96 protein-coding genes and 3 pseudogenes (2 of these 99 only partly in view) are annotated in these 114226 nt (G+C 62.8%); 44 read left to right on the forward strand and 55 right to left on the reverse strand.

Annotation, left to right across the window (positions count from 1 at the left end):
• The 3 genes from BW992_RS07635 to phoB all read right to left on the reverse strand — a co-directional run.
• On the reverse strand, positions 1 to 92 hold the beginning of the coding sequence (locus tag BW992_RS07635) for a hemolysin family protein (protein ID WP_072397234.1). It extends 1249 nt beyond the left edge of the window; the window shows 92 of its 1341 coding nt (coding positions 1-92); it begins with the start codon at positions 90 to 92; its stop codon lies beyond the left edge, outside the window.
• A gap of 124 nt (positions 93 to 216) precedes the next feature.
• On the reverse strand, positions 217 to 1503 hold the full coding sequence (phoR, locus tag BW992_RS07640) for a phosphate regulon sensor histidine kinase PhoR (RefSeq protein ID WP_231991122.1): 1287 nt from the start codon (positions 1501 to 1503) through the stop codon (positions 217 to 219).
• Positions 1504 to 1584: 81 nt separating this feature from the next.
• Positions 1585 to 2274, reverse strand: coding sequence for a phosphate regulon transcriptional regulator PhoB (phoB, locus tag BW992_RS07645; RefSeq protein WP_053148877.1), 690 nt, complete (start codon positions 2272 to 2274; stop codon positions 1585 to 1587).
• Between the two features lie 153 nt (positions 2275 to 2427).
• Between phoB and BW992_RS07650 the strand changes: the two genes are divergently transcribed.
• Entirely contained in the window at positions 2428 to 2811 is a 384-nt protein-coding gene (locus BW992_RS07650) for a COG4315 family predicted lipoprotein (RefSeq protein ID WP_076405923.1), read from the forward strand.
• Positions 2812 to 2894: 83 nt separating this feature from the next.
• Here the strand turns inward: BW992_RS07650 and ubiA are convergent, their stop codons facing one another.
• Together ubiA and BW992_RS07660 are read right to left on the reverse strand one after the other, a co-directional pair.
• Positions 2895 to 3785 carry a 4-hydroxybenzoate octaprenyltransferase gene (gene ubiA, locus BW992_RS07655; RefSeq protein WP_072397228.1) on the reverse strand — a complete coding sequence of 297 codons (891 nt, stop codon included), beginning with the start codon at positions 3783 to 3785 and terminating at the stop codon, positions 2895 to 2897.
• Positions 3785 to 4348 carry a chorismate--pyruvate lyase family protein gene (locus BW992_RS07660; protein WP_072397580.1) on the reverse strand — a complete coding sequence of 188 codons (564 nt, stop codon included), beginning with the start codon at positions 4346 to 4348 and terminating at the stop codon, positions 3785 to 3787. Before BW992_RS07660 ends, ubiA begins: the two co-directional genes overlap by 1 nt.
• A 195-nt stretch (positions 4349 to 4543) precedes the next feature.
• On the opposite strand from BW992_RS07660, the gene BW992_RS07665 reads away from it, so the two are divergent.
• The 4 genes from BW992_RS07665 to BW992_RS07685 all read left to right on the forward strand — a co-directional run bounded on the left by BW992_RS07665 (position 4544) and on the right by BW992_RS07685 (position 8220).
• Positions 4544 to 4711, forward strand: a complete 168-nt coding sequence (locus BW992_RS07665; protein WP_072397226.1) for a rubredoxin — start codon at positions 4544 to 4546, stop codon at positions 4709 to 4711.
• 36 nt (positions 4712 to 4747) lie between these two features.
• Positions 4748 to 5896 carry an NAD(P)/FAD-dependent oxidoreductase gene (locus BW992_RS07670; RefSeq protein WP_076405925.1) on the forward strand — a complete coding sequence of 383 codons (1149 nt, stop codon included), beginning with the start codon at positions 4748 to 4750 and terminating at the stop codon, positions 5894 to 5896.
• 190 nt (positions 5897 to 6086) lie between these two features.
• Positions 6087 to 6362: an HU family DNA-binding protein gene (locus BW992_RS07675; protein ID WP_072397222.1), complete on the forward strand. Its 276-nt coding sequence runs from the start codon at positions 6087 to 6089 to the stop codon at positions 6360 to 6362.
• A gap of 343 nt (positions 6363 to 6705) precedes the next feature.
• A complete protein-coding gene (locus BW992_RS07685; protein ID WP_076405927.1) occupies positions 6706 to 8220 on the forward strand; it encodes a hypothetical protein in 1515 nt (504 codons plus the stop codon).
• 128 nt (positions 8221 to 8348) lie between these two features.
• On the opposite strand, the gene comJ is transcribed toward BW992_RS07685, so the two are convergent.
• The 16 genes from comJ to tssA all read right to left on the reverse strand — a co-directional run bounded on the left by comJ (position 8349) and on the right by tssA (position 31381).
• A complete protein-coding gene (gene comJ, locus BW992_RS07690) occupies positions 8349 to 8828 on the reverse strand; it encodes a competence protein ComJ (RefSeq protein WP_076405930.1) in 480 nt (159 codons plus the stop codon).
• Entirely contained in the window at positions 8828 to 13192 is a 4365-nt protein-coding gene (locus tag BW992_RS07700) for an RHS repeat-associated core domain-containing protein (RefSeq protein ID WP_231991111.1), read from the reverse strand. Before BW992_RS07700 ends, comJ begins: the two co-directional genes overlap by 1 nt.
• Before the next feature lie 85 nt (positions 13193 to 13277).
• Positions 13278 to 13556 carry a hypothetical protein gene (locus BW992_RS07705; RefSeq protein ID WP_072399298.1) on the reverse strand — a complete coding sequence of 93 codons (279 nt, stop codon included), beginning with the start codon at positions 13554 to 13556 and terminating at the stop codon, positions 13278 to 13280.
• A 2-nt stretch (positions 13557 to 13558) separates the two neighbouring features.
• A complete protein-coding gene (locus tag BW992_RS07710; protein WP_076405932.1) occupies positions 13559 to 18001 on the reverse strand; it encodes an RHS repeat-associated core domain-containing protein in 4443 nt (1480 codons plus the stop codon).
• A gap of 12 nt (positions 18002 to 18013) precedes the next feature.
• Positions 18014 to 18448 carry a DcrB-related protein gene (locus BW992_RS07715; protein ID WP_072430979.1) on the reverse strand — a complete coding sequence of 145 codons (435 nt, stop codon included), beginning with the start codon at positions 18446 to 18448 and terminating at the stop codon, positions 18014 to 18016.
• An 18-nt stretch (positions 18449 to 18466) separates the two neighbouring features.
• On the reverse strand, positions 18467 to 20398 hold the full coding sequence (locus BW992_RS07720; protein WP_072390850.1) for a type VI secretion system Vgr family protein: 1932 nt from the start codon (positions 20396 to 20398) through the stop codon (positions 18467 to 18469).
• Between the two features lie 186 nt (positions 20399 to 20584).
• Entirely contained in the window at positions 20585 to 23263 is a 2679-nt protein-coding gene (tssH, locus tag BW992_RS07725; protein ID WP_072390847.1) for a type VI secretion system ATPase TssH, read from the reverse strand.
• Positions 23256 to 24308, reverse strand: coding sequence for a type VI secretion system baseplate subunit TssG (gene tssG, locus BW992_RS07730; protein ID WP_076405934.1), 1053 nt, complete (start codon positions 24306 to 24308; stop codon positions 23256 to 23258). The genes tssH and tssG overlap by 8 nt, the downstream gene beginning before the upstream one ends.
• Entirely contained in the window at positions 24272 to 26131 is a 1860-nt protein-coding gene (gene tssF, locus BW992_RS07735; RefSeq protein WP_072430977.1) for a type VI secretion system baseplate subunit TssF, read from the reverse strand. Before tssF ends, tssG begins: the two co-directional genes overlap by 37 nt.
• On the reverse strand, positions 26128 to 26640 hold the full coding sequence (gene tssE / locus BW992_RS07740) for a type VI secretion system baseplate subunit TssE (protein ID WP_072390839.1): 513 nt from the start codon (positions 26638 to 26640) through the stop codon (positions 26128 to 26130). The genes tssF and tssE overlap by 4 nt, the downstream gene beginning before the upstream one ends.
• A complete protein-coding gene (locus tag BW992_RS07745) occupies positions 26634 to 27071 on the reverse strand; it encodes a hypothetical protein (protein ID WP_072390836.1) in 438 nt (145 codons plus the stop codon). The genes tssE and BW992_RS07745 overlap by 7 nt, the downstream gene beginning before the upstream one ends.
• Entirely contained in the window at positions 27071 to 27520 is a 450-nt protein-coding gene (locus BW992_RS07750) for a type VI secretion system amidase effector protein Tae4 (RefSeq protein ID WP_072390833.1), read from the reverse strand. The genes BW992_RS07745 and BW992_RS07750 overlap by 1 nt, the downstream gene beginning before the upstream one ends.
• 81 nt (positions 27521 to 27601) lie before the next feature.
• Complete coding sequence (locus tag BW992_RS07755) at positions 27602 to 28090, reverse strand: Hcp family type VI secretion system effector (protein ID WP_072390829.1); 489 nt, start codon at positions 28088 to 28090, stop codon at positions 27602 to 27604.
• Positions 28091 to 28256: 166 nt separating this feature from the next.
• Positions 28257 to 29753, reverse strand: a complete 1497-nt coding sequence (tssC, locus tag BW992_RS07760) for a type VI secretion system contractile sheath large subunit (protein ID WP_072390825.1) — start codon at positions 29751 to 29753, stop codon at positions 28257 to 28259.
• Positions 29754 to 29755: 2 nt separating this feature from the next.
• The gene (tssB, locus tag BW992_RS07765; protein ID WP_003177230.1) at positions 29756 to 30262 is read right to left on the reverse strand and encodes a type VI secretion system contractile sheath small subunit; all 507 of its coding nucleotides are present in this window, start codon (positions 30260 to 30262) and stop codon (positions 29756 to 29758) included.
• 81 nt (positions 30263 to 30343) lie between these two features.
• Positions 30344 to 31381, reverse strand: a complete 1038-nt coding sequence (tssA, locus tag BW992_RS07770) for a type VI secretion system protein TssA (RefSeq protein WP_072390822.1) — start codon at positions 31379 to 31381, stop codon at positions 30344 to 30346.
• A 431-nt stretch (positions 31382 to 31812) separates the two neighbouring features.
• On the opposite strand from tssA, the gene tagH reads away from it, so the two are divergent.
• The 12 genes from tagH (at position 31813) to tagQ (ending at position 49151) form a co-directional block, all read left to right on the forward strand.
• On the forward strand, positions 31813 to 33276 hold the full coding sequence (gene tagH / locus BW992_RS07775) for a type VI secretion system-associated FHA domain protein TagH (RefSeq protein ID WP_076405936.1): 1464 nt from the start codon (positions 31813 to 31815) through the stop codon (positions 33274 to 33276).
• Between the two features lie 66 nt (positions 33277 to 33342).
• Positions 33343 to 33849 (forward strand): type VI secretion system lipoprotein TssJ, encoded by a 507-nt coding sequence (tssJ, locus tag BW992_RS07780; protein ID WP_076405938.1) that lies wholly within the window; start codon positions 33343 to 33345, stop codon positions 33847 to 33849.
• 15 nt (positions 33850 to 33864) lie between these two features.
• The gene (gene tssK, locus BW992_RS07785; RefSeq protein WP_072430974.1) at positions 33865 to 35199 is read left to right on the forward strand and encodes a type VI secretion system baseplate subunit TssK; all 1335 of its coding nucleotides are present in this window, start codon (positions 33865 to 33867) and stop codon (positions 35197 to 35199) included.
• 6 nt (positions 35200 to 35205) lie between these two features.
• Complete coding sequence (locus BW992_RS07790) at positions 35206 to 36516, forward strand: DotU family type VI secretion system protein (RefSeq protein ID WP_072390810.1); 1311 nt, start codon at positions 35206 to 35208, stop codon at positions 36514 to 36516.
• The gene (gene tssM, locus BW992_RS07795) at positions 36513 to 40013 is read left to right on the forward strand and encodes a type VI secretion system membrane subunit TssM (RefSeq protein ID WP_072390807.1); all 3501 of its coding nucleotides are present in this window, start codon (positions 36513 to 36515) and stop codon (positions 40011 to 40013) included. The genes BW992_RS07790 and tssM overlap by 4 nt, the downstream gene beginning before the upstream one ends.
• Positions 40010 to 40663 carry a type VI secretion system-associated protein TagF gene (gene tagF / locus BW992_RS07800; RefSeq protein ID WP_072390804.1) on the forward strand — a complete coding sequence of 218 codons (654 nt, stop codon included), beginning with the start codon at positions 40010 to 40012 and terminating at the stop codon, positions 40661 to 40663. The genes tssM and tagF overlap by 4 nt, the downstream gene beginning before the upstream one ends.
• Entirely contained in the window at positions 40664 to 41395 is a 732-nt protein-coding gene (locus tag BW992_RS07805) for a PP2C family protein-serine/threonine phosphatase (RefSeq protein WP_072390801.1), read from the forward strand. It begins immediately after the preceding gene.
• On the forward strand, positions 41392 to 44496 hold the full coding sequence (locus BW992_RS07810) for a serine/threonine-protein kinase (protein WP_076405941.1): 3105 nt from the start codon (positions 41392 to 41394) through the stop codon (positions 44494 to 44496). Before BW992_RS07805 ends, BW992_RS07810 begins: the two co-directional genes overlap by 4 nt.
• Positions 44496 to 45212: an ABC transporter ATP-binding protein gene (locus BW992_RS07815; RefSeq protein WP_072390795.1), complete on the forward strand. Its 717-nt coding sequence runs from the start codon at positions 44496 to 44498 to the stop codon at positions 45210 to 45212. The genes BW992_RS07810 and BW992_RS07815 overlap by 1 nt, the downstream gene beginning before the upstream one ends.
• Positions 45212 to 46408: an ABC transporter permease gene (locus tag BW992_RS07820; protein WP_072430971.1), complete on the forward strand. Its 1197-nt coding sequence runs from the start codon at positions 45212 to 45214 to the stop codon at positions 46406 to 46408. Before BW992_RS07815 ends, BW992_RS07820 begins: the two co-directional genes overlap by 1 nt.
• A complete protein-coding gene (locus tag BW992_RS07825; RefSeq protein WP_076405943.1) occupies positions 46401 to 48128 on the forward strand; it encodes a formylglycine-generating enzyme family protein in 1728 nt (575 codons plus the stop codon). Before BW992_RS07820 ends, BW992_RS07825 begins: the two co-directional genes overlap by 8 nt.
• Positions 48129 to 48212: 84 nt before the next feature.
• Positions 48213 to 49151, forward strand: coding sequence for a type VI secretion system-associated lipoprotein TagQ (tagQ, locus tag BW992_RS07830; RefSeq protein ID WP_072390786.1), 939 nt, complete (start codon positions 48213 to 48215; stop codon positions 49149 to 49151).
• Between the two features lie 709 nt (positions 49152 to 49860).
• Here tagQ and BW992_RS07835 read toward each other — a convergent pair.
• Positions 49861 to 50228 (reverse strand): annotated as a pseudogene (locus BW992_RS07835) (DUF6124 family protein).
• A gap of 462 nt (positions 50229 to 50690) precedes the next feature.
• On the opposite strand from BW992_RS07835, the gene BW992_RS07840 reads away from it, so the two are divergent.
• Positions 50691 to 51074, forward strand: coding sequence for a helicase (locus BW992_RS07840; protein ID WP_072430967.1), 384 nt, complete (start codon positions 50691 to 50693; stop codon positions 51072 to 51074).
• 145 nt (positions 51075 to 51219) lie between these two features.
• Positions 51220 to 52590, forward strand: coding sequence for a delta-60 repeat domain-containing protein (locus BW992_RS07845; RefSeq protein ID WP_076405945.1), 1371 nt, complete (start codon positions 51220 to 51222; stop codon positions 52588 to 52590).
• Positions 52591 to 52632: 42 nt separating this feature from the next.
• On the opposite strand, the gene BW992_RS07850 is transcribed toward BW992_RS07845, so the two are convergent.
• The 6 genes from BW992_RS07850 to exbB form a co-directional block, all read right to left on the reverse strand.
• Positions 52633 to 54030, reverse strand: a complete 1398-nt coding sequence (locus BW992_RS07850) for an aminoacyl-tRNA deacylase and HDOD domain-containing protein (RefSeq protein ID WP_072390770.1) — start codon at positions 54028 to 54030, stop codon at positions 52633 to 52635.
• Positions 54031 to 54108: 78 nt separating this feature from the next.
• Positions 54109 to 56184: an ATP-dependent DNA helicase RecG gene (gene recG / locus BW992_RS07855; RefSeq protein WP_076405947.1), complete on the reverse strand. Its 2076-nt coding sequence runs from the start codon at positions 56182 to 56184 to the stop codon at positions 54109 to 54111.
• Positions 56185 to 56193: 9 nt separating this feature from the next.
• Positions 56194 to 57114 (reverse strand): hydrogen peroxide-inducible genes activator, encoded by a 921-nt coding sequence (locus BW992_RS07860; RefSeq protein WP_072390764.1) that lies wholly within the window; start codon positions 57112 to 57114, stop codon positions 56194 to 56196.
• 183 nt (positions 57115 to 57297) lie between these two features.
• Positions 57298 to 58053: an energy transducer TonB family protein gene (locus tag BW992_RS07865; RefSeq protein ID WP_072390761.1), complete on the reverse strand. Its 756-nt coding sequence runs from the start codon at positions 58051 to 58053 to the stop codon at positions 57298 to 57300.
• A complete protein-coding gene (gene exbD, locus BW992_RS07870; protein WP_072390758.1) occupies positions 58050 to 58478 on the reverse strand; it encodes a TonB system transport protein ExbD in 429 nt (142 codons plus the stop codon). The genes BW992_RS07865 and exbD overlap by 4 nt, the downstream gene beginning before the upstream one ends.
• A gap of 6 nt (positions 58479 to 58484) precedes the next feature.
• On the reverse strand, positions 58485 to 59465 hold the full coding sequence (gene exbB, locus BW992_RS07875) for a tonB-system energizer ExbB (RefSeq protein ID WP_072430965.1): 981 nt from the start codon (positions 59463 to 59465) through the stop codon (positions 58485 to 58487).
• Positions 59466 to 59653: 188 nt separating this feature from the next.
• On the opposite strand from exbB, the gene BW992_RS07880 reads away from it, so the two are divergent.
• On the forward strand, positions 59654 to 60511 hold the full coding sequence (locus BW992_RS07880) for an SDR family oxidoreductase (protein ID WP_076405949.1): 858 nt from the start codon (positions 59654 to 59656) through the stop codon (positions 60509 to 60511).
• Between the two features lie 30 nt (positions 60512 to 60541).
• On the opposite strand, the gene BW992_RS07885 is transcribed toward BW992_RS07880, so the two are convergent.
• From BW992_RS07885 to BW992_RS07900, 4 genes are all read right to left on the reverse strand, one after another.
• A complete protein-coding gene (locus BW992_RS07885; protein ID WP_076405951.1) occupies positions 60542 to 62290 on the reverse strand; it encodes a diguanylate cyclase in 1749 nt (582 codons plus the stop codon).
• 306 nt (positions 62291 to 62596) lie between these two features.
• Positions 62597 to 63352: a hypothetical protein gene (locus BW992_RS26870; RefSeq protein ID WP_305955622.1), complete on the reverse strand. Its 756-nt coding sequence runs from the start codon at positions 63350 to 63352 to the stop codon at positions 62597 to 62599.
• Entirely contained in the window at positions 63324 to 64454 is a 1131-nt protein-coding gene (locus BW992_RS07895; protein ID WP_072458524.1) for a hypothetical protein, read from the reverse strand. Before BW992_RS07895 ends, BW992_RS26870 begins: the two co-directional genes overlap by 29 nt.
• 101 nt (positions 64455 to 64555) lie before the next feature.
• Positions 64556 to 64921: a hypothetical protein gene (locus tag BW992_RS07900; RefSeq protein WP_072390746.1), complete on the reverse strand. Its 366-nt coding sequence runs from the start codon at positions 64919 to 64921 to the stop codon at positions 64556 to 64558.
• Between the two features lie 189 nt (positions 64922 to 65110).
• Between BW992_RS07900 and BW992_RS27465 the strand changes: the two are divergent.
• Positions 65111 to 65251 (forward strand): annotated as a pseudogene (locus BW992_RS27465) (DUF6124 family protein); the annotation flags it as partial.
• A gap of 320 nt (positions 65252 to 65571) precedes the next feature.
• On the opposite strand, the gene BW992_RS07910 reads toward BW992_RS27465, so the two are convergent.
• The 7 genes from BW992_RS07910 to BW992_RS07940 all read right to left on the reverse strand — a co-directional run bounded on the left by BW992_RS07910 (position 65572) and on the right by BW992_RS07940 (position 72076).
• On the reverse strand, positions 65572 to 66315 hold the full coding sequence (locus BW992_RS07910; RefSeq protein ID WP_076405954.1) for an SDR family NAD(P)-dependent oxidoreductase: 744 nt from the start codon (positions 66313 to 66315) through the stop codon (positions 65572 to 65574).
• Between the two features lie 470 nt (positions 66316 to 66785).
• A complete protein-coding gene (locus BW992_RS07915; protein ID WP_072390736.1) occupies positions 66786 to 67526 on the reverse strand; it encodes a hypothetical protein in 741 nt (246 codons plus the stop codon).
• Positions 67527 to 67581: 55 nt separating this feature from the next.
• The gene (locus BW992_RS07920) at positions 67582 to 67962 is read right to left on the reverse strand and encodes a RidA family protein (RefSeq protein WP_024780260.1); all 381 of its coding nucleotides are present in this window, start codon (positions 67960 to 67962) and stop codon (positions 67582 to 67584) included.
• A 23-nt stretch (positions 67963 to 67985) separates the two neighbouring features.
• The gene (gene spoT, locus BW992_RS07925) at positions 67986 to 70091 is read right to left on the reverse strand and encodes a bifunctional GTP diphosphokinase/guanosine-3',5'-bis pyrophosphate 3'-pyrophosphohydrolase (protein ID WP_072390731.1); all 2106 of its coding nucleotides are present in this window, start codon (positions 70089 to 70091) and stop codon (positions 67986 to 67988) included.
• 57 nt (positions 70092 to 70148) lie between these two features.
• On the reverse strand, positions 70149 to 70412 hold the full coding sequence (gene rpoZ / locus BW992_RS07930) for a DNA-directed RNA polymerase subunit omega (protein WP_003177259.1): 264 nt from the start codon (positions 70410 to 70412) through the stop codon (positions 70149 to 70151).
• A gap of 167 nt (positions 70413 to 70579) precedes the next feature.
• Entirely contained in the window at positions 70580 to 71200 is a 621-nt protein-coding gene (gene gmk, locus BW992_RS07935) for a guanylate kinase (RefSeq protein ID WP_072390727.1), read from the reverse strand.
• Positions 71201 to 71212: 12 nt separating this feature from the next.
• Complete coding sequence (locus tag BW992_RS07940) at positions 71213 to 72076, reverse strand: YicC/YloC family endoribonuclease (RefSeq protein WP_072430961.1); 864 nt, start codon at positions 72074 to 72076, stop codon at positions 71213 to 71215.
• Between the two features lie 262 nt (positions 72077 to 72338).
• On the opposite strand from BW992_RS07940, the gene rph reads away from it, so the two are divergent.
• Both rph and BW992_RS07950 read left to right on the forward strand, forming a co-directional pair.
• The gene (gene rph, locus BW992_RS07945; RefSeq protein ID WP_003229494.1) at positions 72339 to 73061 is read left to right on the forward strand and encodes a ribonuclease PH; all 723 of its coding nucleotides are present in this window, start codon (positions 72339 to 72341) and stop codon (positions 73059 to 73061) included.
• 30 nt (positions 73062 to 73091) lie between these two features.
• On the forward strand, positions 73092 to 73460 hold the full coding sequence (locus BW992_RS07950; protein WP_072390721.1) for a DUF4870 domain-containing protein: 369 nt from the start codon (positions 73092 to 73094) through the stop codon (positions 73458 to 73460).
• Positions 73461 to 73576: 116 nt separating this feature from the next.
• Here the strand turns inward: BW992_RS07950 and BW992_RS07955 are convergent, their stop codons facing one another.
• The gene (locus BW992_RS07955) at positions 73577 to 74356 is read right to left on the reverse strand and encodes an exodeoxyribonuclease III (RefSeq protein ID WP_072390719.1); all 780 of its coding nucleotides are present in this window, start codon (positions 74354 to 74356) and stop codon (positions 73577 to 73579) included.
• Between the two features lie 83 nt (positions 74357 to 74439).
• Between BW992_RS07955 and pyrE the strand changes: the two genes are divergently transcribed.
• Positions 74440 to 75084: an orotate phosphoribosyltransferase gene (gene pyrE, locus BW992_RS07960; protein ID WP_072390716.1), complete on the forward strand. Its 645-nt coding sequence runs from the start codon at positions 74440 to 74442 to the stop codon at positions 75082 to 75084.
• 169 nt (positions 75085 to 75253) lie between these two features.
• Here pyrE and argB read toward each other — a convergent pair whose 3' ends face one another.
• From argB to coaBC, 4 genes and pseudogenes are all read right to left on the reverse strand, one after another.
• Positions 75254 to 76159 (reverse strand): acetylglutamate kinase, encoded by a 906-nt coding sequence (gene argB / locus BW992_RS07965; RefSeq protein ID WP_053192101.1) that lies wholly within the window; start codon positions 76157 to 76159, stop codon positions 75254 to 75256.
• 24 nt (positions 76160 to 76183) lie between these two features.
• Positions 76184 to 77587: pseudogene (locus tag BW992_RS07970) on the reverse strand (phosphomannomutase/phosphoglucomutase); the annotation flags it as partial.
• Between the two features lie 249 nt (positions 77588 to 77836).
• Positions 77837 to 78292 carry a dUTP diphosphatase gene (dut, locus tag BW992_RS07975; protein ID WP_072390710.1) on the reverse strand — a complete coding sequence of 152 codons (456 nt, stop codon included), beginning with the start codon at positions 78290 to 78292 and terminating at the stop codon, positions 77837 to 77839.
• A gap of 6 nt (positions 78293 to 78298) precedes the next feature.
• A complete protein-coding gene (gene coaBC / locus BW992_RS07980; protein WP_076405956.1) occupies positions 78299 to 79507 on the reverse strand; it encodes a bifunctional phosphopantothenoylcysteine decarboxylase/phosphopantothenate--cysteine ligase CoaBC in 1209 nt (402 codons plus the stop codon).
• Between the two features lie 147 nt (positions 79508 to 79654).
• Here coaBC and radC point away from each other — a divergent pair, with 147 nt between their 5' ends.
• On the forward strand, positions 79655 to 80329 hold the full coding sequence (radC, locus tag BW992_RS07985) for a RadC family protein (protein ID WP_072390705.1): 675 nt from the start codon (positions 79655 to 79657) through the stop codon (positions 80327 to 80329).
• A 71-nt stretch (positions 80330 to 80400) separates the two neighbouring features.
• Here radC and BW992_RS07990 read toward each other — a convergent pair whose 3' ends face one another.
• Complete coding sequence (locus BW992_RS07990; protein WP_072390703.1) at positions 80401 to 81990, reverse strand: ABC transporter substrate-binding protein; 1590 nt, start codon at positions 81988 to 81990, stop codon at positions 80401 to 80403.
• A 438-nt stretch (positions 81991 to 82428) separates the two neighbouring features.
• Here BW992_RS07990 and rpmB point away from each other — a divergent pair, with 438 nt between their 5' ends.
• Both rpmB and rpmG read left to right on the forward strand, forming a co-directional pair.
• Positions 82429 to 82662, forward strand: a complete 234-nt coding sequence (gene rpmB / locus BW992_RS07995) for a 50S ribosomal protein L28 (protein ID WP_007921114.1) — start codon at positions 82429 to 82431, stop codon at positions 82660 to 82662.
• Positions 82663 to 82673: 11 nt separating this feature from the next.
• On the forward strand, positions 82674 to 82829 hold the full coding sequence (gene rpmG / locus BW992_RS08000) for a 50S ribosomal protein L33 (protein ID WP_003177274.1): 156 nt from the start codon (positions 82674 to 82676) through the stop codon (positions 82827 to 82829).
• 125 nt (positions 82830 to 82954) lie between these two features.
• On the opposite strand, the gene BW992_RS08005 is transcribed toward rpmG, so the two are convergent.
• Positions 82955 to 83317, reverse strand: a complete 363-nt coding sequence (locus BW992_RS08005; RefSeq protein ID WP_072390701.1) for a cupin domain-containing protein — start codon at positions 83315 to 83317, stop codon at positions 82955 to 82957.
• Between the two features lie 234 nt (positions 83318 to 83551).
• On the opposite strand from BW992_RS08005, the gene BW992_RS08010 reads away from it, so the two are divergent.
• Positions 83552 to 85045, forward strand: coding sequence for an aldehyde dehydrogenase (locus BW992_RS08010; RefSeq protein ID WP_076405959.1), 1494 nt, complete (start codon positions 83552 to 83554; stop codon positions 85043 to 85045).
• Between the two features lie 179 nt (positions 85046 to 85224).
• Positions 85225 to 86367: an MFS transporter gene (locus BW992_RS08015; RefSeq protein ID WP_076405961.1), complete on the forward strand. Its 1143-nt coding sequence runs from the start codon at positions 85225 to 85227 to the stop codon at positions 86365 to 86367.
• Positions 86368 to 86390: 23 nt separating this feature from the next.
• On the opposite strand, the gene BW992_RS08020 is transcribed toward BW992_RS08015, so the two are convergent.
• Entirely contained in the window at positions 86391 to 87959 is a 1569-nt protein-coding gene (locus BW992_RS08020; RefSeq protein WP_072390693.1) for a phospholipase D family protein, read from the reverse strand.
• Between the two features lie 60 nt (positions 87960 to 88019).
• On the reverse strand, positions 88020 to 89453 hold the full coding sequence (locus BW992_RS08025; protein WP_072390690.1) for an aminotransferase-like domain-containing protein: 1434 nt from the start codon (positions 89451 to 89453) through the stop codon (positions 88020 to 88022).
• A gap of 178 nt (positions 89454 to 89631) precedes the next feature.
• Here BW992_RS08025 and BW992_RS08030 point away from each other — a divergent pair, with 178 nt between their 5' ends.
• Complete coding sequence (locus BW992_RS08030; protein ID WP_072390687.1) at positions 89632 to 89877, forward strand: DUF1127 domain-containing protein; 246 nt, start codon at positions 89632 to 89634, stop codon at positions 89875 to 89877.
• A 68-nt stretch (positions 89878 to 89945) separates the two neighbouring features.
• Here the strand turns inward: BW992_RS08030 and BW992_RS08035 are convergent, their stop codons facing one another.
• Positions 89946 to 91259 carry an NAD(P)/FAD-dependent oxidoreductase gene (locus BW992_RS08035; protein ID WP_076405964.1) on the reverse strand — a complete coding sequence of 438 codons (1314 nt, stop codon included), beginning with the start codon at positions 91257 to 91259 and terminating at the stop codon, positions 89946 to 89948.
• Between the two features lie 146 nt (positions 91260 to 91405).
• On the opposite strand from BW992_RS08035, the gene BW992_RS08040 reads away from it, so the two are divergent.
• Positions 91406 to 91759, forward strand: a complete 354-nt coding sequence (locus BW992_RS08040) for a YkgJ family cysteine cluster protein (protein WP_072390681.1) — start codon at positions 91406 to 91408, stop codon at positions 91757 to 91759.
• Positions 91760 to 91776: 17 nt separating this feature from the next.
• Here BW992_RS08040 and BW992_RS08045 read toward each other — a convergent pair whose 3' ends face one another.
• Positions 91777 to 92265 (reverse strand): Lrp/AsnC ligand binding domain-containing protein, encoded by a 489-nt coding sequence (locus tag BW992_RS08045; RefSeq protein ID WP_003206849.1) that lies wholly within the window; start codon positions 92263 to 92265, stop codon positions 91777 to 91779.
• Positions 92266 to 92419: 154 nt separating this feature from the next.
• Between BW992_RS08045 and dadA the strand changes: the two genes are divergently transcribed.
• From dadA to BW992_RS08075, 6 genes are all read left to right on the forward strand, one after another.
• On the forward strand, positions 92420 to 93724 hold the full coding sequence (dadA, locus tag BW992_RS08050; RefSeq protein WP_072458532.1) for a D-amino acid dehydrogenase: 1305 nt from the start codon (positions 92420 to 92422) through the stop codon (positions 93722 to 93724).
• On the forward strand, positions 93696 to 94049 hold the full coding sequence (locus BW992_RS08055; protein ID WP_076405966.1) for a RidA family protein: 354 nt from the start codon (positions 93696 to 93698) through the stop codon (positions 94047 to 94049). The genes dadA and BW992_RS08055 overlap by 29 nt, the downstream gene beginning before the upstream one ends.
• Before the next feature lie 97 nt (positions 94050 to 94146).
• Positions 94147 to 95220, forward strand: a complete 1074-nt coding sequence (gene alr / locus BW992_RS08060; RefSeq protein WP_072430953.1) for an alanine racemase — start codon at positions 94147 to 94149, stop codon at positions 95218 to 95220.
• A 125-nt stretch (positions 95221 to 95345) separates the two neighbouring features.
• Positions 95346 to 95894, forward strand: a complete 549-nt coding sequence (locus BW992_RS08065; RefSeq protein ID WP_072430952.1) for a cupin domain-containing protein — start codon at positions 95346 to 95348, stop codon at positions 95892 to 95894.
• Positions 95895 to 96077: 183 nt separating this feature from the next.
• Positions 96078 to 96491, forward strand: coding sequence for a c-type cytochrome (locus tag BW992_RS08070; protein WP_072390667.1), 414 nt, complete (start codon positions 96078 to 96080; stop codon positions 96489 to 96491).
• A 140-nt stretch (positions 96492 to 96631) separates the two neighbouring features.
• Positions 96632 to 98554, forward strand: coding sequence for an acetyl-CoA hydrolase/transferase C-terminal domain-containing protein (locus BW992_RS08075; protein ID WP_076405968.1), 1923 nt, complete (start codon positions 96632 to 96634; stop codon positions 98552 to 98554).
• 116 nt (positions 98555 to 98670) lie between these two features.
• Here the strand turns inward: BW992_RS08075 and BW992_RS08080 are convergent, their stop codons facing one another.
• On the reverse strand, positions 98671 to 99243 hold the full coding sequence (locus tag BW992_RS08080) for a xanthine phosphoribosyltransferase (protein ID WP_072390660.1): 573 nt from the start codon (positions 99241 to 99243) through the stop codon (positions 98671 to 98673).
• Between the two features lie 54 nt (positions 99244 to 99297).
• Positions 99298 to 101307 carry a DNA helicase Rep gene (gene rep / locus BW992_RS08085; RefSeq protein WP_072390655.1) on the reverse strand — a complete coding sequence of 670 codons (2010 nt, stop codon included), beginning with the start codon at positions 101305 to 101307 and terminating at the stop codon, positions 99298 to 99300.
• Positions 101308 to 101580: 273 nt separating this feature from the next.
• Between rep and BW992_RS08090 the strand changes: the two genes are divergently transcribed.
• A complete protein-coding gene (locus tag BW992_RS08090) occupies positions 101581 to 103254 on the forward strand; it encodes a putative bifunctional diguanylate cyclase/phosphodiesterase (RefSeq protein WP_072430950.1) in 1674 nt (557 codons plus the stop codon).
• Between the two features lie 111 nt (positions 103255 to 103365).
• Here BW992_RS08090 and BW992_RS08095 read toward each other — a convergent pair whose 3' ends face one another.
• Positions 103366 to 104766, reverse strand: a complete 1401-nt coding sequence (locus tag BW992_RS08095) for a NorM family multidrug efflux MATE transporter (RefSeq protein WP_072458535.1) — start codon at positions 104764 to 104766, stop codon at positions 103366 to 103368.
• 151 nt (positions 104767 to 104917) lie between these two features.
• On the opposite strand from BW992_RS08095, the gene BW992_RS08100 reads away from it, so the two are divergent.
• From BW992_RS08100 to BW992_RS08115, 3 genes are all read left to right on the forward strand, one after another.
• Positions 104918 to 105838 carry a LysR substrate-binding domain-containing protein gene (locus BW992_RS08100; protein ID WP_072390645.1) on the forward strand — a complete coding sequence of 307 codons (921 nt, stop codon included), beginning with the start codon at positions 104918 to 104920 and terminating at the stop codon, positions 105836 to 105838.
• A gap of 187 nt (positions 105839 to 106025) precedes the next feature.
• The gene (locus BW992_RS08110) at positions 106026 to 108002 is read left to right on the forward strand and encodes a methyl-accepting chemotaxis protein (protein ID WP_076405973.1); all 1977 of its coding nucleotides are present in this window, start codon (positions 106026 to 106028) and stop codon (positions 108000 to 108002) included.
• 278 nt (positions 108003 to 108280) lie between these two features.
• Positions 108281 to 109495: an aldose 1-epimerase family protein gene (locus tag BW992_RS08115; protein WP_072458537.1), complete on the forward strand. Its 1215-nt coding sequence runs from the start codon at positions 108281 to 108283 to the stop codon at positions 109493 to 109495.
• Positions 109496 to 109500: 5 nt separating this feature from the next.
• On the opposite strand, the gene BW992_RS08120 is transcribed toward BW992_RS08115, so the two are convergent.
• Positions 109501 to 110991, reverse strand: a complete 1491-nt coding sequence (locus tag BW992_RS08120; RefSeq protein ID WP_072390632.1) for a YifB family Mg chelatase-like AAA ATPase — start codon at positions 110989 to 110991, stop codon at positions 109501 to 109503.
• 200 nt (positions 110992 to 111191) lie between these two features.
• On the opposite strand from BW992_RS08120, the gene BW992_RS08125 reads away from it, so the two are divergent.
• Positions 111192 to 112469 carry a sensor histidine kinase gene (locus BW992_RS08125; RefSeq protein WP_072390629.1) on the forward strand — a complete coding sequence of 426 codons (1278 nt, stop codon included), beginning with the start codon at positions 111192 to 111194 and terminating at the stop codon, positions 112467 to 112469.
• A 44-nt stretch (positions 112470 to 112513) separates the two neighbouring features.
• Here BW992_RS08125 and BW992_RS08130 read toward each other — a convergent pair whose 3' ends face one another.
• Positions 112514 to 112774, reverse strand: a complete 261-nt coding sequence (locus tag BW992_RS08130; RefSeq protein WP_072390626.1) for an accessory factor UbiK family protein — start codon at positions 112772 to 112774, stop codon at positions 112514 to 112516.
• 414 nt (positions 112775 to 113188) lie between these two features.
• Here BW992_RS08130 and glnK point away from each other — a divergent pair, with 414 nt between their 5' ends.
• Positions 113189 to 113527, forward strand: a complete 339-nt coding sequence (gene glnK / locus BW992_RS08135; protein WP_002555808.1) for a P-II family nitrogen regulator — start codon at positions 113189 to 113191, stop codon at positions 113525 to 113527.
• Between the two features lie 33 nt (positions 113528 to 113560).
• Positions 113561 to 114226: the 5' end (the start) of an ammonium transporter gene (locus tag BW992_RS08140; RefSeq protein ID WP_072390623.1), read on the forward strand. The gene runs 669 nt beyond the window's last position; only the first 666 of its 1335 coding nucleotides appear in the window; the start codon lies at positions 113561 to 113563; its stop codon lies beyond the right edge, outside the window.

Raw genomic sequence — 114226 nt, forward strand, 5'->3', positions numbered from 1 at the left:
AATCCGTTGAGCAGAACCAGGATCAGAGCAAAGAGAATCATGCCGAATTCGGCGAAAAGTGTGACGAGGGACAAGCCAGGGGATGGGTCCATGATGGGGTTTTGCAGGTTCCGTGAGTGCTTGGAGGGTCAAAAATGCATGCCTGCAAAGGCAGGCGCAAGTCAGCCAATGTAGCGGCTGACTCGGCAATTGCCTAGAGGGAAGCGCCGGCGTGCGTCAATCGGCAGGGGTGGCGTGACGCGCGCGAACCACCTGCGCCGGGGCGAAATGGCAAGTAAAAGTGCTGCCGTGGCCGGGCACGCTGCTGATTTCCATGCGGCCTCGGTGCCGCAACAGGACATGCTTGACGATCGCCAGCCCCAAGCCGGTGCCACCGGTATTGGAGTTGCGGCTGGAGTCGACACGGTAGAAGCGTTCGGTCAGGCGCGGCAGGTGCTTGCTGTCGATGCCGATGCCCGAGTCCTGCACGCTCAGGTGCGCGCCTTGCACGTCGCCCCACCAACGGATATGGATCCGGCCTTGTTCCGGCGTGTACTTGACCGCATTGAACACCAGGTTGGAAAACGCGCTGCGCAGTTCTGCCTCGCTGCCCTTGAGCTGCACCAGCGGGTCGGCTTCCAGGGTGATGGTTTGTTGCTTGGGGCCGGACAGCTCCTGGGCATCTTCGCTGATGATCTGCAGCAGGTCGTCGATGGGGACCGGCTGGTTGTCCGACGGGTAATCGGTGGCCTCCAGCTTCGCCAGCAACAGCAAGTCGTTGAGCAGGGTCTGCATGCGTCCGCTCTGCTGGTGCATCTGCTGCAGGGCCCGGCGCCAGCGCGGGTTCACCTCGTCGACATTATCGAGCAGGGTTTCCAGGTAGCCGCAGATCACTGTCAGGGGCGTGCGCAGTTCGTGGGATACGTTGGCGATGAAGTCCTTGCGCATCTGTTCCAGCTGATGAATGCGTGTCACGTCGCGCACCAGCATCAGGTGTTCGTTGTTGCCATAGCGGGTGATGTACAGCTGGATGCGCAGCCGGTCATTGGTGGGGGACGGGATTTCCAGGGGTTCGGCGTAGTTTTCCTGCTCGAAGTATTCCTTGAATCGCGGGTGGCGTACCAGGTTGGTCACCGGCTGGCCGCTGTCCTGGGGCGTCTTGAGGCCCAGCAGGGTCTCGGCGGCGCGGTTCCACCATTCCAGGTTGCCGTCGCTGTCGAGCATGATCACCGCGTCCTTGAGGGCCGCCGTAGACTCCTGCACCCGGTCGATCACCGCTTGCAGGCGGCCACGCACGCGCTGGTCGCGCCGTTGCAGGTGGTAGATGCTGTCGAACACCTCGCCCCACAGTCCGTAGCCGTCGGGCGGGGCCTCGTCGGGTTTGTGCAGGCGCAGCCATTCGTGCAGGCGCAGCAGTTGCTTGAGGGTCCAGGCCAGGTAGAGGGCCAGGCCCGCCGCCAGGCTCCAGGCGTAATGCCCGCTGATCAGGCCGATCACCAGGCAGCCGGTGACCAGCAACAACATGTGGCGAATCAGGGTGCCATGCCAGTTTTGATTCAATTGAACACGCGTCCTTGTCAGCTTGTCGGGCGGTAAGGGCTCGGATCAGGCCTTCGTCGAAAAACGATAACCGGTGCCACGCACGGTTTGTACCAGATTCTCATAGGCATCGCCGAGGGCCTTGCGCAGGCGACGGATGTGCACATCCACGGTGCGCTCCTCGACATAGACGTTGCCGCCCCAGACCTGGTCCAGCAGCTGGCCGCGGGTGTAGGCGCGTTCCTGGTGGGTCATGAAGAACTGCAGCAGGCGGTATTCGGTCGGCCCCATCTCGGCAGGCTTGCCGTCGATGGTCACCCGGTGGCTGATCGGGTCCAGCAGCAGGCCGCCGACTTCGATCGGCGCCTCGCCATCGGTCGGCCCGGCGCGGCGCAGTACGGCCTTCAGGCGCGCCACCAGTTCCCGTGGGGAGAACGGTTTGGTGATGTAGTCGTCGGCGCCGACTTCCAGGCCCTGGATCTTGTTGTCTTCCTCGCCCTTGGCCGTGAGCATGATGATCGGAATGTCACCGGTCAGCTCGTCGCGCTTGAGGCGCCGCGCCAGCTCGATACCGGAGGTGCCGGGCAGCATCCAGTCCAGCAGGATCAGGTCGGGCTTGCGGTCGATGATGATTGCGTGGGCCTGTTGAGAGTTTTCTGCTTCCATGCAGTCATAGCCGGCCATCTCCAACGCAACGGCAATCATCTCGCGGATGGGCGCCTCGTCGTCGACGATCAGAATGCTCCTGCCAACCATGGGGTAATCCTCTTGTCATTTAACTGTCTTGCGCCGCATTAGATAACGGAATTATTGCAGTCGTGTGACAGTTATTTCGTGCTCCGGCAGCAAAAGGGATCCTGGGCTACGCTTTTCAGTCCGAATCCTGGCTACCACACAAGAAGGTTTTCCATGGCTTATTACACTCGATCCATCAACGCGCTGGGGCTGTTGGTTGCGTTGGCATTACCGGGAATGGCGTTTGCGGCTGGCGAGCCGGCGATGGTCAAGGACGGTGTGCTGGTCGATCACGCGGGCATGACGTTGTATACCTTTGACAAGGATGACGACGGCAAGTCGATGTGCAACGACAAATGCGCCGTGAACTGGCCGCCGCTCAAGGCTGAAAGCACCGCGACGCCCTCGGGCGAATGGACTGTGATCACCCGTGCCGATGGCTCTTCACAATGGGCCTATGACGGCGATCCACTGTATACCTTTGTCGGCGATAAAAAGGCGGGGGACAAGACCGGTGACGGCAAGGGTGGCGTCTGGAAGATCGCCAAGCCCGATTGACTCCCGTCTGTCGAAGATCGCTGTGGCGAGGGGATTTATCCCCTCGCCACAAGGTCCGGTGACTGCTAAGAAATAAGTGTGCCTCAGCGCAACGCGTAATCCAGCACGATCCCCGCGAAAATTGCCAACCCGGCCCAGTGGTTGTGCAGGAATGCCTTGAAGCAGCGCATCCGGTCCCTGCTGCGGGTGTACCAGAACTCCCAGGCAAAACACCCGGCGGCGACCACCAGCCCCAAATGGAACCAGGTGCCCAGCTGGAACTTCACGCCGGCCAGCAGCAGGCAGCCCAGCGCCAGGCCCTGCAGCGTCAGGATGATCACGCGGTCGGCGTCGCCGAAGAGAATCGCCGTGGACTTCACCCCGATCCGCAGGTCGTCGTCCCGGTCGGTCATTGCGTAGTAAGTGTCATAGCCCACCGTCCACAGCAGGTTGGCGATGTATAGCAGCCAGGCGGCCGCCGGCAGGTGGCCGGTCTCGGCGGTGAACGCCATCGGCATTCCCCAGGAGAACGCCGCGCCCAGCACCACTTGCGGGTAATAGGTGTAGCGCTTCATGAAGGGGTAGGTGAAGGCCAGCGCCAGCCCGCCGAGGGACAGCAGGATGGTCGGTGCGTTGGTGCACAGCACCAGCAGGAAACTCACCCCCATCAGCACCGCGAAAAACACCAGCGCTTCCTTCGAACTGACCTTGCCGCTCACCAGCGGGCGCTGCTCGGTGCGTTTCACATGGCCGTCCACCTTGCGGTCGGCCCAGTCGTTGATGACGCAACCGCCAGCGCGGGTCAGTACCACGCCGAGGACGAAAATCACGATGTTGGCCAGGGAAGGGGAACCCTCTCCGGCGATCCACAACGCCCAGAGCGTCGGCCACAGCAACAGGTAGATGCCGATGGGCTTGTCCATGCGGGTCAGTTGCAGGAAATCCCAGGCCCGTGGGTTGAGGCGATTCAAGGATTTGAGCAGTTGCAGGTACATCAGCAAGTCTCCGAATAGGCGCGCGCGACGCTCCACAGGCGCGGCAGGAAGATTTCCGCCACCAGCACGCTCAACGCGCCGCGATCGAAACGCGAACGACGGCCCCACAGTTGTGGCGCGCGCACCTGCGCCGGCAGCCACGGCTCAGGGTAATGGCAAACCTCGATGGCGCGGCGCTGGAACGCCTGGTCGCAGAACAGCAGCTCCCCCAGGGAGCGGCTGCCCAGTGCGTCCATCTGCAACCCGTCCCCTTCCAATGCGCTGCGCGCCGCCACACTGCGGGCGAACACCCAAGGCTCGCCATGCCCCAGCAGGTACACCTCGCGGACCCAGCCTTCGCTGCCCTCGGCCAGGTCCAGGGCGGCGCATTCGTCGGCCCGCAATGGCTGCCAGCCTTCAAGCAGCGGCATCACACTGAAGTGGTCGTCCGACAGGCGCGTCAGGCGCCGGGTCAGGGAACCTTCGTCATACAGCCAGTCGAGCACACAGGCATCGGGGCGGGGCGAAAGCAGGTGCCGAGGCCACCAGTGAAGTGTAGGAAATATCGAATTTGTATGCGGCACAGGGGTCTTGAATGGCAGCAAAGGAGGTCGCGAGCTTACCATGGCGATCGTCGGTTTTGACGGCCCCGGCCTGCCATCGCGTCGATCGTGCTTGCATCTGCGGCGACCGATCAGTACAAAACGCCCTGAGCCGGAAGGGCGACCGCATCGACCCAACCATACCGGCAAACGCCTGATACCCGAGGAAGTACCCGAATGAAGAAGTGGCAATGTATCGTCTGCGGCCTGATCTATAACGAAGCCGACGGTTGGCCGGATGATGGCATCGCCCCCGGCACCCGCTGGGAGGATGTTCCGCAAGACTGGCTGTGCCCGGACTGCGGTGTCGGCAAAATGGACTTCGAAATGATCGAGATCGCCTGATCCGTCGTCCCCATCAAGAACAGCATGGAGAGCAACATGAGCGCACCTGTCGTCATCGTCGGTACCGGACTGGCCGGCTACAACCTGGCCCGGGAGTTTCGCAAGCTCGATAGCGAAACCCCGCTGCTGCTGATTACTGCGGACGACGGACGCTCCTACTCCAAGCCGATGCTCTCCACCGGCTTCGGCAAGAACAAGGACGCCGACGGCCTGAGCATGGCCGAGCCGGGCGCCATGGCCGAGCAACTGAAGGCCGAAGTGCGTACCCATACCCGCATCAGCGGTGTCGATCCGGGCCACAAGCGCCTGTGGATCGGCGAGGAAGCGGTGAGCTATCGCGACCTGGTCCTCGCCTGGGGCGCCGAAACCGTGCGGGTGCCAGTACAGGGTGACGCCGCGGACCTGATCTTTCCCGTCAATGACCTGGAAGACTACGGGCGCTTCCGGGCGGCTGCTGTCGGCAAACGTCGGGTACTGCTGCTCGGCGCCGGCCTGATCGGCTGCGAATTCGCCAACGACCTGATCCTTGGCGGCTACGAAGTGCAACTGGTGGCGCCGTGCGAGCAAGTCATGCCGACGCTGCTGCACCCGGCTGCCGCCGCCGCGGTGCAAGCCGGGCTGGAAAGCCTCGGCGCGCGTTTCCACCTGGGGCCGGTGCTCAATCGCCTGCAGCGGGTGGCCGACGGGCTGGAGGCGCACCTGTCCGACGGCCAGGTGATTGCCTGCGACCTGGTGGTCTCGGCCATTGGCTTGCGCCCGCGCATCGACCTGGCGGCTGCCGCGGGCCTGGTGGTCAATCGCGGCGTGGTGGTCGACCGTCACCTGAAGACTTCCCACGCCAACATCTTCGCCCTGGGCGATTGCGCCGAGGTCGATGGCTTGAACCTGCTCTACGTCATGCCCCTGATGAGCTGCGCCCGGGCCCTGGCCCAGACCCTGGCCGGCAATCCGACCGCCGTGAGCTATGGCCCCATGCCGATCACCGTGAAGACACCGGTATGCCCGCTGGTGGTTTCACCGCCACCGCGAGGCCGCGAAGGCGTCTGGAGCGTCGAAGGGCAGGGCGCCGACATCAAGGCCCTGTGCCGCGATGCCCAGGGCAACCTGCTGGGCTATGCCCTGACAGGTGCGGCAGTGATGGAAAAGCTGGCGCTGAACAAGGAACTTCCGCCCCTGTTGGCGTAAATACTGGGGGTTCTGTCGCAAAAACCCTACTTTTCGTCCCACAAAGCTCATCCGGCCACTGGCGCCGCCTGCTGCCCCGTGCCATTCTCACTTCCGTCTGCCGCAGTGTAGAGCCTGCGGTGCCTTAGGGGCTGTTCCCATGAGACCAGCCCAGACATAACAACAAAAAACCGTCAAAGGGGCTTCATTCATGCGTAAACCAGAACTCGCCGCCGCCATCGCGGAAAAAGCGGACCTCACCAAGGAACAGGCCAACCGCGTCCTCAACGCCGTTCTCGAAGAAATCACCGGCGCCCTGCATCGCAAGGACAGCGTTACCCTGGTAGGTTTCGGCACCTTCCTGCAACGCCACCGCGGCGCCCGCACTGGCAAGAACCCACAGACGGGTGAGCCGGTGAAAATCAAGGCCAGCAACACCGTCGCTTTCAAGCCGGGCAAATCGTTGAAGGACATCGTCAATCCGTAATTGCTGCAACCACCTCGGTTGGGGGGAAGTGGCAACAAAAAGGGCACATCGGTGCGAATCGAGTGCCCTTTTTCATGGTTTTTTGCCTTAGCCTCCCGAGTCGCCGTGGGCGCTGACGTGAACATGGGCAGCGTCGGTGCGGCGCCATGCGGCTCCTGGAACGCCACAAGGCCGAGCGGGTGGCCGATACGCGCTGGGCGGGCGCGGCATGGCACAGCCCGGACGGCCTGTGGACGCCGTTGATGCATTCGCCCTGATGGTGCGGGACAAACGGGGCGGTCCGGATTTCGTGCCGGCCAATATCTGACGGGGCTGGCTCTTACATTCAAGGAGTGCAGGCGTGATGCGATCTCGTTTCGATCCGCTGGTTCATGTCGATTGGAAAATCCCGGGGGGCGAGCTCCTTGCGTTGCTCCAGCATTACTACCCCGATATCGACGTGTTTGTCGGCCGGCCCTTCGAGGCGCTGCTGGATGAGCTCTGCAATGAGATGCCCGAGATCTGCTTCCAGGCGCTGGCCAATGCCTTGGCCGAACGAGGCTACGACCTGTGGAACCTGGATGCCGGCGGCGATGACTACCGACCGGTCATTGTCCCGACCGATCAGCGCCAGGCATTTGCCAGGCACTGGCAGGACCAGGAGGACTTCACGCCGAGCCTGATCGAGCCCCGGCAACCGGTTGTCGCCGAGGGAAAAGCCCCGCGCAAGCCGGCCAGGTCCAAGCGCGGCAAGCTGAACTGGCTGCAGGAAGTGCACGACTATCCCGGCCCCACCTACGTCGATGAATACAACTACCGCAACGGTTGGGCCGCCGTTACCGAGCAGGACGATGAACGGTGGCTGTGCTTCCTGATCGACTATAACCAGTGGCCGCCTGCGGAGCAGGACATGCTCGAGCACCGTACCGATGGGCTCGACGGTGCCGACCTGCAACTCATCGATGCCAATGCCCGGCGCAGCCTGTGGAGACGTCGGGTCAAAAGCGGCGATTACAGTGCGGACGACCGCTACCGATACGAAGTGCGCCAGGGTGACGATATCCAGGATTTCGGCCCTGCCCAGGTGCAATGGCCGGGCTTCGAGCAGCCCTGTGTCGTGGTGGACGGCGAGGTCTTCGAACGCCAGCGTATTTACGAGCCAGTGCCGATGACGCGTATCTGGCGGATCACGGCGCAGGCCAGCGAAGTCATTTTCGAACACCCGGATGAACTGACGATATTGCCTATCGGGGCCCGTCGCCTGCTGTTCATGCAGCACAACGGCCCCCTGTGCTGGACCTGGAGTCAGGACCCACCGCACCAAGCCATCGCCGCCCAGCCGATGCCGGCGGTGGACGGTTACCACCTCCGAAGTTCGACCGCCTACCTGGGGGGTGATGAGATCCTGCTGTTCAGCGAAGACAAGCGAAAGAGCCTCCAAGACCCGCGCTACCACGAGACCGTGCTGCTGGCCTGGCGCTTCAACGTGGTCACGGGGGCCGCAACGAAGGCGCTGCTGGATGGCTTTGGCAGCGAGGTGCGCCAGGACACGCGCCTGCTTGTCACAGAACCCAGGAACGTCATCACGCTGCGCACGTTCCACGGGCGGGTTCATGTCAGCCGGGGGCACGGTGACTGGTGGGTCTGGAACTACGTCACTCAGACGTTCGGTTCCCACACCCTGGCCTGGTTCTGGAATCAGCGCAGCAACCAGGTGCTCAAGCTGTCCAGCCAGGATATCCGGCGTATCAAGCCGCAGGTGCGTTACCTGCCGGCCCAGGATCGCTACCTGGCGTTCGAAGCGGATTTCGTCGCCAGGTTGCCGACGTTCGACGCGATGCTCGAGGCCAAGGGCAGCGAGGTGCTGGGTTTCGACTGACCGTGGCGACAGCCAGGATGTGCGCCTGCGCCCAGCTTCCTGGGCGCTGCGCTCCGGCTGTGCCGGGATGGACGGATTGGCACCTTGTCCTGTTCGCCTTTGTCGACCCGCCCTGGAAACGTAGAGCGCTAGCGAACCCCTTCCACCAGGACCTTGTCTTTCTCACCGCCCCAAGGGTCGTCCAGCAGGTACTTGGCAGGTGCCTTGCTGTCTGAGGGCACCAGCGTGATCTTGTAGAAAATCTCGTCCCCTTCGCACACTTCGAAGTACAACGCGTAGTCGCGTGCGTGCAGGTCAAGCTCGACCTTGAATTTTTCAGCGGCGGAGGCGACTTCCACATGGTTGATGTCGGTGACTTGAAACGGCACGACGATGCAGCGCTGGGCGGTGGGATCAAGGTTGAAGTGATCTTCCAGTTTCAAATGCACATTGGCGCCGAAAGCGTCCTCGGGCAAAGGGTCGAACACCACATAGTCTTTATGGATGATCGCGCCTTGTTCCAGGTTGGTCTTGCCCCACTGGCTCGAGGTCTCGTCGAAGGGCCGTGAACGGAATTGAATCTGGCTGTGGGAGATCAACAGATCCACGGATTGAGCGGTATTTTTCATCAGTAAACCTCGATTTTGACTCTGGTTCCGTCGGGTAGGTCGGACAGGATGTTGCCGATACTCGAGCCGGCCCCCCGGTTGTCGCTGGGATCGATGTACTTGACGCTGGCGCCGGTGCCGCCTTCCTTGAACATTGCCATCGGCCACTCGTCCCGGTCCTTGCCTGCTTTGGTCTTGACGTCCTTCAGGCTGAGTTTGCGATTGAGCTTAGCGGTGTCGCGTTGAATGGTCACAATGTAGGGATGACCTTTTTTGATCGCCCCGTCGATGTGTCCAAATGTCTGGGGATACTCGGAGCGTTTCAATCGCAGCCTGTAATCGTACTGTTTTGACCGTGCCTTGATCAGCGTACAGCCGGCAAGGCCAAGGGGGTCCTGCCAAGTGAATGGATTCAGGACGAACGCGTAAAGATTGAACCCTCCGGCCAACCCGATCGGATCCGGTGTGATGAATCGGCCGGTGTCGGGATCGTAATATCGGTGCAAGTTGTAATGCAGCCCCGTCTCCCGGTCCAGGTACTGTCCCTGGAACCGCAGGTTCTGCTCTTCGATGTAATACGGCTCGCGCAGCTCTTCCAGCGTGTTGCCCCACACCCGATAGGTCGCCCGCCAGATGTTGTGTCCGTCGGCTTCGGTGAGCTGCTCTGGCAGGCCATTGAGGTCGTTGTGGTAATAGCGGATTTTTTGCAGCGGGCCAGTGCCATCGACCCGGGCCAGGGGTTCGTAGCTGTTGTCGTCGTAAAGGTACAGGCTGGTCTGCTGGTGGCGATGCTCTTGCAACAGGCGCAGGCCGTCCCAGGCGAAACGGGTTTCGCCCAGCGGATAGCCATTGGTGTCATGCTCGGTTTTTGCGATGCGTCGGCCCAGCGGGTCGTAGGTCATGCGCACGATGCTGCCGTTCTCGTTGCGCACTTCGACCAGGCGGCTCTCGGCATCATAGGCAAAGCGTTGCAGGCCCCGTTTTGCGCTGCGCTTTTCGATCATCCGGCCAAAGGCATCGTAGCGGTAACGCTTGTCCTCATAAGTCAGCAGCTTGTTGTGCACCACCCGTCCAGCGCCGGCCTGCGGGCCGTCCAGCAGGTTGGCGGCGGCGTCGTAGGCGAACGTCTCGCGTTGGCCGTGGAGGCTGTCCTGGCTGGCGAGGATGCGGCCGGTGGCGTCATAGTGCAGGAGTCGGCGGTGTGGTGCGGCCGGTTGCTGATCGAGCTTGCCGATCAGGTTGTCGGCGGGGTCGTACTCGAAGCGTTTTTGCAGCGTCGCCGGCAGGTTCGACGGTTGGCTGCCGTGGCGGCGTTGGCGCGCACGCAGGCGGCCGCAGCGGTCGTATTCGCTGCGGGTGCTGACCTGTCCTTGGGTACGTAGCACTTCGCGGTGCAGGCGGTCGCGCTCGAAGTCGCTGATGACCTGGCCGTCGAGGTTGATCTGGTGCAGATGCCCGCTGCCGTAGTACAGCCGGTTGAGCCAGCGGCCATCGGGCAGTTGGGTCTGGATCAGGTTGCCGAGTTCGTCGTAGTGGTATCGCAGGCTGCCGGCGGCGCTGTTTTCGGCCACCAACTGGCCGAGGGCGTCGTAGGCGAAGCTCAGGCCTTGGGCGTTGCCCTGATGGTCGGTGAAGGTGACGGCGGTAAGCTGGTCCAGCGGGTCGTAGGCGTATTCGGTGCGGCCATCGTCGGTGACTTTGGCAATCAGCCGGCCCACGGCGTCGCGCTCCAGTCGATGCACGATGGGCGATGGTGGCGTTTCGGGAACGACCGCCAGGCCTGTGCCGTAAGGGGCCGGAACGGCCGTTATCGCTGTGACGTTGTCCAGTCGGTCGTAGGTGTAGCGCTTGGCGCTGCCATCCAGGTCCTGCTGTTCGGCCAACCGGTCTCCCGCATCCCAGGCAAACCGATAGCTCTCGCCGTTCTCGTTGACCAGTGCCTGCAGTCGCCCATAGCTGTCATACGCAAACTGCACCTGCCGGCCCTGGGCGTCGGTGCGCTGGCGGACCTGGCCACGGCGGTTGTGCTGGTAGAGCGTGGTGTGTCCGGCAGGGTCGGTGTAGCCGGTCAACTGGCCGGCGACGTCGCGCTGGTACTGCTCGGTGCGGCCGTCCGGCAATTGGCTGCCGATCAGACGGCCCCGGGCATCGTAGCTAAATTGGGTGCGTTCGCCCAGGGCGTTGGTGATGGTTTGCAGGTGGCCACGCGAGTCGTAGCTCAAGCGTGTCGGATAACCCGAGCAGTCGATGTGCTCCACCAGTTGCCCGAAAGGGTTCCAGCGCAGCTTCTTGCTTTTGCCGGTGGCGTCGATGATCTCGATGGCCTGGCCGTGGGCGTCGTAGCGGTAGCGGGTGACGTGGCCCAGGGGATCGGTTTCGCCGATGCAGTTGCCACGTTGATCGTAGCGGTATTTCCAGCTGTTGCCGGCCGCATCGGTGTACACCAGCGGCAGGGACCAGTGTTCGAGCCAGAGGGTCGATTCGCTGCGACCCAGCGGGTCGGTTTCGCCGATCAGGTTGCCGGCTGCGTCATAGCTGTAGGCGTAGCGCCCGCCCTGCGGGTCGGTGGCGCCGAGCATCTGGCGTTCGTCGTTCCACTCGAACGTCCAGGTCTGACCGAGGTTGTCACTGCATCGGGTGATCTGGTACTGGCTGTTCCAGTGTCGCGTGCTGACGCGCTGCAGGCTGTCGGTGATGCGCGTGGTGCCGGCCGAAAGGTCGTAGTCGAACTGGTAGGCATCGCCCTCGTCGGTCCAGTGACGGACCACGCGCCATTCCTGGCCGTCGATCAAGGCCCAGTCGTAGAAGCAGCGCAGGCCCGTCGGTAACTGGTGTTCCACCATGCGCCGCCCTGCGTCATAGGCGAAGCGTCGTTGCACCAGGCCGGCGGCGTCGCGTACTTCGACCAGGTTGCCCAGCGTATCGTAGCCGTAGCTGACCAGCGCTTCGCGTTGCTGGTCGGGGTACAGGCGCTCGATCTGGATGACACGTTCACGCTCGTAGGCCAGTTCCACCTGTATCAGGTCGAAAGCATCGCGCAGCCGCACCAGGCGCCCGGTTTCGTCGTAGTCGAGGTGAATACGGTTGTCGTTGCGATCGCCCAGCTGGCTCAGGCGCAAGTGCGATGGGTTGGCAGGCGCGGGCTCGAACAAGCGGTACAGGCCGTCGTCGCTTTCGATCAGCAACTGGCCGTTGACGTGGCGACGCACGGCCAGGCCTTCGCCGGCGCTGAACACCGCACCGCCCAGGGGGATCGAGCCCATGTCGATGCGGCGGCCCTGTTCGTCGGTGTAGACCAGGGTTTCGCCGCCCTCCGGATGCGGCCGGATTTCGACGCACACTTCGTAGGGCACGCTCCAGCCGACGCCGAACAAGCCTTCGCCGCGCTCGTCGCGGCTGCAGTAGAAACGTTGCCAATCGATGGGCAGGATCCCCGGCAGCACGAAATCCCGCTCCTCGTCACCACCCAGCACCTTGGCCCCGGTGGCGGCATGCACCGGATTCGACGAGCCCATGGCCGCATTGGCCGCCGCGCCCATGGCGCTGCTGACCGCCATCGACGCCGCCGCGCCAGCCAGCATGCACGGCAGGTTGCTCAGGAACTTGCCCTTGCCACCCTTGAGCATCAGCAACGCAGTCACCGCCAGGCCCACGCCCGGTGTCTTGCCGCTGCGGATCTCGCGCACCACCACCGAACCGCCGCCGATGGTCACATCTGGAGAGATCAGCCCGGACGACACCACCTTGGCATCGCAGGTGCTGCGGTCGCCGCTGCGCACGGCGGGCTGGCCGTTGATGGTGACCTTGTCCGAGCCTTCGGCCAGGAACTGCGGTGGCATCGGCGGGTGCTTGGTGCAGATGACCAGGTCTTCTGGCTTGGGCACGGCACCGGGAGCAGGCGTGGCGACGGTGGGTCGCCACATCTGCGAGAAGAAGCTCTCGGCCATGTCCAGGTAGCTGGGCTCGGCCTCGGGGGCCTCCAGCTCGGTGCCGGCCGGTGCGACATGGGACTCGATCGCTCCGGCGGCGCGGGCCGCGGGAATGTTGTTGGTGAGCGTGTCGGTGGAGCCGGTGAGGATGTTGGCCTGCACCGTGGGGGGAAAGAGGGCGTTGCCGATGCCCTCGCATAAATTGCTCAGGCCCTTGTCGGCTCCGGTCTTGCTCATGGCGATGCCGACGACGGCGCCGACCACGGCGCCCAGCAGGAAACAGCCCAGGCCGCCGGTGGCGACGGTGATCCCGGTGGCCGCCACCACGGCAGCGGTGGCCAGGGCGGTGATCGCGATATTCGCTGCCACCTCCAGCACGCCGCCGAGGATGTCGGCCATCATCGAGGTATGTTCCAGTGCATCGCCCAAGCGGGCCGCCCAGAGTGCGTCAGGCATATTGAATACTCATGGGACTCGGATGTCTGGCGGATGCGTTTGCATGTACTTCGATGCTTTCCATTGCATCCTTTTTCCTATGGGGTCAAGGCATGCTCATCAATGCCATTCTCAGGCGCCTGATCAGCTTCGGGCTCTTGAGGCAATCGGCCGGGCGTTTGTTACCCAAGGCCGGCACGACTTGTTCCATCCACCACAGGCCTTCCTTGAGCCCTCGTTTTCCATAGAGCACCACGGCCATGTCGAGGTTGTCGTCCATGGACTTGGCGAGCGTGCGGGCGTTGTCGTCGAGGTAGTCCTCTTCATACAGACGCACAAAGGTTTGCCAGTCGGCGTCGCCGACGTATTCGTCTTCCAGTCCCATTTCTAAAAGCCCGCGAAGGAAATCAGATTACTGCCGGTCGGGTTGCGCGCCGACGGCGCCAGGATCCCATCATAACCGTTGGCCTTGGCCCAGGCGCCGATCTGGTGGGTCTGGGTGTATTTGTTGCCAGTGATGCTTTTCAGCGACACGCCCAATTGCTTGCGCACATCGGCGCGGGTCAGGTCCAGGACGTTGTTGAGCTGAACTTTTTTGCTCACCAGGACCCGCGTGGACAGGTCCACGCCCCAGTGATTGACCTCGCCCATGGCGGTCTTGCGCGAGTTGGCGCCGTAGACGCCACCCAGGCCGGGGGCGGTATAACGGTGTCGGGCGGCGACGTTCCATTTATGCACCGTCCAGGTCGTGCTGATCCGCCCAGGCTCTTCAAAGCGATAAACCGTCCGGTTGACCTTGCGACCTTTCGGCGGGGTCGTGCACTTCATCAGCCCCAGGGGGTCGATCCAGCTCACCGGGTTTGGCGCGTATTGGTAGAGGTTCAATCCACCTGCCAGGCCGATGGGGTCCGGGGTGGTGAACCGGCCGATGTCCGGATCGTAAAAGCGCAGGGTGTTGTAATGCAGGCCGGTTTCCCGGTCCAGGTACTGGCCCTGGAACCGCAGGTTCTGTTCTTCGATGAAATACGGCTCGCGCAACTCTTCGGCGATGTTGCCCCAGACCTGGTAATGGGCACGCCAAAGCGTGTGGCCGTCGGCTTCGGAAAGTTGTTCGGGCAGGCCGTTGAGATCGTTGTGGTAATAACGGACTTTCTGCTGCTCACCGATGCCATCGACCCTGGCCAGGGGCTCGTGGCTGTCGTCGGCATAAATGTAGAGGCTGGTCTGGCCGTTGCGGTGCTCCTGTAACAGTTGCAGCGCATCCCAGGTAAAGCGGGTCCGGCCGAGCACGTTGGCGTGACGGTCGTATTCGGCCTTTTCGATGCGTCGACCCAACGGGTCGTAGGTCATCTTCACGACCGAGCCGTTGTCGTTGTGGACCTCCAGCAAACGCTGCTCTGCGTCGTACTTGAAGCGCTGTACGCCGCGTCGGCTGCTGCGTTTTTCCACCATGCGGCCGAAACCGTCGTAGCGGTAGCGCTTGTCCTGATAGGTCAACAGGCGGTTATGGGTGACATGCCCGGTGCCCATCAGTCCGTCGAGCAGGTTGGCCGATGGATCGTAGGCGAAGCCTTCGCGCTGGCCCTTGAGGTTGTCCTGGCTGGCAAGGATCCGACCGGTGGCATCGTAATGCAGCAGTTGGCGATGAGGGGCTTCGGGCTGGTTGTCGAAGCGCTCCACCAGTTGATCGCTGCTGTCGTAGGCAAACAGCGACTGCGCTATTGGCGGCAGCAACGTCGACTGGCCCTGCTGCCGTCGCTGGCGAGCCCGCAGACGACCGCTGCGGTCGTATTCGCTGCGGGTGCTGAGGCGTCCCTGGGTGCGCAGTACTTCGCGGTGCAGACGGTCGCGTTCGAAGTCGCTGATGACCTGGCCATCAAGGTTGATCTGGTGCAGATGGCCGCTGCCATAGTGCAGGCGGTTCAGCCAGCGGCCATCGGGAAGCTGCGTCTGGGTGAGGTTGCCCAGTTCGTCATAGCGATGCTCGAGGCGTCCGGCCCAGCTCTGTTCGGCAATCAACTGCCCGAGGGCATCGTAGCTGAAGCCGACGCTCTGCTGGTCACCGGTCAGGCTGGTGAAGGTTACGGCAATGACCTGGTCGAGGGCGTCATAGCGATATTCGGTGCGCCCGTCGGCGGTGACCTTGGCAACCAGCCGTCCTACCGCATCGCGCTCCAGTTCATGGATGATGGGCGCTTGTGGCGAGAGGTCCAGGTTGGTGCTGCCGGGAGCGGCGTGGGCTTGCACGCGAGTGACGTTGTCCAGTGCGTCGTAGGTGTAGTGCTTGAGGCTGCCGTCCAGGCTCTGCTGGGTGCTCAGCCGGTCGCCCGCATCCCAGGCGAACCGATAGCTTTCGCCGTTCTCGTTGGTCAGGGCCAGCAGGCGCCCGTAGTGGTCGTAGCTCAACTCCACCCGCCGGCCATGGGCGTCGGTGCGCAGGTGCAACTGGCCGCTTGGGGTGTGCTGGAAGCACGTGGTGTGCCCGGCGGCGTCGCTGTAGCCGATCAACTGACCGCTGACATCGCGCTGATAGTGCTCGGTTCGCCCGTCGGGCAGTTGCTTGCTCAGCAATCGGCCCAGGTCGTCGTAGCTGAAACGGGTGCGTTCTCCCAGTGCATCGGTGCTGCCGAGCAACAGCCCACGCTCGTCGTAGCTCAGTCGCGTGGTGTAGCCGGAGCAGTCGGTGTGTTCGCTGAGTTGACCCAGCGGCGTCCAGCGCATCGTTTTGCTTTTACCGCTGGCGTCGATGATTTCGACGACCTGACCGTGGTTGTCGTAGCGGTAGCGGGTGACATGGCCCAGTGGGTCGGTTTCACGGATACGGTTGCCACGCGCGTCATAGCGGTACTGCCAGGTGTTGCCCGCGGCATCGGTTTCAGCCAGGGGCAGGGCCCAGTGTTCGAGCCACAGCGTCGACTCGCTGCGCCCGAGCGGGTCGAGGGTCTGGCACAGATTGCCCGCTTCGTCATAGCTGAACCGATGCTGCCCGCCGTTGGGATCGGTGGCCCCCAGCAACTGGCTTTCGTCGTTCCACTGGAAGGTCCAGGTGCGATCCAGTGCATCGGTGGCTTCGGTGATCCGGTAGCGCTCGTCCCAGCGCCGGGTGCTGATGCGGTTCAAGCCGTCGCTGATGCGGGTGATGCCGCCGGCCAGATCATAGGTGAACGTGTAGGTATCGCCAGCGTCGGTCCAATGGCGCACCACGCGCCATTCCCGGTCTTCAAGCAGGGCCCATTCGTAGAAACAGCGCAGGCCGGTGGGCAGTTGGTGCTCCACCATGCGCCGCCCCGAGTCGTAGGCATAACGCCGTTTGACCTGGTTGTTGGAGTGGCGCACATGCGCCAGATCCCCTTGGGCGTCGTAGCCGTAGTGCATCAGCACTTCGCGGCGCTGGTCGGGGTAGAGGCGTTCGATCCGACTGACGCGTTGTGGACGGCGCTGGTCGTAGACCAGTTCGACCTGTACCTGATCGAAGCTGTCGCGCAGCCGCACCAGGCGCCCGGTTTCGTCGTAGTCGAGATGGATGCGGTTGTCGTTACGGTCGCCCAGTTGATCGAGGCGCAGCTGCGCAGCATGGCCCGGTGTCGGTTCGAACAGGCGATACAGCCCATCCGCGCTTTCGATCAGCAGTTTTCCATCGGAGTGCCGCCGGACCGAGAGCCCTTCACCGGGGCTGAACACGGCGCCGCCCAGGGGGATCGAGCCCATGTCGATGCGGCGGCCCTGTTCGTCGGTGTAGACCAGGGTTTCGCCGCCCTCGGGATGGGGCAGGACCTCCACGCGTATTTCGTAGGCGACGCTCCAACCGGCGCCGAACAAACTGTCGCCCCGTTCGTCGCGGCTGTTATAGAAGCGCTGCCAGTCGATGGGCAGGATCCCGGGCAAGACGAAGTCCAGCTCCTCGACATCGCCCAGCACTTTTGCGCCGGTGGCGGCATGCACCGGGTTCGACGAGCCCATGGCCGCATTGGCCGCCGCGCCCATCGCACTACTGACGGCCATCGAGGCCGCGCCGCCTATCAACATGCACGGTAGGTTGCTCAGGAACTTGCCCTTGCCACCCTTGAGCATCAGCAACGCAGTCACCGCCAGGCCCACGCCCGGTGTCTTGCCGCTGCGGATCTCGCGCACCACCACCGAACCGCCGCCGATGGTCACATCCGGAGAGATCAGCCCGGACGACACCACCTTGGCATCGCAGGTGCTGCGGTCGCCGCTGCGCACGGCGGGCTGGCCGTTGATGGTGACCTTGTCCGAGCCTTCGGCCAGGAACTGCGGTGGCATCGGCGGGTGCTTGGTGCAGATGACCAGGTCTTCTGGCTTGGGCACGGCGCCGGGAGCAGGCGTGGCGACGGTGGGTCGCCACATCTGCGAGAAGAAGCTCTCGGCCATGTCCAGGTAGCTGGGCTCGGCCTCGGGGGCCTCCAGCTCGGTGCCGGCCGGCGCGACATGGGACTCGATCGCTCCGGCGGCGCGGGCCGCGGGAATGTTGTTGGTGAGGGTGTCGGTGGAGCCTGTGAGGATGTTGGCTTGCACCGTGGGGGGAAAGAGGGCATTGCCGATGCCCTCGCATAAATTGCTCAGGCCCTTGTCGGCTCCGGTCTTGCTCATGGCGATGCCGACGACGGCGCCGACCAAGGCGCCCAGCAGGAAACAGCCCAGGCCGCCGGTGGCGACGGTGATCCCGGTGGCCGCCACCACGGCAGCGGTGGCCAGGGCGGTGATCGCGATATTCGCTGCCACCTCCAGCACGCCGCCGAGGATGTCGGCCATCATCGAGGTATGTTCCAGTGCATCGCCCAAGCGGGCCGCCCACAGTGCATCAGACATGCAAGCGACTCATCAGGCGGGAACGTCGAACAGCAGGGAGTTCTTGATGGTTGCCCAATGAGCGGCCTCGGCGTCGCCCAGCTTCTGTGCTTTCACATAGCTCAGGGCAAGCATTTTGCGGGTGCCGGGCAGCACCAGCGCCAACTGGTACTGGAAGACCTTTTCGTTGCCCTTGTTGAACTGGCTGCGCAGCTCGATGCCTTCGACTTCCTGATTGGCCCCCAGGCGCACGCTGGCACCTGGTTGGCAGCGCAGGTCCTGCACCTGTTTTTCCAGGCGCTTGAGCTGGTCGTCGAGGTTGCTTTGCAGGGTTTCGCCCTCGGCCAGCAGGCTGCGGCTGACGATCAGGGAAGTGCCCAGCTCGGGAAACTTGAGAATATTGATCGAGGCGTCCAGCAATTCGCTGGGCGGCAACTGGAACTGGAACTCATTGATGCGGTAGCTCATGGCGCGAAAAACTCGAGATTAGCCCTTGGGGAATGCAGCACTGATGTTGGCATCGATGCTCGCCTTGACGCCCTGGCCATCCGGCGTGGCACCAGGGCCGCCGCCGTTGTTCAGGTGCAGCACGCCGCCGGTGTTGAATTCGGCGTCGCCACTGGCATAGAAACTGATCTGCACGCCGGTCAGGTTGATCTGGCCGCTGGCGTTGAGCTCCAGGATGCTTTCACCGCATACCAGGCGCAGGTTCTCGCCCACTTCAATGACGTAGCTCTGGCTGATGCTGTCGGTCTTGCGCAGGCCGACGGACAAGATGTCCTCCTGCTTGACGATGCGCAGCCGGTTGTTGCCGATGGTCACCGTCTCGTCGTGGCCGATGCTCTTGTTGCGGTCGTGGCCCACTGAATGGCTTTCGTCCACCTCGACCACGATGTCCTGGTTGCGCTCGGCATGGATGTACAGCTGCTCGGCGCCCTTCTTGTCCTCCATGCGGATTTCATTGAAGTTCGCTGGCGTGCCGCCCTTGCTCGAACGGCTTTTCATGCCGCTCTGGGTAGCGTTCGCGGGCAGTTCGTAGGGCACGGTCTGTTCGGCGTTGTAGACGCGACCGGTGATGATCGGCCGGTCGGGGTCGCCTTCGAGGAAGCTGACGATCACTTCCTGGCCGATGCGCGGGATCTGCATCGAGCCCCAGTTCTTCCCGGCCCAGGATTGCGAGACGCGAATCCAGCACGAACTGTTTTCGTTGGATTGATCGTGACGGTCCCAGTAGAAGTGCACCTTCACCCGGCCGAACTGATCGGTCCAGATCTCTTCGCCCTTGGGGCCGACCACCAGGGCCGTCTGCGGTCCCTTGACGATGGGCCGGTGGGTAATGGGCAGCGGCCGATAGCTTTGCTGGGCCGCGATACAGGTCAGGCTGCTTTCGAACTGTGCCGAAGGCGCGCCACCACCGGTCTCCCCGCTTTCCTGGGAAATGTAATAGCGGGCGCCGACGATCAGGTATTCGCGGTTCTGGTCCTGGCGGGTAAAGCCGGTGAGGCTGAACAGGTGACCCGAACCCAGGCCACGGGCGTTGCCGGCCAGCTCGACCTGCTCGTGCAGGGTCTGCAAGGCTTCGATGCGGGTACGGGCATAGTGTTCGCCGTCTTCGCTCTGCACGTAGGTGCCGGGGTAATCGTACAGCGGATAGTCACCGGCGGCATGGGGGCGAGGCATGGCCGAGCGCACGTCGATGCGGGCGCTGGGGCGCTGGAAATCGTAGTCGTTGAGCTCCAGGGAGCCGGGCTGGACTTCCTGGGCCAGGTGCCAGTCGTGGATGTGGTCGCGCTCGCGCTGCTGCTCGTTCTTGGGGTAGTAGGGCACCGAGCCGTAGCCGGGTACCGTGGTGTGGGCGCCATAGGCGTCTGCCAGCACCAGCACATGCCGGCCCTGTTCATGGCGGAAGAAGTAATAGATCCCTTCCTGCTCCATCAGGCGGCTGACGAAATCGAAACTGGTCTCGCGATACTGCACGCAGTATTCCCACTCGCGATAAGGCCGGCTCAGGGCGTCCTCGAAGTCCGAGAAACCCAGGTCGCGGAACACCTGCTTGATGATCTGCGGGATGGTCAGGTTCTGGAAGATCCGGCAATCGGAGGTCCGGGTCAGCAACCACAGCCAGGGCCGCAGCGTGGCCTGGTAACTGGCGAACTGGCCCTGGTCGACGTTCTGGCTGAAGCGGGCCACGATGCCGTGGAAATGCCGCTCGCCACCGCCGTCCAGCTGCATGCTCACGCACATGGGCTTGCCGAGCACCTGGTTGAGGTCGATGGCGTTGTCCAGCGAGTGCAACTGCAACTCATAGTTGAACAGCCGCCCCAGTTCTTCACCGCCGCCCATGTCCTTGAGCAGCAGCACCTCCGGCCCGAGGGGACTGGTGATTTTGGCCAGGCGTGAGGCTTGGTTCAATAACATCGGTTATCTCATCGTTGTAATGGCTGCGCCGCCGATTCCCTGAAGGAGCCGGATTCACTGTGGGAGCGAGCCTGATCGCGATGGCGGTGTGTCAGTCAACATCGAGGTCGAATGTTATGCCGCTATCGCGAGCAAGCTCGCTCCCGCAAGGCTCTCTTGCACAGGGCTATCGGTGTACCTGTCAGGTCAGGCCGCGTCGCTGAAATCGTATCGCAGTTCGTTATCCTCGGCGCGGATCCGCACCCCGGCCAAGGCCTTGCCTTCGAGCATGCGGGTCAGGAATTCGCGGCTCATGTCCGGCAGCAGGCTGTTGGTCAGGATGGCGTCGATCATGCGTCCGCCGCTTTCGGTTTCGGTGCAACGGGAGACGATCAGGTCGATCACCGCGTCGTCGTAGTCGAACGCCACCTTATGGGTGTTTTCCACGCGCTTCTTGATGCGGTCCAGTTGCAGGCGGGTAATGGCCTTGAGCATCTCGTCGCTGAGGGGATAGTACGGAATCGTCACCAGGCGCCCCAGCAACGCCGGCGGGAAGATTTCCAGCAGAGGCTGGCGCAGGGCCTTGGCGATTTCCTCAGGCTCCGGCACGTCCTGCGGGTTCTTGCAGACATCCGCGATCAGCTCGGTGCCGGCGTTGGTCGTGAGCAGGATCAGGGTGTTCTTGAAGTCGATCACCCGGCCTTCGCCGTCTTCCATCACACCCTTGTCGAACACCTGGAAGAAAATCTCATGCACGTCCGGGTGAGCCTTTTCCACCTCGTCCAGCAGCACCACGCTGTAGGGCTTGCGCCGCACGGCTTCGGTCAGTACACCGCCTTCACCGTAGCCGACGTAGCCCGGTGGCGCGCCCTTGAGGGTGGACACGGTGTGGGCTTCCTGGAATTCGCTCATGTTGATGGTGATGACGTTCTGCTCGCCACCGTACATGGCCTCGGCCAGGGCCAGGGCGGTCTCGGTCTTGCCCACCCCGGAGGTGCCGGCGAGCATGAATACCCCGATCGGCTTGCTCGGGTTGTCGAGGCCGGCGCGGGAGGTCTGGATGCGCTTGGCGATCATCTGCAGGGCATGGTCCTGGCCGATGATGCGTTTTTTCAGGTGCTGGTCGAGGTTGAGCACGGTTTCCAGTTCGTTGCGGGCCATGCGGCCCACCGGGATACCGGTCCAGTCGGCGACCACCGAGGCCACGGCCTGGTAATCCACGGTCGGCAGGATCAGCGGGGTCTCGCCTTGCAGGGCGGTCAGGCGCTGTTGCAGGTCCACCAGTTTCTCGCGCAAATCGTGGCTGGCTTCGCTGCCGTCCTCGCTGTCCACTACGCCGACGCGCTCGCGAAGGGTGGCGCGGGTGGCGAGCAGTTCGTCCACCAGGGTTTTCTCTTCGGCCCAGCGGCTTTCCAGTTCGGCCAGGCGTTCGCGCTCGGCGCTCAGCAGGCTTTCGGTCTGGGTCTGACGGGTGCCGATGACCACGCCGATGGCATGCTCGCGAGCGATGATCTGCAGCTCGGTTTCCAGCGCTTCGATGCGCCGGCGGCTATCGTCCACTTCCGCCGGCACGGCGTGCAGGCTGATGGCGACGCGGGCGCAGGCGGTGTCCAGCAGGCTCACGGATTTGTCCGGCAACTGGCGCGCGGGAATGTAGCGGTGGGACAGCTTGACCGAGGCTTCCAGGGCTTCGTCGAGGATCTGCACCTGGTGGTGTTTTTCCATGGTCGAGGCCACGCCACGCATCATCAGCAGGGCCTTGTCTTCCGACGGCTCGGCCACTTGCACCACTTGGAAGCGACGGGTCAGGGCCGGGTCTTTTTCGATGTGCTTCTTGTACTCGGCCCAAGTGGTAGCGGCCACGGTGCGCAGGGTGCCACGGGCCAGGGCCGGCTTGAGCAGGTTGGCCGCGTCACCGGTGCCGGCGGCGCCACCGGCCCCCACCAGAGTGTGGGCTTCGTCGATGAACAGGATGATCGGCTTGGGGGACGCCTGGACGTCTTCGATGACCTGGCGCAAGCGCTGTTCGAACTCGCCCTTCATGCTCGCGCCTGCTTGCAGCAGGCCGACGTCGAGGCTGCGCAGCTCCACGTCCTTGAGGGACGGCGGTACGTCACCGGCGACAATGCGCAAGGCGAAGCCTTCCACCACGGCGGTCTTGCCCACGCCGGCTTCACCGGTGAGGATCGGGTTGTTCTGCCGACGTCGCATGAGGATGTCCACCAGCTGGCGGATCTCCTCGTCGCGCCCGACGATAGGGTCGAGCTTGCCGCTGCGGGCCTGTTCGGTGAGGTCGACGGTAAAACGCTTGAGGGCTTCCTGCTTGCCCATGGCGCTGGGGGCCATGGCGCCGCTGGCTTCGCCGGGCACGCTGCCGGCGTTGAAACCGTCGCTGGCGGTCAGGGCGTTTTCCGGTGAGTCGCCGATGTATTCGTCAAAACGCTCGCTCAAGGTTTCGACCTTGACCTTGTCGAATTCCGACGACAGCCCCAGCAGCGCATGGCGCAGGCTCGGGGTCTTGAGGATGCCGATCACCAGGTAGCCGGTGCGCACCTGGCTTTCGCCGAACATCAGGCTGCCGTAGACCCAGCCGCGTTCCACGGCTTCTTCCACATGGGAGGACAGGTCGGTGATGGAGGTCGAGCCTCGGGGCAGCCGGTCGAGGGCGTCGGTCAGGTCGCGGGCCAGGCGCGCCGGTTCGATGTTGAACTGGCGGATGATGCGATGCAGGTCCGAGTCCTGCAGCTGCAGCAACTGATGAAACCAGTGGGCGAGTTCCACGTAGGGGTTACCGCGCAACTTGCAGAACACGGTGGCGGCTTCGATGGCTTTGTAGGCCACGCTGTTGAGTTTGCCGAACAACGCGGCGCGACTGATTTCACCCATGCTCATGGCTCCTTGAGGTCTGTGAGGTGTCGGCCTGTTCGGCGTAATGCCGGGCCAGTATTAGATCGTTGGCATCGGTCTGCGGCCGTCCCAGCCAGGTATTGAAGCCCAGGCGGAAACGGCCGTTGAGTTGAAGCGGCGGGACTTCGGGCTGTTCAAGGACCAGGTTCAAATCCCAGTCCAGCTCATGACCCAGGTATTCGGCGACCCAGGCCACCAATTCGTTGAACGGTTGTCCGCCGGGCAGCATGCCCATGTAGTCGACGAGCTTGAGCGGCCCCAGGCGGATGCGGAATTTGTGCTGGCGATCCCACACATGGCGACCCAGGCAGAAGTCCACGCCCAATTGATGGGCGCTGACGCCCACGCGGCTGCGCTCCGGCAATTCCAGCCATTGGCCGACGTATTCTTCGATCTCCACCGGCAGGCCGAAGTACTCGCCGAGGATGGCCTTCAAACCGTCCGGGTAACGGGTCTGCGCCGCCAGGTGACCGCTGTAGTGCAGCTTCGCCGTATCGGGAATCAGCCCTTGTTCGAGCAGGCTTGGCATGCCCCGGCCGCTGAGGGCGGCCAGGCGCGCCGACCAGTAGTCATCGTCCGGGCGGTCGTGGCTGACGGTCGGCCGCGCCTCGGCCCAGGCCCGGTAGAACAGGCTGAGCAGGCGATGGTGAAACACGTCCAGGAAACGTTTGCTGGTGCTGTCGGCGTTGTTGCGCTGGCGTTCGCGCACGTATTCGGTGATGTGCAGCGGCATCGGGCCGTTGGGGCCACCGAGACCGAAGAAGAACTGCTCCAGGCGCGCCGGTGCCCCGTCGACACCGGGTTGCACCGAGGCCAGGGTCGCGGGCGCGAAGGTGCACTCGGCCTGTTGCCCCAGGCGCAGCGGGTCGTCGGCCAGGCGCAGGGAATGGCCCAGGCGCGGCAGGTCGGGGGATTCGCATTCGATACGCCGCAAGGCCTGGAAGAAGTCGTATTCCCAGGGCTCCTGGTGCATCGCATCCAGGGTACTCACAGGGTCGGACGTCGTCCGGGCTTGGCTTTCCATCGCATGATCTCGCCGCGTTCGGTGGTACGGATCACCGTCTCGGTAAAACTGTTGATCGACACGTAGCGTGCCAGGAAGCGCTCGAACACGGCGCCGAGCAGGAATACCCCGGTGCCGCGAAACGCGTTTTCATCGAATTCCAGCGTGATTTCCAGGCCTCGACCGAAGACGATCGGGCCGGGCATCGGCAGGCGTCGGGTGCAAGCCTTGCTGCTGACTTCCCGCAGGCCTTCGATCTGCAATTGCAACGCCGCATCGTTGCTGTCGCCGTACAGGCGCAGCAGTTCGCGCAGGGCGGCAGCGCCCTGGCCTTGCTCGCTGAGGGACAGGTAGTTCAACGACAACTGGCTGATCAGGCGCCAGGCCTTGGCGTCGTGGGCGTGGCTGGCGCGCGGGCGGCTCGGGCCGGCCACGCTGCGCACCGCGCCTACCGGCGCGCTGTCGGCGAGGGTGAAATCGGTCTTGCCATTGCCTACGCTCATGAACAGCGGCAGGTCGCGGTTGGTGCACAACGCGGTCACGCCCAGTTGGCGCAGGTCGTGGCGATAGGGCGCCTGATGGCTGTCCACCAGGCTGACGAAGGTTTCGCTGCCGACGTAGGTCGAGCGTGGGCCGTTGCGCCGCTGGTCGCTGGACAGCACCCGCGGCTCGCGGCGCACGGTGTAGTAGGCCTGGTCGCGGCCATAGCGGGACGGGTCGCGCACGGCATAGAACGGCAGGAACGGCTGCTCCGGCCCGGTTCCATGGCCGGCGAGGGACGTCAGTGAATGCACTTCGAAATCCATCGGCCGGGTACGGTCGGCGATGACGTGGTGTTCATTGACCCGTTCCGACAGGTGGATGCGATCCAGGCGCTTGGGAAACAGGTTGATCGCCGGGGTGCAGAACGGCAGGAACTGTGCGGCGCCGACGCTGCCTTCCAGGCTCGGGTCGTGACGGTCGAACAGCACGATCAATTCCAGTTCCTGGCCGTCGCAGCGTTTGACCGCCCGGCCCAGCTGGGTGAAGTCGACGAACAGGAACCGCTGGGGCAGGGCGAAGTATTCCTGCAACAGGCGATAGCCCTGGAAGGCACGGGCAACCACCGGCAGCGCGGCATCCCTGTCATCGAAGCCGCGGGACTGCAGGGCGTCCTGGGGCAGGCGCTCGACCCAGTTGCCGCCGGGCTGGCGGGCGAATACCGCGCAGGCATTGCCCAGCAATTGTTCGTAGAGGCGGAACGGTTGCTCATCGGCGCCGCTGAGGTACAGCGGCAGGTTGTCCAGGGCCAGGCTGTTGAACGGCAGTTCGGCGCCGGTGCGCAGGGTCAGGCGCAGGCCGGCCTTGGCCTTCGGCTCGCTGGCGGCCAGGCGCCCGAGCACGGTGGAGGGGTTGCCGAAATAGTCGGCCTGGCTGACCTGCAGCGGCCACAACGTCACCGCGTGTGCGGTGCGGTACTCGCAGCAGGTCTGGGTTTCGCGTCCCAGGGCCGCCCGCAGGACACTGTCCCGGGGCAGCTCGAAGCCGCTGCTCAATGAGCCCTCGTCCGGATCGGCCTGCATCTGCACCACGGTCATCGACGGCGTGGGTGCCAGGTAATGCGGGTAGGCGATTTCCAGCAGGTTATGGGTGAACGTCGGGTATTCGGCATCGAGCTTGAGCTGCACCCGCGCGGTCAGGTAGGCGAAGCCTTCCAGCAATCGCTCGACGTAAGGGTCGGCGCAGTCCATGCCGGACAACGTCAGCCGACTGGCGATCTTCGGGTATTCCTTGGCGAACTCCGCAGCGCTTTCGCGCACGTGGTGCAGTTCCTGGTTGTACAGCTCCAGCAGGCGCGGGTTCATGAGCGTCTCCGCTGGTCGGCGTTGACCACGCGTACGTGGCCGGTCTCAAGGTCTAGGTCGGTCTGCAGCATCAGGCGCAGCGGCACAGGCTGCGCCCACAGGTCACCTTCGATCTCGAAACTCAAGGCGTTGTGGTTCATCTCCGCCGTCGCCCGGGCCCGCACACGCAGGGTGTGGCGCAGGATCCGCGGCTCGAAGGTGGCGATGGCCTGGTGAATCAAGGTTTCCAGGGCCGCGACATCGACATTCGATGCGCTGTTGCCGGCCAGGGCCGGCAGACCGAAATTCACCACCGATGTTCCAGCCGGCGTATGCAGCGTGGCATCGGCGTCGAGCAGGGAGGTGGTGTTGAGCAGCCACGCCAGGTCTCGCAGCACCGAGGCTTTCAGCTGGGTGAGCGACAGCACGCGCTTATCGGCGCTTTCCTTGGGATTGGTCGGGTCGTCGTCGGTCAACCGATCCAGCAGGGACGGTTGCAGGCGATCGCGGGTGGCGATTTCGGTTACCACGTAAAGGGCGCCACGTACATTTTCTGGTCCCAGTGACCCGGCCCGCAGGAGGCGAACTGGCTCACTTGCGAGACTTCCATCGTTCCCTTGATCTGGCGCACCGCCTGGAGTTTGGTCAGACAATCGCGGCTGGGGGCTGGCATATGCTCGCTGCGTTCAACGGAGAAGATCGGAACTTGATTGAACATCTCCACGCGCAACTGCTTATCGGAACCCAGGCTGAACTGGCAAGGCCATTCCATATCGAGTGTCAGGCGGCTCTGGTCAGGTTTGACAAGTGTGCAGCGACCTTGATCATTGACCAGACTTATCGGCTGTCCGACGAAAACCGCCTGGGTCGGCGCAGCAACAGCGGCTGTGTCCTGCCCGGCGCATGCACTCAGGCTGACGAAGCTTGCCGTCAGCGCCGAAAGGAACATTGGGCTGCGCATCAGGTAAGCTCCCAGAACCAGACGGCCTTGGACCTCGAGAACAAGTCTCCACTCTTGGTCAGGCCACGGTTCCACAGGTCAATGTGGTCGCCGGTAGGTCGACCGGCCGTATCGCTGCTTTGCTGGTAGCAATCCTTGAAGAAAATGATGCCGGTCTTGCCCATCAGCGTTGTACGGTCAGCCACGCTATTGGTGTAGATCTTGGGTGGGCCGAGCTGGCTTTTTTTCCATAACCAGTTCGCTAATGACTCCGCGCCACGGGCGTGCCCATGCGCGCATCGAGGGTCGAGGGTATAAGTCGAGGAGTTGACGGGTAACGTCCGTTCGCCACACAAGGCGATACTCATGCGAATGGCGCACTGATTGATCCAAGGGCCGTCGCAGGCCGGCGTCGCCGACGGGTAGGGCGGATAGCTGTTCCACAAATTGATAAACGAAGGCTTGGCCATGACTCAGATACCGCGCTGTAGAGGATTGGATTCGAGCAAGCACCAAACACCCCCGGCGCGTGGCACCGGGGGTGTGTTTGACTACACCTTGACGTTCTGACGGATGTTCCAGCCGAACTTGACCGGACCGCCTTCCTTGGTGCCGTCGGCTTTCTGCGGCTGGTAGTCCACCAGCACCTTGGCGAAGTTCAGGGTAACGTTTTCGGTCAGGCGATCATCGCTGCCCGAGCCGCCGGTACTCAGGGAGGTGATCAGCACTTCTTCCAGGTTGATGATCATGTACTCGACCTGGCTTTCGCCGCCGGCCTTGCGCACGGTCAGCTTGACCTTGTCGATGTGCTTGCCGCTGGCGCAGTGCATCATCAGGTTCGGCGAAGCCTTGTCGACGAACTTGGTCAGCGACAGGTCCTGGACGTTGACCTTGCCCGCGCCGCCGCCGCTGCCCACGTGCATGTTGCCGGACTGGGACATGCCCCAGCTCCAGTTCAGGACGTCGATCTCGTCCTTGTGGGCCTTGTCCATGGACTCGCCCTTGATGTCGCCGATCTTGATGAAAATATCAACAGCCATGTTTTCTCCCTGTGTGGCTTCTAACCACATTGTTTGGTTGACGCTGACCTTGCGAAATTACGGGTGCTGAACGGGGGGAAGACGATCTCCAGCCTGCTGGAGATCCTCTGTGGGAGCGAGCAAGCTCGCTCCCACAGGGTTACCGGCCACCCGTTTCAGTAAATCTTTACGCGCCCTTGGCCGACGGCAGTTTCGATACCAGGCGCAGCGACACGGTCAGCCCTTCGAGCTGGTAGTGCGGGCGCAGGTAGAACTTGGAGTTGTAGTACCCCGGGTTGCCCTCGACTTCTTCGACGATCACTTCGGCCGCCGCCAGTGGGTGCTGGGCCTTGGTGGTCTCGGTGGAGTGCGCCGGATCGCCATCGACGTAATTGAGGATCCAGTCCTGCAGCCAGCGCTGCATTTCGTCCTTCTCTTTGAAGGAGCCGATCTTGTCGCGCACGATGCACTTGAGGTAGTGAGCGAAACGGCAGGTGGCGAACAGGTACGGTAGGCGCGCGGCCAGGTTGGCGTTGGCAGTGGCGTCCGGGTCGTCGTATTCGGCCGGCTTCTGCAGCGACTGGGCGCCGATGAACGCGGCGAAGTCGGTGTTTTTCTTGTGCAGCAGCGGCATGAAACCGTTCTTCGCCAGCTCCGCTTCACGGCGGTCCGAAATGGCGATTTCGGTCGGGCACTTCATGTCCACGCCACCGTCGTCGGTGGGGAAGGTGTGGGCCGGCAGGTTTTCCACTTCACCGCCAGACTCCACGCCACGGATGCGCGAGCACCAGCCGAAGTGCTTGAACGAACGGTTGATGTTCACCGCCATCGCGTAGGCAGCGTTGGCCCAGGTGTACTTGGAGCTGTCGGCACCGTCGGTGTTTTCTTCAAAGGCGAAGGCCTCCACCGGATCGGTCTTGGCGCCGTACGGCAGGCGCGCCAGGAAGCGCGGCATGGTCAGGCCGATGTAGCGCGAGTCTTCCGATTCACGCAGCGAGCGCCAGCCGGCATATTCCGGGGTGGTGAAGATCTTGGTCAGGTCACGCGGGTTCGACAGTTCCTGCCACGAGCCCATGCCCATCACCGTTGGCGATGCGGCGGAAATGAACGGTGCGTGCATGGCCGCGCAGACTTTGGACAGCTCGCCCAGCAACTCGACATCCGGTGGCGACTGGTCGAAGTAGTAGTCGCCCACCAGGCAGCCGTAAGGCTCGCCGCCGAACTGGCCGTATTCTTCTTCGTACATCTTCTTGAAGATCGGGCTCTGGTCCCACGCCGTGCCCTTGAATTTCTTCAGGGTCTTGTGCAGGTCGGTCTTGGAAATGTTGAGCACGCGGATCTTGAGCTGCTCATCGGTCTCGGTGTTGTTGACCAGGTAGTGCAGGCCACGCCAGGCGCTTTCCAGCTGCTGGAAGTCCGGGTGGTGGATGATCTGGTTGACCTGGGCGGTGAGCTTGGCGTCGATGGCGGCGATGATCGATTCGATCGACTTGATGGCGTCGTTGGACACCAGGTCAGTCTGCGCCAGGGCCTGCTCGGCCAGGGTGCGCACGGCGGTCTCGACCGCTTCGCGGGCGCGCTCGGTCTTGGGTTTGAATTCCTGCAGCAGCAGAGACGCGAACTCGCTGGTTTCTTGGGTCGCACCCAGGTTCTGGGCGCCTTCGCGGGCTGTATTGTCGGTCATGATCATTGATCCTGTGCTGGCTTCGGCGCGCTCGCCAGGGCCTGCAACAGCGCTGGGTCCTTGATCGCCTTCATGATGATTTCTTCGGCACCGGTCTTGCCGTCCATGTAGGTCAACAGGTTGGCCAGTTGGGTGCGCGCTTCGAGCAACTTGTTCAGCGAGTCGACCTTGCGGGCCACGGCTGCGGGGCTGAAGTCGTCCATGCTTTCGAACGTCAGGTCCAGGCTCAGGTTGCCTTCGCCGGTCAGTTCGTTGGGCACATGGAACGCCACGCGAGGTTGCATGGCCTTGAGGCGCGAGTCGAAATTGTCGACGTCGATCTCGAGGAACTTGCGATCGGCCACGGGTGCCAGAGGCTCGGCAGGCTTGCCGGCGAGGTCGGCCATAACCCCCATGACGAAGGGCAACTGGACCTTCTTCTCGGCGCCGTAGAGCTCGACGTCGTACTCGATCTGCACTCGAGGCGCGCGGTTGCGCGCGATGAATTTCTGAGAACTTTGCTTCGCCACGTTGCTGCTCCTGGTCGCTTGAGCGACGGTGTTGGCGTCATCCGGTGGGGCCGGTGACGTGACTGCGTGATCCGCTCGCTTTTATTCGCTGTCTGGGCCGCGCAGGTTTTCAAATTGACTCATGCCGTCGGGAATCAGGTTACGCACGATGGTCGCGAAGTCGGCGTTGACCAGAAGCTTGGCCCGGTTCAACAGCACCGGCAGGGGGCTGGAGGGCTCATGACGGGTGTAGTAAGCGAGAATCCGGTCGAGGCTGCGCTGCACATCGTCGCGGTTGTTGATTTCAGCGCTGCCAGCGTTCGTACCGGTGCTGCGCGGCGCGCTCGGCGCATAGGCATGTTCGGTGGATGCATCGCTGTCGTCGCCGCTGGCCTCGGGTTGCTCGCTGTCGCCGTTCTGCGCGGCGGGCTGGCCGAGAATCTGCAGGGCCATCTTCAGAGGTTGCTTGAGTGGACCGAGGTCTACGCCCTGGGCGGAACCGACCTGATCGCTGACCTGCTGCTCGATGGCTTCGGCGGCGCTGCGGGCCTCCAGCAGAGCGGCGCGGATGGTTTCCAGCTGCTCGGGGTCGCTGTCGCGCAAGGCACCGGCAAGTTGCTCGGCGCCGAGGGTTTCGTCGGGAAAGCTTTGCAAGCCGCTGGCGTTGGCGGCAGCGCGCAGGCTGACGGACCCGAAGGTGCGCGAACGGGTCAGGATGCTTTCGCGCAACAGGCGGATAGTGGCATCGGACGTCAGGCCGGCGAGGGCGTTGATGCGCACCGTGGGGTCATTGTCGTCGTCGGCGTCCAGGCGCGGGTGCAGGTCGGCCCAGTATTGCTTGAGCAACTCGCTGATCAGCGTCAGGGCGCGAGCGAGCCCGGGAATGCCTTCGAGGGCCAGGGAGCTCTGCAACAGGTAATGGGTGATGCGCAGGTCTTTGCTGCGTTGCAGCAGGTCCAGGCTCTGCTGCCGGACGCTGCGCCACTCGGGAGGTTCTGCGGGGAGGATCGAATCGCCCATGCTGCGCTCGGGCTGACCGCGGGAGTCACGTTCCAGGCGCAAGAAATCCGGGTCATATTCCAGGTCGTCGCCGCACGGCGAGGTCGCGGAAACGGCGGCGAGCAACAAAGGCACATCCACTTGGATCGATCTCCCTATCACCCGATGAATGAAGTCGGGCAGTGCATACGCAAGTTCCAGACGGAACCTCGCATGAAACTTTGCATATTCCTTGAGGGTAATGGCCGTTTAGATGCTTAATGATCTTAAAGTGCCATCACGCTTAATCAAGAAGTTGTGCATTTTTGGTGTAGTACTTATCGCTTGTCAAGGTAAGCTATTTCCAGTCTGTTACAGTTGTGAGGCGCTTAACAACCCGCGCGACTGGCAGGTCGAGGAGGGTACGCAGACAGGTTTTTTGTCATGCAGGCCGGTTAATATCAGCCATCATGCTGGCAAAAAGCCGTTTCACGGCAGTTTGCAGGGGTTTTTCAAGCGAGTCGCCGAGGTGCGTATGCCTCGATACGCTCGCATGCGAAGACGAGTAAAGAAGTGTTCAGCAAGGAGGCGAGATGCCGCTGTGTTTGACTATCACTAGTTATCACAAGATTACTCCCGGTCAATGTTCTGAAAAGTCCATGGATCAAGGAGTGATGGCAATTGGCCGTAATTCCGATAATGATTGGGTATTACCGGACCCCGAGCGCCTGGTTTCCGGTAAACATTGCGTTATTCAATACAAGGATGGCCGGTATTATCTGACCGATAACAGCACTAACGGTGTGGAATTGGTCAAGGCCGGCGTTCGCCTGCGCAAGGGCAACAGTGAGCCCCTGCAGGACGGCGAAGTGATCCGCATCGGCGACTACGAGATCCAGGCGCGTGTCGATTTCAACCTGCCGGTCACCGACAGCAACCCGTTCGCCGAATCGCCCAGCAGCTTCGAAGCCCTGATGGGGCAGCAGAGCGCCCCCCTGCATACGCCTTCGCCAATTCCCGTGGTGTCGCCTGCGCAGTTCCAGGGCGTGTCCTCCATGGACACGATGCCGGATCTGTTCGACTTCCTGACACCCTCGAGCATCCCGCCGGCCACCCAGCCCGATCACGTACCGGCCCAGCAGCACGATTTCCGTCCGCCCACGCCGATGCCGCGCCCCAGCCCGCCGCCGCTGGTCGAGCCTGTGGCGATGACGGGCGCCCCGGTGATTCCGGAGGACTGGGACCCGTTCAGCGACAAGCCCGAGCCGGTGGCGGTCAACCCCCAGCCTGTTCCGCCGCCTGTGGTGGAGCCGGTATCGATACCGGTGCCTCCGAACCCGATCCCTGCGCCGCAGATCAGCGTGTTCGAAACCCGTGTGCCGGACGAGCCTGTTCCACCTCCGGTCGCCCGTGTCGAGCCGCCGGTTGCACCGCCGGTCGCACCCGAGCAGCCCGTCGAAGGCGCCCGGCCCGATCTGCTGCAGGCCTTTTTGCGCGGAGCCGGGCTGGAGCAGTTGCGCCTGGACAAGGCCCAGGCCGAGGCGCAGATGGAAAGCATCGGTCGCAGCTACCGGCTGATGGTCGAAGGCCTGATCGATGTCTTGCGCGCCCGCAGCAGCCTCAAGGGTGAGTTCCGCATCCAGCAGACGATGATCCAGCCGGTGGAGAACAACCCGCTGAAGTTCGCACCCAACGTCGACGAGGCCATGCTGTTGCTGCTGCGCCATGGCAACCAGGCGTTCATGGCCCCGGACGCGGCGGTGCGTGACAGTTTCGATGACCTGCGCGCCCACCAATTGGCGGTGATGGCCGGTGTGGAAGCGGCCATCAAGCATCTGCTGGGGCGCTTCGAGCCGTCGCAACTGGAAGAACGCATGGCCAAGCCCGGTGGGCTTTCGGGTATTTTCAGCGGCTCGCGGCAGGCCCAGTACTGGCAGCAATTCACCGAGCTCTACAGCAACATTTCCCGGGAAGCCCAGGAGGATTTCCAGGACCTGTTCGGTCGTGAATTCAGCCGTGCCTACGAAGAACACAGCACACGACAGCGACGCCGTTGAGCGTCGACGCCCCCTAACCTTTCATAGTCAAACAACGGATAGCTCAAACGTCATTGAGGACGCAGGATGATTCCCAGGTTTTTACTCGCAGTCGCCGCCGCGCTTCTGCTGACGGCGTGCGCCAAGGATGCGGCCAACAACCAGCCCGAAGAGGCTGAGGCCGATACCGCCGCCATCGAGCTGCACTTCCACGCCATAAACGGTCTCAACCCCGGTGCAACCGGCCAGCCGGCCCCGGTCCGGGTGCGGATTTTCGAACTGAAGAACGCCGCCACCTTCGGTCGCTCCGATTATTTCGCCCTGGCCGAACGGGCCCAGGCGACGCTGGGCGCTGACCTGATCGATCAGGACGAAGTACTGGTCCAGCCCGGCCAGCAGCTGAGCCTGCAACGCGATCTGGACCCATCGACCCGCCATATCGGCATCCTGGTGGGTTATCGCGAGCTGGACCGCTCGTTGTGGCGCACGGTGTTGAATGTCCCGGCGCGCCAATACACCGAATACCAGATCAGCCTCGATGTACGCGCCGTGCGCAGCGACGTCGTCGTTACCCCATCCAGCCCTGCCCAATAAGCAATCGGAGCCCCCATGTCCTGGAACAATCGCGTGGTCTGGTCGGAAGGCATGTTCATTGGAACGCAGCACTTCCAGCAGCATGACCGTTACCTGGAAAACCTTATCGACGCTCGCAGCCGCCCGCTGTCGGCCGGCGCCTGGGGGTTTTCCGAATTGCTGATCGACCAGGGCCTGCTGGCCCAGGGCAAGCTGGCGATCATCCGCGCGCGGGGGCTGTTGCCGGACGGCACACCGTTCAACATCCCCCAGGACGATGTGGCGCCGACGCCCCTGAATGTCGATGACAACCTGCGCGATGGCCTGGTGTACCTGGCCTTGCCGCTCAAGCGTGCCGGTACCCGGGACACCGTCGATGAGGGCGAAGCCCTGGGCGCGGCGCGCTATGTGAGCCAGGTCTGCGAAGTGCGGGACGACAACGCGCCGTTCGAAAACCGCGCACCGGTGGCGGTGGGTTCGCGGGCGTTGCGCCTGTTGACGGAGCAGGACGGCATCGGTGACTACGCTGCCGTCGGCGTGGTGCGAATCAAGGAAAAGCGCGCCGACCGCGCCCTGGTGCTCGACGAGACCTATATCCCGCCGGTGCTCGATGTGCTCGTCTCCAAACCGTTGGCCGCGTTTCGCAGTGAGCTGCTGGGCCTGCTTCACCAGCGTGGCGAAGCCCTGGCCGGGCGCGTGGTGGCGTCCGGCGCCGGTGGTGCCTCGGAGATTGCCGATTTCATGCTGCTGCAACTGGTCAACCGGGCTCAGCCGCTGATCCAGCACCTGAGCCAGTTGAGCCCGCTGCACCCCGAGCGGTTCTACAGCGAGCTGGTGGCCCTGGCCGGTGAGTTCTCCACCTTCACCGCCTCCGGCCGACGACCGCAGGAGTACCCGCAGTACCAGCACGACGACCTGGCACTGAGCTATGCGCCGGTGATGCAGGCCCTGCGCGAAGCCCTGTCCATGTTGATCGACAGCAAGGCGATTCCCATTCCGATCGTGGAAAAGGCCTACGGCATCCACGTGGCGATGCTGGCCGACAAGACCCTGCTCGACAGTGCTAGCTTCATCCTGGTGGTGCGCGCCGACGTTCCCGCCGAGACCCTGCGCAGCCGCTTCGGCCAGCAGAGCAAGATCGGTTCGGTGGAGCACATCCGCGACCTGGTCAACCTGCAACTGCCGGGCATCGGCCTGTTGCCGTTGCCGGTGGCGCCACGCCAGCTGCCGTACCACGCCGGATCCACCTACTACGAGCTCGACCGGGGCAGCGACCATTGGAAGCAGTTGGGCAACTCCGGCGGTTTTGCGTTCCACATCGCCGGCCAGTTCCCGGGGCTGAACCTGGCTTTCTGGGCGATCCGAGGATAATTGGCGATGAGCAACGACGATCGTACCCAGTTCATGCCGACGCCCGGTGGGCGTGGCGCCGATCCCTTCCGTCCGGAGGCGGGCCGCCCCGCACCGGCACCCGCGTCGACACCGCTGTCGGTGCCGGCCGCGCCGGTCCTGACCGGCAAGGCCCAGGGTCTCAATCCGCTGGAAAGCGCCGCCGGCCCCTTGCTGGCGTTGCTGACGCGCCTGCGCAACACCATCGCGCACCCGGCGCCGGCCAGCCTGCGGGCGCAGTTGCTGGCCTACCTGCGGCAGTTCGAGGAACGCGCCGAAGCCGCCGGCGTGGTGCGCAACGATGTGCTCCTGGCCCGCTACGCCTTGTGCACCGCCCTGGACGAAGCCGTGTTGAGTACGCCTTGGGGCGGCACCAGCGATTGGGGCAAGCAAAGCCTGTTGATCACTGTGCATAACGAAGCCTGGGGCGGCGAAAAGGTTTTCCAGTTGCTGGAGCATTGCCTGCAAAGCCCACGGGAGCGCCTGTACCTGCTGGAGCTTCTGTACCTGTGCATGTGCCTGGGGTTCGAGGGACGCTACCGAGTGATGAACGACGGTCGCAGCCAGTTGGAAGCCTTGCGCGAACGCACCAGCGCGGTAATCCGCAGCGCCCGTGGCGACTACGAGCGCGAGCTGTCGCCGCACTGGCGCGGCGTCACCGTGGGCCGGGATCGCCTGGCGCAATTCATGCCGCCATGGATCGCCGTGGCCATCGGCGCGGCCCTTTTGCTGGCGCTGCTGTTCGGCCTGCGCATGAAACTGGCCTCCGATGCCGAGCCGGTGTTCAAGAACATCCATGCCCTGGGGGAGATCCCGGTGCAGGCCATCGACCGACCCGTGGTGCAGCCCAAAGTCATCGAGCGCCCACGCCTGGCCGGTTTCCTGGCCGATGAAATCAGGGCCGGTCGGATCGCCGTGGAAGACGCCGTCGACCGTTCGGTGGTGACCATCCGCGGCGACGAACTGTTTGCCTCCGGCAGCGCCAGCATCAAGGACGATTTCCAGCCGCTGATGCTGCGCATCGCCGACGCGGTGCGCAAGGTCAAGGGCCAGGTGCTGGTCACCGGCCACAGCGACAACCGACCGATCGCCACGTTGAGATTCCCGTCCAACTGGGCGCTGTCCGAAGCACGGGCCCAGTCGGTGCTGCAGATTCTTTCGGCCAAGACCGGTCAACCCGAGCGCTTCAGCGCCGAAGGCCGCAGCGACACCGAGCCGCTGGCGTCCAACGCCACCACCGAGGGGCGTGCACGCAATCGTCGGGTTGAAATCACAGTTTTGGCGGAGGGGGTCGAGTGAAAGCGTTTTTCAGTTTTATGATCCGCTGGGTCATCCCGTTGCTGGGGCTGATCGCCCTGAGCCTGATCATCTGGTTCGTGGGCCCGCTGCTGGACTGGCTGGTGCCCGAAGGCCGGCGTTGGGCATTGATCATCCTGGTGTTCGCGGTGTGGATCGCCTATCGGGTGTTGCGCATCATCCAGGCCCGCCGGCAGGCCGCCGAAGTCATGCGCAGCCTGGCCGCGCAAACGCCGCCCGACCCCACCAGTATCGCCACTGCCGAAGAGCTCGAAACCCTGCGCCAGCGCATGGACGAAGCCTTGGCGCTGCTCAAGAAAGCCAAGCTTGGGGGCGACGAGCGTCGCAACCTCTACGAGCTGCCGTGGTACGTGATCATCGGCCCGCCGGGTTCGGGCAAGACCACCGCCCTGGTCAACTCGGGGCTGCATTTCCCGTTGGCCGCGCAACTGGGCGCCGGTGCGGTGCGCGGTGTCGGTGGCACGCGCAATTGCGACTGGTGGTTCACCGACGAGGCCGTGTTGCTCGACACCGCCGGGCGCTATACCACCCAGGACAGCGATGCCACCGTCGACAAGGCGGCATGGCTGGGCTTTCTGGGCCTGCTGAAAAAGCAGCGCGCCCGTCGCCCGATCGACGGTGCCTTCATCGCCATCAGCCTCTCCGACCTGCTGCTGGGCAGCGACGCCGAGCGCGCCGCCCATGCCGCGGCGATCCGGTTGCGCATCCAGGAGCTGTACACCCAGCTGGGGGTGCGCTTCCCGGTCTACCTCATGTTGACCAAGCTCGACCTGGTGCCGGGGTTCATGGAGTTTTTCGACACCCTGAGCAAGGAAGAACGCGCCCAGGTCTGGGGCATGACCTTTGCCCTGGACGATGGCAAGAGCAACGACAGCCCGCTGGCCCACCTGCAAAGCGAATTCGCCGGCCTGGAGCAGCGCCTCAACGACCGTCTGGTAGAGCGCCTGCAGCAGGAGCGCGATCCGGCGCGACGCGACCTGATCTATGGCTTCCCGCAACAGTTCGGCGCCCTGAAGGATTGCCTGCAAAGCTTCCTCGAAGGGGTGTTCAAGCCCAATGCTTTCGAAGAGCGCGTGTTGCTGCGTGGGGTGTATTTCACCAGCGGTACCCAGGAAGGCAGCCCGATCGATCGACTGATCGGCTCCATGGCCCAGAGCATGAACCTGGACCGCCAGCATCTGGCGCGCCAGACCGGTACCGGGCGCAGTTACTTCATCGAGAAGCTCTTCACCGCCGTGGCCTTCGCCGAGCGTGGGCTGGTGGGCGTCGACCCCAAGGTCGAGCGCCGGCGCAAGTGGATCGCCCGGGGCGTGCTGGCTAGCACCGTGGTGCTGGTGCTGGTGGTCGGCACCTTGTGGTGGGTCAGTTATCGCGCCAACCAGGCCTATATCGCCCAGGTCGACCAGAAGGTCGCGCCGCTGGGCCAGACGGTGCAGAACCTCAGCCCGGCGCAGCGCGATGTGCTGGCGGTGCTGCCATTGCTCAACGCCGTGAAACATCTGGCCGACGACGCCCCGAGCTGGGCCGAAGGCCTGGGCCTGTACCAGGGCGACATGCTCGAAGCCGAGTCCGGCAGTGTCTACCGCAAGCTGCTGATCGCGGTGTTCGCCCCGCGCCTGCTGACGCGCATCGAAGAGCAACTGCACAGCGGCGGCAATTCGGACTTCCTCTATGAGGGCTTGAAGGCCTACCTGATGCTCGCCGACAACGAGCACTACGATGCCGATTTCATCAAGGCCTGGGTCGCCCTGGACTGGGATCGCAGCCTGCCGCGAGACCTGCCGGCCGAGCAGCGCCTGGCCTTGGGCGAGCATCTGCAGGCGTTGTTCGAGCGCCGTCCGCCGACCGCGCGCCTGGACCCGCGGCTGATCGACGACCTGCGTCGGCAATTGCAACAGCTGCCGGTGGCCCAGCGTGTCTACGACCGGATCAAGCGGCAGAAACTGCCCGACGGCGTACCCGACTTCCGCATCAACGAAGCCGCCGGGCGCGACGCCGCGCTGGTGTTCAGTCGCAAGAGCGGCAAGCCGCTGGGCGAGCCGTTGAGCGGGTTCTTCACCGTCAAGGGTTATCGCCAGGGCTTCCTGCTCGCCAGCCTGAGCCAGACCGGCACCCTGGCCGAAGAGCAGTGGGTGCTGGGCTTTGAGCAGGCCGACCAGCAGAACGTCGCCAGCCTGGCCGCCGATGTGCGTCGCCTGTACTTCGAGGACTACCAGCGGCAATGGGACGCGCTGCTGGCCGATATCGACTTCGTGCCCATCACCAGCGTGGCCCAGGCCGCCGACGTGTTGCGGGTGATTTCCGGTCCGACGTCGCCCCTGAAAAAACTGCTGGTGGCCGTGGCGAAGGAAACCGACCTGCAACAGCACGAGCGCCAGCTGGCCGCCCAAGGCGTGCCCACGGAGGGGGGGGTCGACAAACTCAAGGAACGCCTGGGCAGCCTGCTGGGCCAGGAACAGGCGACCCAGAGTGCACCGGCGCAAAGCGACGATCCAGTGACCGCGCACTTCGCCGAGCTCAACAGCATCGTCAGCAAGACGGATGGCGAGCCGGCAGCCATCGATGGCCTGTTGGCCGACATGAACGCCCTGTACGTGCAGGTCAGCGCCATGGTCGGTGCCAGCGGCGACGCGCTGCTCGGTGAAGCCAAGAACCAGGCCGCCGCTGCGGCCACCCGGGTCAGCCTGAACGCCGAGCGCCAGCCGCCGCTGGTGCAGGGGCTGGTCAAGTCGGTGGTCAACTCCACCACCAACAGCATGATGGGCGGGGTACGCAATCAACTGAACGCCGCCTGGACCAGCGAAGTGGTGAACATCTATCGCCAGTCCCTGGCGGGGCGTTACCCCATGTCGCCGGGCAGCGCGCGGGATGCGACCCTGGATGACTTCGGCCAGTTCTTCGGGGTGGGCGGGGTGATGGACAATTACTTCCGCAAATACCTGCAGCCCTACGTCGACACATCGACGCCGACCTGGCGCTGGCAACCGGGCGCCGCCCAGAAGCTCGGCATCGCCCCCGGCGTGCTGCAGACCTTCCAGCGCGCGGCCACCATCCGCGATGCGTTCTTCCGTTCCGGCGGCACGCAACCGATGGTGCGTTTCGAGCTCAAGCCAGTGGCGATGGATTCCACCATCACCCAGTTCCTGCTGGACCTCGACGGTCAACAGCTGAGCTACGACCACGGTCCGAGCCGGCCGACCGCCATGCAATGGCCCAACCCCGGCAGCATCGGCGTGGTACGGATTTCCATCATGCCGCCATCGTCCAGCGGCCGTTCCGGCATCACTCTGGACGGTCCGTGGGCCTGGTTCCGCCTGCTGGAACAATCGGACCTGACGGCTGGCAACTCGCCGGACCGCTTCAACCTGCGGCTGCGGGTCGATGGCGCCAGCGCCTCCTACGAGCTGCGGGCCAACAGTGCCTTCAACCCGTTCAAGAGCCGGGTACTGAGCGGCTTCAGCCTGCCGGAGCGGCTATGAGTACACCGGGCTTCTATGGAAAGTTGGCCAGCCGGGGGGACTTCGTCAGCCGTGGCTTGCCCCAGAGCTTCATCGCCCCGTGGGACTCCTGGCTGGCGGCGGGGCTGCTCGCCAGCCAGACCAGCCTTGGCGAGCGCTGGCTGGACGCCTATCTGGTCAGCCCGCTGTGGCGCTTCATGGTCGCGCCGGGCGTATGCGGGCCGGAGGCGGCCGTGGGCGTGGTGATGCCCAGCATCGACCGGGTCGGCCGCTATTTCCCCTTGACGGTGGCGGTGCTGCTGGAACCCGACGCCGATCCGGCGTCGGTGGTGGGTGGTGCGGACGAGTGGTTCGAGCGGGTGGAAAACCTGCTGTTGAGCACCCTGAACGTGGAGGCCAGTTTCGAGGCTTTCGGCACGGAGCTGGAAAGCCTGGGCAGCCCTGCGTATCGAACGCGCCTGCCGAGCAGCCAGTTCGCCAGCCTGCATCGCTTCGATGCCACCGACCCACAGGCGCGCATGACCGCGCTCGCCGAGTCGGCCTGCGAAGGCACAAGCCTGTGGTGGGGGCAGGGTTCGGAGCGCATCGCGCCCGGTTTGATGCGGTGTCGGGGCCTGCCGGCTGCCGCCGATTTCGCGCAATTTTTGCTCGGCCAAGAAGGTGTTGTGTAGATGCGTCCAAGTGCTGGGAAAGCATTCAAGTCTGCAAGCAAGAGCCATGTCGGCATGGTCCGCCAGGTCAATGAAGACGCCTGCCTGGACCTGCCGGAAAACGGCCTCTGGGTGGTGGCCGATGGCATGGGCGGGCACGCCGCGGGCGATTACGTCAGCAGCCTGATCGTCGACAGTCTGCGATCCATTGCCGTGGGCCGCTCCCTGGATGAATACGTCGCGGCGCTGCAGAGCGATCTGCTGCGGGTCAACGCCGCCGTGCGCGAAGAAACCGCCAACCGCGGCGTCACCATGATGGGCAGCACCGTCGTGGTACTGGCCACCCGAGACCTGCGCGGCATGTGCCTGTGGGCCGGTGACAGCCGCTTGTATCGCCTGCGCGACGGGGTGCTCGAAGGCATCTCCCGGGACCACAGCTACGTCCAGGACCTGCAGGACAGTGGCCTGCTCAGCGAAGCCGAAGCCCGGGTCCATCCCCGGGCCAACGTGGTCACCCGGGCCATCGGGGTCGAGGCGCAGTTGAAGCTGGCGCTGGTCGAACTGCTGCTGGTGCCCGGCGACAGTTACCTGCTGTGCAGCGACGGGCTGACCAAGACCGTCGAGGACGATGAGATCCGCGAAGTGCTGAACCACGACGACCCCGGCGAAATTGCCAGCAGCCTGGTGTCCCTGGGCCTGATGCGCGGTGCGCCGGACAATATCACCGTGGTGGTCGTGAAGGTGCCGTCATGAGTTCCGTGTTGAATATCCAGATCCCCGGCTACGACATCGAAGGGGAGATCGGCGAAGGCGCCATGGCGAGTGTCTACCTGGCGACCCAGCGATCCCTGGAACGCAAGGTGGCATTGAAAGTCATGGCCGCGGCACTGGCCGCCGACCCGACGTTCTGCGAGCGCTTCCTGCGCGAAGGCAAGACCCTGGCCCGCCTGTCGCACCCTCACACGGTCACCATCCATGACATCGGCAACGTCGGTGAGCTGTATTACATGGCGATGGAGTACCTGCCCAACGGCACGCTCAAGGAGCGCATCGCCGCCGGCCTTTCGCCGGAGCAGGGGCTGGCCTATATCCGCCAGATCGCTTCCGCGCTGGGCTATGCCCATGGGCTGGGCCTGGTGCACCGCGACGTCAAGCCGGCCAACATCCTGTTCCGCGCCGACGGCACGGCGGTGCTCTCGGACTTCGGCATCGCCAAGTCACTGGACGACCGCACCCAGTTCACCCAGGCCGGTTTCGCCGTGGGCACACCCAGCTACATGAGCCCGGAACAGGCTCGCGGACAGGACATCGACGGCCGCGCCGACCTGTATGCCCTGGGCGTGGTGCTGTATGAAATCCTCGTCGGCAAACTGCCCTATACCGGCAACGACGCGCTGTCCACGGCACTGGCCCACCTGACCGAACCGCTGCCGGAACTGCCGGTGCATCACGGCCGGTACCAGGACGTGCTGCGCAAGCTGCTGGCGAAGGATCCGGCGGAGCGCTTCCCGGATGCGGCCGCCTTGCTGCGGGCCCTGGACAACCTGCCGCCGGAGTCCGACGCGACCTTGATCCGGCCTTTGCCGCTGCCGGTGTCGACGAAGCCTGTGGGGGATGACCTGGCCGGCCTGACGCCGATGTCCATTGACATCCCGAGCGGCCCGGTGCCGCCCTCGTCCCAGGCTCAACCCCAGGCCAGGCCGGTTCCACCGCCGGTGAGCCCGTCGCGATCGGCGGTTTCGCCGCCGCGCAAGACCCCGGTATTCGCCCTGGCCGCCGTGGCGGTGGCCGTGGCGCTGGCATTGGGCGGCGCGGGTTATTGGTGGCTGTCCGGCGACAGCGGCCAGGCCAGCAAGCCGCCGCTTGCTTCCGGTTCATCGGCCACGAAACCGCCGGCCAAGACCCCCGACGTGCCACCGGCGAAAGCCCCCGATGCCTCACCGGCCCAGCCTCCCGTGACGCCCCCAGTGAATCCGCCCGTGGCGAACCAGGCCGATGGCGGCCAGCGGCCGTTGTTGATGGCTGGCAAGAAAACCCTGTTCCAGCGGGTACTGAGCAAGCCGGGCGCGACCCTGGTCGATGAGCCGGGTGCCGCGCCGGGCAAGGCGCTGCCGGCGTTTTCCGTGTTGTATGTCTACCAGCGCAAGGACGTCGATGGCAGTCCGTGGGTACGGGTGGGCGCCGCCACGGACGGACGCAGCGATGGCTGGCTGCCGGCCGCCCAGGTCAGCGACTGGAAGCAGAGCCTGGTGCTCAAGTTCACCGAGCGTTCGGGCCGCGCGCCGGTCATGTTCCTGCGTCAGCCCGGTGAAGTGGAGAAGCTGCTGGCGAACCCGACGAACGCCAGGAACGTCCTGCTCAAGGCCCAGCAGAACCGCGAGGACAACCAGCAAGTGTTGGCCCTGGAACCGGCCGCCAGTGCGGTGCCGCAGAATCAGTTCTACCTGTTGCCGATCTTCGATTCCCGCGAGAGCTTCGATGAAAACGGCCAGCCGGTGCAGTTGTTGAACGTGGCCTCCATCGACCCGGGCAACACGCCCCGCGCCTCGACCAACACCCCGATCACCACGGCCAACGCCGATGCGTTCCGTACCGCCGTGGTGCTGGTGGTGGACACCACCGTGTCCATGCAGCCCTACATCGACCAGGTTCGCGACGTGGTCCATCAACTGCAGACCCGTATCGCCGAACGGGGCGAGCTGGACAGCGTCAGCTTCGGCATGGTGGGTTTCCGCAGCAGCGTCAAGAAGACCCCGGGCCTGGAATACGTCGCCAAGACCCTCATCACCCTGGAGCAGGGGCGCGACCCGCAACGTTTCATGGATCTGGCGCGGCAGGTCAAGGCTTCCACGGTATCGAGCCATTCGTTCAACGAGGACGCGTTTGCCGGTGTCATGGAAGCGGTGGAAGGCATGGACTGGTCCGGCTACGGCGGGCGCCTGATCCTGTTGGTCACCGACGCCGGTGCCTTGCGCAAGAACGACCCGTTCGCCGCCACCCAGATGAACGAGGCCGAAGTGCGCCAGGCGGCCCTGGGCAAGCAGATCAAGATCTACGCCCTGCACCTGCTCAGCGACGCCGGCAAGAAAACCCACGCCGGCGCCCAGAGCCAGTACCGCATCCTGACGGCCGACGCCAACCCGCAGATCGGCGACCTGTACATCCCCGTGCCTGGAGCCGATGTGCGCAAGTTCGGCGAGCGCGTGGACGAGATCGGTTCGGTGTTCGCCGACCTGGTGCACCAGGTGCGCAGCAACAAGCCGCAAAGCGTACCGATGTTGAGTGCCGCGCCGAGCCTGGCCGACAAGTCGGCAGCGGTGGGCTATGCGATGCACATGGATTTCCTGGGCCGCAAGGCCGCCAGCCAGGCGCCACAGCTGGTCAGCGCCTGGACCGCTGACCGCGACCTGACCAATCCGGCGCTGCCGGCGTTCCAGGTCTGCGTGATGCTGACCAAGCTGCAACTCAACGACCTGCAGCAGTCGCTGAAGCTGATCGTCGACGCGGCTCGCAAGACCCAGCGTTCGCCCAAGGACTTCTTCCAGGAAATCGCCAGCGCCAGTGCCTACATGAGCCGCGACCCGTCGGCCTTGCGCAAGGGTGGCAACCTGGCCGATGGCGGGATTCTCGGCGAGTACCTGGAAGGGCTGCCGTACCGCAGCAAGTCGCTGAACATGACCCAGGATCTGTGGCTGTCGTTGAGCGTGGCCGAGCAGGAAGATTTCATCGATGAGCTGGATTCCAAGATCCGCCTCTACGAGACCTTCCACAACGACCTGGCGAACTGGGTACGGTTCGGCGATGCCGAGCCGGGCGATGCCTTGTACCGTGTTCCGCTGTCGACGCTGCCGTGATGCTGACCCTGAACGCCGTGCACAAGAGCCGGGGCACCGGCAGCCAGCGCTACAGCCTGGTAATTGGGAGGCTGCACCTGCGTGCCGGTGAACAATTGGCGGTGGTCGGTCCCAGTGGCTGCGGCAAAAGCACGTTGCTGGACTTGCTGGCGCTGGTGCTGGCGCCGGACCAGGCCGGGCAGTTCGACTTCGCGCCCGGCAATATGTCGCTGGATATCGGCAAACTGTGGCGTGGGTCGCAACAGGACACCTTGGCTGAGCTGCGCAGTCGTCACCTGGGCTATGTTCTGCAGACCGGTGGCCTGCTGGGCTTCCTGAACGTACGCGGCAACATCGAGTTATCGCGCAAACTGCTGGGCTTGAAGGATGACGGCAGCGTGACGCGCCTGGCCGAAAAACTGGACATAGCCGACCAACTGGACAAGAAGCCGGCGGACCTCTCCGTGGGCCAGCGCCAGCGGGTCAGTTGCGCGCGCGCCCTGGCCCACGGCCCGCGCCTGTTGTTGGCGGACGAACCGACCGCTGCCCTCGACCCCTTGAACGCAGAGCGAGTCATGCAGTTGCTGGTGTCCCAGGCCCGTGACAGCGGCGTGTGCTGTGTCGTCGCCACCCACGACGAAGCCTTGGCCCGGGCCAGCGGTCTGCAGGTACGGCGTATCAGTTGCCGTCGCGACACGGACGGCGGCGTGACCGCCACCCTCGGGGAGGCTTGCTGATGCGCGGCGCGCTGGTGGCTTCCCTGGCCTGGCAGGATTACCGCAACGATGCCTGGCTGTCGGCGTGCTCGGTGCTGGCGCTGGTGGCCGTGGTGGCGCCGTTGCTGGTGCTGTTCGGCCTCAAGTTCGGCCTGGTCACCAGCCTGACCGAACGCCTGCAGAACGATCCGGCCACCCGGGAAATCATCCCTCTGGGCGGTGGCCGGTTCAGCGCCGCTTTCATCGAACAATTGAGCCAGCGCGGTGACGTGGCCTTTGCCTTGCCGCGAACCCGGCAGATCGCCGCCACGGCGGACTTGAGCAGTGCCACGGCGGGCGTCACCGTCGAGATGATACCCACCGCCGCCAACGATCCCTTGCTGGAGCGCCTGCCGCTGCCACAAGGACTGGACCAGGTGGTGCTCAGCCAGACCGCGGCCGAGAAGCTCGGTGCCAGGGCAGGTGATTGGTTGCAGGCCAGTTTCGGCCGGCAGGTGGCCGGTCGCAGCGAGGCGCAGCGCACGCGGGTCCAGGTGCTGCACGTGCTGCCCCTGGAGGCCTTTGCCCGGGATGGCCTGTTTGCGCCACTGGCCTTGCTGGAGGCGGCCGAGGACTACCGCGACGGTCGTGCCGTAGCCGCGTTCGGCTGGCCCGGCGATGCGGTGGGCGTGGCCGAGCAGCGGGTGTACCCGGCATTCCGCCTGTATGCCCGCAGCCTCGGCGACGTGGAGCCGCTGCGTCAGTACTTCGCCGCGCAGAACCTGCTGGTGGCCACCCAGGCCCAGGCCATCGCACAAGTGCAATCGCTGAGTCGCAATCTGTCGATCGTGTTCTGGATCATCGCCGGCTTGGCCCTGGCCGGGGCATTCGCGGCGATCTTCGCCGGAGCGCTGGCGGCGGTCGAGCGCAAGCGTCGGGAGCTGTCGGTGCTGCGCCTGCTGGGAGTCTCCACCGCGGCGCTGTTGTTGTTCGTAGTGCTGCAGGCGCTCTACAGCGCCACGTTTGCGGCCTTGCTCAGCGCCGGCCTGTATGGCCTGGCGCAGTCGGGCCTCAATTATCTGTTTGCGCAGATGCCGGGCGAGTACGCCAGCCATCTGCTGGTGCGTCACTACATCCTGGCCCTGGTGGCCGTGCTCGGCACCAGTGCCTTGGCGGCGGCGTGCGGCGGCTGGCGGGTGGCGCGCATCCAGGCATCTGAAGGAATCCGCGATGTATAAGCTATTGGGCGCCGCCGTGGCGCTGAGCCTGGCCGGCCTTGTGTATGCCGATGAAGGCACCGACAAGCTGGACAACCCCAAGCCGTTGCCCGACGACGTCAGCCTGCCGCTGCCGTGCGAGGGGCAGATGGTGTTCCGCTACGTCTACATCCTCGCCCAGGGCACCCTGGACGACCGCGAGATCAGCCTGGGCTATCCGTTCAGCGAGGGTGAGGCCGGCTACCAGCAGTCGTTCATTTCCGGTTACCGGCGCGACTTCATCAACGGCCAGTTCACCCTCAAGGACCTGCCCAAGGAGTGGAACAAGACCATCACGCCGTTGATGCCCAAGACCGATGCCCAGACCCCGCTCAAGCCGATGCTGTACTTCATCGGCAAGTACGAAGTCACGGCCCGGCAATACGCCCAGGTGATGGCCCAGGCACAGTCCCTGGCCAGCGGCGAACCGGCACCGGCCTGTGAGGCTTTGCTGGCCGAGCTTCCCCAGGGCATGGCCGGGCGCCTGCCCAAGGTGAAATTGTCGAAATTCGAGGCTGAGCGTTTCTCGGCCGTTTACAGCGCCTGGCTGATGAAATACCACAAGGACCTGTTGCCGGTGAGCGGCCGCGGTACGTCCGCCGAAGACGGCGGGTTGGGCTTCGTGCGCCTGCCCACCGAAGTGGAATGGGAATTCGCCGCCCGGGGCGGGCAAGCCGTCAGCCGCCAGGATCTGGAAGGGCGGCTGTTCCCCCGGCGGGTCGAAGGCAGCGAAGGCGATGGCCCATTGGCTGACTGGGCGGTGTTCAACCAGGTGGCCGGCGGCACCGGCCAGGCCGCACGCTTGATGCCCATCGGCACCAAACTGCCGAACCCTGTCGGTCTGTTCGACGTGATCGGCAACGCGGCGGAAATGGTTCAGGAGTCCTTCCAGCTGGTGCATTCCGGACGTCGCCAGGGGGCGTATGGCGGCTTTGTGGTCAAGGGCGGCAATTACCTGGAAGGCGAGGGCACGCTGTTCACCGGCATGCGCCGCGAGTACCCGCTGTTCGCCGCTGACGGTACCGAGCAAAGCAACGAAACCACCGGTTTCCGGGTGGCCGTGGGGGCCTTGTCGGCACCGCGCTCACGCTACAAGGAACTGTTCGCCCAGTGGCAGAAAGAGGGCCGCCTCGCGTCCCTGACCGATGCCATCGACGACGCCCAGGATCCCACCAAGCGCCTGGACAGCATCATCGCCGCCAGCGTCGATCCACGCCTGCAGGCCGAGCTGGGGCTGGTCAATGAAGAGCTCAAGCGCAACGTGTCGCTCATCGCCCAGCAGCGTGAGGAAGCGGCCGGCAATCTGATCCAGTCCGCGGCCCTGGTGGCCGAGACCGTCAACAACTACAACATTCGCCTGACCAATCTGCAGCGCAGTCGCGAGGCGGCCGTGGAGGCCAAGGACGAAGCCAGCGCCCAGCTGTTCGCCACGGCCATCGACAACGGCCGCAGCGCGCTGGACGGCGCGGTGGCGATCTACATCGACAACCTCGCCACGGGCACGCGCTACACCGATGCCGTGATCCAGGCGCAGTTTCAACGCATCAAGGAGGAATTGGAGCGCAAGCCGGTGCTGGGCAAGAGCCTGGTGGCGCGCGCAACGTTGTTCGTTCGCCATGTCGGTGACTATCGTCAGCAAAAACGAGCCGATCCGGCGGCGATATTGAAGGAATTGCTCGCATCGAGCGGTCAACGATCATGACCGCCCGTTGTCAGCGAGCTTGGAAGGGACTCAGGCGGCGTTGGGCCGTGCTGAGCTGGTCAAAACTTAAAAGAGAACACAACTATGCTTTTCTCCCGTAAACCTTTTGCTTCGGTTTCCAAGCGTCATTTGCTGATGGTCGCGGTCGGCTTCAGCACCGTCCTGACCGGCTGCGCGACGTCGCCGACGTCCAAGGTCGCATCGAGCACCAAGGTCGAGTACTACCCCAACTGCTACGAGCCGGTGCAGCACCTGCGGGCCACTGAGGGGAACATGACCAAGTCGGTCATCACCGGTGCCGCTGTCGGTGCCGTCGGTGGTGCGCTGCTGGGCGCCCTGACCGCCGACAAGGAAGACCGTGGCCGCAACGCCGCCATCGGTGCGGCGGGCGGTGCCCTGGCGGGCGGCGCCGCCGGTTACTACACCGAGCGCCAGAAGCAGATCGCTGATGACAACCAGCGCATCGCTTCCTATGCCGCCGACGTCAACAAAAGCGTTACCGACATCGACCGCAGCACCGCGTACGCCAAGGCTTCGCAGCAGTGCTACCAGAGCGCGTTCACCAAACTGGTTGCCGACCGCAAGGCCAAGACCGTCAACGACACCGAAGGTCGCAAGCGCCTGGCAGAAATCGTCGCCGGCCTGAAAGAGTCCAACGACCTGATCGTCGCGGTCAACGGCAAGGCTTCGGAAGACCTGAACAACTACACCCAGGCCTATGAAAAAGACCTGCAGCAAGTGGGCGTGCAGCGCACCGACGTCGTGACCGTGGCGACCGCCGAGACCACCCCGGTCGTGGCGACCACCACCAAGACCAAGAAATCCGTGAAGCCTGCGAAAAAGCCGCCAGTGCTGCCAACCGTGCCGAAAGAGGCGGTGACCACCGAGAAGACCCTGCAGACCGCCAAGGCCAAGCAGGATGAAAGCAAGCAGGTGGCCAGCGCCGGCACCACCCAGGTCAACAGCATGTGCAAGAACCCGGACCTGGGCGACTGGGCACCGGTGCCTTGCCCGAATGTTTGATTGAGTGAGAGCTGCTGATCATTCCCCCGGGAGTGATCGCTGCGTTAAAGCTGTGGGAGCGAGTTTGCTCGCGATAGCGTCCGTTCAGTTGGCATTCATGTTGACTGACCCGCCGCCATCGCGAGCAAGCTCGCTCCCACAGTTGTTTTGTGCTGGTCGCAGTATCCGCGTTATCCCCGATTCCCTTGTGAGAGCGAGCTTGCTCGCGATGGCTGCCTGGCAGTTGGCGGGGATTTTGTTGACCGTGTGCATATCCATTGCTGCGGTAACGGCTGCTTATGGTTCCGCCCTTACGGCGGGTTACTTTTGGCAAACGCTCCAAAAGTAACCAAAAAGGCTTCGCCCCACCACTGGGCACCTCGCCAAGGCGAGGTGTTCCCGAACGAAGGCATTGCTCCGTGGGCCCGCCGCGAAGGGCCATCCATGGCCCAGCGCGGCTATCCCGGCATCCATGCCGGGATGCCCACTCCACAATGCCTGCGTTCGGCCCTTGTGGTTAATGGGGCGCCTAAGATCAAAAGCCAAAGCCAAAGTCAAAGCCAAAGCCAAAGCCAAAGCCAAAGCGAGGTGACATAAAAGCCGATTTGTTTCTTTCAGCCGTGCCTGGATCTACCTGTGGGAGTAAAGCTTGCTCGCGATAGCGCCGGCCCAGCTTGCATTGATGTCGACTGACACCCCGCTATCGCGAGCAGGCTAGCAAGAGTATGGATTAGACCCTGACGCCTTGCCGGGTCTCCAGATCATCCAGCGCCCGTTCGACCAATAACTGAACCCCATCGGCCATGCGGCTGATCGCCAGGGCTATGCTGCGGCGGGAGTCGTCGACGTCGTCGGCCAGGTCGGCGGCGATGGTGCTGATCGATTGCAGGTCTTCGGAGGCGTTGGCCAGCAGGGTTTCGGTGTCGATATGAGGGGCAACGATGAACAGCTGGTTTTTATCGGGTGCGGGAGATGGGGAGGGGGGGGTGAGGTAGTAGTCGAGGGCGCGGGTGGCGGCGTCTTCGAGCTTTTTTTCTTCGAGGGCATCGACGCGGGACATTTGACCGCTGGCGGTGGATTAGGGGTGACCTTGAACATAGTGAATATCCTGAGAGTGATGGAGCCGACACCCTTCGATTGCACTTCGAAAGTGGTGGCAGCTGTGCGCAGGTGTGCAAGACCGGTCTCAGGAACCCGGCAGATCCGAAGATCTCCCACGCGCAGCCGCCATAACAGTCCGCGAGCATAGAAAAATGCTCGACGAATAGCCATAAACGAATGCGACCTGAGACGGACTTGCACGTCCGTGTCACCGTTTTTTGCGATGACGAACAGAGGTTAGCGGCGCTCGGAAGCCCTGCCTAGTTCATGGACAGCCCGGCGTTTTGAAGGAAATCTCCGAGGGAGCTGAAGGGAAACGGTCATGCTGGGAAAACGTGACTTGGCAGTCATCATGCAGGAAATACTGCTCATCTTCCGCTAAAGCGTCACGATGATGGCGTTCCGCCAAAGAATCGCTAAACTGCCCCGGCCATTCATCTTTCTTACGAGGCCGTGCCGATGAAATTTCGTTTCCTGCTGTGGATGCTGGGGTTGTTGATGGGCAAGGCCAGCCGGACCAACCCGGCGTTTCAGCAGCAACTGGGCGACAAGGACCTGGTGTTCCAGCTGCAGACTCTGGATGGCAAGGTCGCCCGGCATTTCACCGTGAAAAACCAGCGCATCACCAGCCAGTCCGGCACCCACCCAACTCCAGCGTTCGCCATTGCCTTCAAGGACGCTGCCTACGGCTTGGCCACGATGCAGGCCAAGAACAAGCAACTGGCGTTCATGAGCGGTATCCAGGACAAGTCCATCCAGATCAAGGGCAACCCGGCGCTGGTGATCTGGTTTCAGGGATTGACCCGGTACTTGAAGCCGAAGAAGGCCAAGTCCAAGGTCTGAGTGGCTTGGTATAAAGCGTCAGCGCCTTATTTCCAAAAGATCACCTCAACTGTCATTGCTGACAGGTGCAAAGCCATGCGTTCAGGCGCTCCATGAAGGTTGTTACCTAACGCGGATTGAGTACAACCTTCACGGAGCAACAGCCATGATTCAGTCAGCAGGGCTTTTAGAGGCAGGTACGCTCGACCCCACCTTCGCCGACGGCGGCGTTCAGAGATTGTGCTTCCCTGAAATCTCCGGTGATGCCGCAACCGCTGTCCTGGCTTTACCCGATAAAAAACTGATGGTTGCCATCCTGTTGTCGGGATTCCACGCCCCTGTCGCCATGACACGGCTGCATGAGGATGGAACGCTCGATACCGAGTTCGGAGGAAAAGGCGCGGGTTACGTTGAGGTGGCTTTGGACGAAGCCTACGTGGATCTCGTTTTTGGCCTCAGCGGACTGAACGACGGGAGATGGATGCTGCTAGGTCAGTATCAAGCAAATGAATCCTCCGATGGAGGGCTATTTCTCGTCCGGCAGCACAGGGATGGTCAACTGGATGAGTCTTTCGGCGAGAGGGGAATACGTTTGATTTCCTACCTCGACATGGGCCGGCATGAGCACGTCGGCGTGCGGGTCGAGGTCGTGGCAAGGGATGACAAGGCTCCCACTACCAAAGCCTCGCGAAGCGCCAGCTACCCTAGGCCGTCGGCCGTCCAGCAACCGGACGGCAAGATTGTCCTGATCGCTCAGGTAAGCCATCTGGGAGACGGTTCCAAGATGAAGGGGATCGTTCTTCGCCTGAATTCGGATGGCTCGACCGACACGACATTCAACGGAACCGGTTTTGCGATCGTCGAGCTCGAAGGCTTGACGTATGACTGGAATAGCGCCCATGGCGTTGCGGTTCAGAGCGATGGCAAGGTGCTGGTTTCCGGGATGTATACCCGGCTGGCCACAAATTTCGCGGGTGGTTATGTAACGCGCTTCGATGCCACAGGACATGTCGACACCCGATTCAATGGCGGAACCGTGACGGTTCGTCAATCGGATTTCGCCGACCTCTCAGCGCTTTGGGTAAGAGAAACGGATGGCCGGATCGTGGCGGTGGGCAGAGCTATTCGCGAGGGCGCTTCCAATGGACTGATCATTGTTTTAACCGTCGACGGTTTTTTCGATTTCAATTTCAATCAGGGGCAGCCGCTGTTTTCCCAACTGGTGCCCCAAGGGATGTTTTGGGAGCACTGTCGGGGACAGGAGGATGGCTCGCTTCTCGTCGCGGGCGCTACCGGACGGGGCTTCGTCACCGAAGAGCTTACCGTGATAACCGCACGATACCGTTCCGACGGATCCCTCGATCCGGCATTCAACGGCAGTGGTTTTACCGTTTTCGACGAGGGCGAGGAGTATGAAGACATACAGGACATGACCGTCATGGTCGATGGCCGGATCGTTATTTGTGGTTTTGCATGGAAAGCGGCTGATCCATTGCCTCACGTCGATGGAGGCTGGTTGATTCGCTATCTGACCTGAGGGCACTGTGGCAAGGGACCATGGTCCCCTTCCACAGAGTCATCAATGATTAAACTGCGATGCCAGTTCCCGCAGCAACACTTCAGCTTCAAGCACTTTGCTGACCACGTCGTTGGCTTTCTCTCGCGCCAGGCCCACGCGTTCGAGCAGGGCGTCGGGGATTTCCTCGTCGGGACCCGAGCCGATGCCCCGGGCGCGCAGCAGACGCACCGCCAGGCAGACCAGGTTCGGGTAGGCGGCGTATTCGCCGTCGTAATGCGGATCGTGCTGGAAGCGCAGGGCGGTGGCCAGTTCGTCGGGCATGTCCCAGTAGCGCATCAGCCATGAACCGATCTGCTCGCGGCTGATGCCCAGCAGGTGCTGCTCGACATAGCTGTGGCACAGGTGCGGGTTGACTTCCAGGTGCCGGCACATCAACGAGAAGTGCGGTGGAAAGACGTGGGCAAGCAGCAGGTAGCCGAAGTTGTGCAGCAGGCCGGAGAGGTACGTCAGGCCGCCTTCCGGGCGCTGGGCGCGAGGCATGGCGCGGGTCAGGCCTTCGATGACGGCGGCGGTGTAGATCGATTGTTGCCAGTACGGCGTGGTGTGTTGCGGATGGTCCTTGGGCAGGCTCAGGGTCTTGCCCAGGGCCAGGCCCAGCGCCAGGTTGATCACCAGGTCGAAGCCCAGCACCCGGACGATGGCGTCTTCCACCGAACGGATCTTGCCCGGCGAGGCGTAGTAGGGTGAGGCGGCCCAGCTCACCACTTGCGCGGCCAGGGCCGGGTCGGTTTCGACGACGCCGGTGATGTCATCGATGGTGGCGTCCGGATCGACCCGCAGCTTGATGATTTTCTGAGCGGTCTCGGCCAGCGGCGGAATCTCGATGGTTTCTTCCAGCCGTTGCTGGATGCGCCGGGCCGTGAAGGCCTGTACCGCCTGGGTGATTTCCGCGCGGTCGTCGTGGGGACGGTCCAGGTTGGGGGTGATATTGCTCAAGGCTTCGCCGAATGTGGCGGCGCTGGCCTTGGTGAGCATGCTCTTGAAGGCCTCGCTGGTCACTTCCAGCAACACCCCCGGCTCGCCCGAGTTGATCAGCAGCATCGGCTCGCGCAGCAGGCTTTCTTCATACAGGCACGGGGAGCTGGTGAGCGCGGGCAGGCCTGGCAACATGTTCAGGCTGTGTTTGCCGAGCATGCGCTCCAGCTTTTCGGTCGGCACCGCCGTGAGCTTGCGGCCGGTGAGCTCGGCCAGGCGATTGAGATCCAGCAACTGGCTTTGGGGAAACAGCACCATGAGTGCGCCGACGGCATCGTGCAGCAGAACGGCCTGCACCTTGCGGGCAGGGTTCAGGCCCGGTCGTTCGAGAACTTCGTCGAAGGCGATGCCTGATTTCTCGAGCAGCAGCCGAATAACAGACGGAGCATGCGGGATTTCTGGGGCGAGAGCAGCGTCAGTCATGGTCTGTATCCGTTTTCCAACAAGTTGAGCAGTATAACCAGCTTGCCCGGCGGACGCGCCCGGAAACTGAGAGACTGCTCACACTTGGCCGTATTGCTGCCCATGACGCAGCCAGCGATCCAGCAACGGGCTGACGTGGTCCGGCCAGCGCTCCAGCAGAGCCTGGGCTGCGTCGCGTACCGCAGGGAGCAGATCGGCGTCACGCATCAGGTCGGCTACCTTGAATTGAAGCAGACCGGTCTGGCGCGTGCCGAGCATTTCACCGGGGCCGCGCAGTTCAAGGTCTTTTTCGGCGATGACGAAACCGTCGTTCGTTTCGCGCATGATACCCAGGCGCTGGCGGCCGATCTGGGACAGCGGCGGGTGATAGAGCAGGACGCAATGGCTGGCGGCGCTGCCTCGGCCGACCCGGCCGCGTAGCTGGTGCAACTGTGCAAGGCCCAGGCGCTCGGGGTTCTCGATGATCATCAGGCTGGCGTTCGGCACGTCCACCCCCACTTCGATGACCGTGGTGGCGACCAGCAACTGCAAGGCTCCGGCCTTGAATTCGGCCATGACGGCGGCCTTCTCGGCGGGCTTCATGCGCCCGTGGATCAACCCGACCTTCAACTCGCCGAGGGCGGCGGTGAGGTCTTCATAGGTGCTCTGCGCCGCCTGGCAGGTCAGCTCTTCGGACTCTTCGATCAACGTGCACACCCAATAGGCCTGACGCCCTTCGGCGCAGGCGCTGCGCACGCGCTCGATCACTTCCACCCGGCGGGTGTCGGTGACCAGCACGGTGTTGACCGGCGTTCGCCCCGGCGGCAGTTCGTCGAGGATCGAGGTGTCGAGATCGGCGTAGGCGCTCATGGCCAGGGTGCGGGGGATCGGTGTGGCGGTCATGATCAACTGATGCGGGCACATGCGTCCGCCCACGCCTTTCTGCCGCAGGGCCAGGCGCTGTTGCACGCCGAAGCGATGCTGTTCGTCGATGATCACCAGAGCCAGGTTCTTGAACTGCACTTCGTCCTGGAACAGCGCATGGGTGCCCACCACCATCGGCGCGCCTTCGGCGATCTGCGCCAGGGCGGCGGTGCGGTTCCTGCCCTTGAGCTTGCCGGCCAGCCAGGCGACTTCGATGCCCAGCGGTTCGAGCCAGCGCTGGAAGGTGATGAAATGCTGTTCGGCGAGGATCTCGGTGGGCGCCATCAGCGCTACCTGATACCCCGCTTCCAGGGCTTGCAGGGCGGCGAGGGCGGCGACCACGGTCTTGCCGGCGCCCACGTCGCCCTGGATCAGCCGCAGCATCGGCTCGGGCTGGCTCAGGTCGTAGGCAATCTCGTTGCCCACCCGTTGCTGGGCGCCCGTGGGGGTGAAGCCGAGGTTGGCGAGGTAGCGTGCCGGCAGATCCCTGGCCTTGGGCATCGCCGGGGCGCGCAACGAGCGCAGGCTTTCCCTCAGGCGCTGCTGGGACAGTTGATGCGTCAGCAACTCTTCGAAAGCCAGGCGGTGCTGGGCCCAGTGATGACCGAGGGCAAGCTCCTCGACATCGGCATCGGCGGGTGGGTGATGCAGATAGCGGATCGCATCGGCCAGCGGCGCCAGTTGGTAGTCCCGGGCCAGCTCCGTGGGCAGCCAGTCCGGCAGGCTGCTGGGGCCGAGCAGGGTCAGGGCCTGCTGGCAGAGCTGACGCAGGCGCTGTTGGGTCAGGCCTTCGGTGAGGGGATAGACCGGAGTCAGGGTCTCATCTACCGGGGGCGGCTCGTCACCGGTGATGGCGCGGTATTCCGGGTGATAGATTTCCAGCCCGGAAGCGCCAGGCCGCGCCTCGCCGTAGCAGCGCACGCGAGTGCCACGCTTGAGGCCTTCCTTCTGGGCATTGCTGAAATGATAGAAGCGCAGGCTGAGCCCGCCGGTGCCGTCCTGCAGGCGCACCACCAGGCTGCGGCGCCGGCCCATGACCACATCGGCGCCGCTGACGGTGCCTTCGATCACCGCGTCCTGCCCCGGCCGCAAGTGGCCGATGGGCACCACGCGGGTACGGTCCTGGTAACGCAACGGCAGGTGGAACAACACGTCCTGAAGGTTTTCCAGCCCGACCCTGGCCAGTTTCTCGGCCATGGCCTCGCCTACACCCTTGAGTGCCGTGACCGGTACTTTGGACAGCTCAGTCATGGCAGCGGCTTACTTGGCGGACGGCGGCTTGGCCACGGAACACAGGCGGATCGAATCAGCGAGGATCTCGATGGCCTTGGGTCGCGGGAAGCTGGCGCGCCAGGCAATGGCGACGGTACGGAACGGCACGGGGGCGGTCATCGGGCGGACTTCGATCACGCCGGGGGCATAGTGATGGCTGTCCACCGCAGACAGCGGCAGGATCGAAATCCCCAGGCCCGAGGCGACCATGTGGCGAATGGTCTCCAGGGAGCTGGATTCCACCGTGGTGTGCTTGGCGCCTTCGCTGCCCTTGGTCAGGGTCGGGCAGGCCTCGAGCACCTGGTCGCGGAAGCAATGGCCTTCGCCCAGCAGCAACAGGCTCTTGTCGTTGAGCAGGGCGGCGTCGATGGTCTTTTTCTGGGTCCAGGGGTGCTGGGCCGGCATCAGGACGTAGAACGGCTCGTCGTAGAGCGGCAGGGTCAGCACGTCGGCTTCGTTGAACGGCAGGGCGATGATGATCGCGTCCAGCTCGCCGTTGCGCAGTTTGTCGCGCAGCACATGGGTGAAGTTTTCTTCGATGTACAGCGGCATCTGAGGGGCGACCCGGTGCAGCTGTGGAATCAGGTGCGGGAACAGGTACGGACCCACCGTGTAGATCGCGCCGACCTTCAGCGGAGCGGTGAGCTGGTTCTTGCCGGCCTGGGCCAGTTCGCGGATGCCCTGGGCCTGCTCAAGGACCTTCTGGGCCTGGGCAACGATGCCTTCGCCTACCGGGGTCAGGCGCACGGCGCTTTTGCTGCGCTCGAAAATCAGCACACCGAGTTCGTCTTCAAGCTTCTTCACGCCCACCGACAAGGTCGGCTGGCTGACGTGGCAACGCTCGGCCGCATGGCCGAAATGCTGCTCTTGGGCGAGGGTCACGATGTAGCGTAATTCTGTGAGGGTCATAGCGAGCATCCATGAAGTTGCGAGCCAAGCATACCGGCTGCAATCGATAGACGCACGTTATCAGACTGAAGGTGCGGTGTGACACCGGGCAATAGGGGGCGGTGGCGAAAGAAACAACCTGTGGCGAGGGGATAAATCCCCCGCCACAAGGTCACAAGCCCCTGTAACAGGGGCTTGCAAATATCAGCGCCTGCGCTTGTCGATGGAATACACGAACGGCGCAACGATTTCGATGGAGCCGTTGGTCAGCATGTCCGCCGGGGGCTTGGGCAGTGGCTGGGCGCGGCGGATCATTTCCAGGGTGGCCCGGTCCAGATCGGCGTTGCCCGACTTGCCTACCAGTTCGAAGGACAACACGTTGCCTTCGGCGTCCACCACGAACCGCAGGCGGTTCAAGCCTTCCTTGCCCCGCGCTTGTGCGCTGGCCGGGTACTTCTTGTACTTGCCCAGGTGGGCCAGCAAGGTACCTTGCCAACTGGCCTTGGCCGCCAACTGTGCGGGCGAAGGGCCAGGGGCCGGCTGCGCGGATTTTTCCGTCGGTGCCTGGGTCGGCTGGGCGTCGCTGGGCTTCTGCTCCGAGGGCTGTTCCTTCGGCGGCTCCGGCTTTTTCTCCACGGGCTTGGGCTTGGGCGGTTGAGGCTTGGGCTTGGGCTTGACCGGCTTGGGCACGGCGATTTCCGCCTTCGGCGCTTCGGCGAGTTTGGGCAACGGCAGCTCTTCGACCGGCTCCGGCGGTTTCGGCGGCGTGACGACTTTAGGCGGCGCCGGCGGTGGCGGGGCGGGAACCGGTGCCAGCTCCACCATCATCGCCTGGGGCGGCAGTTCGATGGGGGGCCGTGTCGTCCAGTTCAGCGCCAGCGCGATGGCGAGCGCATGCACGCCCAGCACCACGGCCAGGCTACCGCTGTAACGCGTCAGCTTTTGGCGCGTCGTGATCATTTCTTGGGCGCCGTCTCTAAGCCGACCAGACCGACCTTCAAGTAGCCGGCGCCGCGCAGGGCATCCATCACGCTCATCAGGTCGCCGTAGTCCACGCCTTTATCGGCTTGGAAGAAGATCGTCGTGTCCTTCTTGCCCTGGGTCTTGGCATCGAGGGCCGCGCCGAGGTTCTCGGCCTTGACCTCCTCTTCGCCCAGGAACAGGCGCTGGTCGGCCTTGACGCTCAGGAACATCGGTTTCTCAGGCCGGGGCGAGGGCTTGGCCGTCGACGCCGGAAGGTCGACCTTGATGTCCACGGTGGCCAGCGGGGCCGCCACCATGAAGATGATCAACAGCACCAGCATCACATCGATGAATGGGGTGACGTTGATTTCGTGGTTCTCGGCCAGATCGTCGTCTGCGCCTTCTTTCAAATGCAGGCCCATGGCCGATTACCCCACTTTCACCATGTGCGGTTGCGAGCTGCGCTCAGGCGGCAGGTGGTCGAGGTCGCGGCTGACCAGCAGCAGCACCTCGGCCGACGCGTCGGACACCTGGGCCTTGTAGCCGGCAATGGAGCGGGCGAAAACGTTATAGATGACCACGGCGGGGATCGCCGCCACCAGGCCCAGCGCAGTCGCCAGCAAGGCTTCGGCGATGCCGGGCGCCACGACGGCGAGGTTGGTGGTCTGGGTCTTGGCGATGCCGATGAAGCTGTTCATGATGCCCCACACGGTACCGAACAGGCCCACGAACGGCGCGGTGGAACCGATGGTGGCGAGTACGCCGGTGCCGCTGCTCATGTTGCGACCGCAGGCGGCCACCAGGCGCTCGAGGCGGAAGCTCACGCGTTCCTTGATGCCTTCCTTCTCGCGGCTGTTGGCCGACAGGCGCATCTCTTCGAGCGCATCGTGCACCAGCAGGTTGGCGAGGGTGCCTTCCTTCGCCGCAGTGGCGCTGGCTTCCTTGAGGGTGGTGGCTTTTTTCAGGGCGGCGATCTCACCGCGCAGGCGACGCTTGGCTCCCAGCAGCTCGAAGCCCTTGGCGATCCAGATGGTCCAGGTGATGATCGAGGCGATGGCCAGGCCGATCATCACGGCCTTCACGATGACGTCGGCGTTCTGGTACATGCCCCATGGGGACAGGTCATGGGCCATGCCCAGGGTGTTGTCGGCTTCAAGCACTTCAGGCGCGTCGGTCGGTGTGGCTTCGACGGCCTGGGCCGGCTCGGTGGCCACCGGCGTTGCAGCCGGAGCGGCCGCATCGGCAGGTGCCTGGGTGGCAGGCGCGGTGGCTGGGGCAGCCGTAGCGGGCGTCTGCGCATCGGCGAACGCGGCGACGGGCGTCAGCAGCAGGCTGAACAACAGCGCAGCCACGGCGCTCCAGGCGCGAGGTCGTTGGGTTGGCGAAGCGAAGGATAGAGAGTGTTTCATGCTGGCCGGACCTGAGAGATAAAGAAGGTTGATGTTCTTCCAGGCCTCGTGGGGCCGAGAACAAAAGTGGCGAGCATTATTGCAAGTAATTCTTGTTAGCAGAAGTAATAGAGTATCTTTTTTTCCGACATCGCTAGCCGCTCGTCCCTTTCGAGGGCTAGTCTGCGGCTTTAAACGAGGAGTTTCTGATGTCCGCGCCTTCTGTTCTGATCGCCGGTTGCGGTGATATCGGCGGCCGTCTGGCCAGCCAGCTACAGGCCCGACACTGGCAGGTGTATGGCTTGCGCCGTACGGTTTCCAACCTCCCGGCGGGTGTGCTCGGGGTGGCGGGTGACCTGTTCAGCCAGCAATGCCCGGCCGATTGGCCTACCGCTCCGCTGGACTACCTGGTGTACAGCGCCGCAGCCACCGAACATGACGAAGCGGGCTATCGCGCCGCCTATGTCGAAGGGTTGAAGCATGTGCTGGGCTGGTTGAGGCAGCACGGGCAGCAACCGAAACGGCTGCTGTTTGTCTCCAGCAGCAGCGTGTACGGGCAACAGGCGGGGGAGTGGGTCGATGAAACCTCGCCCACCGTGGCCGGCGGCTACTCCGGCCGGCTGATGCTCGAGGCTGAGCAAGTGGCGCTCGAAAGCGGCATCCCGGCCAGCCGTGTCCGCCTGACCGGCATCTACGGCCCGGGCCGCGAATGGCTGCTGACCCAGGTGCGCCAGGGCTACAGTGTGGTGGAAGACCCACCCCTGTACGCCAACCGCATCCACGCTGATGACGCCGCAGGCCTGCTGGCCTTCCTGCTGGAAGCCGATCGCCAGGGCAAGACCCTGGACGACTGCTACATCGGCGTCGACGATGCTCCCGCCGCCCTGGCCGACGTGGTGGGCTGGCTGCGGGACTACCTGGGTGTCACCCAATGGGCCGAAAACGCCAGCGTCCGTCGCGCCGGCAGCAAGCGTTGCAGCAACGCCCGGGCCAAGACCCTGGGCTGGTCGCCGCGTTATCCGAGCTTTCGCGAGGGGTATGCGGCGATTCTCGAAGGGCGTTGCTGATCCGTCAGCCTGCGGTGGATGCGGCTGTGCTCAGGGCACCTGCGGGTGCACCGGGCTTGCAGCCGCCTCAGGGCGGCAGGCTTGCAAAACAACCCGGTCGCGCCCCGTCTCCTTGGCCTGGTAAAGCGCCTTGTCCGCCATCCCGACCAGCTCCGCCGCATCGAAATGACCGATGCCCGTCGAGGCCACGCCAAACGAGGCCGTGACCGAGAGGGCCTTGCCGGCCTCGGTGATGATCAACGCACGCACCGAATCGCACAGCTGTTGTGCCTTCTGCACGGCGTGCTCGCTGGTGCAGTTGGGAAGGATGAGCATGAGCTCCTCGCCGCCATACCGACAGGCCACGTCCGAAGTCCGTAGCGACTGTTTCAGCAGATTCGCCACCGAACGCAGCACGGCATCGCCGACAGCGTGGCCATGCATGTCGTTGATCTGCTTGAAGTGATCGAGGTCCAGCATGACCACACTCAACGGCGACTCCATGCGTTGTGCCCGGGCCATCTCCCGGTTGAGGGTTTCCTCCATATAACGGCGGTTGAACAGCCCGGTCAGTGGGTCGCGGATCGACTTGTCATGCAGCGCATTGCGCAGCTTGACGTTGGACAGGGCCAGCGCGACCTGCTCGGAAATCGACTTGGCGATCTCCATTTGCGTCTCGCTGAAAGCTTCCTGGCTACCGGCCTCGGCAAGCTTGCGAATGTAGAACATCCCCATCACTTCGCCGTAGGCGATGAGCGGAAGGCAAAGGTTGGACTGGTTGCGCTCGGAGGCTGGGTCCAGCGGCGAGTAATGCTCGCAGCAAATCAGTGGCTGGCCGAGCACACCATGGTGGGCATTGCCACGCCGCAGGCCCCAGCATTCGTGGGGGATGATGGTCGGGGAGGCGGGTTGTCCATCCCCCCATTCACCGGCCAGCTCGAACAGATCGGCTGCCTGGCTGTACAGATAAACGGAACCTGCGGTTCCCGCCAGCAGATGATTGCAATATTCCGCAGTGACTTTCAGGCCTTCGGCCAGGGTCATTTCGGTCTGCAGCAGTTGGGACATTTCTCCGAGTAGCGAGATTTCCCTGTTGCGTTTTCGCAGCAACACCATGCCCGCCTCGACACGACTCGACTCCTGGGACGCCTCCAAAGCCGAGTTTTCGGTCTGGCGTATGGCTTCACGCATCCTCAGGAAAAGCCAGGTCAGCAGCACCAGCGTGAGCAAAGTGCCCGACAGGGAAAAGGCAACGGCCAACAGGGCTTTTTGCACCAGTTGCTGATCGAGCTGCACGACTTCATCCATTTCGCCTTTGACCTGGGTGGCGATGCTTTCCCTGATGCGGTCCGTCAGCCCCTTGCCGACGCCCTGCATCACCACTTGCATGGCCGCGTCGTAGCCCTTGTCACGGCGCAGCTTGATGGTCTCGGCCAGGTTCGCCATCTTCTCGTCCACCAGGGCCCGTATGCCCTGGACGGCCTGTTGTTCTTGCTCCGGATCGGTGGCGTACAGCGCTTCGAGCGTGCGCAGTCCTTCGGGCAGATTGGTCATGGTGGCGTAGTAGGGCTGCAGAAAACGGTCATCGCCGGTGATGATGTAGCCGCGCTGCCCGGTTTCAGCATCCACCACCAGCTCGAGCAAGCCACGAAGGGAGGTCAGTTGGTCCTCGACCAACTGACGGTCACGTTGGGTCTGCCCCACCCAGGACAGGCACAGCGGCGCAACGGCGGCATTGAAGCTCATGATGATCACCGCCGCGGCGGCTGCGATTTTCAAGCTGGGTTTACGGTATCCCATCAAGGCCCCTGCACATGGAGGTAAACGACCTGCGCTTTGAAGATACGGAACAGGAGGTTTCGTTGGAGTTCATCCCAAGCCTAGTCCGTGTGGGCCAAAGCCCGGGGTGGAAATGCGCTCCACTGCAAGCGTCATCCCCAGAAAGAGCGACCTTGACGCCAGCCTGGGGTTGATGCAACGGGCAGAGGCCTGGCTTTCTAACTCATCGCTCTGCGACGCCATGTGCGTTGGGCATCCAACGCTAGGTGTGTTGCTGGTGAATCAAGCGTGGCAAAAGATTCAAATGTCTTGTAGAACGGCCGACACCTAGCATCGCCGTTTTGCTGGCGAGGTTGGTCGTGGCGTTACCGGATGTGAACATTGCATGTCGGTAACGCAAGACTTGCGGTAATGGATTGGCTCAACGGTAACCTGCGATTGGGCATTGAGCCAGGCTTCGAGGCGTTGCCACTCGACATCATTCCGGTCGGCAACCCGTTCCCCGCGTCGGCCAGCCGTCATGCGCAGCCCAAAGTCCTGCGGCAGAGGTGGACCGAAGGCGCCGAAGCGCCAGGCCTGTTCGAACACAAGGACGTTCCGGCCGCCAGTGTCGTGCTGCAGCGCCTCAGCACCGTGAACACAATTACGCTGCCAGATGAAACCACCGCCATCGGTAGGTTTATAGAAGTTGTCCGGTACCTCGGTGCGGTTAGGCTTCTTTGAGGCAAAGCGCGCGTCGTTCCAGTACTCGGCGATGGTCAGGACTTCGGAGACGACGCCTGCCCAGACGACGCTGTGGCGTGAGGAGGGATTCATTGCCGAACCGGCAAATGCGAGCACGACATCGCCCACTTTCGCCTTCTTGCGGATGCGTGGTTTACAAACCGCCAGCGTTACGGCCGGCGGGTCGTAGTTCGGGGCGGACCCCGCGTCCGTAACGATTACATACGTGTGGACTCGCAAATCCGCGCCTCCTTCATAAAGATTCGAACGAGGAGTTTTACCGAGGATACCGTGCTGCCAGTTCCGTCCTCGGTTCGCTTTCCCGCGAAAGTTACATCTCCCCCCGGCGCAGGTCCTCAATTGCCTTTTGCAAGCCTTTGGGGTCGACCGCCAACTCCTTCCCGAGGGGTTTACCAGGTTCGAGTTTTTTCATTACAGCCATACTGTGATCATCGTATAGGAACAGTTGTGCGCCCGACGGCAAAGTTACAGTACGGGCAACTCGGGAGTTCATTCCGAGCGTAGGCGGAGGCGTATCGACGCGCCCTCCCTCACCGGGTCGAGCTAGTTGGCCTGATTGTTGAGATTGTTGTCCTAAGCTTTTCACGCTATCGCCCAGGTCTCTTGCGAAAACAGCCGAGCACCTGTCTTTCAGTACGGTCGGGACCTTGTCCTCGCCAATACTTTCGTACAGGTCAAGGCACAGATAAAACTGATCATCAACACCGATCACCGAGCCAGCTATCTTCTCCACACTGGCCGCAACCACTTGCATGACGTCCTTACTGATTTCGCTTGTGCTGGCCAATGTGGAGGCGCTTGATCCAGACGCCGTAACCAGCGACTTTCTCGCCTCCTTGAGCGCAGCCTCAATGGAGTCAATCGACGCTTTCAACTGCTTGGCTCCATCAGTCGTCGGATCCATGCCCTTGTACTTTGCATTTGCTGCGTTCAATTGGGTGGTCAGTTCAAGCACGGTACCCGCTCTGTCTGCTGTCGCCGAGCCGCTCAGCGTTACACTTGGACTACGAACCACCCCCGTGAGCTGTTCTATCGCCATTAAAGCGACAGTGTTGCGCTGGTTTCTGGTGAGCATCATCCTGTACGCGCTCGGTGTAATGCCAGAGTTACCGTAGGCTTGGCAAATACTGTAGAGCTGATCCCTCAGCAGCTGAATAGAATGGGTTCGCAGACCAATACTTGCCCCCGATTCCTGAAAGGCTGCCGCCAGCGCAGCCACATCTTCTTTTTCCAAGGATAACGAACCAGCCAACGTCTTGAGGGCATCCGGGCTGGGCTCGGGACACAGCACCTCGGTGTTCTTGCCACTCCTATCCGTGCGAGTGGAGTAGGTCAGTAACCGTTCGTCAGCCTCAAGAACTCGAGACTTCTGATAAGGCGCACATCCCGCGAATAGACAGACACACACAATCAAAACGGATGACCAAGTCACGTCCTTCATGATTTCTTTCCTAAGAATGCGAAGGGGAGGAGGCGGTCCGGCATGCCCAGTCGGAGCGTAGATGGCAAATTGCCGTCTCGCCAATCCCTCGTCATGCATTCTCAGAAAGGCGACGGCGGCAAGAACCGTCCCCACGCTGAAATACGTTCGGCGGTCACGGCGCCCATCATGATCAAGGTGAGAAATCCCAGGCAGAGCACCACGAGGGGAAGTTTGGTAAAGGCGAACCGGATGCCGCCCAAGGGGCCTGGGTATTGCTTGAGGTAGGCCTTGGCGACCCGCCGGTAACCGTCGCCCGACAGATAGCCCCAAAGAAAAAACAGCGCAGTGACGATCATCGCGAAGGGGCGGGGATCGGGGAATTGCAGGCAGGTGAAGCCAGCGCTAATGCCAAACAGGGCGCCAATGTCCTGGGAGGAGCGGAAGTAGCGCTCGGCGATCAGCTCGTCATCGGTTTTGAACAGCATGGTTTCTCTTCCAAGCGAAGTGGTGGATTGCGCCGCTGCCTTGTGGCAGAGCGATTCGACACCATAGATCAAAGCCTGGCGGCCAGGGCAATGAGAGGCTCCCGCCGCGTGCTTCATCTCCTGACTGCCAGGCTTCCACCAGGCCACGCCGCTTTGCGCCTCTGCCTACGACTACGCCAGAATCCGCCGGCTTGTGCGGATGCCATGGTCAGCGACTTGGCTTTCGAACTGGATGGCTCCCGCCGCCATGTTGCCCATGGAATTCAGCAATTGATCGAGCTGGGTACGTTGCTGGCGAATCGGGCGTTGGATAACGTCGAGCCGCGATAACGGCAAGTGGGACCGATGAAAAAACTGATGCGTTGTATCGGGTTTTTCAGGGGGGGCGCCATCTAGAGCAGCTTTTCGCAAGGCTGCCTTTACGGAACATCAGCCGGATCGAACCGGTAATCGTGGATGCGATTCACATCTTCCTGATCTGGCGAGGCGAGAGCCGTGAAGATAATGTCGCGGATTCTGGAGCGTAATGGATACCGGTTGATCAGAAGCACCTGCCTCGCTCTTCGGGCAGATGCTTCGTTCGCAGCCGGTCCATGGGTGCGCAGCCCAGCATCATCACGCGTTGTAAGTCATTCGATATGTCGCTGCATCTAGCGCAGTGTGTAGCCGCCGTCCACCACAATGTCCTGTCCATAGATACCGCGTGAGCGGTTGGACAGCAGCAACAGGATCACATCGGCCACTGCCTCAGGCTGGAGAAACTCGCCTCCGATCAAGCGTTCATTAACCGCTTCCGCTACCGCCGACAATTGAGCATTGTCCAGCCCTAACGTCCTCCAGATCGGCGTCGCGGTTGGCCCCGGCGATACAACGTTGACCCGGATGCCCGCACTGGCCAGTTCCACCGCCAGCGTGCGTGCATGAGCGGTCAATGCCGCTTTTGAAGCGATGTAGCCGGCAAGGCCTGGAAATGCCAGCGCGCTGAGAAAGGTTCCGATGAATACCACCGAAGCGGACGTTGCCAATTGCGAACGTAATACCGATAAGGTGTTTAGTGCTCCTGCTCCGTTCACCTCCCAATTGCGGGCAAAACCAGTGCTGTCCAGACTGTTTTCCAAGATTGCCACTCCCGCATTGGGCACCAGGAAATCCACCGGGCCGAGCTCGCTGCTGTAGCGCGCCAGCCCTTCCAGGTCAGCCATCGAGGTGACATCGCCCTTGAACAGATGCAGGCGATCTCCATGGATATCCTTGAGTTCGGTAAGTCCGCCTCGCCCTCGCGCCATTGCCACCACCGACGCGCCCTGAGTCAGCAGCTGCTGCACCACGGCCAGGCCGATGCCTGAACTGGCCCCCGTTACCACTGCAATGCGATTGTCGTACTCACTGTCCATTACGCTGCTCCGCGATCATTTGAAATAACCGCATTGCTTTTACATTTTCTGTGCCAGCAGCATGATGCTAATAAAATCAGCAGGTTGAGAGCATTAGGTGTCTTTATGACAACTTACTAGAGTTGTCGTAAAGACTAGGGAGGAGGTCTTAATGACCCCATCTCGCCTTCTGCTGCCTATATACATCACACGCGTCGACCGCCTGAATTGGGCACTACTGAAGTGAAAAACCTTGGATCCTAGAAAATCTGGGCTGGGTGCGGGTCGCCTTCCGGCGTATTCAGGGGAGGGGCGCCGCTGGGGGGTTATCGGCGAGAGAATGTGCGATAGAGATTCATTGGGTGGGTAACTGGTCTACTGAGTTCGCTAACGGCAGTCGTACCGGCATCGATCAGTCAACCTTGCTCGAGATGGCTGCGGCTCTTCACCGCGCTATCGCGAGCAGAGGATTGGAAAGGTTCAGGTCCAGCTTATTGCTGTTCCAATACCCACTGCCGGTTGCCCGGCGAGAACGACGGCATTTCATCCGCCAGTGCCGCGTTCACGGTCTGGAAGATTTCCAGCGTCTTGCCATTGCGGGCGAAGATCCAGGTGTTGCCCTGGCCATTCTGTTGCAGCCAGATGTTGTCGTTGCCGCCGCTCATGGAGGCGCAGTCGCCTGCCAGGCACAGGGCATAGCGGTCGGCGCCCGGTAGGCCGCTGACCTGGCCGTCGGGCTGGAATTGCACGGTGGCGCCCTGGCCGGGGCCGCTTTGGATGTGCCAGGTGCCGCCCAGGTAGGCGGCGTACAGGGTGCGTTCGAAGCTGGCACCCAGGGGAGCGCCTGCCGGGACCTGAACCTGGGCACGGTCGAAGACTTGTTCGGGTTCGTTCTCGGTGGCGGCCTGGTTCAGCTGATCGCCGTCGCGCTTGAGTTCGCTGGCGGAGCTGCCATAGAAATCGACTTTCCACGCGCCGTCTTCTTCGCCCAGCAGCTTGCCTTCGACGTTTTCAAAACCATTGGTGTAGCGCGCCTGGCCGGCCCGGGTGTTGACGTCCCATTCCAGGTTCGGGCCATAGGCCTGCAGCGCTTCGCGCAGTGGACCGCCCTTGGCGGCTGCGTCGATGGCCGCCTGGTTGATCCAGGTGCCGCTGATGTCACGGTCGGCGGGGTCGCTGGCGCAGCCGGCCAGGAGAAGGGCGAGCAGCGGGAGAGCAAGCGCTTTGCGCATGGTGAAATCCTTTCAAAACGAAAACGGCGCAGCGGGGAACGCTGCGCCGGCCTTGTTACTCGATGACCAGGATGGCATCCATCTCGACCTGCGCGCCCTTGGGCAGGGCGGCTACGCCGATGGCCGCGCGGGCAGGGTAGGGCTGTTCGAAGTACTTGCCCATGATCTCGTTGACCTTGGCGAAATGGCTCAGGTCGGTGAGGAAGATGTTGAGCTTGACGATGTCCTTGAACGAACCGCCGGCCGCTTCGGCCACGGCTTTCAGGTTTTCGAATACCTGCACGGTCTGGGCTTCGAAGCCTTCCACCAGCTCCATGGTTTTCGGGTCCAGTGGGATCTGGCCCGACATGTACACGGTGTTGCCTGCCTTGATCGCCTGGGAATAGGTGCCGATGGCGGCCGGGGCCTTGTCGCTGGTGATAACGGTCTTGGTCATGAGGACTCCTTGTTATGGGTGGGCTACGCGCGCATGCGGGTGATGCGGATGACCCCGGCCAGGGCGCGCAGTTTCTTGATCACGCGGGCCAGGTGCACGCGGTCGTGCACGCTGACCACCAGTTGGACGACGCTGATGCGGCCATCGCGTTCGTCCATGCTGATTTTCTCGATATTGCCGTCGGCGGCGTTGACACTGCTGGCCAGCAGGGCGATCAGGCCGCGCTGGTGTTCAAGCTCGACTCGCAGCTCGACGTTGAATTCGCCAGTGACATCCTTGGCCCAGGAGAGCTGGATGCATTTTTCCGGGTTGTGGCGGATTTCGCTGATGTTGCGGCAGTTGTCCAGGTGCACCACCATGCCCTTGCCGGCGGACAGGTGTCCGACGATAGGGTCGCCCGGGATCGGCGTGCAGCACTTGGCGTAGCTGAGTACCAGGCCTTCGGTGCCGCGAATCGCCAGCGGGCCTTCGGGGCTTGGCAACTGTTCGCCCTCACCGAGCAAGCGGCGGGCGACCACATAGGCCATGCGGTTGCCCAGGCCGATGTCTTCGAGCAGGTCTTCGATGAGTTCGAGGCGGTACTCGTTGAGCATCACCTGCACGCGCTCGGCCGGGATCTTGTCCAGGGAGCTGTCAAAGCCGTTCAGCACTTTGTTCAGCAGGCGTTCGCCCAGACTGATGGATTCGGAGCGGCGCTGCAGTTTCAGGGCGTGACGGATGTGGGTGCGGGCCTTGCCGGTGACCACGAAGTTGAGCCACGCCGGGTTCGGCCGCGCGCCGGGGGCGCTGACGATTTCCACGGTGGAGCCGCTTTGCAGCGGCTCGGACAGCGGCGCCAGGCGACGGTTGATCCGGCAGGCGATGCAGCTGTTGCCGACGTCGGTATGCACCGCATAGGCGAAGTCCACCGCCGTGGAGCCCTTGGGCAGCTCCATGATCCGGCCCTTGGGCGTGAACACGTAGACCTCGTCCGGGAACAGGTCGATCTTCACGCTCTCGATGAATTCAAGGGAGTTGCCGGCCCGCTGCTGCATTTCGAGCACGCCCTTGACCCACTGTCGGGCCCGGGCATGGGTGCTCTTGGGCTGTTCGTCGCCGCTGGACTTGTAGAGCCAATGGGCGGCGATGCCGTTGTTGGCCATTTCTTCCATTTCACGGGTACGGATCTGGATCTCGATCGGTACGCCGTGCATGCCGAACAACGTGGTGTGCAGCGACTGGTAGCCGTTGGCCTTGGGGATCGCGATGTAGTCCTTGAAGCGCCCCGGCAACGGTTTGTACAAATTATGCACAGCACCCAGTACGCGGTAGCAGGTGTCGACCTTGTCGACGATGATCCGGAACGCGTACACGTCCATGATCTCGTTGAAGGCCCGGCGCTTGCCGCGCATTTTCTTGTAGATGCCGTAGAGGTGTTTCTGTCGGCCGCTGACTTCGCCTTCGATGCCGTCGATGGCCAGGCAGTGGCTCAACGACTCCTCGATCTTGTTGACGATTTCCTTGCGGTTGCCCCGGGCGCGCTTGACGGCCTGGTTGATCCGCGCCGAACGCATCGGGTGCATGGCCTTGAAGCCAAGGTCTTCGAATTCGATGCGGATCGCATGCATGCCCAGGCGGTTGGCGATGGGTGCGTAGATTTCCAGGGTTTCCTTGGCGATGCGCCGGCGTTTTTCACCGGACAGCACTTCCAGGGTGCGCATGTTGTGCAGGCGGTCGGCGAGCTTGACCAGGATCACGCGGATGTCGCGGGCCATGGCCATGGCCATTTTCTGGAAGTTCTCGGCCTGGGCCTCGGCCTTGGTCTCGAAGTTCATCTGGGTCAGCTTGCTGACTCCGTCGACCAGTTCGGCCACGGTTTCGCCGAACTGCGCTTGCAGTGCTTCCTTGGCGATGCCGGTGTCTTCGATCACGTCATGGAGCATGGCCGCCATCAGGCTCTGATGGTCCATGTGCATGTCGGCAAGAATGTTCGCCACGGCAAGGGGATGCGTGACGTACGCCTCGCCGCTGCGGCGGCGTTGGCCGTCGTGGGCTTGTTCGGCGTAGAAATAGGCTCGGCGGACCAGGTTGACCTGGTCCTTGCCGAGGTAGGCCGATAAGCGATCGGCGAGGGCGTCTATGCTCGGCATGATGACTCCTGCCGTTTGCTGTGACCCCGCGCCGTGCTACGTCGACCAGGCATAGGCTTAGACCGCCTCGTTGGACTCGTCCTCGAACGCTGCGAACAGCGGCTCGTCTTCAACGATTTCGGCATTGGCGATGAACTCGTAGCTCATCAGGCCTTCGGCGATTTCACGCAGCGCTACCACGGTAGGCTTGTCGTTTTCCCACTGGACCAACGGCTCTTTGCCACCGGTGGCCAGCTGACGGGCCCGCTTGGTAGAGAGCATGACCAGCTCAAAGCGGTTTTCCACGTGTTCTAGGCAGTCTTCAACGGTTACGCGGGCCATGGTATTCCTCGGAGCGAATGCAATATGCGCGCTGCCCGGTTGGGCGAGCGGACTCGACAGTTTAAAAAAACACCAGCGTTTAGGGAAGCGCTGATTTTTTAACCAAACCCCTCGGCGCGCTGCGAGTACCAATGTAAGGCCGTCGCAACGGTTTTGGGAAGGGCTGTTCAGCCCAATAATTCAGCCAGCAATTTGCCGAAACGTTGTTGCTGGCGTTTCTGTTGCAGCTGGCTGGCGCGGAAAATCGCCTTGAGGTCGTCCAGTGCGTGGGCAAAATCGTCGTTGATGATCAGGTAATCGTAGTCCACGTAGTGGCTCATTTCGCTGACCGCTTCGCGCATCCGGCCTTCGATGATGTCGTCGCTGTCCTGGCCGCGATTGGTCAGGCGCTGGCGCAACGCTTCCTGGCTCGGTGGCAGGATGAAGATCGAACGGGCCTGGGGCATCAGCTTGCGCACCTGTTCGGCACCTTGCCAGTCGATTTCCAGGATCAGGTCGTGGCCTTCGTCCAGGGTCTGCTGCAAGAAGCTCTGCGAGGTGCCGTAGAGGTTGCCGAAGACTTCGGCACGCTCCAGGAAGTCGCCGTGCTCGGCCATCCTCACGAACTCTTCGCGGTCGACGAAGTGATAGTTCACGCCGTTCACTTCGCCCGGGCGCATGGCGCGGGTGGTGTGGGAGACGGAGACGCGGATCTGCGGCTCGGCGTCGATCAGTGCCTTGACCAGGCTGGTCTTGCCGGCGCCCGAGGGCGCGGAGATGATGTAGAGAGTGCCGGTGCTGTGGGTCATGTCGGGTTAGCCTTACTCAATGTTCTGCACTTGTTCGCGCATCTGCTCGATCAACACCTTGAGGTTGACCGCAGCCTGGGTACTGCGCGGGTCGAAGGCCTTGGAGCCCAGTGTGTTGGCTTCGCGGTTGAGCTCCTGCATCAGGAAGTCGAGGCGGCGGCCGGCCGCGCCGCCGGACTTGAGCACCCGGCGCACTTCGATGATGTGGGTGCTCAGGCGATCCAGTTCTTCGGCCACGTCGCTCTTCTGTGCGAGCATGACCATTTCCTGTTCCAGGCGCTGGGGGTCCAGCTCGGCCTTCATGTCGGTGAAACGGTCGAGCACTTTCTGACGCTGGGTGGCCAGCATCTGCGGGACCAGTTCGCGCAGGGTCGCCACGTCTTCCTCGATGGCGGTCAAGCGTTCGTTGATCAGCCGGGCCAGTTCCGCACCTTCGCGCTCGCGCCCGGCCTTGAGCTCCTGCAATCCCTGGTTGAACAAAGCCAGTGCCTCGGCGTTGAGAGCCTGGGGATCGCTGGCGTCACCCACCAGCACGCCGGGCCAGGCCAGCACTTCCAGAGGGTTGAGGGCGGCGGGGTTCTTGATCAGGCTGGCGACGGTTTCGGCGGCGGCCACCAGTTGCGCGGCGCGCTCGCGATCTACCTGCAGGGTCTTGCCGGTGTTTTCCTCGGTGAAGCGCAGGGTGCATTCAAGCTTGCCCCGGGACAGGCCCTGGCGCAGCGCTTCGCGTACGCCGCCTTCGAGGTCGCGGAAGGATTCAGGCAGGCGCAGGTGGGGCTCCAGGTAACGGCTGTTGACCGAGCGCAGCTCCCAGCTCAGCGTGCCTTGTGCGCCGGCTTTTTCGACGCGGGCGAAGGCGGTCATGCTGTGCACCATGGGGGTTCCTCGCAATGCAGGCTGGGCACGACGGTGGTCGTGAGGCCTGGAATCTGTGAATTAAAGCCGAAGGGCCGCAAAGGCGCAGGATTGTAGCGCAGTGGGGCGCATGCCCCAAACCGAGCATGTGACAAAGCGCTGCAGCCCGTCGGCCGGGCTCGGGAGAGGCTTCGCTCGTCGCACCGGTTTTTTAGAACTGCCCTCCGCAGGCTCACGGCTCTATAATGCCGGCAGTTTTCCGTCCTCTGTACAGGTGTCCCCTATGAAACGTCCAAGTGGTCGCGCTGCCGATCAGCTTCGCTCGATCCGCATTACCCGCAACTACACCAAACACGCCGAGGGATCTGTACTGGTCGAATTCGGTGATACCAAAGTCATCTGCACGGTGAGCGTCGAAAACGGCGTGCCACGGTTTCTCAAGGGCCAGGGTCAAGGCTGGCTGACCGCCGAATACGGCATGCTGCCGCGTGCCACCGGCGAGCGGAACCAGCGCGAAGCCAGCCGTGGCAAGCAGGGTGGCCGGACCTTGGAAATCCAGCGCCTGATCGGCCGTTCGCTGCGCGCCGCCCTGGACATGTCCAAGCTGGGCGATGTGACGCTGTATGTCGATTGCGATGTGATCCAGGCCGACGGCGGGACCCGCACCGCGTCCATCACCGGTGCCATGGTCGCGCTGGTCGATGCCTTGAAAGTCATCAAGAAGCGTGGCGGTCTCAAGGGCGGCGATCCTCTCAAGCAGATGATCGGCGCGGTGTCCGTGGGCATGTACCAGGGTGAGCCGGTGCTGGACCTGGACTACCTGGAAGACTCCGCCGCCGAGACCGACCTGAACGTGGTCATGACCAGCACCGGTGGCTTCATCGAGGTGCAGGGCACCGCCGAAGGCGCGCCGTTCCAGCCTGAAGAATTGAACGCTATGCTGGAGCTGGCGAAGAAAGGCATGAACGAGATCTTCGAACTGCAAAAGGCCGCACTGGCCGACTGATCGTGACACGATTCAGACAAGGAGAGCGACATGAGTGATGAGCAAGTCCTGCTGCCTAAGCCAAGCCAGGAGGCACGTCAGTGGGCAATGTTTTGCCACCTGTCCGCCCTGCTGGGCATCGTGATTCCGTTCGGTACGCTGATCGGGCCCCTGGTGCTCTGGCAGGTCAAGCGCGAGTCTGACCCGTTCATCGATGCCCAGGGCAAGGAAGCACTGAACTTCCAGATCACCGTGGCGATCGCTTCGATGATCAGTTTCCTGCTGATGCTCGTGGTGATCGGTTTCTTCCTGTTCGGACTGATCGCCATTGGTGCGCTGGTGTTGACCATCATTGCCGGGGTCAAGGCCAACGAGGGGCAGCCGTATCGGTATCCGTTCACTTGGCGGCTGATCAAATAATGATCAGCTAGTCATTGATAGGGGAGGCGAGCAGGTTCGCTTCCCTTATCGAAAAAATGGTCGCTCACAAAAAAACCGACAGTTCTGTCGGTTTTTTTGTGGCGGCCGGACGACACTCAGATCGTCAGCGTCCAGTCGTAGTCCACGATCAACGGTGCGTGCTGCGAGAACCGTGGCTGGCGGGGCAGGCGTGCGCTGCGTACGAAACGGCGCAAGCCTGGCGTCAGCAGCTGATAGTCGAAACGCCAGCCGAGGTTGAGCATCTCGGCCTGTTCGTTGTCTGGCCACCAGCTGTACAGGTCGCCTTCGCGGCTGACTTCACGCAGGGCATCGACATAACCCATGTTGCCGATGATCTCGTCCATCCAGGCCCGTTCCGGCGCCAGGAAGCCAGGCGATTGCTGGCTGTCGCGCCAGTTCTTGATATCCAGCTTCTGTTGCGCCACGTACAGCGAGCCACAATAGATGTACTCGCGACGTTTGCGCCGCTGTTTATCCAGGTAACGGGCGAAGTCGTCCATCAACTTGAATTTCTGATTCAAATCTTCATCGCCGTTCTGCCCCGACGGGAGCAGTAAGGTCGCGATGCTGACCTTGTCGAAATCGGCTTGCAGGTAGCGCCCGTAGCGGTCCGCCGTCTCGAAACCGAGACCGTTGATGACAGCCTTCGGTTGCAGCCGCGAGTACAAGGCCACGCCACCCTGGGCGGGGACTTCGGCATCGCAGGCATAAAGGAAGTAACCATCCAGTTGGAAGGCTGCATCGTCCAGTTCAAAGGCGGAGGCGCGGGTGTCCTGCAGGCAGATGACGTCGGCATTCTGTGCTTGCAGCCAACTGAGCAAACCTCGCTCCACTGCAGCCTGAATACCATTGACGTTCACACTGATGATCCGCATAAATGGCCCCAAAAATCACGTGCGTGTATGATACACGCCGTCTACCTATTTAGCTAAATCCGCGGTATCTGAGGCTTTTTTTCATGCAGGCGTATCAACGCGATTTCATTCGTTTTGCCATCGATCGCGGCGTTCTGCGCTTCGGTGAGTTCACCCTCAAGTCCGGGCGTACGAGCCCGTATTTCTTCAATGCCGGCCTGTTCAACAGCGGTTCGGCCCTGGCGCAGCTGGGCCGTTTCTACGCGGCGGCCATTGTCGAGAGTGGTATTTCGTTCGACGTCCTGTTCGGCCCCGCCTATAAAGGTATCCCGCTGGCCGCCAGCACCGCCGTCGCCCTGGCCGAACACCACGGCCGCGACCTGCCCTGGTGCTTCAACCGCAAGGAAGCCAAGGCCCATGGCGAAGGAGGCAGCCTGGTGGGCGCGCCGCTGACCGGTGACGTACTGATCATCGACGACGTGATCACCGCCGGCACCGCCATCCGCGAGGTGATGCAGATCATCGCTTCACAGGAAGGCGCCAAGGCCGCCGGTGTGCTGATCGCCCTGAACCGCCAGGAGCGCGGTAACGGCGAACTGTCGGCGATCCAGGAAGTGGAGCGTGATTTCGGCATCCCAGTGATCAGCATCGTGTCGCTGAACCAGGTCCTGGAGTTCCTGGCCGACGATCCGCAGCTCAAGCAGCATCTGCCGGCGGTGGAGGCCTACCGGGCGCAGTTCGGTGTTTAAAAGGCCTGTGCCAAGCCTTGTGGGAGCGTGCTTGCTCGCCATAGCGGCTTTTCATTCAGCATTGATATTGACTGACCCACTGCTATCGCGAGCAAGCTCGCTCCCGCAATAGTCAAAAAAAGACCCCGCTCAACCTGTTGAGCGGGGTCTTTTTTTTTTCCGATATCGCTTAAGGACGCTTGCGATTGCTGATCAACGTACCCACGCCAGTATCGGTAAAGATCTCCAGCAGGATCGCATTCGGCACCCGACCATCGATGATCAGCGAACTACCAACGCCGCCCTGTACCGCTTCCAGCGCGCAGCGGATCTTCGGCAGCATGCCGCCGTAGATAGTGCCGTCGGCGATCAGGTCGTCGACCTGTTGGGTCGACAGCCCGGTCAGGACCTTGCCCGACTTATCCATCAAACCGGCGATGTTGGTCAGCAACATCAGTTTTTCGGCCTTCAGGGCTTCGGCGACCTTGCCGGCCACCAGGTCGGCGTTGATGTTGTACGACTCTCCATTGGCGCCCACGCCGATCGGCGCGATCACCGGGATGAAGTCGCCCTTGACCAGCAGGTTCAGCAGGTCGGTGTTGATGCCGACCACTTCGCCCACGTGACCGATGTCGATGATTTCCGGCTGGGTCATTTCCGGTGTCTGGCGGGTAACGGTGAGTTTCTTCGCCCGGATCAGCTCGGCGTCCTTGCCGGTCAGGCCGATGGCGCTGCCGCCATGGCGGTTGATCAGGTTGACGATGTCCTTGTTGACCTGGCCGCCGAGGACCATTTCCACCACATCCATGGTCTGCGCGTCGGTGACGCGCATGCCATCGATGAAGTGGCTTTCGATCGACAGGCGCTTGAGCAGGTCACCGATCTGCGGGCCACCACCATGTACTACCACCGGGTTGATGCCCACGGCCTTCATCAGCACGATGTCGCGGGCGAAGCCGGTCTTCAGCTCCTCGCTCTCCATCGCGTTGCCGCCATATTTGATCACCAGGGTCTTGCCGACGTAGCGTCGGATATACGGCAACGCTTCGGACAGAACCTTGGCGGTATTGGTGGCGGCTTCGCGTTCGAGGGTCATTCAGGGCTCCGGAGCTTCAAAAAGTCAGAACGGTAGTTTGAGATCGGGTGCAACACGTTTGAGTTGGGTGTGGAACACATCCTTGATGCGCTGCAGTTCGGCTTCGTTATCGGCCTCGAAACGCAATACCAGCACCGGTGTGGTGTTGGATGCGCGAACCAGGCCCCAGCCATGGGGATAGTCGACCCGTACACCGTCGATGGTGGTCAGCTCGGCCCCTTCGCCCCATTGAGCGTCGTGCAGTGCATCAATGATGCTGAATTTGCTCTCTTCGGTCACATGGATATTGATTTCCGGCGTAGAAATATCGTTCGGGAAGGTCGCGAACAGCTCTTCGGCGCTCGCAGGCTCCTTGCTGAGGATCTCCAGCAGGCGCGCGGCACTGTAGATACCGTCGTCAAAACCGAACCAGCGCTCCTTGAAGAAGATGTGGCCGCTCATCTCGCCAGCCAGCAGGGCGCCGCTCTGCTTCATTTTCTTCTTGATCAACGAATGACCGGTCTTCCACATCAGGGGGCGACCACCATATTCCTTGATCAGCGGCACCAGACGACGGGTGCATTTGACGTCAAAGATGATTTCCGCGTCGGGGTTGCGAGCCACCACATCCTTGGCGAACAGCATCAACAGACGGTCGGGGAACACCACGCTGCCGGTATTGGTCACTACGCCTACGCGGTCGCCGTCACCGTCGAAGGCCAGGCCCAGGTCGGCATTGGTTTCCTTGACCTTGGCGATCAGGTCTTCGAGGTTTTCCAGCTTGCCCGGGTCCGGATGGTGGTTGGGGAAGTTGCCATCCACGTCGCAGAACAGCGGGATGACCTCGCAGTTCAGGGCTTCGATCAGTTGCGGGGCGATCACGCCGGCCGCGCCGTTGCCGCAATCGACCACCACTTTCAGGCGACGGGCGAGTTTCACGTCCTTGACGATTTCGTCGTTGTAGCGCTCGAGGATATCGACCTTGGTCACGCTGCCCTTGCCGCTGCTCAGGTCGTTGGTCTTGAGGCGGGTATGCAGGGCCTGGATCTGCTCGTTGGCAAGGGTGTCGCCAGCGATCACGATCTTGAAGCCGTTGTAGTTGGACGGGTTGTGGCTGCCGGTGAGCATCACGCCCGATTTACCTGCCAGCACATTGGCGGCGTAGTACAGCGCAGGGGTCGGGACCAGGCCCACGTCGCTGACGTGGCAGCCGCTGTCGGCAATGCCCTTGATCAGTTGTTCGACCAGTTCGGGGCCGGACAGGCGGCCATCGCGACCGACGCATACGTTGGGTTCGCCTTGGGCCAGGCTCTGGGAACCGATGGCACGACCGATCCAGTAGGCGGTTTCGGCGGTCAGCGTCTCCGGCACCACGCCACGGATGTCGTAGGCGCGGAAGATGCTGTCAGGGAAGATCGGGGCGATTGCGGCTGGGGTGTTCATGGACGGGGCGCTCTATCAGAAGGTGACTGGACAGGCCGACGGACAGCGTCGGCAGGCTCAAGCTGAAGGGTATGACGGCGTTTTTGACAGAGAGTTCGTGGTGGGAAAGTGCCATGAGACAGCGTTACCCCGGCCTCGCACGCCTAATACATTGATTCCGGATGGGAAACCTAGCAGAAAGCCATTGCGCATTTTTTGCCCTGAAACAGAAGCTTAATAAACCGGCCGGGCAGGACGCCCGGCCGATCTCACCGGTCAGTGGCTGCCCGAGTGCCCGAAACCGCCTGCGCCGCGCTGACTCTCGTCGAATTCCTCGACCAGTTCGAAGTGGGCCTGGACCACCGGTACGAGCACCAGTTGGGCGATGCGTTCGCCCACCGCGATGTTGAATGTCGTATGGCCACGGTTCCAGCACGAAACCATCAGCTCACCCTGGTAGTCGGAATCGATCAGGCCCACCAGGTTGCCCAGCACGATACCGTGCTTATGACCCAGGCCCGAACGCGGCAGGATCAGAGCGGCCAGGCCCGGATCGCCGATGTACACCGACAGACCGGTGGGAATCAGCAGGGTCTGGCCTGGTTCCAGGATGGTGTCCTGCTTGAGCATGGCCCGCAAGTCGAGACCGGCGGAGCCCGGTGTGGCGTACTGCGGCAGCGGGAATTCGCTGCCGATGCGGGGGTCGAGGATCTTGGCTTGTAGAGCGTGCATGGAAAATTAAACCTGGTTCAGCCGTTCGGCGATAAAAGTGATCAGTTGGCGGGCGATCTTGCCCTTGCTGGTCTGGGCGAAAAGGGTGGCGTGCAACTGGCGGTCGATCACGCTGCAGGCGTTTTCTTCGCTGTTGAAGCCGATGCTCGGGTTGGCGACGTCGTTGGCGACGATCAAGTCCAGATTCTTGTCCTTGAGCTTGCGCGCGGCGTAATCGAGCAGGTTTTCGGTTTCGGCGGCGAAGCCGACGCTGAAAGGGCGGTCGGGACGGGTGGCGATGGTGGCAAGAATATCCGGGTTGCGGACCATTTGTAATAACAGGCCGTCGCCGCTTGTAGGGTCTTTCTTCAATTTTTGTGGGGCGACGACCTCGGGACGGTAGTCCGCAACCGCCGCCGAGGCGATGAACAGGTCGCAAGGGATGGCCGCTTCGCAGGCCGCCAGCATGTCCCGGGCGCTGACCACGTCGATGCGGGTCACCCGGTCCGGCGTCGGCAGGTGCACCGGGCCGGTGATCAGGGTGACCCGGGCGCCGGCTTCCACGGCGGCTTCGGCCAGGGCGAAGCCCATTTTCCCGGAGCTGTGGTTGGTGATGTAGCGCACCGGGTCGATGTTTTCCTGGGTGGGGCCGGCGGTGATCAGCACGTGTTTGCCGGTCAGCGCCTGGCGCTTGAAGCAATCGGCGGCGCATTGGGCCAGGTCGGTTGCTTCGAGCATGCGACCCATGCCGACATCCCCACAGGCCTGGCTGCCGGAGGCCGGGCCGAAGACTTTCAGGTCGCGGCTTTCGAGCAGTTGCAGGTTGGCCTGGGTGGCCGGGTCGCGCCACATGGCCTGGTTCATCGCCGGCGCGAACGCGACCACCGCGTCGGTGGCGAGCACCAGGGTGGTCAACAGGTCGTCGGCGATGCCTTGGGCCAGGCGGGCGATCAGGTCGGCGGTGGCCGGTGCGATCAGCACCAGGTCGGCCCACTTGGCCAGCTCGATATGCCCCATGGCGGCTTCGGCCGCCGGGTCGAGCAGATCCAGGTGGACCGGGTGCCCGGACAGGGCCTGCATGGTCAGCGGAGTGATGAACTCACTGCCGCCGCGGGTCATGACGACCCGTACTTCCGCGCCCTGGTCGATGAGTCGGCGAACCAGCTCGGCGCTCTTGTAGGCGGCAATGCCGCCGCCGACGCCCAGAACGATGCGTTTCCGATACAGCCGCTGCATAGGCCTGCCTTTCGATTTCAGTGGTCAGTGCAAGGCGAACCTCTTGGCAACCGCTTGCCAGGGTGCAAATCGCCTGCAAAAAAGATGGGCTACGATATCACAGCGTCCGCTATGGAACAGCGGCGCACCACTGACCAGGGAGGTCCTATGAGTATTCGTGATTGGCCGGCGGCCGAGCGGCCCCGGGAAAAGTTGTTGGAGTTGGGCCCGGCGAGTCTTTCCGACGCCGAGTTGCTGGCGATTTTCCTGCGAACCGGTGTTTCGGGCAAAAGCGCGGTGGACCTCGCTCGACACCTGCTGCGGCAATTCGGTTGCCTGCGCGTGCTGCTGGAGGCCGACCTGCGAACGTTCAGCGCGCAGTTGGGCCTGGGGCCGGCGAAATTCGCGCAATTGCAGGCGATCCTGGAGATGGGACGCCGGCACCTGGCCCAGGATCTGCGCCGCGCGTCGGTGCTGGAGAGCCCGTTGGCCGTGCGTGATTACCTCAAGGCCATGCTGCGCCATGAACCCCATGAAGTGTTCGGTTGCCTGTTCCTGGATTCGCGACACCGGGTGCTGGCCTACGAAGCGCTGTTTCGCGGTTCAATCGACAGCGCCAGCGTCTATCCGCGGCAAGTGGTCAAGCGCGCCCTGGCCCACAATGCCGCCGCGCTGATCCTGTGTCACAACCATCCTTCGGGCAACACCGAGCCGAGCCAGGCCGACCGGGTCCTCACCGAGCGCCTCCAGGAGGCGCTGGAACTGATCGATGTGCGGGTGCTCGATCATTTCATCGTGGGCGACGGGGAGCCGCTGTCCATGGCGGAGTCTGGGTGGATGTGAGGCGGTGGCAAGCTGTCAGCTTCAAGCCGCAAGTCCAGGGCAGGGTGTGATCTGAGCTTGCGGCTTGCGGCTTACGGCTTGAGATTGACCTTCGAGTAATCCTGTCGACCAAACGGGCTGACCGCGTAACCCTGGACTTCCTTGCGAGCCAGCGCGAAGGCGGTGGGGTGCGCCAGGGGCAGCCATAGGGCCTGTTGCTGGATCTGTGCCTGGGCCTGCTCATAGAGCTTGGTGCGCACGCCCTGTTCGCTGGTGGTCTTGCCGGCTGCGATCAGCTTGTCCAGGTCGGCATTGCAATAGCGAGCGAAGTTGGTGCCGGACTTGACCGCCGCGCAGGAAAACTGCGGCGTGAGGAAGTTGTCCGGGTCGCCATTGTCGCCGGCCCAGCCCATGAACAGCAGGTCGTGCTCGCCGGCCTTGGCGCGGCGGATCAACTCGCCCCATTCGATCACGCGGATCTCGGCCTGGATGCCGATTTCCGCCAGGTCCGATTGCAGCAGTTGTGCGCCGAGGCTGGGGTTGGGGTTCAGCAGGCTGCCGGAAGGTCGGGTCCAGATCGTCGTCTTGAAACCGTCCTTCAGGCCCGCCTTGGCCAGCAGGTCGCGGGCCTTGGCCGGGTCATGGGCGTAGCCGGGCAGGTTCTTGGCGTAGCTCCAGGTGTTTGGCGGGTAAGGGCCGTTGGCCGCCTGGGCGGTGCCTTCGAAGACGGTCTTGAGGTAGCTGCCCTTGTCGAAGGCGAGATTGATGGCCTGCCGGACCTCGGGTTTGTCCAGCGGTGGGTGCTGGCTGTTGATCGCTACGAAAGCGGTCATGAAGGCGTCGGTCTGTTCCACTTTCAACGTCGGCTCCTGTCGGGCGGCCTGTACGTCGAGCGGCTTGGGCGAGAGGGCGATCTGGCATTCGTTGCGTCGCAGTTTCTGCAGGCGCACGTTCGCATCTGGCGTGATGGCGAAGACCAGCGGGTCTAACTGGGGCTTGCCGCCGAAATAGTCGCTGTTGGCCTTGTAGCGGATCGAAGCATCCTTCTGGAACCGGTTGAAAATGAACGGGCCGGTGCCGATGGGCTGGCCGTTGAGTTTTTCCGGCGTGCCGGCCTTCATCAACTGGTCGGCATATTCAGCCGAATAGATCGAGGCGAACCCCATGCTCAAGGTGGCCAGGAAGGTCGAGTCCGCGTGGTCAAGGGTGAAGCGCACGGTCAGCGGGTCGAGGGCGTCGATCTTCTTGATCAGCGCCGGCAGTTGCATGGATTGGGCGTGGGGGAAACCGCTCTGGGCGACTTTATGCCAGGGGTTGGCCGGATCCAGCATGCGCTCGAAACTGAACTTCACGTCCTCGGCGGTCAGCTCGCGGTGCGGAGTGAAATATTCGGTGCGATGGAATTTGACCTTGGGCCGCAGCTTGAACACATAGGTCAGGCCGTCGGGCGAGATATCCCACTGTTCGGCCAGGCTGGGGACCACCTTGCCGCTGGCGGTGTCGAAATCCACCAGTCGGTTCATCAGGACGTCGGCCGAGGCGTTGGTGGTCGTCAGGGAGTTGTATTGGACGACGTCGAACCCTTCCGGGCTGGCTTCGGTGCAGACGCTCAGGGCAGCGGCCTGGGCCAGGGGGCTGGCCAGCAGGGGGACGAGCAACAGTGATAGGGCAGCGAGGCGCATGAGCAGGTTCCTTGTGCAGGTCGGAGGCCCATCTGCGAGTGCAGTCTGGAAAAGGCCTACCCTAGTGGGCTCGTTGGCAAATGACTATCCCCTTTTTGCTTTTTCCGGCAGGCTTTGCAGGTCAATTGATGAGGCGAAACCCACTGGCGGTTGAAAAAACCTCAATCCAGCGACGAGCGGTCATGGGTCTCGCCAGCCTTTGCCCCAGTGATCCGGGGCTGCAGGCCTATGCATTCTCATGAAGACAAATCACACGGGCTGTTGTTGCACCGAGGTCTTTCTGGTATAAAGCAGCGCTCTTTTCTAGGGGCCCGGTTCCTTCACTGTAGGTGTAGCCGGTAAGACCCTTAAAGAAACGCGGCGCCTGGCGCCAAATGACTGAGAGATTAAGCGGCCAACCCATGCCGGGTTGGGCATGTGGTTTTAGAGGGCTGAGGCATGTCTAGAGTCTGTCAAGTTACCGGTAAGGGTCCGGTGACTGGGAATAACATTTCCCACGCAAACAACAAAACCCGTCGTCGTTTCCTGCCGAACCTGCAGCATCACCGCTTCTGGGTTGAGTCCGAGAAACGTTTTGTACGTCTGCGCGTATCTGCCAAGGGCATGCGTATCATCGACAAGCGCGGCATTGATGTCGTGCTGGCCGAACTTCGCCGCGATGGCAAGGTTTAAGGGAGCTAATCATGCGTGAATTGATTCGTTTGATCTCGAGCGCCGGTACTGGTCACTTCTACACTACCGACAAGAACAAGCGTACTACCCCGGACAAAATCGAGATCAAGAAATATGATCCAGTTGTTCGCAAGCACGTGATCTACAAGGAAGGCAAAATCAAGTAATTGATTTTTCCTTCTTACGAAAAAGGCCCGTATCGCGAGATACGGGCCTTTTTTGTTGCTTGTCGGATCAGGAGCGCACCGCAATACCTGTCCGCCGTGAGGTCAGGCCCGCAAGACTCCCATCCTCAAGCCTTCTGTTCGAACACCACGTAGATCTTGCGGCACGGTTCCAGCACTTCCCAGGTACCCTTGAAACCTGCCGGGATCACGAAGCGGTCGCCGGCCCGCAAGGTCTTGGCATTGCCTTCCTGGTCTCGTAGTACGGATACGCCCTGGACGATCTCACAGTATTCATGCTCGGTGTAGTTGACGGTCCACTGACCGACGGCGCCTTCCCACACGCCAGCATTCATCTGCCCGCAAGGGCTGTTGTAGTGGTTGAACACGGCCTGCTCGGGGTCACCCTTGAGGACCTTGGCCGGATCCGGGCGATAACGGTCGGCGGCGGTGCTGGCCTGACTGAAGTCGACGATGTCCTGGATGTTCATTTGCGTAATCCCTGGTGAATGCCTGGAAGGTTCCGAGTCTATGTTTATTAAAATGAACATCGCAAGGCCGTTTACTGGCCTTGTGTCAAATATATTGAAACTTGAGGGGCGGCTGGTTTAGGGTGGCGGGTGCCCTGTGCCAAAAACGTACGCCGCGAATAGGCTGGCCGGGCAGAATTCTTGAGCGCTGCGCGCAGCACGGCGTTTATTTTCCAATAAGAGGAGGACACTCGCATGACCACCCTGACTCGTGCCGACTGGGAACAGCGTGCCCGCGATCTGCGCATTGAAGGCCGCGCCTTCATCAATGGCGAATACACCGATGCAGTGTCCGTTGAAACCTTCGAGTGCGTCAGCCCGGTCGATGGCCGTTTGCTGGGCAAGATCGCCAGCTGCGACGTTGCCGATGCCCAGCGAGCCGTAGAGAACGCACGCGCCGTCTTCAATTCCGGCGCCTGGTCGCGCCTGGCGCCGAGCAAGCGCAAAGCCACCATGATTCGTTTCGCCGGCCTGCTCAAGCAGCACGCCGAAGAGCTGGCCCTGCTCGAAACCCTGGACATGGGCAAGCCTATCAGCGACTCGCTCAACATCGACGTTCCCGGTGCGGCCCAGGCATTGAGCTGGAGCGGCGAAGCCATCGACAAACTCTATGACGAAGTGGCCTCGACCCCGCACGACCAACTGGGCCTGGTAACCCGCGAGCCAGTGGGTGTCGTGGGAGCTATCGTGCCGTGGAACTTCCCGCTGTTGATGGCCTGCTGGAAGCTGGGCCCGGCGCTGTCCACCGGTAACTCGGTGGTACTCAAGCCCTCGGAAAAATCCCCGCTGACCGCTATCCGTATCGCCGCCCTGGCTGTCGAGGCGGGCATTCCGAAAGGCGTGCTGAACGTGTTGCCCGGCTATGGTCATACCGTAGGCAAGGCCCTGGCCCTGCACATGGACGTCGATACGCTGGTGTTCACCGGTTCCACCAGGATCGCCAAGCAGTTGATGATCTATTCCGGCGAATCCAACATGAAGCGCATCTGGCTGGAGGCCGGTGGCAAGAGTCCGAATATCGTGTTCGCCGATGCCCCGGACCTGCAGGCCGCCGCCGAAGCGGCCGCCAGCGCCATTGCCTTCAACCAGGGCGAAGTCTGCACCGCCGGCTCGCGCCTGCTGGTGGAGCGCTCCATCAAGGACACTTTCCTGCCCCTGGTGATCGAAGCCCTCAAGGGCTGGAAGCCGGGTAATCCACTGGATCCGGCCACGACGGTCGGTGCGCTGGTGGACACCCAGCAGATGAACACCGTGCTGTCCTACATCGAGGCCGGTCATGGCGATGGTGCCAAGCTGGTGGCTGGCGGCAAGCGGATCCTGGAAGAAACCGGTGGCACCTACGTCGAACCGACGATTTTCGACGGTGTGAGCAATGCCATGAAAATCGCCCAGGAGGAGATCTTCGGCCCGGTCTTGTCGGTCATCGCCTTCGATACCGCCGAGCAAGCCATCCAGATCGCCAACGACACGCCCTATGGCCTGGCGGCGGCGGTATGGACCCGGGACATCTCCAAGGCCCACCTCACCGCCAAGGCCCTGCGGGCCGGCAGCGTGTGGGTAAACCAGTACGACGGCGGCGACATGACCGCGCCGTTCGGTGGCTTCAAGCAGTCGGGCAACGGACGCGACAAGTCGCTGCATGCGTTCGATAAATACACCGAGCTGAAGGCGACCTGGATCAAGCTCTGACAACGAAGACCCCGCGCTTCATGTAGCCCGGGTCCCTTGTGGGGGCGAGCTTGCTCGCGATAGCGGTAAGGCAGTCGACGACTCTGTTGAATGTTGCGCCGTCATCGCGAGCAAGCTCGCTCCCGCATTTGTTTTGGGCGAACACTGAAAAGCGAATAACTGTCCACAGGAGCGTGGAAATGCGTTGGGCGACTTATTTCGCCGTGTTGTCGTCAGTCCTGAGCGTCGGCCTGGCCCTGGGCGTAAGCATGCCGCTGGTGTCGCTGCGCCTGGAGAGCTGGGGCTATGGCTCGTTTGCCATTGGAGTGATGGCGGCCATGCCGGCCGTGGGAGTGTTGCTCGGTGCCAAGGTGTCGAGCCGCCTGGCGGCGCGTTTCGGCACGGCGGCCTTGATGCGCCTGTGCCTTTGGGGCGGCGCGGTGTCCATCGGGATGCTGGCGCTGTTGCCCAGCTATTCGGTATGGCTGGTATTGCGGTTGTTGATCGGTGTGGTCCTGACCCTGGTGTTCATTCTGGGTGAGAGCTGGATCAACCAGTTGGTCGTTGAACAGTGGCGGGGCCGACTTGTGGCGCTGTATGGCAGCAGCTACGCCTTGAGCCAACTGTCTGGTCCGTTGCTGCTCGGCGCCTTGGGCACCGAGCACGATTACGGCTTCTGGGTGGGCGTAGCCCTGCTGCTGGTCTCGCCGCTGTTATTGCTTGGCCGTAGCGGTGCTCCCAGCAGCGAAGCCTGCAGCGTTACGCTCAGGGATCTATGGGGTTTCTGCCGGGGCTTGCCCGCGATTGCCTGGGCCGTGTCGCTGTTCGCCGCGTTCGAGGCGATGATCCTGACGCTGTTGCCGGTGTATTGCCTGCGCCAGGGATTCAGCGCCGATATCGCCCTGGCGATGGTCAGTACGGTGGTTGTGGGTGATGCCTTGTTGCAACTGCCCATCGGAGCCTTGGCCGATCGGTTGTCGCGCCGCTCGCTGTTCGCCGGTTGCGCGGTGGCGCTGACCTTGTCCAGCCTCGCTGTTCCATTGTTGATCGATACCTTGCTGATCTGGCCCCTTTGGGTGCTGTTCGGTGCCAGTGCGGGCGGATTGTTCACCTTGTCGTTGATCCTGATCGGCGAGCGTTATCGCGACGATGCGCTGGTGCGGGCCAATGCCCATATCGCCCAGCTGTGGGGAATCGGTTGCTTGATCGGCCCCTTGGTGGCGGGCGCGGGCAGCCAGTGGATCAGCGGCCATGCACTGCCCTTGTTCATGGCCGTGGGAGCGTTCGGGCTGGTGATCCTGTTGTTGCGCCAGGGAGCGTTTGGCACCGCGCAGACCGCCTGAATCCTGCAAGCGCGACACAGCGCCTACAGCATTCGCTCCAGCCCCACGGTGGTGGCGAACCAGGCGTTGAAGCGTCGCCACCAGCTACCCGGCTCGCTGTCCAGGTCGTGCAGTTTGCCGTTGTCCTCGGTGCTCCACACGAGCCTGCCATCCTTGAGCCGGGCTTGATAGCTGAGCGGCGGCGCCATGCCTTGCAAGGCCAGCTCACGCACTTGGCCGGCAAGTTCCGGGCTGTCCACCAGGACGCCTACCTCGGTGTTCCACAGCACTGAGCGCGGGTCGAAATTGAAAGACCCGATGAAGGACTTCTGCCGGTCGAAAATGATCGCCTTGCTGTGCAGGCTGGAATCCGATTCGCCGTAGGACTTGCTGTAGAACAGGTGGGGGCTGCTGCCTCCGGTATCCCCGGGTTGGCGGCGCAGTTCGAACAGGCGTACCCCATGCTCCAGCAACGCCCTGCGATAGGGCGCATAACCGCCATGCACCGCGGGTACATCGGTGGCTTCCAGTGAGTTGGTCAGCAGGCTCACCGAGACTCCGGCATCGGCGCGGCTGGTGAGGTACACCAGCCCTGGCTGACCGGGCACGAAATAGGCCGAAATCATGATCAGTTCGTCCTGCACCCCCGTCAGCTCCGGTCCCAACTGCGTGGTCAACAGCAACTGCGGATCCGGCTCGTCCTTGGCCAGCACTTTGCTGGGGGCGTCCCACAATGCCTGGTTCCAGGCCCAGATCAACTGAGTGCGCCAGATATCCAGGCGTGGCTGAGTCCTGTAGGTGGTCAGCTGTCGGTACAGCGCCTGGTTCTCCTTGTGCGTCTGTTCCAGGGACTCCTGCAGGCGTTGGCGACTGTTGGCCAGGTCCTGGGCGGTGGGGCGATGGGACAGGAATTGCTCGATGGGCTTGCTCAGGGCACTGTTCCAGTACTGGTCGAAGCTGTGTCCCAGCTGTTCGGCTACCGGGCCGACGCCTAGCAGGTCGATGTCGGTGAAGTTGAGGTTGGGCTCGGCATCGAAATATTCATCCCCCAGGTTGCGCCCGCCGACGATCGCCATGCTGTTGTCCGCCAGCCAGAGCTTGTTGTGCATCCGCCGATGCTGCAACGACAGGTTGAACAGGCGCCCCAGGCCACGGGTTACACCGGTGGCGCGCCCCAGGTGCAGCGGGTTGAACAGGCGGATCTCGATCTGTGGATGTGCGGCGAGGGTGGCGATGATTTGCTCCTGGCCGTCGCTGGTGGTGTCGTCCAGCAGGATCCGCACTCGCACGCCGCGGTCGGCGGCCTTGAGCAACTCATCCACCAGCATCCGCGTGCTGATGCCGTCGTGCACGATGTAGTACTGCAAATCCAGGCTGCTCTGGGCCTGGCGAATCAGCTCGGCGCGGGCGGAGAAGGCGTCGGCGCTGTCGGACAGCAGGCGGAACCCCGAGCGCCCCTCGTGCGGGGCGGCCTGGCTCTGGACCGAGCGGCCGAAGGAAGACTGTGAGGCCGGCAGCGCCTGGGACGGCTCGCGAGTGACATCAAGACTGGCGCAGCCACCCAACAGCGAGGCGATTAACAGTAGAGCAGTCAGGATCGGTCTGGGTCTCACGTAGGAGCGTTCCGCAAGTTGGCATCTATCGGCTGTCGGGTGCTGCTTCCCTGCGTAAGTTCAGACGACGTCGCGTTGGCTTTCGTTCAACAACGCGATGGCGGCCGCACCGACCCTGCGCACGGCTTCTTCGATCTGTGCCGTTGGTTTGGCAGCGTAGTTCATCCGCAGGCAATTGCGGTATTTGCCCGACGCGGAAAAGATGCTGCCGACGGCGACCTGTACGCCCTGGTCGTTCAGGACCCGGTTGAGCTTCAGCGTATCGAAGCCTTCGGGCAACTCGACCCACAGCATGAAGCTGCCCCGCGGGCGACTGGCCCGGGTGCCCGGCGGAAAGTAGCGACTGACCCAATCGATCATCACGTCGCGATTGCGCTGGTACTGGGTGCGCATCCGGCGCAAGTGGGGTTCGAAATGCCCGGCCTTGAGGAACTCGGCGATGGCGATCTGCGGCTGCGGGGCGGTGGAACCGGTGCTGATGTATTTCATGTGCAGCACCCGTTCCAGATAGCGTCCCGGCGCTACCCAGCCGACCCGCAGGCCGGGTGCCAGGGTCTTGGAAAACGAACTGCAAAGCAGGACTCGGCCGTCTTCGTCGAAGGATTTGATCGTGCGTGGTCGTGGATAGGTGTAGGCCAGTTCCCCATACACATCGTCTTCGATAATCGCCACGTCGAAGCGTTGAGCCAGGGTCAGCAGGGCGCGTTTATTGGCGTCCGGCATGATATAGCCCAGCGGGTTGTTACAGCTGGGCGTCAACTGTATGGCCTTGATCGGCCACTGTTCCAACGCCAGTTCCAATGCATCCAGGCTGATACCGGTCAGTGGGTCGGTGGGGATTTCCAGTGCTTTCATGCCCAGGCCCTTGAGGGTCTGCATGGCGCCGTGAAAGCTGGGGGAGTCTACCGCGACGATATCGCCTTGCTCGCAAGTGGCGCGAATGCTGACCGACAGCGCCTCGTGGCAACCGGTAGTGACGATCAGGTCACCCGCCCCGAGTGTGCAGCCGCAAGCCAGTAACAGGCGGGCGATCTGCTCGCGCAGTGCCAGGTTGCCGTAGATATTGTCGTAATACAGCCCCGGCATATCCTGCCGGCGGCTGATTTGCGCCAGGCTGCGCAGCAGCGGTTTCATGGTCGGTGAGTGGATATCCGGCATGCCGCGCCCCAGCTGTACCACGTCCTTGCGCGGTACCGCACGTATCAGTTCAAGCACCTGGTCCCATTGGGAGATGTCCACCGGACGCTGGGCCGGGCGGCCAACCGCCGGCAGCTCGGGCAATTCTCGGCTGACCGGCACGAAATAACCGGACTTGGGCTTCGGCATCGCCAGGCCGCTGTCTTCCAATACGCGGTAGGCCTGCTGCACCGTACTCAGGCTGACCCCGTGCTCCACGCTCAGGGCCCGCACCGACGGCAGCCGGTCGCCCGGACGATAGAAGCCCTGTTCGATGCGAGTGCCGAGCAATTCGGCGAGGTTCACGTAGAGGGTCATGGCGTACTCTCGATAGAGGTGAGAACGATACCGATACAGTTGGCCGGGAAAAACAGGATTCAGTGACGGAAAAGCCTTATCTGTATGCTTCTAAAAGACAATGGTTGAATCTGTATTACATTTGGCCGTCCGCGCATCATGAAAGCTCTGGCTACCCAAGTAAACAGGAGCGATGAAAATGAACGGCTTGAGCGATGTACGGCTGGCGCTGCACGGTCAGGAACTCCAGGCGGGGCAGGAAAGGGAGTTGCGCAATCCAATGCTGCGCAGCGGGCCTGCCTGCCTGAGCCGCTGGGGCCTGTTCTGGCATCGCTTGCATACACGCAAGGCCTTGCTGGAGCTGACGCCCGAACAGTTACGGGATATCGGGTTGACGCGTGAACAGGCGAGGGAGGAGGGGCTCAAGCCATTCTGGCGGCTTTGAGCAATCGCTCGCCAAGCGCAGACGGGGATGGCGAGAGTCTGGATGCCCTCGCCACACCCCACCATGGATCAGACCAGCTCTTTCATCCTGTGCCACAGCATGCCCAGCGCCAGCAGCGGCGAGCGCAAGTATTTGCCGCCGGGGAAGGTGATATGGGGCACCCGGGCGAACAGATCGAACCTGCCGCTTTGTTGCCCGCTGATGGCCTCGGCCAGCAACTTGCCGGCCAGGTGCGTGGCATTCACCCCATGGCCTGAGTAAGCCTGGGCGAAATACACATTGGGTTGATCCTTCAGCCGGCCGATCTGCGGCAGGCGATTGGCGCCGATGCCGATCATCCCACCCCACTGATAATCGATTTTCACATCAGCCAGTTGCGGGAAGACCTTGAGCATCTTCGGACGCATATAGGCGCCGATGTCCTGCGGATCCCGCCCCGAATAATGACAGGCGCCTCCGAACAGCAAGCGTCGGTCCGCCGAAAGCCGATAGTAATCCAGCGCCACTCGCTGATCGCAGACAGCCATGTTCTGTGGCAATAGACGCTGTGCCAGGTCCTCGCTCAGGGGTTCTGTGGCAATGATGTAGCTGCCGGCCGGCAGCACCTTGCCGCTCAGTTCCTGGTTGAGGCCATTGAGATAGGCATTGCAACCCAGGACCAGGGTCTTGGCGCGGACCGAGCCCTGTTGTGTATGTACCGTCACTTCCGGGCCGTAGTCGATGCGCGTGACCGCCGATTGCTCGAACAGGCCGACCCCCAGGCGCTGTGCCGCATCGGCTTCGCCCAGGGCCAGGTTCAGCGGGTGCAGGTGGCCCGAGCCCATGTCGATCAGGCCACCCACGTAGCGATCCGAACCCACTACGCTGTGCATCTCGTGGGCCTGCAGCAGTCTCGTTGTGTGGCGATAACCCAGGGCGCGCAATTCTTCGGCGTCTTCGGCGAAACCTTCCAGGTCGGCAGGTTTGTTGGCGAGGTCGCAATAACCCCAAGTCAGGTCGCAAGGAATCTGAAAACGCTCGATGCGTTGTCGGACGATTTCTACCGCTTCCAGGCCCATGAGTTTCATCTCGCGCACGCCATCGGCCCCGATGACCGGGGCGAACTGATCGAGGCCATGGCCGACGCCACGGATCAACTGGCCGCCGTTACGCCCGCTCGCCCCCCAGCCGATCTTGTGTGCCTCCAGCAAGATGACGCTCATGCCGCGCTCGGCCAGTTCGATGGCGGTGTTCAGCCCGGAAAACCCGCCGCCGACCACGCACACATCCGCCATCCGCTCGCCTTGCAGCACTGGGTGGTCCGGCTGTGGCAGGCTGCTGGCGGCGTAATAGGAGGCGGCGTGTGCGTGGCTCGGGACAGCTTGCTGAACACGGGCGTTCATGTGCGTAATCCTGATTGTCATGTTTGAGAAATTTTACGGAGCATAAGCCGCGACTTCGCTCATGGGCAACATCGGTCGGCCGACGCTGTCTGGCGCACTGCTTTTAAGGCAGAATCCCGAACTGTCTCGCCTTGGTAGCCGTTTCGATGAGTTGCAACAGTCAAAAAATCCGCACGCTGCGCCAGCAGATCCCGTCGTTCGAATGTGTGCCGGGCTGCCATGACTGCTGCGGACCGGTGACGACGTCCCCCGAGGAAATGGCCCGTCTGCCGCGCAAGACCCGGGCCGAACAGGACGCCGCCCTGGAAGCGCTCGATTGCGTTCACCTGGGACCGAACGGTTGCACCGTCTATGACGAGCGACCGTTGATCTGTCGGCTGTTCGGCACCACGGCGAGTCTGCCATGCCCCAATGGCCGGCGCCCGGTGGAGCTGATCCATCCGCGGGTCGAGCAGCAGATCCATGAGTACATGGCCAGCAATCGGCAGGTATTGGTCTGACGCCGCAACGCCCAGGTTCAATCCGGAATCGGCAGGTTCAGGCTCTCCTTCACCTCTTCCATCACGATGTAGCTCTTGGATTCACGCACGTGGGGCAGCTTGAGCAGGATGTCTCCCAGCAGCTTGCGATACGAGGCCATTTCGGAAATCCGTGCCTTGACCAGGTAGTCGAAATCCCCCGACACCAGGTGGCATTCCAACACATGGGGCAATTTCAGCACGGCGCGTCGGAATTCTTCGAAAGTGTCGCCGGACTTGTAGTCGAGGCTGATCTCGACAAACACCAGCAGGCTGCCTTTGAGGTGCTGCGGGTTTAGCCGGGCGTTGTAGCCCATGATGATCCCTTCGCGCTCCAGGCGCCGCACCCGCTCGGTACACGGTGTGGTGGACAGGCCGACCTTTTCGCCCAGCTCGGTGAAGGAGATCCGCCCGTCGGCCTGGAGGATGCGCAGGATGTTGCGGTCGATCTTGTCCAGCTCGCGTTTGGTCTGTGTATTGGTACGCACAGGGGATGCTCCTCCATGAAAAGGGTTTTTGCCGAGAATTCTCGCCAAATATAGGCATTTATATAGTGAAAAGCACTGGCTGATCTTTTTTAAACTGCGCGCATCAAAGCTGTGTACAACAAACGTCAGCGGTTATCCGCGATGAGGTCATAAAATGCGCGTTCTGGTCTTGGGTAGCGGCGTCATCGGCACTGTCAGTGCTTACTATCTGGCCCGGGCCGGGTTTGAAGTGGTGGTGGTCGACCGTCAGCCGGCGCCGGCCATGGAAACCAGCTTCGCCAACGCCGGCCAGGTATCGCCGGGTTATGCCTCGCCGTGGGCCGCGCCGGGTGTGCCGCTCAAAGCCATCAAGTGGTTGCTGCAGCGTCATGCTCCGCTGGCCATCAAGGCCACTGCCGACATCGACCAGTACCTGTGGATGGCGCAGATGCTGCGCAATTGCACCGCCAGCCGTTATGCCATCAACAAGGAGCGCATGGTGCGCCTGTCGGAGTACAGCCGCGACTGCCTCGACGAACTGCGCGCCGAAACCGGCATTGCCTACGAAGGCCGTACCCTGGGGACGACACAGTTGTTCCGTACCCAGGCCCAGCTCGACGGCGCGGCGAAAGACATCGCGGTGCTGAAGGAGTCCGGCGTGCCCTTCGAGGTGCTCGATCGCGAAGGCATCGCGCGGGTCGAGCCGGCCCTGGCCAATGTCACCGATATCCTCGCCGGCGCCTTGCGGTTGCCCAACGACCAGACCGGCGATTGCCAGATGTTCACCACGCGCCTGGCGGAAATGGCCGTCAAGCTCGGTGTGGAATTCCGCTTCGGCCAGAACATCCAGCGCCTGGATTCTGCCGGCGACCGCATCAACGGCGTCTGGATCGACGGCAAGCTGGAAACCGCCGACCGCTACGTCCTGGCCCTGGGCAGCTATTCGCCGCAATTGCTCAAGCCCCTCGGTATCCGTGCACCGGTGTATCCGCTCAAGGGTTACTCCCTGACCGTGCCGATCACCAATCCGGCAATGGCGCCCACCTCGACCATCCTCGACGAAACCTACAAGGTGGCGATCACCCGCTTCGACAACCGCATCCGCGTGGGTGGCATGGCGGAAATCGCCGGTTTCGACCTGTCCCTGAACCCGCGTCGCCGCGAAACCCTGGAGATGATCGTCAACGACCTTTATCCTCAGGGCGGTGACCTGGCCCAGGCCAGTTTCTGGACCGGCCTGCGCCCGACCACCCCGGACGGTACGCCGATCGTCGGCGCCACGCCGTTCAGGAACCTGTTCCTGAACACCGGCCATGGCACGCTCGGCTGGACCATGGCTTGCGGTTCCGGTCGTCTGCTGGCGGACCTGATGGCTCGGAAAAAGCCACAGATCAGCGCCGAAGGTCTCGATATTTCCCGTTATGGCAGCAAACATCAGGAGTCTGCGAAACATGGCAATCCAGCGCCAGCTCACCAATGACCGCATGAGCCAGGTTGTGGTGCACAACGGCACCGTTTACCTGGCCGGGCAAGTCGGCGACGACATGAGCGCCGGCATTGAACAACAGACCCGCGAAACCCTCGCCAATATCGAGCGTCTGCTCGACCTGGCCGGGACCGACAAGAGCCGCTTGCTGTCGGTGACGATCTACCTGAAAGACATCGAGGCGGATTTCGCAGGCATGAACGCGGTCTGGGACAAATGGCTGCCCCAAGGTGTCGCGCCGGCACGGGCCACAGTGCAGGCCCGGCTCTGCGAGCCGGGAATCCTCATTGAACTGTCGGTCGTGGCCGCGCTGCCGTAAACCGATCGAACCAGTCCCTCTCCCGGCGCTGTTGATGGTGCATGCCGTCAGCCAGCGCCGGTTTTTTACCCTGTCCGACTATTAGAAGTCTGCCGCCATGCGTCCTGCCCGTGCCCTGATCGATCTCCAAGCCCTGCGTCATAACTACCAACTGGCCCGCGAAGTCACAGGGGCCAAGGCCCTTGCGGTCATCAAGGCCGACGCCTACGGGCACGGTGCGGTACGTTGCGCCGAGGCCCTGCAGGACAGTGCCGATGGGTTCGCCGTGGCCTGCATCGAAGAGGCCCTGGAGTTGCGGGCCGGTGGGATCCGTGGGCCGATCTTACTGCTGGAAGGCTTTTTCGAAGCCGATGAATTGGCGTTGATCGTCGAGCATGACTTGTGGTGTGTCGTGCACTCGTTGTGGCAGCTCGAAGCGATCGAGAAAGCGACGATGAGCAAGCCGATCACCGTCTGGCTCAAGCTTGACTCCGGGATGCATCGGGTCGGCTTGCACCCGGCGGACTATCAAGGCGCCTACCGTCGACTGCTGGCCAGCGGCAAGGTGGCGAAGATCGTGTTGATGACTCACTTTGCCCGTGCCGATGAGCTGCATGACCCCAGCACTGTCCAGCAACTGACGGTGTTCGAGGCTGCGCGCCAGGGCCTGGTGGCGGAAACGAGCCTGCGCAATTCACCGGCGGTTCTGGGTTGGCCGCAGATACCAAGCGACTGGGTGCGTCCGGGCATCATGCTGTATGGCGCGACGCCCTTCGAGGAGGCCCAGGCCACGGCGTCACGCCTGCAACCGGTGATGACACTGGAGTCGAAGATCATCAGCGTGCGGGAATTGCCCGCCGGCGAGCCGGTGGGATACGGCGCCCGTTTCGTGACCGCGCAACCGACCCGGGTCGGGGTGGTTGCCATGGGCTATGCAGACGGCTATCCGCGCCAGGCGCCGACCGGTACGCCGGTGCGGATCGACGGACAGCCCAGCCAACTGGTCGGGCGAGTGTCGATGGACATGCTGTGTGTCGACCTGACGCACCTGCCCCAGGCCGGCCTCGGTTCCACCGTTGAGCTTTGGGGAAAGCACGTGCTCGCCAGTGACGTGGCGAAGGCCGCCGGGACGATTCCCTATCAGATTTTTTGTAACCTGCGACGAGTGCCACGGCTCTATTCCGAGGGCTGAGGCGAGGCTGGGTCGACCGGAGGTCGCTTCACCGCACGGGATTCGGGCCAAAGTGTTGTAAATACTGAACGCTGTCGCCATGATAACGCTCACTTACCACACAACACTCCCTGGAGGTTCCTGCATTGGACGTCGGTGAACGACTGCAAGCCATTCGTAAACTCAAAGGTCTTTCCCAGCGTGAACTCGCCAAGCGCGCGGGCGTTACCAATAGCACCATTTCCATGATCGAGAAAAACAGCGTCAGCCCCTCGATCAGCTCGCTGCGCAAGGTTCTCGGCGGGATTCCCATGTCCATGGTCGAATTCTTTTCCGAGGAAATCCTCCAGGAGAAACCTACCCAGATCGTCTACAAAGCCAACGAATTGATCGACATCTCCGATGGTGCCGTGACCATGAAGCTGGTGGGCAAGGCGCACCCGAGCCGGGCGATTGCCTTTCTGAACGAAATCTATCCGCCTGGCGCCGATACTGGTGACGAGATGCTCACCCACGAGGGCGAGGAAACCGGGATCCTGGTGGAGGGCCGGTTGGAGTTGGTGGTGGGGGCCGAGACATTCGTGCTCGAGGCAGGCGACAGCTACTATTTCGAGAGCACCAAGCCACACCGTTTTCGTAATCCGTTCGATACGCCGGCGCGACTGATCAGCGCAGCTACGCCGGCCAATTTCTAGGAAAAACGGCGCCGAGCCTGGATGGCAAAGGCGCCTGGGGGTGAGCGGGCCATGGTTGACAAGACCCTTGCGACTTTAGGGTTGTTTCAGTGTGGCAGGCTTACCGCTATACTTGCGCCCGCCTGCAAACCGTGGCCGCAGGCGTGACTAGCCACCATTGAGGGTGTACGCGTGAACCTAATTATGAAAATGCTGGCTGCACCAGCAACCGTATTGGCCCTATGGGCTGCGAGCGCTCAAGCGGCGCCCAACGATGAAATCGCCAAGCGTCTTGAACCCGTCGGCCAGGTTTGTGTTCAGGGGAAAGAATGCAAGGGCATGGAAGTCGCCGCTTCGGCTGGTGGCGCTGGTGGGGCCAAGGCACCGAAGGATGTCATTGCGAAACACTGCAATGCATGCCACGGCACTGGCTTGCTGGGTGCCCCTAAAATCGGTGACAAAGCGGCCTGGAAAGAGCGTGCCGATCACCAGGGCGGTCTTGACGGTATCCTGGCCAAGGCCATCACCGGTATCAATGCCATGCCGCCTAAAGGCACTTGCGCCGATTGCTCGGATGAGGAGCTCAAGGGCGCAATCAAAGAGATGTCTGGCCTGTAAAAGCCAACAGCCCGCATCCATCCGGAAAAGCCGCTTACGAGCGGCTTTTTTGTGCCTGCGGCTTTGCAACGCTGTTCATCGCAACCAAGACCCGTCAATCTCGGTCCAACCCACATTCACGGAGCAGGTCGGAGGGGCCGATGGTGCAATTGTGTTCAATCGAACAGGCGGTGGACGAGGTGCTGGAGCGGTTGCCGACGCACATTCACCTTGGCATGCCCCTGGGGCTGGGCAAGCCCAACCTGTTCGTCAACGCGCTTTACCGACGCATCGCCCAACTGCCGGAGCGGCAGCTGACCCTCTACACGGCGCTGAGCCTGGGACGGCCGAACCTGGGCGATGGTTTGCAGAAGCGTTTCCTGGAGCCCTTCATCGAGCGTGTCTTTGGCGACTACCCCGAACTGGATTATCTCGCCGACCTGCATCGGGACAGCCTGCCGGCCAATATCCGGGTCCAGCAATTCTTCCTGCAGCCCGGCAGCCTGTTGCACAGTGCTTCGGCCCAGCAGGACTACGTCAGCAGCAATTACAGCCATGCGGCCCGGGACATCAACGCCGCCGGCCTGAACCTGGTGGCACAACTGGTGGCGAGCGACCCGCAATACCCGGATCGCCTGAGCCTCAGCTGCAACCCCGACATCACCCTCGACCTGTTGCCGATGATCGCCAAGCGGCGCGCGGAGGGGGAGACGATCCTCATGCTGGGGCAGGTCCACAGCGACCTGCCCTACATGCCGGGCGATGCTGAGGTCGGCTTCGACACCTTCGACCTGTTGATCGATGAGAAGGACAGCCACCGGTTGTTTTCCACGCCGAACATGCCGGTGGGGTTCCAGGATCATTTCATCGGCCTGCACGCCAGCACCCTGGTGCGCGACGGCGGCACCTTGCAGATTGGCATCGGCTCGATGGGCGACGCGCTGACGGCGGCACTGTTGGCGCGCCAGGCCGACAACGCCGGATACCAGGCCCTGCTGGCGGACCTGAACCTCAGCCAGTGGGCCCGGTTGATCGAGCGCGAGGGCGGGGTCGAACCGTTTGCCAAGGGGCTGTACGGCTGCAGTGAAATGTTCGTCAACGGCCTGTTGGCGCTGGCGGAAGCGGGGATCATCCGGCGCAAGGTCTATCCCGACGAGCCGACCCAGGAACAGGCCAACGCCGGTACCCTCGACGAGGCGGCCCAGCCCGATGGCGTCTGCATCCATGGCGGGTTCTTTCTTGGGCCGCGCAGTTTCTACGAGCGCCTGCACGAGCTGCCCCAGAGCAGGCGGCTCGAATTCAATATGACCCGTATCAGTTTCATCAACGAGCTGTACGGCCAGGAGCGGCTCAAGCGCTTGCAACGGCTCGATGCCCGGTTCATCAACACGGTGTTCACCATGACATTGCTGGGCGCCGGGGTGGCTGACCAGCTGGAAGACGGGCGGGTGCTCAGCGGCGTGGGAGGGCAATACAACTTCGTTGCCCAGGGCCATGCGCTGGAGGGCGCGCGTTCGATCCTGCTGCTGCGCAGCTGGCGCGAGGCAGGGGGCGAGGTCAGCTCCAACATCGTCTGGGAGTACGGCCACTGCACCATTCCCCGGCATTTGCGAGACATCGTGGTTACCGAGTACGGTATCGCCGACCTGCGGGGCAAGACCGATGCCGCAGTGATCGAGGCGCTGCTCAATATCAGCGATTCCCGGTTCCAGCCGGGGCTGATCGAGCAGGCACAAAACGCCGGCAAGCTGCCGAAGGATTTCCGTCTCGATCCGCGATTCGCCGAGAACACTTCGCAGCGCTTGCAGACGATCCAGGCACGGCATCCGAATCTTTTCCCGGAGTACCCGCTGGGCTGCGATTTCGACGCTGAAGAGCGGGACCTGCTGCGGGCGCTGAACTGGCTCAAGAGCAAGTTCAAGCTCACCGAGATCCTGGAATTGGGTAAAGCCGCGCTGGACGCACCGCAGCCGTGGGAATTTGCCCAGCACCTGGAGCGGATGCAACTGACGAGCCCTGAAGGCCTGAAGGAGGAGCTGGCCCAGCGGTTGTTGCTGGCGGGTCTCAAGGCCACTGCGCCATAGCGATCAGCCTGAGACGCCTGTGGGCGCGCGCCTGCTCGCGATAGCGGACTATCAGCCAACTCGATGCTGGATGTGCGACCTCATCGCGAACAGGCTTGCGCCCACAGGGTTGCGGATCAATCGATAAAGGTCACGACCCCGCCTTCCAGGGATTGCACCCGGGCCAGGGATTCGACGCGATAGCCTTGGGCATCCAGCTCCGCGCGCCCGCCCTGGAACGATTTCTCGATCACGATCCCCAGTCCGGCCACGGCTGCGCCTGCCTGCTTGATGATGGAGATCAGCGCCTGGGACGCCTTACCGTTGGCCAGGAAGTCATCGATGATCAGCACGCGGTCGCTGCTGGTCAGGTGGCGCGGGCTGATAGCTACGGTGTTTTCGGTTTTCTTGGTGAACGAATACACGGTAGCCGACAGCAGGTTTTCCGTCAGGGTCAGGGATTGCTGCTTGCGGGCGAAGATCACCGGTACGCCCAGGTTCAGGCCGGTCATGATCGCCGGGGCAATGCCCGAGGCTTCGATGGTGACGATCTTGGTCACGCCCGAATCCCTGAACCGCGCGGCAAATTCGTCGCCGATCAGCTTCATCAGCTGCGGGTCGATCTGGTGGTTCAGGAAGGCGTCGACTTTCAGAACCTGATCGGAAAGCACGATGCCTTGTTCACGGATTTTCTGGTGCAGGGCTTCCATGAAGCCTCCTTTGGTGGCGCTTTCGACGCCTGAGGTCAGTTGAAAAAATCGATTCTAGCGTTTGAGCATCGCGCGTATATCGGCCAGGGCGTTGTTGCCTCGCACGGCCTTCACTTCGGTCGGCGTGTCGTCGTTGCCTTCCCAGGCCAGGTCATCCGGCGGCAGTTCGTCGAGGAAGCGGCTCGGGGCGCAGTCGATCACCTCGCCGTATTGCTTGCGCTTGGCGGCGAATGTGAATGCCAGCGTCTGGCGTGCCCGGGTGATGCCGACGTAGGCCAGGCGCCGTTCTTCTTCGATGGTGTCGGCTTCGATGCTGGAGCGGTGGGGCAGGATTTCCTCTTCCATGCCCATGATGAACACGTAGGGAAACTCCAGGCCCTTGGAGGCATGTAGGGTCATCATCTGCACGCCTTCGGCACCTTCTTCCTCTTCCTGCTGGCGCTCGAGCATATCGCGCAGCACCAGCTTGCCGATGGCGTCCTCGACGGTCATTTCGCCGTCTTCGTCTTTTTCCAGGGTGTTCTTCAACGCTTCGATCAGGAACCAGACATTGCCCATGCGGTAGTCGGCGGCCTTGTCGCTGGAGCTGTTGGTGCGCAGCCAGTTTTCATAGTCGATGTCCATGACCATGCTGCGCAGCGCCGAGATCGGGTCTTCCCCGGCGCACTGCTCGCGTACCTTGTCCATGAAGCGCTTGAAGCGCGCCAGGCGATCGGTGAAACGGCTGTCCAGGTGTTCGCCCAGGCCGATTTCATCGGTGGCGGCATACATCGAGATCTTGCGCTCGGTGGCGTAGTTGCCAAGTTTTTCCAGGGTGGTGGAACCGATTTCTCGGCGCGGGACGTTGATCACCCGCAGGAAGGCGTTGTCGTCATCCGGGTTCACGATCAGGCGGAAATAGGCCATCAGGTCCTTCACTTCCTGGCGGCCGAAAAAGCTGTTGCCACCGGACAGGCGATAAGGGATCTGATGATGCTGAAGCTTGAGTTCGATCAGCTTGGCCTGGTAGTTGCCGCGATACAGGATGGCGAAGTCGCTGTAGGGCCGGTCGGTGCGCAGGTGCAGGCTGAGGATTTCCATGGCCACGCGCTCGGCTTCGGCATCTTCGTTGCGGCATCGGATCACACGGATCTCGTCACCGTGGCCCATCTCGCTCCACAGCTGTTTTTCGAATTCGTGAGGGTTGTTGGAAATCAACACGTTGGCGCAACGCAGGATACGGCTGGTGGAACGGTAGTTCTGCTCCAGCATCACCACCTTGAGCGATGGGTAGTCTTCCTTGAGCAGCATCAGGTTTTCCGGCCGGGCACCGCGCCAGGCGTAGATCGACTGGTCGTCGTCGCCCACCACGGTGAACTGGTTGCGTTTGCCGATCAGCAGCTTCACCAGCAGGTACTGGCTGGCGTTGGTGTCCTGGTATTCGTCCACCAGCAGGTAGCGGACCCTGTTCTGCCATTTCTCCAGGATGTCGGCGTGGTCCTGGAACAGCTTGACCGGCAGCAGGATCAGGTCGTCGAAGTCCACCGCGTTGAAGGCCTTGAGCGTGCGCTGGTAATGGGCGTAGACGATGGCGGCGGTCTGTTCCTTGGGATTGCGAGCGTTCTCCAGGGCTTCGGGAGGCAGCACCAGGTCGTTCTTCCAGGCGCCGATCATGTTCTTGATCTCGTCGACGCCGTCGTCGCCGGAGTATTCCTTCTGCATGATGTCGGTCATCAGGGCCTTGACGTCGGTCTCGTCGAAAATCGAAAAGCCCGGCTTGTAGCCCAGCCGCACATGCTCCTTGCGGATGATGTTCAGCCCCAGGTTGTGAAAGGTGCAGACCGTCAGGCCCCGGCCTTCGCCAGGACGCAGCAGGCCGCCGACCCGTTCCTTCATTTCCCGGGCAGCCTTGTTGGTGAACGTCATGGCGACGATGTATTGGGCACGAATGCCGCAATTCTGGATCAGGTGCGCGATCTTGCGGGTGATCACGCTAGTCTTGCCGGAGCCTGCACCGGCGAGCACCAAAAGTGGGCCGCCGACATAGTTCACGGCTTCTTGCTGCCGGGGGTTGAGTCGGGACATGACGGGTTCTGGGAGTCGTTTGCGAAAATGGGCCGGCATTTTAACAGGCTCAGCGAATTGTGCTGCTCTGTCCGACTTGTGACTCGACAACTGACGCAAATCACCGTTTTGCCTGTGCCATGCGGAATTTGCGGCAGATTTGCGGAGAATGTTCGATTTTTGGATGAAAAAATCGCCAGAAGCCTGTATTTGAGAACCATTGACATTGGTCATTGCCGATTGGCAGGTCATAATGCCCGGCGCCTACCACCTTGCAGAGTCTAGGGAGTCAGCTTGTCCACGCCTGTCGAACCCTTGCGTTTGCTGTTATTGGCCGAAGAGCCTGAGTGGCCGGCGAGACTGCGCGAGTGCCTGGCGCCCATGGCGGGCTCGATCGTGTTGACCAGCGCCCCGGACTGGGAGTCGGTCAGCGACCTGTTCGAAGACAATCGTAGTGCCGTGCTGTTGACCGTCGCGGCATTGCAGCCGGCACCCGGCCGTTGCCGCCTGCCGACTGTCCTGCTGTTGGAGCAGGAACCTGCGACACCGCCCGATGGCGCCAGCGACTGGCTGGTGCGCGACACGCTCGACAGCGCGACCCTGCGTCGTTGCCTGCGCCATGTACGCGAGCGCGGTGTGCTGGAAAACACGTTGCAGCGCCTGGCCGAGCAGGACCCCTTGACGGGCATCGCCAACCGCCAGGGTTTCCAGACCCTGCTGGCGGCGCGCCTGGCCGAGAACGAAGGTCGCGGCCTGGCGCTTGGTCATCTGGACCTGGACAACTTCCGCCACGCCAACGATGCCCTGGGCCACCAGGCCGGCGACCGCTTGATCCTGCAAGTGGTGTCGCGCCTCAAGGGTTCGCTCGAGGCCGGCGACCAATTGGCGCGATTGGGCAGCGACGAATTCGCCTTGCTGATCGATACCCGCCGCGCGCCGCAACGGGCCGAGTGGATCGCCGAGCGCATCACCCAGGCCATGGCCGAGCCGTATTGGGTGGACGGCGAGAGCCTGCTGATCGGTTGCAGCCTGGGCATCGCCCATGCCCGCGCCCAGGCCGGCGCCGACCCGCTGATGTGGCACGCCCACATCGCCATGCAGCAGGCCAAGAGCACCCAGGGCTGTACCTTTCATATCTTCAACGAACGTATCAACCGCAATGCCCGCAGCCTCGCCGACCTTGAGAGCGAACTGCGCCGGGCACTGCGTCGCGATGAGCTGGAACTGCATTACCAACCGCGACTGGACCTCGATAGCGGCAACATTGTCGGCCTCGAAGCCCTGGTGCGCTGGCGTCACGGCGAGCGCGGGTTGCTGCCGCCGAGTGAGTTCGTGCCGCTGGCGGAGCAGAGTGGCTTGATCGTGCCGCTGGGTTACTGGGTGATTTCCCGGGCACTGCGGGACATGCAGGCGCTGCGCGAGCGAGGGCTGGCGCCGTTGCACATGGCGGTCAACCTGTCATTCCGGCAGTTCCAGGACAGCCAGTTGCTGTCGACCTTGAGCCGGCTGATCGCCGAACGCGGCGTCGAGGCGCAATGGCTGGAGTTCGAGCTCACCGAAACCGCCGTCATGCGTCGCAGCGAGCTGGTCAAGCAGACCATGGACGCCCTGGGGCGCCTGGGGGTGCGTTTTTCCCTGGACGATTTCGGTACCGGGTTCTCCTCGTTCGTGCACCTCAACAGCCTACCCATCGCCTTGCTCAAGATCGACAAGAGCTTTGTCGGCGGCATGGAGCAGCGCGAAGAGAACCGCAAGCTGGTGCACGCGATGATCAACCTGGCCCACAACCTGAACCTGGAAGTTGTGGCCGAAGGGGTGGAGACCCCCGAGCAGCTGGACCTGCTGCGTGGCTTCGGTTGCGACCAGGTCCAGGGCTACCTGATCAGCAAGCCGTTGCCGTTGCCGGAATTGGTCGAGTACTTGACGTTCGAGGGTGATCAGCAGTCCACACACGATGTCGTGGTCTGACACAAACCCTTGTGGAAGCGAGCTTGCTCGCGATAGCGGGGTACCAGCCAAAATGGATGTGACAGACCTATCGCGATCGCGAGCAAGCTCGCTCTTACAAAGAGATGGATTTCACTTGGCCTGAATGGCTTCGAAACCGGGCTGTCCAGCCTCACTGCGAATCATCCGCTTCATCTTCCATTCAAATGCCAGCGTCAGGCTCACCGCCGCGCAGGCCAGCCCCAGGGCCAGGCCCCACCAGACACCGGTCGGCCCCCAGTTCAGGTGGAAAGCCATCCACCACGCGGCCGGCGCGCCGATCAGCCAATAACACCCCAGGCCCACCAGGAAGGTCGTCTTGGCATCCTTGAGTCCGCGAATGCAACCCATGGCGATGGTCTGCGTGCCGTCGAACAGCTCGAACCACGCCGCCACGGCCAGCAGGCTCACCGCCAGGTCGATGACCGCGCGGAATGCCGGGTCGTCATGGTCCAGGAACAGACCGACCAGCTGGTTCGGCAGCAGCCAGAACACCATGGCGAAAGCCAGCATCACCGACGCGCCGAAGCCGATGCCGACCCGCCCGGACAGCCGCGCCATCGACAATTGCCCGGCCCCGTAGTGCTGGCCGACCCGCATGGTGATCGCATACGACATCCCCGCCGGGACCATGAACGCCACCGAGACGATCTGCAGGGCGATCTGGTGGGCCGCCAGCGGCGTGCTGCCCATGGTGCCCATGCACAGCGCGGCGAACGCGAAAAGGCCGACCTCCACTGCGTACGTGCCGCCAATCGGCAGGCCCAGGCGCCAGAGCTCCTTGAGGTACTGGCGGTTGGGGCGCGACAGGCCTTCGAGCAGCGGATAGGCGCGGTAGGCCGGGTGCCGGTGGATATGCCACGCCAACGCCAGCGCCATGCAGTTGGCGACAATGGCGGTTACCAGGCCGATCCCCATCAGGCCCGGTTTCGGCAGGCCGAACATGCCGGTGATGAGTGCGTAATTGAGCAGGAAATTGATGACCGTGCCCCACAGGCTGATGACCATGACCGGCGTGGCGCGGCCGATGGCGCTGGTAAAGCCGCGCAGGGCCATGAAGCTCAGGTAACCAGGCAGGGCGAACGGCAGCGCCAGCAGGAATTGCCCGGCGGACAGCACGTTGGTTTCGGTCTGGCCGAACATCAGCAGTACCGGCTTGAGGTTCCACAGCAGCAGTCCGGCCATCAGGGCCATCAGCCAGGCCAGCCACAACCCGGCCTGGGTCAGGCGGGTGGCGCCCTCGACATCGCCCGCGCCCCGGCGGATCGCCACCAGGGTACCCACGGCCGCGATCACGCCAATGCAGAAAATCGAGACGAACGAGTAGGCCGCGGCACCGAGACCGCCGCCGGCAAGGGCTTCGGGGCTCAAGCGCGCCATCATCAGGGTGTCGGTCAGCACCATCAACATATGCGCCAGCTGCGAGGCAATCAATGGCCCCGCCAGCCGCAGGATGGCCCCGAGTTCGGTATGCACCGGATGCCGCATGTTCATAACACTCCCTGTCCAGACGAGGCAGTAAAGCGTCGATTCTCGGCCCTTGCCGGGCTTTGCACAAAAGGATAAAAAAGATCGCTGGCATGATTAAAACTCATGCAGAGCAACTATTTGCTAAGGTGCAGGACTCATCCCCGGAGCTTTTCTCATGTCCCGTCGTCTTCCCCCCCTGTATGCGCTGCGGGCATTCGAAGCGGCGGCGCGATACAGCTCGTTCACCCGGGCGGCGCAAGAGCTGTCGATCACCCAGAGTGCGGTCAGCCGGCATGTCCGCACCCTCGAGGAGCACTTTGCCTGTCGGTTGTTCCAGCGCAGTGGCCGCAACCTGCAACTGACCGAAGCGGCGCGGTTGCTGTTGCCAGGCGTGCGCGAAGGCTTCATGGCGCTGGAGCGGGCCTGCCACACCCTGCACGGGGAGGACGGCATCCTGCGCATGAAGGCGCCCTCGACCCTGACCATGCGCTGGTTGCTGGCGCGCCTGAGTCGCTTTCGACATCTGCAGCCTGGCAATGAGGTGCAGTTGACCAGCGCCTGGATGGACGTCGACTCCGTGGACTTCAACACCGAACCCTTCGATTGCGCGGTGCTCCTGGGTAATGGGCATTTTCCTGCGGATTGGGAGGCCAGTTTCCTTTTCCCCGAGGAGTTGATTCCGGTAGGCGCGCCGAACCTGGGAAGCGATCGACCCTGGGATGCGCAACGGCTGGCCAGTGTCGAATTGCTGCACCCGACGCCCGACCGTCGGGACTGGCGCAAGTGGCTCGAGTGCATGGGCCTGTCAGATAAGGTGTCCCTCAAGGGTGGGCAGGTGTTCGATACGCTGGAGCTGGGCATGATTGCGGCGGCCCGAGGTTACGGTGTATCCATGGGTGATCTGTTGATGGTGGCCGAGGACGTGGCCCAGGGACGTTTGAGCCTGCCGTGGCCCACCGCCGTGGCCAGCGGAGAGCACTACTATCTGGTCTGGCCGAAAACCCGGCCAGGGGGTGAACGTTTGCGTCGGCTCAGTGACTTCCTCCAGGGGGAGGTCAAGGCCATGCAATTGCCTGCGGTGAAGCGCCTGGGCTGAATCGTTGAAGCTTGGGTGGTGGCTAGTTGGCATTAATCCGTCCAACGCGCTCAAGTATTCGGCTTTGCCGCCGAATCCGTGAAGATGGAACCTTCGTTCAGAAAGGGCTTACCGATATTTCACCCCGAAAAAAAAGCCGAGTGTGCGACTCGATCAGGATGATCTGGTCACTCGTCCAGGAGCCGTCATGTCTCAACCCCGTGCCCGTATCGCCTCACAGCTGGGTCTTGCCCTTGCCGTGATACTGGCGGTCGTAATTTCCGGCAGTACTGTATTTGCGTTGCGTTCGCTGGATACAGCCAACCTCGCCACCCGTGAAGAGCATCTGGCCAGTGAAGCACGTCTTCTAGCCGATCAACTCAGCACTTTCCATGGCACCCTGAGGGAAAGCACCCAGCGGTTGGCCGGCCTGTTCGAAAAACGTTTCAGCGCCGGCCTGAGCGTGCATCCCGACCAGCCAGTCGCAGTGGCGGGCGTGCAGCTCCCGAGCCTGAACCTGGGCAATGCGGTGCTGAACAACGATTTCACCGAAGTCGATGAGTTCAAGCAGATGACCGCCGGCACCGCCACGGTGTTCGTGCGCAACGGTGACGATTTCGTCCGCGTCAGCACCTCGGTCACCAAGCAGGACGGCACGCGAGCCATCGGTACCGTGCTCGACCATGCCAGCCCGGCCTATGCCCGCCTGATGGGTGGGCAAAGCTACATCGGTCGCACCCTGCTGTTCGGGCGCTACTACATGACCCAGTACAGCCCGGTTCGTGACAGTGGCGGCAAGATCATTGCCGCACTGTACGTAGGATTCGATTACACCGACGCGCAAAACGCGCAATTCGAGAATCTCAAGCGCTTCCGCATTGGCCAGACCGGTTCGCTGGCCCTGTTGGACGAGCAAAACAAATGGCTGGTGCCGCCTGCCGGCGTGCAGGCCCTGGACCAGGCGAGCACGACGATCCAGAAGCTGGTCAAGACGCCGGGCAAGGGTGAGTTCTGGAGCGATAGCGCCGAGACGTTCTACAGCGTTGCCGTGCCGTTCGAAGGCGGGCCCTGGGCCGTCGTGGCGAGCATGCCGAAAACCGAGATCAACGCGGTGACCTGGAGCGTGGGCACCCAGTTGGCCATCGGCAGCCTGCTGGCGATGCTGCTGGCCGTTGGTGCGGCGGTATGGCTGCTGCGCAGCAAGCTGGCGCCGCTGGGGGATCTGGTACGCCAGGCGGAAGCCTTGGGAGCCGGTGATCTGAGTGTGCGCTTGAACGTATCGAGCCACGACGAAATCGGTCAGCTGTCCCGGGCTTTCAATCAGATGAGCCTGGCCCTGTCGACCATGGTCGAGCACATCCGCAAGGCCTCCCATGAAGTCAACAGCCGCGCCCAGGCCCTGTCCGGTCTGTCCAGCGGTGCGTATGAGGGTATGGAGCAGCAGTCGGGCGAGATCACCAGCATGGCCGGTGCGGTGGAGGAGTTCAGTGCAACGTCGGCGAACATTGCCGACAACATGGGCAATACCCAGCGCCTGGCCCAGGAAAACGCGCAACAGACCCAGATCGGTCGTACCTCGATGGACGAAGCGTCGTCCTCCCTGGAGCAGATTGCCGGGGCGCTCAACAGCACCGCCACGGTCATCAATACCCTGGGCCAGCGCTCCCAGGAAATCGGCGGCATCGTGGGCGTGATCACGTCCATCGCCGAGCAGACCAACCTGCTTGCCCTGAACGCCGCCATCGAAGCGGCTCGTGCGGGTGAGCAGGGCCGCGGTTTCGCGGTGGTGGCCGACGAAGTCCGTAGCCTGGCGTCTCGTACTCGTCAGGCCACTGATGAAATCTCCAGCATGATCACCAGCATCCAGCAGGAAACCGGCAACGCTATCAGCACCATGGAGCAGGGCAACCTGCTGATGCAGGAAGGCCTGTCGCGCAACGCCAATGTGGCCTCGGCGCTGGCGCGCATCGACGAGCAGAGTCGCTCCGCCGGCCAGCAATTCGCGGCCATCACCACCGCCACCCAGGAGCAGAGCAGCACCGCGACCTTGCTCAGCAGCAACCTGCAGAGCATTGCCATGGCCAACAGCGAACAGCGTGAAGTGGTCTCTAACCTGGCGATCACCGCCAAGGAACTGGAAAAGCTGGCCCAGGACCTGCGTCAGGAAGTTGATCGGTTTCGCTGAGGCTTAGCCGAACGCCCCCCATTCCTGTGGAAGCAGGCCAGCTTCCACAGGAATTGCCGTGTACGCCGATCTTTGCATCCCCGATCAGCGAACCACCCCCCGCGTTAGCGTTGATCGTTGGCACCCGTTGTTCCGTCGTCCTTGCGGGTAAGCCCGCTGCTGCCCCCGCCCCCTCTTTTCCATCGCCTCGTTTTTGATCGATTGCGGTTTTTCGTCTTGCTGAAACGTTTCTCCAAGACTATAAAACCCGCACAACTCCAAAAAAGAAGGCCATCTCCATGACTCCGCTCCGACTTATCATTGCCCTTGGCGCCTTGGGCGCTGCCTCCCAGGCCATGGCCTGGGACTATGTCCTGCTGGACACCGACAAAGCCGCCCAACCCTGGCAGATCACCAGCCAGCAGCTGGGCGTCAAGACCGACAAGCCATTTTCCGTCACCCTGCGCACACTGCACGGTGGGCGGCAGGAGGGTGTCAGCGTCGTCGACATCGACAATGGCACCCTGAAACTCTCCGTGGTCCCGACCCGGGGCATGAATGTGTTGCAGGCCTCGGTGGGGAATGTGCGCATGGGCTGGGATTCGCCGGTCAAGGAAGTCGTCAACCCGGCTTTCATCGAGCTCAACGGCCGAGGCGGACTGGGATGGCTCGAAGGGTTCAACGAACTGGTGACGCGTTGTGGCTACGAATGGGTGGGCCACCCTGGCATGGATAACGGCGAGTTGCTGACCCTCCACGGTCGCGCCGCCAACATCCCGGCCAACAAGGTCACCCTGCATATCGATGAAAAGCCGCCGTACGCGATCACCCTGCGGGGCGAGCTGAAGGAACAGGCCTTCAAGAAGGTGGATTTCTCGGTGCAGACCGAATTGGTCACCGAACCTGGCAGCGTGACCTTTTCGCTCAACGATACCCTGACCAACAATGGCGATTATCCCAAGGAGTACCAGGCGCTTTATCACAGCAATTTCAGCACGCCGTTCCTCGAGCAGGGTGCCCGCTTCGCTGCGCCGGTCAAGCAGGTCTCGCCGTTCAACGACAAGGCCAAGGGCGACCTGGCCGACTGGCAAACCTACCGGGGGCCTACCAGGGACTACGACGAAACTGTCTATAACGTCGTGCCCTATGCCGATGCCAAGGGCGACACGCTTACCGTCCTCCATAACAGGGCCGGTAACCTTGGCGTATCGGTGGGTTTCAACACCGCGACGCTCCCGGTGTTTTCCCTGTGGAAAAACACCGATACCCAAGGCCAGGGGTACGTGACCGGATTGGAGCCGGGTACCAGTTTTTCCTATAACCGTCGCTACCAGAGGCCGTTGGGCCTGGTGCCTGTCATCGGGCCGAAAGAGCACCGCCAGTTCATGATCCACTACAGCCTGCTGGCGGATAAGGGCGCTGTGGACAAGGCGCTCAAGCATATCGACTCGATCCAGAACGGCCAGAAAACCGAGGTGCGGGAAATGCCCCTGGTCGACCTGAGCAAGCCATGAAGCGGTCAGGCGGAGGGTCGATACTGCAACGCCTCGGCCAGATGATCCCGGCTGATGCGGCCCTTTTGCTCGAGGTCCGCCAGTGTCCTGGCGACCTTGAGCAGGCGATGGGCAGCGCGTAGGGACAGGGACAGTCGTTCGCACGCCGTTTCCAGCCATGTCTCGTCGGCCGGGGATAACGTGCAATGTCGCCGCAGGCCTGGCAGGTCGAGGAAAGCGTTGGCGCAGCCCTGGCGTCTTTGCTGGCGTTCACGGGCTTCGGCCACTTGCTCGGAAACGGTGGCCGTATCCTCGCCCGGTTCACCCTTGGGATTCAGTGCCGTGGCTTCCCGGGCAACGGTCAGGTGCAGGTCGATGCGATCCAGCAAGGGGCCGGAAAGCTTGTTGCGGTAGCGCTGCACCATGTCCGGCGTGCAGGAACAGCGCCCGGTGGGCTCCCCCAGATAACCGCAGGGACAGGGGTTCATCGCCGCCACCAGCTGGAAACGCGCTGGAAATCGCACACGGTCACGGGCGCGTGAGACGACGATATGCCCTGATTCCAACGGCTCCCTCAGGACCTCCAATACCTTGCGGTCGAACTCCGGCAGTTCGTCGAGAAACAGTACGCCATGGTGGGCCAGGGTGATTTCCCCCGGCTGCGGCTTGGACCCGCCGCCAACCAGTGCCGGACCGGACGCCGAATGATGGGGCTGGCGAAACGGCCGCTGCGGCCAGTGGCTCAACGGCACGCAACTGGCGACCGACTGAATCGCCGCGACCTCCAGGGCCTCGCACTCGGCCAGGGGCGGCAGCAGCCCTGGCAGGCGGCTCGCCAGCAACGTCTTGCCGGTGCCCGGTGGCCCGCTGAGCAACAGGTTATGGGCACCGGCGGCGGCAATCAGCAAGGCACGCTTGGCCCCGACCTGGCCTTGCACTTCGTTGAGGTCGGGGTATGGCTTGCTGGCGGCGAGCAGCCCGTTGGACACGAAGGCCTCGACCGGGGTGTGGCCGTTGAAGTGCGCCACCGCTTCGAGCAGGTGGTCGACGGCGATCACCTTCAGGCCCGACGCCAGGCAGGCTTCCTCGGCATTGGCCCGTGGAACCAGCAGCGTCCGCCCCGCCTGGCGTGCCGCCAGCGCTGCGGGCAAAACCCCGCGCACCGGGCGCACCGCGCCGGACAAGGCCAGCTCACCGAGGCATTCCACATCTTCCAGGGCCAGGGTCGGCACCTGCACGCTGGCGGCCAGGATACCCAGGGCAATCGCCAGGTCGAACCGCCCGCCATCCTTGGGCAGGTCGGCCGGCGCCAGGTTCAAGGTGATGCGTCGGGCCGGAAAGTTCAGCCCCGAATTGATGATCGCGCTGCGCACCCGGTCCTTGCTTTCCTTCACCGCGGCCTCGGGCAGACCGACCATCGTCAGCGACGGCAAGCCGTTGGCCAGGTGAACCTCTACGGTAACGGCGGGAGCCTGCACCCCTACCTGGGCGCGGCTATGGATGATGGCGAGCGACATGAATCGTTCCTTGAGTGAATAAGGGCCGCGTCCTGCGGTTCCTGAAGGGTAGTCGTGACAGAGTGCGTCGGAGCGGCAATTGCAGCGCAAATTTTCGCAGAATGTTGCCGAAGGCCCGGGCGGTCCTGAGCGTCCCGGGCCTCTGCTAGACTGCATTTGATCGGCATCTGTCGGTTCAAAGGCACAGGGAGGACGCGGCCATGGACGATCTGCTGGCGCTGTTGACCGACAAACGCTTCATGCCCCATGGGCACTGCTACATGTGGCGCCCGGACCTGCTCTGGACCAATGTGATCGCCGATAGCCTCATTGCCCTGTCATACGTCACCATCCCCTTCACCCTCATCTACTTTATCCACAAGCGCAAGGACGTGCCGTTCGACTGGATGCTGGCGGCCTTCGGCGTCTTCATCCTGGCCTGTGGCACCAGCCACCTGATCGAAATCCTGACGATCTGGCAACCCTACTACTGGTTGTCGGCGCTGATTAAGGTGGTCACGGCGATTGCCTCGGTGATCACTGCCATTCTCCTGGTCCGGCTGGTGCCCGCTGCGCTGAGGATCCCCAGTCCGCAGCAGTTGGCCAGGGTCAACGATGAACTGCGCGAGGCGCAGGCCGAGCTGGTCACCACGGCGCGTCGGGCCGGCATGGCGGAAATCGCGACGAATGTGCTGCACAACGTGGGCAATGTGCTCAACAGCGTCAACGTGTCGGCCCAGGTCCTGTACGACAAGGTGCACGCATCGAAGGCGGTGGGGGTGGCCAAGGTCGTTCAACTGATGAGAGAGCATTCGGACAACCTGGGGGATTTCATCAGCCGCGATCCGAAAGGCCGCGCGCTGCCGGAATACCTTGGCATGCTGGCCGAATCGCTGGCGACCGAGCGCGAGAGCATGATCAAGGAGCTGGCCCTGCTCACCAGGAGCATCGACCACATCAAGGAGATCGTCGCCACCCAGCAGTCCTATGCCGGCAATTCCAGCGTGCTGGAGCCAGGTTCACTGAAAGAGCTGATGGAGGACGTGGTCCGCATCTGCCATGGATCCCTGGCTCGCCATGACGTGACGCTGGTCCAGGAGCTCGACGACATACCGCTGATGGCACTGGATAAGCACAAGGTGCTGCAGATACTGATCAACCTGATCAACAACGCCCGGCAGGCGCTCGAGTCGGTGACGGACCGCCCGTCACGGATCGTCCTTCGCCTGAAAGCCGTGGGTGATCAGCGGGCACGTATCGAAGTCGAGGACAACGGCGAAGGCATTGCCATGGGCAATATCGCCCATGTCTTCGAGCATGGCTTCACGACACGGGCCGACGGCCACGGTTTTGGCCTGCACAGCTGCATCCTGGCCGCGCACGAGATGGGCGGTGACCTGGCGGTGCAGAGCGCCGGTCCGGGGCAGGGGGCGCTCTTCATCCTGGAGTTGCCGATGGTGACGCTGTCGGAGCAGGCTCGGCAGGTGCTCAGTGGCTGAACGGCGAAAAGCCGATCGGGCCTGTGCCCCTTGATGCGTCTTCGTTACTCGGCCGCCGAGCCCAGCCTGGCTTCCAACTCCGCCACCTTCGCCTCCAGGCTCTCGAGGCGCGCGCGTGTGCGGGCCAGCACGACCATCTGGCTGTCGAATTCTTCCCGGCTCACCAGGTCCAGCTTGCTGAAGCCACTTTGAAGCAGGGCCTTGAGCTGGCTTTCGATTTCACTCCTGGGCAGGGGCGTGTCGCCACTCAGGAGGCGGGAGGCGTGGCCGCTCAGGGCGTCGAGGAGGTCTTTTGGCGCAAGCATGGCAGGTGTCCTGGAAACGATGACGGGCAGTGTATCACGCAGTGTCTATAGTCAATCCGCAAGCCCGGGATGCACGCTTTTCGCGCATGGGGGCGGGCGCTGTCGCACCGTTGTTGTGCGTATCGCTGCGGTTCGTGGCGTCATGCGGGCTGGCTGTGCAGGTAAGAGACTGAAATCAGAGGGTTTGGGCACAGATGGCAAGGTTTCTGCTTAGAGCCTGGTGACCCATGCACTGATGCAGTCGTTGTGACGAATGCAGTGCAGCGGACGGAGCGGGGAGCTCCGTCAGGAACGGTTAACTGGCGCTGGTCGGGCAACTTGGGCCGACGACGCGTTACAAAGCCAGGCACTGCGCTTAGACTTGAGTCGGGTTTGTTTTCCTGGGGCAAGTCCACCAATTCGGGAGAGAGTTTCATGAAGCTAGTCACTGCCATCATCAAGCCGTTCAAGTTGGACGACGTGCGCGAGTCGCTGTCCGAAATCGGCGTGCAGGGCATCACCGTTACCGAGGTCAAAGGCTTCGGCCGGCAGAAAGGCCACACCGAGCTGTATCGCGGCGCGGAATACGTGGTCGACTTCCTGCCCAAGGTGAAGATCGACGTCGCCATCGACGACAAGGATCTTGACCGGGTCATCGAGGCCATTACCAAGGCTGCCAACACCGGCAAGATTGGTGACGGAAAGATCTTTGTGGTCAATCTGGAACAGGCTATCCGCATCCGTACCGGCGAAACCGATACCGACGCCATCTAAGCCGCCAAACCCAACGCCCCAGGAGAAAACAATATGACTCTGCGTAAATTCGCAGGGCTAGGAGCCCTGTTGTCCTTCGTAATGCCTGGCCTGGCCATGGCGGAAGAAGCGGCAGCCCCCGTACTGAATTCCGGCGACACCGCCTGGATGCTGACTGCCACGATTCTCGTGCTGTTCATGACCATTCCCGGTCTGGCGCTGTTCTATGGCGGCATGGTCCGGTCGAAAAACATTCTTTCCGTGATGATGCAGTGCTTTGCCATTACCGGTCTGATCAGCATCCTGTGGGTCATCTATGGCTACAGCATCGCGTTCGACACCACCGGCATGGAGCAGGGCGTCGTCAACTTCAACTCCTTCGTCGGCGGCCTGGGCAAGGCGTTCCTGGCAGGCGTCACCCCGGCCAGCCTGACCGGTCCGGCGGCGCTGTTTCCCGAAGCGGTGTTCATCACCTTCCAGATGACGTTCGCCATCATCACTCCGGCCCTGATCGTCGGCGCCTTCGCCGAGCGGATGAAGTTCTCCGCCATGCTGATCTTCATGGGCGTGTGGTTCACCCTGGTGTATGCACCGATCGCACACATGGTCTGGTCTGGCAACGGTGGCCTGATGTGGGACTGGGGCGTGCTGGACTTCGCCGGTGGCACCGTGGTGCACATCAACGCCGGTATCGCGGGCCTGGTGGCGTGCCTGGTACTG

This window comes from Pseudomonas sp. 7SR1, assembly GCF_900156465.1.
Lineage (GTDB): Bacteria > Pseudomonadota > Gammaproteobacteria > Pseudomonadales > Pseudomonadaceae > Aquipseudomonas.

Excerpts from the sequence above, each read along its gene's own strand:
- phoR (WP_231991122.1), bottom strand. The coding sequence starts at position 1,503 with ATGTTGTTGCTGGTCACCGGCTGCCTGGTGATCGGCCTGATCAGCGGG.
- phoB (WP_053148877.1), bottom strand. The coding sequence starts at position 2,274 with ATGGTTGGCAGGAGCATTCTGATCGTCGACGACGAGGCGCCCATCCGC.
- BW992_RS07650 (WP_076405923.1), top strand. The coding sequence starts at position 2,428 with ATGGCTTATTACACTCGATCCATCAACGCGCTGGGGCTGTTGGTTGCG.
- ubiA (WP_072397228.1), bottom strand. The coding sequence starts at position 3,785 with ATGTACCTGCAACTGCTCAAATCCTTGAATCGCCTCAACCCACGGGCC.
- BW992_RS07665 (WP_072397226.1), top strand. The coding sequence starts at position 4,544 with ATGAAGAAGTGGCAATGTATCGTCTGCGGCCTGATCTATAACGAAGCC.
- BW992_RS07670 (WP_076405925.1), top strand. The coding sequence starts at position 4,748 with ATGAGCGCACCTGTCGTCATCGTCGGTACCGGACTGGCCGGCTACAAC.
- BW992_RS07675 (WP_072397222.1), top strand. The coding sequence starts at position 6,087 with ATGCGTAAACCAGAACTCGCCGCCGCCATCGCGGAAAAAGCGGACCTC.
- BW992_RS07685 (WP_076405927.1), top strand. The coding sequence starts at position 6,706 with ATGCGATCTCGTTTCGATCCGCTGGTTCATGTCGATTGGAAAATCCCG.
- comJ (WP_076405930.1), bottom strand. The coding sequence starts at position 8,828 with ATGAAAAATACCGCTCAATCCGTGGATCTGTTGATCTCCCACAGCCAG.
- BW992_RS07700 (WP_231991111.1), bottom strand. The coding sequence starts at position 13,192 with ATGCCTGACGCACTCTGGGCGGCCCGCTTGGGCGATGCACTGGAACAT.
- BW992_RS07705 (WP_072399298.1), bottom strand. The coding sequence starts at position 13,556 with ATGGGACTGGAAGACGAATACGTCGGCGACGCCGACTGGCAAACCTTT.
- BW992_RS07710 (WP_076405932.1), bottom strand. The coding sequence starts at position 18,001 with ATGTCTGATGCACTGTGGGCGGCCCGCTTGGGCGATGCACTGGAACAT.
- BW992_RS07715 (WP_072430979.1), bottom strand. The coding sequence starts at position 18,448 with ATGAGCTACCGCATCAATGAGTTCCAGTTCCAGTTGCCGCCCAGCGAA.
- BW992_RS07720 (WP_072390850.1), bottom strand. The coding sequence starts at position 20,398 with ATGTTATTGAACCAAGCCTCACGCCTGGCCAAAATCACCAGTCCCCTC.
- tssH (WP_072390847.1), bottom strand. The coding sequence starts at position 23,263 with ATGGGTGAAATCAGTCGCGCCGCGTTGTTCGGCAAACTCAACAGCGTG.
- tssG (WP_076405934.1), bottom strand. The coding sequence starts at position 24,308 with ATGGAAAGCCAAGCCCGGACGACGTCCGACCCTGTGAGTACCCTGGAT.
- tssF (WP_072430977.1), bottom strand. The coding sequence starts at position 26,131 with ATGAACCCGCGCCTGCTGGAGCTGTACAACCAGGAACTGCACCACGTG.
- BW992_RS07745 (WP_072390836.1), bottom strand. The coding sequence starts at position 27,071 with ATGCGCAGCCCAATGTTCCTTTCGGCGCTGACGGCAAGCTTCGTCAGC.
- BW992_RS07750 (WP_072390833.1), bottom strand. The coding sequence starts at position 27,520 with ATGGCCAAGCCTTCGTTTATCAATTTGTGGAACAGCTATCCGCCCTAC.
- BW992_RS07755 (WP_072390829.1), bottom strand. The coding sequence starts at position 28,090 with ATGGCTGTTGATATTTTCATCAAGATCGGCGACATCAAGGGCGAGTCC.
- tssC (WP_072390825.1), bottom strand. The coding sequence starts at position 29,753 with ATGACCGACAATACAGCCCGCGAAGGCGCCCAGAACCTGGGTGCGACC.
- tagH (WP_076405936.1), top strand. The coding sequence starts at position 31,813 with ATGCCGCTGTGTTTGACTATCACTAGTTATCACAAGATTACTCCCGGT.
- tssJ (WP_076405938.1), top strand. The coding sequence starts at position 33,343 with ATGATTCCCAGGTTTTTACTCGCAGTCGCCGCCGCGCTTCTGCTGACG.
- tssK (WP_072430974.1), top strand. The coding sequence starts at position 33,865 with ATGTCCTGGAACAATCGCGTGGTCTGGTCGGAAGGCATGTTCATTGGA.
- BW992_RS07790 (WP_072390810.1), top strand. The coding sequence starts at position 35,206 with ATGAGCAACGACGATCGTACCCAGTTCATGCCGACGCCCGGTGGGCGT.
- tagF (WP_072390804.1), top strand. The coding sequence starts at position 40,010 with ATGAGTACACCGGGCTTCTATGGAAAGTTGGCCAGCCGGGGGGACTTC.
- BW992_RS07805 (WP_072390801.1), top strand. The coding sequence starts at position 40,664 with ATGCGTCCAAGTGCTGGGAAAGCATTCAAGTCTGCAAGCAAGAGCCAT.
- BW992_RS07810 (WP_076405941.1), top strand. The coding sequence starts at position 41,392 with ATGAGTTCCGTGTTGAATATCCAGATCCCCGGCTACGACATCGAAGGG.
- BW992_RS07815 (WP_072390795.1), top strand. The coding sequence starts at position 44,496 with ATGCTGACCCTGAACGCCGTGCACAAGAGCCGGGGCACCGGCAGCCAG.
- BW992_RS07820 (WP_072430971.1), top strand. The coding sequence starts at position 45,212 with ATGCGCGGCGCGCTGGTGGCTTCCCTGGCCTGGCAGGATTACCGCAAC.
- BW992_RS07825 (WP_076405943.1), top strand. The coding sequence starts at position 46,401 with ATGTATAAGCTATTGGGCGCCGCCGTGGCGCTGAGCCTGGCCGGCCTT.
- tagQ (WP_072390786.1), top strand. The coding sequence starts at position 48,213 with ATGCTTTTCTCCCGTAAACCTTTTGCTTCGGTTTCCAAGCGTCATTTG.
- BW992_RS07840 (WP_072430967.1), top strand. The coding sequence starts at position 50,691 with ATGAAATTTCGTTTCCTGCTGTGGATGCTGGGGTTGTTGATGGGCAAG.
- BW992_RS07845 (WP_076405945.1), top strand. The coding sequence starts at position 51,220 with ATGATTCAGTCAGCAGGGCTTTTAGAGGCAGGTACGCTCGACCCCACC.
- BW992_RS07850 (WP_072390770.1), bottom strand. The coding sequence starts at position 54,030 with ATGACTGACGCTGCTCTCGCCCCAGAAATCCCGCATGCTCCGTCTGTT.
- recG (WP_076405947.1), bottom strand. The coding sequence starts at position 56,184 with ATGACTGAGCTGTCCAAAGTACCGGTCACGGCACTCAAGGGTGTAGGC.
- BW992_RS07860 (WP_072390764.1), bottom strand. The coding sequence starts at position 57,114 with ATGACCCTCACAGAATTACGCTACATCGTGACCCTCGCCCAAGAGCAG.
- BW992_RS07865 (WP_072390761.1), bottom strand. The coding sequence starts at position 58,053 with ATGATCACGACGCGCCAAAAGCTGACGCGTTACAGCGGTAGCCTGGCC.
- exbD (WP_072390758.1), bottom strand. The coding sequence starts at position 58,478 with ATGGGCCTGCATTTGAAAGAAGGCGCAGACGACGATCTGGCCGAGAAC.
- exbB (WP_072430965.1), bottom strand. The coding sequence starts at position 59,465 with ATGAAACACTCTCTATCCTTCGCTTCGCCAACCCAACGACCTCGCGCC.
- BW992_RS07880 (WP_076405949.1), top strand. The coding sequence starts at position 59,654 with ATGTCCGCGCCTTCTGTTCTGATCGCCGGTTGCGGTGATATCGGCGGC.
- BW992_RS07885 (WP_076405951.1), bottom strand. The coding sequence starts at position 62,290 with ATGGGATACCGTAAACCCAGCTTGAAAATCGCAGCCGCCGCGGCGGTG.
- BW992_RS07895 (WP_072458524.1), bottom strand. The coding sequence starts at position 64,454 with ATGAAGGACGTGACTTGGTCATCCGTTTTGATTGTGTGTGTCTGTCTA.
- BW992_RS07900 (WP_072390746.1), bottom strand. The coding sequence starts at position 64,921 with ATGCTGTTCAAAACCGATGACGAGCTGATCGCCGAGCGCTACTTCCGC.
- BW992_RS07910 (WP_076405954.1), bottom strand. The coding sequence starts at position 66,315 with ATGGACAGTGAGTACGACAATCGCATTGCAGTGGTAACGGGGGCCAGT.
- BW992_RS07915 (WP_072390736.1), bottom strand. The coding sequence starts at position 67,526 with ATGCGCAAAGCGCTTGCTCTCCCGCTGCTCGCCCTTCTCCTGGCCGGC.
- BW992_RS07920 (WP_024780260.1), bottom strand. The coding sequence starts at position 67,962 with ATGACCAAGACCGTTATCACCAGCGACAAGGCCCCGGCCGCCATCGGC.
- spoT (WP_072390731.1), bottom strand. The coding sequence starts at position 70,091 with ATGCCGAGCATAGACGCCCTCGCCGATCGCTTATCGGCCTACCTCGGC.
- rpoZ (WP_003177259.1), bottom strand. The coding sequence starts at position 70,412 with ATGGCCCGCGTAACCGTTGAAGACTGCCTAGAACACGTGGAAAACCGC.
- gmk (WP_072390727.1), bottom strand. The coding sequence starts at position 71,200 with ATGACCCACAGCACCGGCACTCTCTACATCATCTCCGCGCCCTCGGGC.
- BW992_RS07940 (WP_072430961.1), bottom strand. The coding sequence starts at position 72,076 with ATGGTGCACAGCATGACCGCCTTCGCCCGCGTCGAAAAAGCCGGCGCA.
- rph (WP_003229494.1), top strand. The coding sequence starts at position 72,339 with ATGAAACGTCCAAGTGGTCGCGCTGCCGATCAGCTTCGCTCGATCCGC.
- BW992_RS07950 (WP_072390721.1), top strand. The coding sequence starts at position 73,092 with ATGAGTGATGAGCAAGTCCTGCTGCCTAAGCCAAGCCAGGAGGCACGT.
- BW992_RS07955 (WP_072390719.1), bottom strand. The coding sequence starts at position 74,356 with ATGCGGATCATCAGTGTGAACGTCAATGGTATTCAGGCTGCAGTGGAG.
- pyrE (WP_072390716.1), top strand. The coding sequence starts at position 74,440 with ATGCAGGCGTATCAACGCGATTTCATTCGTTTTGCCATCGATCGCGGC.
- argB (WP_053192101.1), bottom strand. The coding sequence starts at position 76,159 with ATGACCCTCGAACGCGAAGCCGCCACCAATACCGCCAAGGTTCTGTCC.
- dut (WP_072390710.1), bottom strand. The coding sequence starts at position 78,292 with ATGCACGCTCTACAAGCCAAGATCCTCGACCCCCGCATCGGCAGCGAA.
- coaBC (WP_076405956.1), bottom strand. The coding sequence starts at position 79,507 with ATGCAGCGGCTGTATCGGAAACGCATCGTTCTGGGCGTCGGCGGCGGC.
- radC (WP_072390705.1), top strand. The coding sequence starts at position 79,655 with ATGAGTATTCGTGATTGGCCGGCGGCCGAGCGGCCCCGGGAAAAGTTG.
- BW992_RS07990 (WP_072390703.1), bottom strand. The coding sequence starts at position 81,990 with ATGCGCCTCGCTGCCCTATCACTGTTGCTCGTCCCCCTGCTGGCCAGC.
- rpmB (WP_007921114.1), top strand. The coding sequence starts at position 82,429 with ATGTCTAGAGTCTGTCAAGTTACCGGTAAGGGTCCGGTGACTGGGAAT.
- rpmG (WP_003177274.1), top strand. The coding sequence starts at position 82,674 with ATGCGTGAATTGATTCGTTTGATCTCGAGCGCCGGTACTGGTCACTTC.
- BW992_RS08005 (WP_072390701.1), bottom strand. The coding sequence starts at position 83,317 with ATGAACATCCAGGACATCGTCGACTTCAGTCAGGCCAGCACCGCCGCC.
- BW992_RS08010 (WP_076405959.1), top strand. The coding sequence starts at position 83,552 with ATGACCACCCTGACTCGTGCCGACTGGGAACAGCGTGCCCGCGATCTG.
- BW992_RS08015 (WP_076405961.1), top strand. The coding sequence starts at position 85,225 with ATGCGTTGGGCGACTTATTTCGCCGTGTTGTCGTCAGTCCTGAGCGTC.
- BW992_RS08025 (WP_072390690.1), bottom strand. The coding sequence starts at position 89,453 with ATGACCCTCTACGTGAACCTCGCCGAATTGCTCGGCACTCGCATCGAA.
- BW992_RS08030 (WP_072390687.1), top strand. The coding sequence starts at position 89,632 with ATGAACGGCTTGAGCGATGTACGGCTGGCGCTGCACGGTCAGGAACTC.
- BW992_RS08035 (WP_076405964.1), bottom strand. The coding sequence starts at position 91,259 with ATGAACGCCCGTGTTCAGCAAGCTGTCCCGAGCCACGCACACGCCGCC.
- BW992_RS08040 (WP_072390681.1), top strand. The coding sequence starts at position 91,406 with ATGAGTTGCAACAGTCAAAAAATCCGCACGCTGCGCCAGCAGATCCCG.
- dadA (WP_072458532.1), top strand. The coding sequence starts at position 92,420 with ATGCGCGTTCTGGTCTTGGGTAGCGGCGTCATCGGCACTGTCAGTGCT.
- BW992_RS08055 (WP_076405966.1), top strand. The coding sequence starts at position 93,696 with ATGGCAATCCAGCGCCAGCTCACCAATGACCGCATGAGCCAGGTTGTG.
- alr (WP_072430953.1), top strand. The coding sequence starts at position 94,147 with ATGCGTCCTGCCCGTGCCCTGATCGATCTCCAAGCCCTGCGTCATAAC.
- BW992_RS08070 (WP_072390667.1), top strand. The coding sequence starts at position 96,078 with ATGAAAATGCTGGCTGCACCAGCAACCGTATTGGCCCTATGGGCTGCG.
- BW992_RS08075 (WP_076405968.1), top strand. The coding sequence starts at position 96,632 with ATGGTGCAATTGTGTTCAATCGAACAGGCGGTGGACGAGGTGCTGGAG.
- BW992_RS08080 (WP_072390660.1), bottom strand. The coding sequence starts at position 99,243 with ATGGAAGCCCTGCACCAGAAAATCCGTGAACAAGGCATCGTGCTTTCC.
- rep (WP_072390655.1), bottom strand. The coding sequence starts at position 101,307 with ATGTCCCGACTCAACCCCCGGCAGCAAGAAGCCGTGAACTATGTCGGC.
- BW992_RS08095 (WP_072458535.1), bottom strand. The coding sequence starts at position 104,766 with ATGAACATGCGGCATCCGGTGCATACCGAACTCGGGGCCATCCTGCGG.
- BW992_RS08100 (WP_072390645.1), top strand. The coding sequence starts at position 104,918 with ATGTCCCGTCGTCTTCCCCCCCTGTATGCGCTGCGGGCATTCGAAGCG.
- BW992_RS08110 (WP_076405973.1), top strand. The coding sequence starts at position 106,026 with ATGTCTCAACCCCGTGCCCGTATCGCCTCACAGCTGGGTCTTGCCCTT.
- BW992_RS08115 (WP_072458537.1), top strand. The coding sequence starts at position 108,281 with ATGACTCCGCTCCGACTTATCATTGCCCTTGGCGCCTTGGGCGCTGCC.
- BW992_RS08120 (WP_072390632.1), bottom strand. The coding sequence starts at position 110,991 with ATGTCGCTCGCCATCATCCATAGCCGCGCCCAGGTAGGGGTGCAGGCT.
- BW992_RS08125 (WP_072390629.1), top strand. The coding sequence starts at position 111,192 with ATGGACGATCTGCTGGCGCTGTTGACCGACAAACGCTTCATGCCCCAT.
- BW992_RS08130 (WP_072390626.1), bottom strand. The coding sequence starts at position 112,774 with ATGCTTGCGCCAAAAGACCTCCTCGACGCCCTGAGCGGCCACGCCTCC.
- glnK (WP_002555808.1), top strand. The coding sequence starts at position 113,189 with ATGAAGCTAGTCACTGCCATCATCAAGCCGTTCAAGTTGGACGACGTG.